Consider the following 112854-nt stretch of genomic DNA (forward strand, 5'->3'; position numbering starts at 1 on the left):
TTGGCATCCAGCTGATGGGGCCGGAGAACGCGAAACGAAAAATTGTCGGCAATCTGATTGTGAACCGCCTCGATATCCAAATGTTTTTGGAAGCGGTTGAATTAAACATTAAAGGAAAAGCTGATTCCACCGAGAAGATGTTCGGGGTTGTCAGCAAAGGCGAGCTGTTAAAAATGGAGCGGATTTTATTCCAGCTGAAAGAAAAAATCGCATTTTCTCTATCTGACAGCTCCTATATAGCGCTTGTCGTTCATCTGACGTTTGCGATCGAACGCATTAAACTGGGCGAGACGATCAGCATGGAAGAGAGCGAGCTTGATGAACTCAAGAGTGCTAAAGAATACAGCTCCGCTCTGGAAATCGCGGGCGAGCTTGAACGTGCTTTCGGCGTAACGATCCCGGAAGCGGAGGTCGGCTATATTACGATCCATCTGCGAAGCGCCAACCGCAAATACAAAACAGAATACAGAGCGCAGGAAATAGAGCTTGAAACAGCCTTGCAAACAAAACGGCTGATCGCTTTTATTTCAGAAAAAATCAGAATGGATCTGACGAAAAACTACTCTTTATATGAAGGTTTGATTGCCCATTTGGAGCCGGCCATCAGCCGCATGAAAGAAAACATCGACATCTATAATCCAATGAAGGAACAGATCAAGCGTGATTATTTTCTGCTGTATATGGCGATAGAAGAGGGCGTGGAAAAATTCTTCCCGGACATGTCCTTTTCTGATGATGAAATCGCCTTTATCGTTCTTCACTTCGGTTCAGCACTTGAAATCAAAAAAGAAGAAGCAAAAGTGAAAGCGCTTGTTGTCTGCTCAAGCGGAATCGGTTCTTCGAAAATGCTTGCTTCGAGATTGAAGAAAGAGCTGCCTGAAATTGAATCGTTTGATATGTCATCACTGATCGAGCTGAAGGACCGCGACACTCATGCCTATGATATGATTGTGTCCACTGTGCCGATCCCTTATCAAAACATCGACTATATTATGGTCAGCCCGCTTTTAAATGAGGAAGACGCAAACCAGGTAAAGCAGTATATCAAGCGGAAAATCCCGCTCATTCTTGAGAAAAAAAGAAGCCCGAAGGAAGAGACGCGGCAAGCCGACATCCCTGACATGCTGGCAGCGGCGGAAAGCGTGGGACGATACATGGCGGTGATTCAAGACGTCTTGCGCCATTTTTCACTCACTGAAATGAAAACAAAGCCGGATCACGGCATGCTGCTGTTTGAGCTTTTTCAACAGCTGAAAAAGGATGGCCTCATCCGAGATCCGAAAAAAGCGGCGGATTGCCTTGCAGAACGCGAAAAACAAGGGGGATTGGGCATACCGGGTACAAACATGGCGCTTTATCATCTCAAAAATGATCATATCGTCCTGCCTTTTTTCAAAATGTATGACCTCAGCACATCTTTTGAAGTTAATGGCATGGACGGAAATACCCTCGATATGACAAGAATTCTCGTCATGATGGCGCCGGCCACATTATCAGCTGAAGGCTCAGAGATTTTGAGTGCGATCAGCTCTGCCATTATTGAAAGCGGAGAAAGCATGGCGGGCTTTCAGGAGGAAGGGGAACGAGAACTGTATCAGCGTTTAAACCGCATCTTTTTCACATGGATGAAAGAAAAAAACATCCCGTAATCATCTATTTCACACGCCAAAAAAAGGCGTGTGTTTTTGTATGGATGCAGCACAAAATAAAAAAATGCGGGACTATTTTATCATTCTGTAATGGAATAATTCCAAAATGAAATAGTTTTACAAGTTATCTTTTTTGGGTTAAAATGGGTGAGGTAAGGAAGATAATCTAACAAATTATTGAAGATTCAAGAGAATATAGGAGATGACAATATGGAAACATTACAGCATCTGATTCTGCATGACATGCCGAATAGCGAAGAAATAGAAGCTGTAAAAAGCGGAGCCCACACACTGACATATGCAGCATATCACAAACGGATCAATCAGCTGGCGAATGCTCTGCTTCAAAAAGGAATTCAAAAAGGCGACCGTGTGGCATTGCTTTGCAAAAATGGCCACCCCGCATCAACCATTATGTTTGCCGCACTTGAAATCGGGGCCGTTGTAGTGCCCGTCAGCTGGCAGCTGAAACCATACGAGATGACAGGCATTTTAAAAGCAAGTGAACCGAAAGCATTGTTTTACGGAACGGAATTTAAAGAGATAATGGATGAAGTGCTGCCTGAGCTGTCTTCTGTGCGTTTGATCATGGAAACAGGAACAGCGTATGAGACGTCTCCAGTGTTTGAAGCGCTTTTTGCAGGACCTGATCATTTGCCGGAAGCAGAAACAGTTTCTCCGGATGATACAGCGCTTCTGATGTTTACGTCAGGGACAACAGGAAATCCGAAAAGATGCATGATCACCCATGGCGGTATATACAATTACGTATCAAAGTCAAATAGCTCAAGCGCACGAATGAAAAATCTGCGTTTTCTTGCGTGCCACCCGATTTATCATACAAGCGCGCTTATTTGTATCATGCTTGGAACGTTTGCGGGAACCACGTTTATTTTTACAAAGGATCAAGATCCCGTTTGTATGCTGAAGGTCATTGAAGAAGAAAAAATTCAAACCATTATGGCCCTTCCTGTGTTTTACACATATTTGCTTGAGGCGTGGGAAGAACATCAAACCGATCTGTCCTCGCTCATCATTTTGATGACAGGCGGAACAAAAGTGCCTAGCAGCCTGATTCAGCGGTATCTTGATATCGGCATCCAGCTCGCTCACGGTTACGGAAGCACAGAAGCTTGGGGAATCAGCACATGGGTTCCTGAAATGGGAATGGATAAAGCGGCCTCTGCCGGTAAACCCGTTGCTGATGTTCAAGTCAAGGTAGAAGATCCTGAGACGAGAGAAGAGCTGCCGCAAGGTGAAATCGGAGAAATCGTGGTGCACAGCCCATTCTTATTTAAAGGCTATGAGGAAAACCCTGAAGCGACAGCAAAAGTGCTGCAAAACGGCTGGTTCAGAACCGGAGATTCAGGCTACGTGGATGAGGACGGCTTTATCTTCATCACCGGACGCTACAAGGATGTCATTATTTACGGAGGCGACAATGTCTATCCTGATCAGGTTGAAGAAGTCATCCAGCAGATCCCGGGCATCCTTGAAACAGCAGTGGTCGGGATACCAGACCCGCTGTACGGAGAAAAACCAAAAGCCTTTATCGTCACTAACGGCACTCAGGAAATAACAGAAGCGGATGTCATTGCATTCTGTAAAGAACGCTTGTCCGCTTACAAAATTCCTGAAATCGAATTCGTAAAGGAACTTCCGAAAAATAATCTCGGCAAAGTGAAAAAAGATGTCTTGCGCAAGCAAGCCGTACATTCATAACAGAAAAAGCCCGTCATTTATGTGACGGGCTTTTTTGCGGTTGCACAGACTGAAAGCTCAGGTTTAATGTCTTTATATTGGATATCAATGTCTTTGAAGCCTGCCGCTTTCAGGTCAGCGAGCATCTGTTTACCGAACGATTCAGTTTTCTCGGGACCGGCATCTGCTTCCCGGGGCTGCATCGTAATGGCTGCTTTGCCGCCAGGTTTTAATGCTTGAAAAATCTGTTTGATGCCTTCTTGCTGGTCTTTCCAAATCGTGTAGTTGTTAACGGAAATGACTTTATCGTAATACGCGGCGGGGAGGGGGAACGTTTCAATGCTGCCCTGTATCAGGCGAACACGGTCTGTTTTTAATCTGTGTGCAGCCAGCTTCAGCATAGCCTCTGATACATCAATCCCATGGATATGCACACTCTTTTCGCGTTTCAGCATCTGCTTCATGCAGTATCCTGGTCCAAAACCGACTTCTAGAATGCGGTCTCCGCGTGTTAATCCAAGCTGATCTATTGTCCACTGATTCAGTGTTTTATTTTCAGCAGCCATGATGTATCCGGCAAGTATGCCGAACATCCCCTTCGGTCTGCTGAATTTTTTAGAAAGCATGTTAATCATTCAGCAACCTCCTTTTCACATCATTTTCCTCCTTGCGTTTCATGTGAAACATTTTTCTGATAAAGCATTCCGAAGGTGCTCATCCATGTTTACCCAGAGAATGCACGAGGTACACAACAAATAGACATGAAAAACAAAGGAGGAGAATCATCATGGCAAACTATCCAAAAGAACTGCCGGCACAAACCCAAAATCGCCAGCCGGGAATCGAAAGCGAAATGAACCCAAGTCCGGTATATGAGTACGAGCATTATAAAGGTGCGGATAAACTAAAAGGAAAAGTCGCACTCATTACAGGCGGTGACAGCGGAATCGGACGTGCGGTATCTGTCGCTTACGCAAAGGAAGGCGCTGACATCGCCATTGTATATAAGGATGAGCACGGAGATGCTGAAGATACCAAAAAACGCGTGGAACAAGAGGGCGTGAAATGTCTCTTAATCTCCGGAGATGTGGGCGAAGAGGAGTTCTGTAATGAAGCGGTTGAAAAAACAGTCAATGAACTCGGCCGTCTGGATATCCTTGTGAACAATGCCGGTGAGCAGCATCCGAAGGAAAGCATCAAAGATATTTCAAGCGAACAGCTTCACCGCACATTCAAAACAAACTTTTATTCACAATTTTATTTGACTAAAAAAGCAATTGATTATATGAAACCAGGCAGCGCGATCATCAATACGACTTCCATTAACCCTTATCGCGGTAATCCGACGCTGATTGATTATACGGCAACGAAAGGCGCGATCAATGCCTTTACAAGAACAATGGCGCAGGCACTTGTCAAAGACGGCATCCGTGTAAATGCGGTAGCGCCGGGACCAATCTGGACACCGTTAATTCCGTCTACATTCTCAGAAGATACAGTCGCTCAATTTGGGCAAAATACGCCGATGGGCCGTCCGGGTCAGCCTGTTGAGCATGTCGGCTGCTATGTGCTGCTGGCATCAGATGAATCATCCTATATGACAGGACAAACGCTGCATGTAAATGGCGGAGACTTTGTGACGACGTAAGAGGGAGTGAGGAAATGAGCATCACGAAAGAAGAAGTAAACAGCTACTATCAAAAAGCCGGTATTGTCTTAACGGATGATGAAGTAGAACAAATTCAGCTCATGGACTACGGCTTGGGAAAAGAACGAAAATCCGGGCTCCAGCTCTTTGTCTATGTGAATACAGACCGTTATTGTTCAAAGGAACTGGTGCTGTTTCCGGGACAGACTTGCCCGGAGCATCGCCATCCGCCGGTTGACGGGCAGGAAGGCAAGCAGGAGACCTTCCGCTGCCGCTACGGAAAAGTGTATCTTTATGTTGAAGGAGAAAAAACGCAGCTTCCAAAGGTTCTTCCTCCTCAAGAGGATAGAGAATACTATACAGTCTGGCATGAGATCGAGCTTGAACCCGGCGGGCAATATACAATTCCGCCGAACACGAAGCATTGGTTCCAGGCCGGGGAGGAAGGCGCAGTCGTAACGGAAATGTCTTCGACTAGCACAGACAAACACGATATCTTTACCGACCCTAGAATTTAAGGATGAGGCTTAAAAAGCCCATCCTTTTTTATATTGAAAAAAACGGAAACACCGTTATAATGGGTAAAAAAGGAAAGAGGGCGAGGGAGATGTTCACCTGCAGTGTAAACGAGCACATTACCATCCGGTTATTAGAGCCAAAGGATGCGGATCGGCTGGCAGCGATTATTCATGAGAACCAACAGCGAATCAGTGAATGGCTATTCTGGGCTGAAAATCCAAGTGATGCCGAAACGTACAGGGAAACCCTCATTCCCAATTGGCGGCGTCAGTATGCTGACATGAACGGAATCGAAGCGGGGATTCTGTATGACGGCAGCTTGTGCGGTATGATTGGCCTGCATAACCTTGACCAAGTGAATAAAAAAGCGGAGATTGGCTATTGGATTGACGGGGAATACGAAGGAAAAGGCATTATTACTGCCGCCTGCCGGGCACTCATCACATATGCTTTTCAGGATCTGAAATTGAATCGGGTTGCCATCTGCGCGGCTGTCGGAAATCACAAAAGCAGAGCGATCCCGGAGCGTCTCGGCTTTCAAGAGGAAAGAACAGCAAGGGAAGGCATATTCATTAAAGGCAAGTTCCACGACCTCGTCTATTACAGTTTGTTAAAGCGTGAATGGGAAGCAGAAAAATAAAGAGCGCATTTTCTTGTTTAAATCGTTCCCGGATGTGGAAAAGTAACAGCGGAGACGTTAAAAAGGAGTGATTCGAGATGAATCAGCAAGATATTAAACAAAAAGTGCTTGATGTTCTAGATCACCATAAAGTAGGTTCGCTCGCAACGGTTCAAAAGGGCAAACCTCATTCCCGCTACATGACTTTCTTCCATGACGGGCTGACGATTTATACACCGACAAGCAAAGAAACTCATAAAGCTGAAGAAATTGAGAATAACCCTAATGTGCACATTTTATTAGGTTATGATTGTGAAGGCTTTGGCGATGCGTATGTCGAAGTCACAGGAAAAGCAAAAATAAACAATTCATCAGAATTGAAAGACAAAATCTGGAGTTCTAAATTGGAGCGCTGGTTCGACGGCAAGGATGACCCGAATCTGGTGATTCTTGAAATCGAACCGGAAGATATCAGGCTAATGAATGCGGGAGAGAAAACACCAGTCTCACTCGAATTATAATAAAAGTTTGTATTTGCAGGGGCGATATGTTATCATGAATAGCTAAGCAAGAAAAATAAGCAAATAAAAAAGAAAGTAAACTTCTTTTTTCTGTTTTGAGAGAGAAGCTTTTACCGCTTCACAAGCAGCAAACCAGCTGCCCTTATTCTTTTCCTTCATAACAAATCGCCCCTAACGATGAGATGGAAAAAAGACTTTTTTGTTTTACAATTCACACCGGCGCGGCTTCGGAGCCGCAGTGACGATTGAGAGGTAGGGCTTTCGTTGTCTTGTGTTCAAGAAATTTCCATGGTGTTTACTTTCCAGAATGATTCTTCGGAACAATGCTACATGAATCGAACCCGCCCGAATCGGCGGATAATATAATCTTTATTTGCGTATAGAAAAGAATAAGACAAACCGCTCGGCGTAAGCCGGCGGTTTTTTATTGTGAAAAAAACAAATCACACATGAAACTTCTCGTTGTTTCCTTCAGTCTTATCACTAGGATGAAACTGGAGGAAAGAATACTGTGCATGTCATTACAACACAAGTCGTTTTTATTTTCTGTTTTTTGTTATTGATTCACTCAATAGAGACCCTTGCCTATGCCACAAGGCTTTCAGGGGCCCGGGTAGGGTTTATCGCATCCGCGCTTTCCTTGTTTAATGTCATGGTAATCGTGTCAAGAATGTCGAACATGGTGCAGCAGCCCTTCACGGGGCGCTTAATTGACGATGCCGGAAAAAACGCGCTGGCGCTCGTAGGCGAGCAATTCCGGTTCCTGATCTTTGGCTCGACGGTTGGGACTATTGTGGGCATTATCCTGCTCCCGTCGTTTGTCGCCCTGTTTTCACGTGCGATTATCCACTTGGCGGGCGGGGGCGGCTCCGTTTTACAAGTTTTTCGGAAAGGATTTTCTAAGAATGGATTTAAAAATGCCTGCTCCTATTTGCGTCTGCCGTCTGCTTCGTATTTGAAGGGATTTCACATGCGCTTGATTCCAAAACGGCTGTTTGTCATCAACATGCTGATCACCTCCATTTATACAATTGGCGTGCTCTCCGCATTGTACGCAGGGCTCCTAGCACCCGAGCGAAGCACGACGGCGGTTATGGCATCAGGCTTAATCAACGGGATTGCGACGATGCTGCTGGCCATTTTTGTTGACCCGAAAGTGTCTGTTCTTGCCGATGATGTGGCAAAAGGAAAACGAAGCTATATTTATTTGAAATGGACCTCTGTGACAATGGTGACGTCAAGGGTGGCGGGCACACTTCTTGCCCAGCTTATGTTTATCCCTGGCGCATATTATATCGCGTGGCTGACAAAATGGTTTTGATAGCGAAAAGCTGACCCGGTAAAAGGTCAGCTTTTTATTTATTCGGCGATGTTGCCCATAGAGATGGCGATTCGGTTCCAGCTGTTAATCTGATTAATGATGAGGATGAGATCAACATATTCTTTTTCATTATAAAATTTACGCACCTCCTGATAAACATCATCAGGCATACGCTTGTTAGAAATAAAAGTGACATGCTCCGTCAGCAATAATGCTGCTTTTTCTTCAGGTGTATAAAAACTGCACTCTTCCCAAGCGTTTAATCCGTAAATACGCTGTTCGGTTTCTCCCATTTTTCGGGCATCTTTCGTATGAATGTTAATGCAGTAGGCGCAGCCGTTCAATTGTGATGCTCTTATTTTCATTAGCTCTCTTGTTGTCCGGTTAATGCCGGATGTTTTCGTGTATGCCTCCATATTCATCATGATATGTAACCCATCAGGTGCTATTTGATCGTAGGGAATCCTCTTCGTCATCATTCCCTCTCCTTTCACTGCTGTATCATTATTACATGATGATTGGGTTAAAAAGAAAACAGCCTGAAGCAGATCCAAGCTGTTTTTCTTAACAGTGCAGCGCACAACATGCCGCTTTATCGTTTATTTAAAGTTTCTTAATCCGCGGTCGTACAGAAAGTTTCCGAATGGGACGAATGCGGCGACGAAACCGGCGGCTGACCATTTCAGCGACCATTTCACAGAGAACGTCACATAGGCCAACACAAGCAAATACAAAATAAACAATCCGCCGTGAACAGAACCGACAATTGTTACCGCAAGCGAAAGGCCTGCCCAATATTTGAGCGGCATGGCGACGAAAAGCAGGATTAAGAGTGACATTCCTTCAATAAAACCCATCGTGCGAAGTCTTCCGATCGGCGTTTGCAGCATAAATCGCCCTCCTTGTGGACACGTTTTCATCTATACTATAAACAATCCGGCGGGCATATATGACAAGTTTGAGAAAATGTTCGGAAAACATTCATATTTAAAAAATCTATCTTGGACCTCAGTCTTGTCATTTACACAAATTCCCGAGATAATGTGAACAAAAATAAAAGAAGGATTTTGATATGAAACTTGACCAAATTGATTTGAATATCATTGCGGAACTGAAAAAAGACAGCCGTTTGTCCATGAGGGAGTTAGGAAGGAAAATTAAGCTGTCCCCGCCATCGGTCACCGAACGGGTGAGACAGCTGGAATCGTTTGGCATCATTAAGCAATATACGCTGGAGGTTGATCAGAAAAAACTTGGCCTTCCAGTTTCCTGTATTGTCGAGGCAACCGTCAAAAACGGGGATTACGATCGATTCAAAAGCTACATTCAAACGCTGCCGAATATTGAATTTTGCTACCGGATTGCGGGAGCGGCCTGCTATATACTGAAAATCAACGCGGAGAGCCTTGAAGCAGTAGAAGCTTTCATCAACAAAACAACGCCTTACGCCCAAACCGTCACTCACGTCATTTTCTCAGAAATTGACACGAAAAACGGGCGCGGTTAGAGAGTGTTTGTTCAAGTCTGTTATAATAAAAGGATGAGCGTGAAAGAAAGAGAAGTGATCAAGCATGTCAAAAACAGTTGTATTAGCTGAAAAACCTTCAGTCGGCCGCGATTTGGCCCGGGTGCTGAAGTGCCATAAAAAAGGGAACGGTTATCTCGAAGGAGATCAATATATTGTCACATGGGCTTTAGGCCATTTGGTGACACTTGCTGATCCGGAAGGCTACGGAAAAGAATTTCAATCATGGCGGCTTGAGGATCTGCCGATTATCCCCGAACCGCTAAAGCTTGTTGTTATCAAAAAAACCGTAAAGCAGTTCAATGCGGTGAAAGCGCAGCTTACCCGCAAAGATGTCAATCAGATCGTCATCGCCACTGATGCCGGCCGGGAAGGTGAGCTCGTCGCACGCTGGATCATTGAAAAAGCGAACGTCCGCAAACCGATCAAACGGCTGTGGATTTCATCTGTAACGGACAAAGCGATCAAGGAAGGTTTTCAAAAGCTGCGCAGCGGCAAAGAGTATGAAAATCTGTACCACTCAGCCGTTGCCAGAGCAGAAGCGGATTGGATTGTCGGCATTAACGCGACCCGTGCGCTCACCACAAAATTCAATGCCCAGCTTTCATGCGGACGTGTGCAGACGCCGACGCTAGCCATGATTGCCAAGCGCGAAGCGGACATCCAAGCCTTTAAGCCTGTACCGTATTACGGCATTCGCGCAGCAGTCGATGGAATGACGCTGACGTGGCAGGACAAAAAATCGAAGCAGACGAGAACATTCGATCAAGGCGTGACAAGCCGTTTGCTAAAAGAACTTGATGGAAAACAGGCGGTGGTCGCTGAACTGAAAAAAACAGCGAAAAAAAGCTTTGCTCCTGCGCTTTACGACTTGACGGAACTCCAGCGGGACGCCCACAAACGCTTCGGATTTTCCGCAAAAGAAACGCTCTCAGTTCTGCAGAAGCTGTATGAGCAGCACAAGCTTGTCACATATCCGCGGACAGACTCACGGTTTTTATCCAGTGACATTGTCCCAACCTTAAAAGACCGGCTGGAGGGCATGGAAGTGAAACCGTATGCCCAATATGTCACTCAAATTAAAAAGCGCGGCATCAAATCGCACAAAGGCTACGTCAATGATGCTAAGGTGTCAGACCACCATGCGATTATCCCGACTGAAGAGCCGCTTGTTCTCAGCAGTCTCAGCGATAAAGAACGCAAGCTGTATGACCTGATTGCCAAACGTTTCTTGGCTGTGCTGATGCCGGCTTTCGAATATGAAGAAACAAAGGTCATGGCAGAAATCGGCGGAGAAACCTTTACGGCGAAGGGAAAAACCGTACAGTTACAAGGCTGGAAAGCTGTTTATGATATGGTTGACGAGGATGACGAGCAGGAGGACGACAGAGATCAGACGCTGCCGGCTCTGCAAAAAGGCGCCTCGCTCACTGTTCGCACATTAACTGAAACAAGCGGCCAAACCAAACCGCCGGCCCGTTTTAATGAAGGGACGCTGCTGTCAGCTATGGAGAACCCAAGCGCCTTTATGCAGGGAGAAGAAAAAGGCCTTGTCAAAACGCTTGGCGAAACAGGCGGTCTCGGCACGGTTGCAACGCGTGCCGATATTATCGAAAAACTGTTCAACAGCTTTTTAATTGAGAAAAAAGACAAAGACATTTTTATCACCTCAAAAGGAAAACAGCTCCTGCAGCTCGTTCCTGAGGATTTGAAATCACCTGCCTTAACGGCAGAGTGGGAACAAAAGCTGTCCGCCATTGCGGCCGGAAAATTAAAATCCGCTGTCTTTATTAAAGACATGAAGGCTTATGCTAAGCAAACGGTAACAGAAATCAAAAACAGCAGCCAAACCTTCAGACATGATAACATCACGGGAACGGCATGTCCGGAGTGTGGCAAAATGATGCTGAAGGTCAACGGCAAGCGCGGCACCATGCTCGTGTGCCAAGACCGGGAATGCGGAAGCAGAAAAACGATCGCCAGAAAAACAAACGCGCGCTGCCCGAACTGCCATAAAAGAATGGAGCTTCGCGGCCAAGGAGAAGGCCAGACCTTCGCGTGTGTTTGCGGGCACCGTGAGAAGCTTTCTGTATTTGAAAAACGGAAAAACAAAGACAAAGGGCGCGCTACAAAGCGGGACGTCTCTTCTTATATGAAAAAACAAAATAAAGACGAATCGATTAACAATGCGCTGGCGGAACAGCTGAAGAAACTCGGTTTGGATCAATAAAAAGAAACCTGTGCGATTCGCACAGGTTTTTTTATTGGACTTAGGTCCTGTTTTTTGAAAGTTCAAAAAGGGGAAAAAAAGCTAGTAATCTTCGTTTTTTTCTTTTATAGTTAATATAATTTGTAACATGGCAGTAATAATTTCGTCATATATTGGTGCGTCTGATTCGCTTCGGACGACAAAGGGGGACTTGCCTGTGCGGCATGTGTTGGTCGCTGCTATCTTATTTTGCTTATCTATCGGACTTTCCGCAGGGTGTGCTGAAGCTGGGAATAAAACCCTATATCAGTCTGAGGCAGATATGAATACCCGCCCGCTTCAGCCGGCGGAGTATTTCATCTATCACAATCTTATGAATGACCAAGGGCTTATCAAAACGGATTTCTCAGATCAGCCCTCCTATTTATCAGAATCGATTGGCCTGTGGATGGAGTTTTTGGTCAGCAGACAAGATGCCTCGCATTTTCAGGAGCAATATCAGCATCTGAGGGATTCTTTTCTTCTGAATCATCAGTTGGTGACATGGAAGATACAAAACGGTCAAGCGAGCGGGACAAACGCGCTGATTGATGATATGAGAATCATGGTGTCTCTCGATCAGGCAGCTGCTCTTTGGGGGAGCAGCCAATATGAAAAAACTGCCCGTGATATTGGCACGGCTTTAAAGATATACAACATGTACAACGGGATGTTTACAGACTTTTACGATTCAGCCTCTCATGCCGCTTCAAAGGACGTGACGCTTTCGTATGTCATGCCCGATGCACTAGCTGTTTTGAAAAAGTATGGAATCATAGACGAAGAAACAGAACAGCGAAATGCCGATGTTCTCTATCTAGCCCCTTTAAAGAATGGTTTCCTGCCAAAGACGTACAGCGCAGAGTCGAAGCAGTACAAATATGACAGTGAAGTAAACGTCATTGACCAGCTGTACGCCGCGTGGCATTTGCCGGAAGGGGATGAAAAAGCCGATGTGATAGCAGAGTGGGTCAAAAAGGAATTTCAGGCAAACGGAAAGCTGTACGGACGATATGTGGCAGATACGAAGGAGCCTGCCGTCCAATATGAGTCGCCGTCCGTATACGCGTTAGCTGTTTTATTTTTAACAAAACAGCATGAAGACAGCTCGGTCATCAAAGCGATTTATGATAGAATGAATGACTTTGAAATTCTTGATCCGGCGAAACCGTATTATGGGGGTTACATGAGCGGCTCCGACACGCACTCGTTCGACAATCTGCTGCCGCTGTTAGCCGAAAGGAAGCTTTTTAATGAAACGATCATTCAATGAATCACAAAAATTATATGCTTATCTTTCAGGGCTCATCGCAGCCCTGTCTCTGTTTATTTTTTATGTGTCCGCCGAGCAGTCGGAGGGCTTTCTGATCATTTGCATTACATTTGTCGTGATCGGGGCCGGCATTTGGTTCGGTCCGATTTACGCGCTGGCGGTCACCTTAATCGTTCTCTTTGTTCTCGGCACGCTCATGATGTTTTTTCAGACTGGACAGGCTGTGATGTTTTCAGCTGAAGACGGGCTGCGCATGCTTATCATGTGGGGAATTGCGCTTTTGCTGTTTTCCTTTATATCAGGAAGAATTCATGATATCGCAGCAGAGCTGCGCCATTCAGTCAAACGTCTTCAATCTGAAATCAAAAGCTTCGTGGCTGTCGATAGAGTGACGGGCTTTGATAATAAGCAAAGAATGAAGCTGGAACTGTCAGAGGAAATCAAACGGGCGGAGCGCTACGGCAATTCCTTTGTCTTTTTGCTGCTTCATATGCATTATTTCAAGGAATTTAAGTCTTTGTACGGGGAGAAAGAGACCGACCTTCTCTTTCAATTCGTCAGCCGGCAAATCAGGTCAAGCGTCCGGGAAACGGATAAAAAATTCCGCCCCTCTGATGAGCGCTTCGGCATTGTGCTGACACACACGCCGGCTGAACATATGCCGGCCGTCCTGACAAAGCTGAAAAAACAGCTGGACACGTATCAGCTGACAAACGGAAAGTATGTGTCGCTTACGTTCCATGTCTGTTATTTACCTTATCGAAGAGATATAAGGACAGCTGATCAATTTTTAGAAGAACTGGAAAACGAGATGATGATGAATGAACTTTAAAAGAATAACGCTACTCTGCGTGTCCGTTCTGATGCTGACAGCTATTGCTTCTTTTCCTATTTCTGCCCAAGCGAAGGAGAAGGATGACGGCATTCTCATCATCTATTCAACCTTGGACGGCAAAGAGTCGCCTCAAGTCAAAATGCTCGATTTATTGGCTGGCCATTTTGCAACTCATGTCACGGTCAGAAAAGATTCGGATGTTACAGCATCTGATGTGAAAGGCAAAGAACATGTCATCTATTACGGGCAAACGAAAAGAAAGCTCAGCAAAAAACTGGTGTCTCTTATCAGCGGCGTAAAAAAACCCGTCGTCGCCATCGGCTATAACGCCGGACAAATTAGCCAATTTTCCGGTCTTTCCTTAACCCGAAAAGAACATGTCTATCAGATTCACAGCAGCACGGAAAAAAACGATGTCTCCTTAGAGAGCGGGCTTCACGTGCTGAGCGTATCAGGCCTGAAAGGAAAGGGGCTGTATACCTTTACATCTGATGACGGCAAAACGAGTCCGTTTATATGGAAAACGGATAAATCAAATGTGTACATCGGCTTAACCAATCTGTTAAATGACAATCTGATCGTTGCGAAAGAGCTTCGTGAAGCATTTGGAGAGAAGGCCGGAACCGCGCTTTTATATTTGCGGCTGGAGGATATCAGCCCGATGTCTGATGAAACATTGCTGCTTCAAGCCGGTACATATCTGTACAAGAGACATGTGCCTTTTATCCTGTCAGTCATTCCTGTGTATCTGAATCCGGAAACAGGCGATAAAGTGTATTTGTCTGATAAACCGAAGATGGTCAAGGTATTGAAAAAACTGCAAAGCATGGGCGGCAGTATCATTGTTCATGGCTACACACACGCCTATCGCCACAGTGAAACAGGAGAGGGCTTCGAATTTTGGGATGCCAAGGCGGACCAGCCGATCACTTCGGAAAATGCTGATGACACCCCGTCCATTTTGGAAAAGGAACAGGCTTTTCCGAACGAACAGGCCTATAAGAGCTATTTGAAGCCGTTTCAGGAAAAGGAAGAAACATATACAAGGCAAAAGCTGACGCACGCCATTGAGGATTTAACCTCGGCAGGACTTTATCCGCTGGCATTTGAAGCCCCGCACTATACGATGTCTGAGTACGGCTATCAAATGGCTTCACAGTATTTCTCAAGCATTTTCGGGCAGGTGCAGCTCAGCGATACAACATGGAAAACCTCCGGTGCATCCCCTTTTTTGACCAAACCAGCTATGCTGCATGGGATGACACTGTATCCGGAAACAATCGGTTTTGTCGATACATCAAAGCAAAACCCGCTCGGCGATATGGCGGAACACATTTCCCAGATGATTGATTTTGAAGGCGGAGTGGCCGGAGGGTTTTATCACCCGTATCTCGGGATGAAATATTTGCCGGAGCTCGTTGACCAGATGGAACGCATTCCGGACAGTGAATGGCTTGATTTGAAGAAAACGCAGCAAACTGTCAAAACGGACAAAGTGGAAATCCATACAAGCGGTGACGGAACGGTTCACGTAAAAAACAATGTAAGTGCCATTGGCGAGTTTTTTGACCACCATCGGCAAACCCCGCTGGAAAAGGCGTTATGGATTCTCTCCGCCGTTGTGCTCTTGTTTGTCGTGATGTTTGTCAGCTATACGTTTTACTTGAGAGCCACATTGAAAAAACGAATGTTTAAGGAGAGAAGAAGCCTTGGGTAATACGCTGTTCTTTATCTCGCTAAGTTTAATATGGGTGATGCTTCTCTATCACATGTTTCTCATGCAAGGCGGATTCCGCCACTACATGACCTTCGAGCGGAACATTCCGAAGTGGAGAGAAAACATGAAGGAGCTGCCGAAGGTCAGTGTGCTCATCCCGGCCCATAATGAAGAAGTTGTGATTCGGCAGACGCTGAAGGCAATGGTGAATCTTTATTATCCGAAGGACCGGCTGGAGATTATTGTGGTAAACGATAATTCTTCAGACCGGACGGGTGATATCGTCAATGAATTTTCCGAGAAATACGATTTTATCAAAATGGTGATCACAAAACCGCCTAACGCCGGAAAAGGCAAATCCTCGGCGCTCAACTCCGGTTTTGCTGAATCGAACGGCGATGTCATTTGTGTATATGACGCCGACAACACGCCTGAAAAAATGGCCGTGTATTATCTTGTTCTCGGTCTGATGAATGACGAGAAGGCAGGCGCAGTGGTGGGGAAATTCCGCGTCATCAATGCGGCAAAAACGCTGCTGACGAAGTTTATCAATATTGAAACGATCTGTTTTCAGTGGATGGCGCAGGGAGGCAGATGGAAGTGGTTCAAAATCGCTACCATTCCCGGAACCAACTTCGCGATCCGCAGAAGTATTATTGAAAAGCTCGGGGGCTGGGATGATAAAGCGCTGGCTGAAGATACCGAGCTGACCATCCGGGTGTATAACCTCGGCTATCACATCCGCTTTTTCCCGGCAGCTATTACTTGGGAGCAGGAGCCGGAAACGTGGAAGGTGTGGTGGCGCCAGCGGACGAGATGGGCGCGCGGCAACCAATATGTCGTCCTGAAGTTTTTGGCGCAGTTTTTCAAACTGAAACGAAAACGGATTATCTTTGACTTGTTTTACTTTTTCTTTACGTATTTCCTGTTTTTCTTTGGCGTGATCATGTCAAACACGATATTTGTGGTCAATCTGTTTTATGATTTGCATTTGTCGGTCGGGTTTTTGGCAATGATCCTTTGGATTTTGGCGTTTTTCTTATTTATGACGGAGGTCATGATTACGTTAAGCATCGAAAAAACAGAAATGAACAGGCAAAACTTCTTTATCGTATTTCTTATGTACTTTACGTACTCGCAGGCATGGATTGTGCTCGTGATCTATTCTTTATTCGTAGAAATCAAGCACCGTTTATTCAAGCAAGAGGTCAAATGGTACAAAACAGAACGATACAATCAACATAAAAGCGGGTGACCTTTTTGAAACAACTACTTATTTTTCTTACAAGCTTTCTGCTGCTGGCAGCGACTGGACAATCGGCCTTCGCTCAAGAGATGCAGGTCGATGGCTCGCTTCTGGGCAAAAGCAGCCGTGAACAAGCCAAACAGCAGGTGCTGACAAACGATCTTATGACATTGTACGGATCAAAAGACAGCGCGGAACTGACGTATCAGATTCCGGCAGGCGCCTCTTCCGGCAGCCAGCAATTGGTGATTGAATATGAGGCATCAGATCTCTTAATTTCTCCTTCATCGTTAACGGCTGTAATTGACAATGAACCGGTAAAAACGTTAAAGCTAAACGGCGATTCAAAACGGAAAATACTGAAGCTGAACTTGAACAAAAGCCAGTCCGCCCCAGGCTATCACAGCGTATCACTGAAATTTTACGGCGTCATGAAAGAGGGCGTCTGCGTCAGACAGGATACGTCCGGCAACTGGATCAAAATTTATCCGGACAGCCGCCTGACACTAGCGGACAGCAGCGAAGCGAAGGGAACGTCACTTGAACATTACCCATACCCATTTGCCCAATCGGGAAATACAGCGGAAGAGACTGCTATTGTCATTCCGGATAACCCGAGCTCGGCAGAAATTGAAGCGGCTGTCAAAACAGAAGGCTACCTGAAAACTGCGGACAGCAGTGTCAGCATTTCGTTTGTGAAGGAATCTGAAGTGAAGCAAATCGACAAGCCGACCATTTTCATCGGAGTGGATAAGCATTGGAACGGCAAGGTGAAGAAGCTGATCAAACAAGCCGGCTTACAGGCAAAAGGAGAAAAACTTCTGCTTGCGGAGCGCGTGCTGAAAGCACAGGGCAAGCAGCAGCCGGTTCTGTTTGCACAAGCGGCATCTGATGATGTGCTCTCAGAAAAAATCAGCGTCATCGCCGATCAGACTTACACCGGCCAGCTAAGCGGGGAAACACTTTCAATTGGCAAGCTTCAGAAGGCTGAAAAGCAGGTAAGCAATAAGCTGACCCTTGAGAAATTCGGGGCAGAAGATATGACAATCGGAGCTGACAAAACATCTTCAGCACATTATTTTTATCCGGCTTCTGCGATGATAGACCAAAATCAATCAGCCAAGCTGTCGCTTAAACTAAAGAAATCGGAAACGATTCAAGCAGCCGCGGCAGAAAGCGGTTCAGCCTCTCAAGCAGCAGAGCTGAAGGTCCTCATCAACGGTCAGCCGCATTCAGTTCGCCTTGATGAATTAGGGAAAGAAGATAAAAACGGATACTATCATGTCACGCTGAAAGTAGACCCGGAGCTGCTGCAGAAAAACCGCTACATTGATATACAGTTTATCACCACGGGCTTAAAGGAAAACAACCCTTGCAACACAACGGACGAAGAGAAATGGGTCTTTATTGATAAAAGCAGCACATTGTCTTACACAATCAAAGGCACATCTCCGTCAGCCGATTTTAAAGAATGGCCGCTTCCATACGCCGGAAATCAGGAACAGGCAACACTGATTGTGCTTCCTGACAGCGTGAGCAAATCCAAGCTTAAGGAGCTTTCTCTCGTTACTGATTCTTTTGGAAGCGAAGCCCAGCAATCTTTCACAGTAAGGAAAGCATCTGAAGTTAAAGCGGAGGACGCGAAAGGCCGGAACTTAATTTTCATCGGCGGCATCAGCCAGTTCTCTCTTTTGAAAGAGAAATCTTCTGATCTGCTCGTGCCTCAAGCGAAAAACGGCTCGTTTGACGTGTCGGGCTTTGAAATGCTGAACGAGACGACGAAACAAGTGGCATTTACCCAAGCGTCTTTATGGGATTCAAATTATACGATGGCTGTTTTTGCGCCGCTGAAAGGAAATGGCGCGGCCGTCACAAAAGAAATCATCAGCTTTTTGAACAGCAATGATGACACGGCGACCGTCATCAATGAAACAAACAGCCAGCAGGTGTTTACAAACCACCAGCAGCTCAAATCGGAAACAAACAGTTCTGAAACAGAAAAAACAGCACAAGATCATGGGCAACAACTGCTGTATATCGGCGTGCTGGCTCTCATGATGGTAATTGCGGCAGCCTTCATTTGGGTAACCGTTAGACGAAGAAAGAGAAAGACAGACAGAGAATAAGGCAGAGGCTGATATCAGCCTCTGTTTTTTTATTTTTGGTTTAAATTTTCCATTTGTGGAACCTGTCATTTTATTTTTTTCTCCCGGCCGATAAGCCTCTTTACAACATACGTAAACGGGAGTATGATCTCTTTTAGAAAACAAATCGCTTAATCTGTAAACAGAGCGGGGGACCCATTTTGGCGGCATTTTGCCGCTCGGGGTGAATCCTTTTTAGGTAGGGCAAACTCTCATATGCCCGAATCCGTCAGCTAACCTCGTAAGCGTTCATGAGAGGAGATGAATGAAACCTGTGTTCGATGTTAAGGCACAGGGGCATCCGTTTGCCTCTGTGTTTTTTGCTGTTCAATTTTCAGGATGTAAATCGCATACAGAGACATCATAGCAGAAAGGACTATTACAAAATGTGAGAGCAGATGCGGATGTTTTATTGTTTTAATGAAAAATGAAATTAAAAGGGGAAGACATCGATGTATCATTCAATCAAACGTTTTTTGATTGGGAAACCGTTAAAATCACAAGCAGCAGGAGAACAAAAACTGACGAAATTAAAGGCGCTTGCCATGCTCTCCTCAGATGCTTTATCATCTGTCGCTTACGGAACGGAACAAATTCTTATCATATTGGCGGCGGTAAGCGCTGCTGCATTTTGGTATTCCATTCCGATAGCGGTCGGCGTACTCATTTTGCTGCTCGCGCTGATTCTCTCATACAGGCAAATTATTTACGCTTATCCGCAGGGCGGCGGGGCGTATGTTGTATCAAAAGAAAACCTCGGCGAAAAGCCCGGGCTGATTGCAGGCGGTTCATTGCTTGTCGATTATATATTAACTGTAGCAGTAAGTATTTCCGCAGGGACGGACGCCATCACGTCGGCGTTCCCGGCACTGCATGATTACCATATACCGATTGCTGTTTTACTTGTTTTAGTGATTATGATTTTAAATCTGCGGGGGCTGTCAGAATCAGCATCGATTCTTGCTTACCCGGTGTATCTGTTTGTGGCGGCGCTTTTCATCCTGATTGCCGTCGGTCTTTTTAAGCTTATGACAGGACAAATTGATCAGCCAGTCCATCATACACCGATCGGCACACCGGTAGCCGGCATTACGCTGTTTTTGCTGCTTAAGGCTTTTTCATCCGGCTGCTCCGCGCTCACCGGAGTTGAAGCGATCTCCAACGCGATTCCAGCCTTCAAAAACCCGCCTGCGCGAAACGCGGCGAGAACGTTGGCTATGATGGGGATCTTGCTTGCGGTTCTGTTTGCCGGTATCACAGTACTTGCATACGGTTACGGGACGGCTCCGAAACCGAATGAAACGGTCATTTCACAAATCGCGTCGGATACCTTCGGCAGAAATGTGTTCTACTATGTCATTCAGGGTGTGACATCGTTAATTTTGGTCCTTGCGGCGAATACGGGCTTTTCAGCCTTCCCGCAGCTTGCCTTCAACTTGGCGAGAGACCAATACATGCCGCGCATGTTTACAGTAAGAGGCGACCGCTTAGGCTTCTCAAACGGGATTATCTTTTTAGGCGTTGCCTCAATTGTGCTGATTCTGTTATTTGGAGGGCAGACGGAGCACTTAATCCCGCTATACGCGGTCGGTGTGTTTATTCCATTTACCCTTTCACAAACAGGGATGTGCATCAAGTGGATCAAACAAAAACCAAAAGGCTGGATTGGAAAAATGCTGATCAACGCCTGCGGCGCATTGATATCGTTTATGGTTCTGTCCATCCTGTTTGTCACGAAGTTTAATGTCGTATGGCCTGTTTTAATCTTTATGCCGATCGTCGTTTTTTTGTTTTTTGCGATTAAAAATCACTATACGGCTGTCGGTGAACAGCTTCGTATCGTAAACAAACAGCCGGAAGAAATCAAAGGTACGGTCGTGATTGTGCCTGTAGCCGGCGTCACAACCGTCGTGCAAAAATCCATTCAATATGCGAAATCACTGTCAGATCAGGTCATTGCCGTTCACGTGTCGTTTGACAGAGAACAGGAAAAGAAAGTGGAAAAACGCTGGGAAGAGCTGAATAATGGAGTGCGTCTCGTCACGCTTCACTCTTCGTACAGAAGCCTGGTCCATCCGTTTGATAAGTTTTTGGAAACTGTTGAAGCAAAAGCGAAGAAGAAACAGTTTTCTGTCATGGTGCTGTTCCCGCAATTTATCACAAAAAAACGCTGGCACACCATTCTGCACAACCAGTCAGCCTTCCTGCTCAGAGTCCGGCTGTTCTGGAAGAAGGACATAATCGTTGCCACATTGCCGTATCATTTTAAAAAGTAAGCAGCTCAGACCAAGGGACATCTCCTTGGTCTTTTTTAAATAAAGGGGAGATGGCGATGTATACGGAAGGGGCATTTGTCATAGTGACAAACACAAAACGGCAGATTCTGCTGGTCAAACGAAAAGACGTTCCTTTATGGGATTTGCCGGGCGGACGGGTTGAATCAGGAGAAACCCCGGAGGCAGCGGCGGTCCGGGAGGTAATGGAAGAAACGGGATATCTGATAGAGCCTTCCGGGAAATTGGGTGTCTATCAAAGACCTAAGTTTCAAGACGAACAGCATGTGTTTGCAGGGAACATAACAGGCGGACAAGCGATAGAAAACGGCATGGAAACGGCCGGGCTGAAGTGGTTTTCGCCGGAGCGATTGCCGCTTTTGATGGTGCCAAACCGGAAAATGCAAATCAGAGATTTTCTAAACGGCGCTGCGGGCATCCGGATTACCGTCAAGGACAACAGCTTTTTGGCGGCCCTAGACCTGTTCAGAAGGAAATACAGCAAGCGATAGTTGCCTCCGGGTTTTAAACGCCTCCCCCTGTGGTATTGAAAAAGGAAAAAGGAGGATACGGCATGGCACACAAAACAGCAGGACAAACAATGACAGAACTGCTTGAACATTGGGGAGTTGATCATGTTTACGGCATCCCCGGAGACAGCATTAACGAATTTATTGAGGAACTGAGACACGAAAGAAATCAATTGGAATTCATCCAAACCCGCCATGAAGAGGTGGCAGCGCTGGCAGCCGCGGCTGAGGCAAAACTCACCGGCAAGATCGGTGTCTGCCTGTCAATTGCAGGGCCGGGTGCGGTGCACTTATTGAACGGTTTATACGATGCAAAAGCGGACGGCGCCCCTGTGCTTGCGATTGCAGGTCAGGTTTCCTCAGGCGAAGTCGGGCGGGACTACTTTCAGGAGATTAAGCTTGAGCAAATGTTTGAAGACGTGGCAGTGTTTAACAGGGAGGTACATAGCGCGGAGTCACTGCCGGATCTGTTGAATCAGGCGATCCGCACTGCCTACAGCAAAAAAGGCGTTGCGGTATTAAGTGTGTCAGATGATTTGTTTGCGGAGAAAATCAAACGGGAACCCGTTTATACATCACCGTTGTATATTGAAGGGAATCTTGAACCGAAAAAAGAACAGCTTGTGACATGCGCGCAATATATTAACAATGCGAAAAAGCCGATCATTTTGGCGGGACAGGGAATGAAGAAGGCGAAGCGGGAGCTGCTGGAATTTGCGGATAAAGCAGCGGCGCCGATCGTCGTCACGCTCCCCGCAAAAGGCGTTGTTCCCGATAAGCACCCGCACTTTCTCGGCAACCTTGGACAGATTGGGACAAAGCCGGCCTATGAGGCAATGGAAGAATGCGATTTGTTAATTATGCTTGGCACCTCGTTCCCGTATCGTGATTACTTGCCGGAAGACACACCGGCCATCCAGCTTGATTCAGACCCGGCGAAAATCGGCAAACGCTATCCGGTAACAGCGGGGCTTGTCTGTGACTCGGCTCTCGGTCTGCGCGAATTGACGGAGTATATTGAACGGAAGGAAGACAGAAGATTCCTAAATGCCTGCACTGAACATATGCAGCATTGGTGGAATGAAATCGAAAAAGATGAAACTGAGGCGACAACACCGCTTAAACCTCAGCAGGTCATCGCACGTCTTCAGGAGGCAGCAGCGGAAGACGCGGTGCTGTCTGTAGATGTCGGCACTGTCACCGTCTGGATGGCACGGCATTTCAAAATGAACGTCAACCAGGATTTCATCGTTTCCAGCTGGCTTGCGACAATGGGATGCGGCCTGCCGGGAGCTATAGCGGCGAGCTTGTCTGAACCGGAGCGCCAAGCCATCGCAGTCTGCGGTGACGGGGGCTTTTCCATGGTCATGCAGGATCTCCCGACCGCAGTCAAATATAAGCTCCCGATTACTGTTGTCATTTTAAACAATGAAAATCTCGGCATGATTGAATATGAACAGCAGGTCAAAGGGAACATCGACTATGTCACAAAACTTCAGAATGTCGACTATGCCGCATTTGCAGAAAGCTGCGGAGCAAAAGGCATCAAGGTGACGAGAGCGGAAGAACTTGCACCGGCTTTCCATGAGGCGCTTCACTCCGATCAGCCGGTCGTTGTCGACGTCATGATCGGAAACGAACCGCCGCTGCCCGGCAAAATCACCTACGGACAGGCAAAAGGCTTCAGCAAATATATGCTGAAAAACTTCTTCGAAAACCAAAAAATTGAAATGCCGTCTTTGAAACAAAGCTTAAAACGGTTATTCTAAAAAAACAGGGGCCCGTGAAGGCTCCTGTTTTTTGATTTTACGGAGGGTGAGTCATAAAATCGGTTGTTTGAACCTTTAAAATGACTCGTATATTTATTGGGATCAGCAGGAATGATCTATGCAGCCTGTCATGATTTTCGCCGTGCTCAAAACAGACACAAGGACAAATGCATCTTCTTTCAAAGCAGATGCATTTGTCCTTGTCTGTTTCATCTGTTTATTCTTATCAAATCTTACAAAATGAATGTCTTTATAAGCTTATTTCCCTTTTTTCGAAAGTCCGAAAAAGAAAGGAAAAGCAGAACCAACTAATAAAGTGCCGAATAAAAACATTCCGCCGATAAACACGTGAAAATTAGCGCCTCCGGCCGTAAAAGCGGTAATCAAGGAAATGATACTGAGCACCACCATGGCGATGCCGGGCGCGATTCGCATTTTTTTACCTGTTGATTTATAAGCGATAACAGAACATAAAATTCCGATAACAATAGGGACAATCCATAAATAAAACAGAATAAATACTGACATTATCAAAACTCCGATTTTTTCTTCTATCATAACAAATTTCTGTAAAAAATGATATCAATGAGCTTTTAAGCCAAAATAAAAAACCGGCTCTTTCAGCCGGTTTTTTTCTAACGGAACGTATCGACGATCAAAAACACATTCAAAGCAACAATCAGCACAGCGATCAGCCAAGAAACCACTGTTACCCATTTGGCATTGATCAGCGAACCCATAATCCGCTTATTGCTTGTGAACATAATAAGCGGGATTAAGGCAAAGGCAATGCCGAAGGAAAGAACCACCTGGCTCAGCACAAGAGCCGACGTCGGATTGACGCCTGATGCGATGATCAAGATCGGCGGAATGATTGTGATGAACCGCCGTACATACAGCGGGATGCGGTAGTTGATAAATCCCTGCATAATCACATCGCCTGAAAGTGTTCCGACAGACGAGCTGGACAGGCCCGCAACCAGCAGGCCGATTCCGAATAACGCGGCTGAAACAGGACTGACAAGATGACCGAACTGCTGAAACGCGACATCAAGGTCCTCGACAAACAGCCCGTTTTTGAAGAATAATGCGGCAGCCACAATCAGCATACTCGCATTAATAGCCCCTGCAATCAGCATCGCTATTAAAATATCAATAAATTCGAATCTGAAGATTTTCTTCCGTTCAGCATCTGTTTTGCCGACCACCCGCCGCTGTGTGAGGGCAGAGTGTAAATAAATGGCGTGCGGCATAACGGTTGCGCCGAGAATACCTGCTGCAAGAAGCACGCTGTCGGTGCCATGAAATGTCGGAACGAAAAGTCCTTTCATCACTGAGACGGCATCCGGCTTTGCAAAAAAGGTCTGCAGTGCAAAGGCGATGACCACTACAAACAGCATGCCGGCAATACCGGCTTCAAGTGAGCGATAACCGCGGCGCTGAAGCTCCAAAATCGCGAAAGAGCCGATCGCCGCAATAATAGACGCTTCGAGCATCGGGATGCCGAACAGCAAATACAGTCCCAATGCCGCTCCGATAAATTCCGCCAGATCAGTCGCGATAATGACGAGCTCGCCTTGAATCCATAAGCCGATAGAGACAGGCTTAGGAAATTCCTCACGAGCGACCTCAGGCAGGTTTTTGCCTGTCGCGATACCGAGTTTGGCGGAGAGTGATTGGATCAAGAGCGCCATGATATTAGAAAATAAAATCACCCATAGCAGCATATATCCATATTTAGAACCTGCTGATATATTTGTTGCGAAGTTACCGGGATCGATATAGGCAATGGCTGCAATAAACGCCGGGCCTAAAAAAGGCAGCAGTCCTCTGAATCCTCTGCTTTTCCCGTCAAGCGCATCTTGGACTGCTTTGGAACGGGGAGATTGTGCTGTGATGTCCTTATTCATCATGTACTCACCTGAATTCTAATTGTTTTTGCCATACAACAAAGAGTTTCCTTAAACCAAATTATTTTATCTACATCATATGACCATCACGATTTCTTGTCAACCAATGATGTTCAAAAATGACACTCAAATTTTTCCCTGTTATGTAACATGATATGTAGGGCATCTGATAAGGTCCATACATAAAAAGACATCGTTTCTGTATGAAACGATGTCTCCTGAATCATCTAATATCTAGGCTTCCTTGCGCAGTCCGCGGAATACGAGGCTCAGTAAGAATACGAAGATCGCTGCCCCGATAATTGCCGGAATAATGGCAAATCCTGCAAGGCTTGGTCCCCAAGTTCCGAGTAAGCCATGCCCGATCCATGCGCCGATCAGCCCTGCAATCATCGAACCGAAGATTCCTCCAGGCATGCGATTGCCGACGATGGCGCTTCCGATTAGTCCAATTAAGATAGCAATAACTAATGAAACCAAAAAGCTAAGCATCATATTCACCTCTCCTTAATGATTTATATATCAATTACCGTTCTAGACAGATCCGAAACGTACAAAAGCATATTTGGTTATGATCCTGTTTTTATCTTTCTCTGCACACTGCCGTCAGCCAAATGAACAATTACTTCTGTGCCTTTATGTTCCGCAATTTCCTTCGCTCGTTCAATCGCTTCCTTTTTCGTATCCTTGATTTCAGATACACGTTTGGCATCCTCAGCTTTGACGGCCCAGCCACTTTTATGTTTGATGACATGCTCCGCTTTATTCATTAGCTCAGGTCTGGCGTCATCGTTTGCCTCCTCATCGCGTTCTGTTTCATCATCATGTTTGAGGAAGTCGTCAATTTCCTTTTTTGAGGCGTTTTCCGCCCATTCCTTTGCTTTGCTCGTCGCAATCGGAATGGCGCGTCCGTCCTCATAGCCTTCATCAATCATGGCATTCGCAATTTCAATCGCCTTTTTCTTCACAGGCTTCTCGAGATTTTTCAGTGAAGCGGGGTAATCCTTCATAGACCAAGGCATATCCATCACTCCTTCTGCTTTTATAAAAATGGTACCCGCAGGTGAAAAATAAAAACGTTTTATAGAAAAATGAAGGTATACTATATAGTAGAAAAAAACGGAAGGGAAGTGCGAGTTGGGTGACAACAGAACGAAAAGAAGACTTACATCAGCAATTAAAAGAAATAGAGAAATGGGAAAAGGAGCAGCAAAAAGTCTGGTTTTGGGAAAAACTCAGCCGTCTCCCGTTTCAGCTGCTGGACAAGCTGACGCCGGAATTCATCCAGAAAAAGATCGGCAAGCTTTTGGATGAGGTGGGCAGCTTTGTTCAAACTGGAGGACAGTACCTGACATCGGAAAAACAGATTATCAAAACGTTTCAAAAGAAACTGCCCGAGCAAACCTTTGAATCACTGGAGGACGTACAAAAAGCGCCTCTGACTGTTATGGATGATGTTGCTGAAGCGATGGGCAAAAACCGAATCAACGCTGCAACCGTTCAGGGAGCGACCACGGGTGTGGGCGGCGTATTTACACTGGCGGCAGACATTCCGGCTGTGCTCGGTTTATCATTAAAAACACTGCAGGATATCGCAGTGGCCTATGGCTATGATCCAAAGGAGAAAAAAGAGCGGGTCTTTATCGTAAAATGCTTGCAGCTTACTTCAGCAGATGTTGTCGGTAAAAAATCCATTCTGAGAGAATTAAAAGATTATGATCAGGACCGTACATATAAGAATGTCGCTTCCCAAATCCAAGGCTGGAGGGAAGTGGTTTTAGGCTACCGTGACACCTTTGGCTGGAAAAAGCTTTTTCAAATGGTGCCGGTCGCGGGTATGGTCTTTGGCGCGGCGGCTAATCGCTCGACCTTAAATGACATTACCGAAACAGGCATGATGCTCTATAAAAAGCGGCGCATCCTCGAGCGGCTCATAGAAACAGAACAGAATCATGAATAGAAGAAAAGCAGACGGGCACCGCATTCCGTCTGCTTTTTCAGTCAAAACACACTCAATGTGTTTTGTTTGTTTAAAAGAAATGACAGCGGGAATACAACAACCAACACCAATTAAAGGAGGAATTCAAAATGGCACAAGATAACAAAATGAGCAGAGAAGAAGCAGGTAGAAAAGGCGGAGAAACGACTAGCAAAAACCATGATAAAGAATTCTATCAAGAGATTGGTCAAAAAGGCGGAGAAGCCACTAGCAAAAACCATGACAAAGAATTCTATCAGGAAATCGGCGAAAAAGGCGGAGAAGCCACTAGCAAGAACCATGACAAAGAGTTCTATCAAGAAATCGGTGAAAAAGGCGGAGAAGCCACTAGCGAAAATCATGATAAAGAATTCTATCAAGAAATCGGCCGTAAAGGCGGAGAAGCGACAAGCAAAAATCATGATAAGGAATTCTATCAAGAAATTGGCTCAAAAGGCGGAAACGCCCGCGACAACGACTAACTAAGTAAAGCATAAAAGGCAGACAACCTGTAGATAAAAAGCGATCCGGCGCAGCAGCTGGATCGCTTTTTATGATGAAATGGAAAAAATATACCTTCCCAATGACGTTTCTGCGGTAAAATAGGTGAAAAAGGAGTTTTCACTTATGCCTAAGATGCAAAACCTGCTCGCCATCGCTAATGAAGTCAAAGAAAAGCACGCTAATTTCTCCATTTCAGAGGTCAATGACCATTGTGTACGGCTCGCTGTGTTTACAGGAGAATACGACTGGCACCATCACCCTGACTCAGATGAATTATTCATTGTTCTTGAAGGTGAGCTGCTTATTGATTTTAAGAACAAAGAAACCGCGGTACTCAAAGCAAATGACAGCCTGCTGATCCCAAAAGGAACGGTTCACCGCACGCGCTCTTACGTCAGGACCGTGAATCTCTGCGTCGAGCACATTCATGCGGAAACGGTCATAACAGAGGAATCAAAATGCTGATCAAAAAGATTGTATCTGGGGTGGACGCGGCAAACGCTGAAGCATTTTCAAACGCGCAGTCACAGTGGGGAGCATTATCACATGTAAATGGCTTCATCAAACAGACCGGCGGATGGCGGATAACAGCGGATGGGCTGTTCACCGCAGAAATCACCAGCGTTTGGGAGAACAGAGAAGCTTATGATGCTTTTATGGAGAACGAACACGACATCATCTATAAAGAAATCGAGCAAAAGGGCACGATTCTCTCTATCGAAGTGACGCTGTCTCAGGTGGATGCAGAGGAGGCCGCTTGTTTATTTGACAGCAGGGACATTGAATACGAGCCTGGATGGACTGTGGCAAAAGCTTAGTGAAGAGAAGTCGTCCTAAAAAAGATGATTAGCTGATTTTATCACTCATAATAACAATAAAGATATTCTCCTGTTATTTTGATTGAATTAGAATGAAGAAAATGGCATTCAATTGTGAAATCAGGGGGATTGATTCAGATGACTTTTCATTTTAATGAAATTGATCATATTCAGCTTGCGGCTCCTAAAGGCTGTGAAACTATTGCAAGACAATTTTACGGCGGCATATTAGGCTTTCGGGAAATTGAAAAACCTGATGTTTTAAAAGCTCGGGGCGGAGTCTGGTTCACTTTTGGGAATAGACAATTGCATATCGGGATAGAAGAACCTTTTGTCCCCGCTAAAAAAGCACACCCTGCCTTTGAGGTTATGAATATAGAAGGTTTAAAAGAACATTTGAAATGCAATGGAATTGGAATAGTTGAGGACAATAAACTTCCGGGAGCGGACAGATTCTATATTTCAGATCCATTTGGCAATCGTCTGGAGATGCTTGAGCGGCAGAAAACGCACAAAAAAAGATAGATCACCGCTGGAGTGATCTATCCTTTTTATGATAGCCTCTTACTCACGCCCAGGAAGCGTATTATGAACAAAAGGAGGAGCTGGCTTCAATTCCGGCTTTTCTCCAAAAGCTTTTGCTTCGTTCACATATTCAAACGCTTCTCCGTCCGGGGCTTTCTCCTTCAGCCAGTTTTGCTCGGCGCTTTCTTCACCTTCAGAGAAATTGATAAGCTGATGAGAGAATTCCTGTTTCTCGAGCGCTTTCGGGAATGTACCCGGAACAACCGGACCTTCCTGTGCTTCTAATTCTTTAATAGCGGCCAGCCATTGGTTTTGGTGCATTGTGTCACGCGCCAGCAGGAAGCTGAGCATGTCCTTGACGCCTTTGTCATCCGTCATTTCAAACAGGCGTGCAACCTGTAGACGGCCTTGTGATTCCGCATTCAGATTGGCGCGGAAGTCTGCCAGCAGGTTTCCGCTCGCTACGATGTAGCCTCCGCTCCATGGTACGCCTGTACTGCTTTCCGGCATGGCGCCTAGTCCTGATACAATGGCATGGTGAGGGTTCATGCCTCCCATGATGGAACCAATGACTGGATCATCAGCCGCTTTTTCCTGTTCATCAAGCGGGGCATCCTCAAGAAGTCTGGCGATCATGGTAGCGATCATTTCAACGTGCCCGATTTCTTCAGTTGCCGTATCCATCAGCAAATCCTTGTATTTTTCATTTCCTCTTGTATTCCAGCCTTGAAATAAGTACTGCATGGCAACTGAAATTTCTCCGAATTGCCCGCCTAAAATTTCTTGCATTTTTTTAGCGAATAATGGATCTGGACGATCTGGCTTAGCAGGATGCTGCAGCTTTTTCGTATGCTTAAACATGCTCCCATCTCCTTTTTCGTTTATCTCTTTTTATATTTCCGATCGTTTGAAAGATAAACGAGAAGCAGCGTATCGAGATGGGGATTACGAATCCTTTCGCAGCTCCAAAAGCTCCTGAATCAGCTTCCGGCCGAAGATGGGCTCGTACTGCCGGTAAACAGGATCAAGGCGCTTCATCCAATCTTTTTTCTCTTTATCTGACAGCTCGTAGATTTTAATAGAAGAATGTTTTTTGATTTCTTCCAGCTGCTCCTTGTTCATTTTTTCGGCATACGTTTCATTCCACTCCGTTGTTTCCTTCATCGCTTCAGTCAAAATACGCCTTGTTTCCGGTGTTTGCGCGTTCCAGAAATGCTCATCAGTCATGACAGCATAGCCGAGATAACCGTGGCTGCTTATTGTCAAATAGTCTTGAACATTATAAAATTTTTTAGAATAGATGTTTGAGATTGTATTTTCCTCGCCATCTACTATATTGTTTTCTAACAGCTGAAAAGTAGAATTGAAAGATTCCTGGTGGGGTGCTGCACCAAGCAGCTTGAACTGGTCCTCTATCACATTACTTTGCATAATGCGCAGATCTTGTCCTTTTAAATCATCGGGTGTTTTGACCGGGCCTTGATTCGTGGTGATTTGCTTAAAGCCGTTTGTCCAGTACGCCAGGCCCTTTAATTGGTTTTTCTTTAAGGAATCAAACAGCTGTGTTCCAATTTTTCCGTGCAGCCCTTTTTTAACGGCATCATAGTCTGTAAACGCATACGGAAGATCAAGAACTCCCCATTCAGGAGAGAGCATACCGAGCTTCGATGTGGAGGGGGCGATAAATTGCACGTCGCCATTTTGCAATGCTTCGATTTCTTCAATGTCCGAATACAGGCTTCCATTCGGGAACACTTCAATTTTCATTTTCCCGCCTGATTTCTCGTTTACGAGCTCGGCGAATTTGTTGGCGGCCAGCCCTTTTGGCGTGTTTTCAGCAACAACGTGGCTGAATTTGAATACGATTTGATCCTGTAAGCCTTCCTGGTCGTCATCATATACAATCTCTTCGCCGCTGGACCGGTCATGGAATCCGATAAATAAAGCGGTTGCAATTCCGGCGATCATCAGACCGAGACATGCAAGCAAACTCTTCATGAAAAGCCCCCTCCCTTATGTTAAGAATAATGGGGCAGATGTGATTCGTAAAGACCTGAAAGGAGAAGCTGATGAACAAAAAAAAGCTCTCAATCCGCTGGAAAATCACGATCCTTTCCTACATACTCGTCATTTTCTCCTTTTTGATCGGCGGCATTGTGCTCATAGGCAATATTCAGCATACTGAGGAAAGGGAGCTGAAAAAAAGGCTGATGAATACGGCTCGGACGGTGTCGGAGATGACCGAAGTGAAAGAGGCGTTATCGCGAAAAGAACAAACAGAAGCCGTCCGTCATGCGGTTGAAGAGATCCGTATGATCAATGAAGCAGACTACATTGTCGTCATGGATATGGATCACATTCGCTATACTCATCCTGTCACCACAAACATCGGAAAAAAGTCAAAGGGTGCAGATGAAGAAGCAGCGTTTGCGGAGCACATTTATTTCTCAGAAGCAACAGGCGAGATCGGGACGGCTGTCCGGGCCTTTTATCCGGTAAAGGATCAGGATTTGAACCAGGTCGGCGTAGTACTCGTTGGAAAAACACTGCCGGGGATGGCTGATATATTGTTTCATTTAAGAAGGGATATCGCCTTCATCGTAGTGCTGACACTCGGGTTCGGCCTGGCGGGTTCGTTCCTGCTGGCCCGTCATATCAAAAAACAAATGTTTCAGCTCGAGCCCCATGAAATTGTCAGAATGTATGAAGAGCGAACCGCTACCTTTCACTCTATGAACGAAGGCGTGATCGCTATTGACAACCGGCATATCATCACAATATTTAATGAAAAAGCCAAACAGATTTTTGAGGTGCAGGGCGATCTGGTCGGAAAGGTGATTTGGGATGTACTCAAGGATTCGCGTTTGCCCGAAATCGTGGAACGGAACAAGGCGGTTTATAATGAAGAAATTCGTGTCAGCGGAAAGGTCATCATGAGCAGCAGGATTCCGATCGTCATGAAGAAAAAAGTCATCGGTGCCGTCGCGATTTTTCAGGACAGAACGGAAGCGGCCAAGATGGCTGAGGAATTGACGGGTGTCAAAAACTTTGTCGAAGCGCTCCGCGTCCAAAATCATGAGCATATGAACAAGCTCCATACCATCGCAGGCCTGATCCAGCTCGGGAAATCTGAAAAAGCGCTGCAGCTGGCGTTTCAGACTTCAACCGAGCAGGAAAACGTCACAGAATTTCTGCATCGCTCCATTCAAAATGACGCCGCGGCGGGGCTTTTGTTAAGTAAAATCAGAAGGGGAAAAGAGCTCGGCATTGCTGTGCATATTGATGAAAACAGCAGCCTGCAGCAATTTCCCGAGCATGTTGACCAGCATGATATCGTCGTGCTTCTCGGCAACCTGATTGAAAATGCCTTCGGCTCGTTTGAAACCGTTCAGTCTGATGACAAACGAATTGACATCAGCATTGAACAAACGGAGGATATCCTTGCGATTTTAATAGAAGACAACGGATGCGGGATTCAACACACACATATGCCGTACCTTTATGAAAAAGGATTTACAGTGAATAAAACAGGCGGCACAGGCTATGGCCTCTATTTAGTCAAGCAAATAACAGACAAAGGATCGGGTGCGATAGAGGTCGATTCACACCCGGGACAGGGAACGTCTTTTTCAATCGTTTTTCCGATGAAGGGGGAGGAAGCGCAGCATGGCTCGTAAGGAAATCAAGGTTCTGCTCATTGAAGACGATCCGATGGTTCAGGAAGTCAATAAGGATTTCATAACAACCGTTAAAGGCTTTACCGTCTGTGCGCAAGCGGGAAACGGGGACGAAGGCATCAAGCTGATCAAAGAACAGCAGCCCGAACTCGTGGTTCTGGATGTATACATGCCAAAAAAAGACGGGATCAAAACCTTGCAGGAGATCAGAAAGCAAAAGCTTGAGGTAGATGTCATCGTCGTATCCGCTGCAAAAGACAAGGAAACAATTGCTCTTATGCTGCAAAATGGAGCAGTTGACTATATCTTAAAACCGTTTAAGCTCGAACGGATGAGACAGGCGCTTGAAAAATATAAGCGGTATAAACAAAAAATAGAGGAAAACGACACGCTGTCCCAGGATCAGCTTGATGCCATCCTCAATATCCCGCAGCAGGCCGTACAGGATCTGCCGAAGGGGTTGAATCATTTTACGATGAATGAGCTCATTGCTTTTTTGAAGCAGCAAACGTCGCCTCTTTCTGCTGAAGAGGTTGCCAAGGCTCTCGGCATCGCCAGAGTGACAGCGAGACGCTATCTTGATTATCTCGAAAAGAACGGAACGATTCAGCTTGATGTTCAGTACGGAGGAGTCGGACGCCCCGTCAACCGCTACATATTTAAAGTGTAAACCCGAGACCAAAAAGACCAAAATGTCCGTTATGAACATAAACTTCCCCGTCTCTAATGAAAACGCTATCATTCTAGTAAGAAAGACACAAAGGCGACTAGGACAGGGGAGGGAGAATATGAAACTGTTTAAAAATTTAACAGTTCAAGTCATAACCGCGGTCATCATCGGGGTCATTGTCGGATTGGTTTGGCCGGATGTCGGGAAAGAAATGAAACCGCTTGGCGATACCTTTATCAACGCTGTGAAAATGGTGATCGCTCCAATCATTTTCTTCACAATCGTTCTCGGGATTGCAAAAATGGGCGATATGAAGAAGGTTGGAAAAGTAGGGGGAAAAGCATTTATCTATTTCGAGGTTGTTACGACCCTTGCACTCATTATCGGTTTATTTGTCGTCAATATTATGAAGCCGGGTGCGGGCCTCGATTACAGCAAGCTTGAAAAGGGAGATGTCTCACAATACACCCAAAATGGCGGTCAGGGGATCGACTGGGTTGAATTTGTCACACACATCGTACCGTCCAACATGGTTGATGCCTTCGCAAAAGGGGATATTTTGCAGGTCTTATTCTTTTCCATTCTTTTCGGAGTCGGTCTAGCGGCATTAGGTGAAAAAGGGAAAAGCGTCATTGATTTCTTTGATAAAGTTTCACATGTCTTTTTCAAAATTATCGGCTATGTTATGCGTGCCGCTCCAATCGGTGCATTCGGAGCGATGGCGTATACGATCGGGCACTTCGGACTCGATTCCATCAAGCCGCTTGCCAGCTTAATGCTGTCCGTGTATATCACAATGTTCCTGTTCGTGTTTGTTGTTTTAAATATCATCTGCAAGCTATACGGATTCAGCCTGTGGAATTACCTGCGCTTCATCAAAGATGAGCTTCTCATCGTGCTCGGCACAAGCTCTTCAGAATCGGTTCTTCCGAGAATGATGGATAAAATGGAACGCTACGGCTGTTCAAAATCAGTCGTCGGGCTCGTTATTCCGACCGGGTATTCGTTTAACCTTGACGGAACATCCATTTATTTATCAATGGCGACTGTCTTTCTGGCTCAAGTGTTTGGAGTGGATCTCAGCATCGGCCAGCAAATTACGATTATCCTCGTTCTGATGCTGACTTCGAAGGGGGCAGCCGGTGTGACAGGAAGCGGATTTATCGTTCTTGCGTCAACGCTGTCAGCACTTCAGGTCATTCCGCTTGAGGGTCTTGCGCTTCTGCTTGGTGTCGACCGTTTCATGAGTGAAGGAAGAGCGATTGTGAACCTGATCGGAAACGGAATCGCCACAATCATCGTTGCAAAAAGCGAAAAAGAATTCGATGAAGCAAAAAGCGTGGAGGCTGTGGAAGGCATGAAAAAAATGAAAACAGCAGTCTGAAAAAAAAACGGCCCATTATGGGGCCGTTTTTTTAATTGTTTAAGAATAATTAAGGTGAGGACAGAGACCTCAGCATTTTTTTGTTATATAATTTACAAATGGATACTATATTGAATGAAGGACGTTTGTCCTAACAGGAGTGTATAAATGGCCGCTTTAGTAAAATTTTTTCAGCACCCGGGAGTAAGGCGTTTTTCCATCTTTGTCGTGTTAACTGGTGTGTTATATCTATTTAAGAGCATGATCAACTTAATATTGCTGACCTTCATTTTCACATTTCTTATGGATCGTTTGGAGCTTGTCGTCCGGCAGTTTTTAAGCCGGTTCTTCCGCGTGAGCCAGCGGGTTGTCATTACGTTTCTCTACATTTTGCTGGCCGTGCTGCTTACAGTCGGAGGGTTTGTGTTTTATCCGGTCGTTGCCGCACAGATTCAGCAGCTGATCAAGCAGATTAAACATATTGCGTATCATCCAAGCAGCATTCCTTTCTTTGATGAGATCACAAGTGTTTTCGGAGATATTAATATCAGTTCGTATGTCAAAGAGGGTTTCAATGTACTTTATACGTATCTGGCCGATATCAGCACATTCGGCTTGCAGATCGTGATGGCGCTCATTCTCAGCATGTTCTTCTTATTTGAGAAAAAACGGCTGTCTGAATTTATGGAGCAGTTTAAAACGAGCAAGCTTGCTGTTTTTTATAATGAGATTGCTTTTTTCGGAGGTAAATTCGCGAGAACGTTCGGCAAGGTGCTTGAGGCACAATTTATCATTGCGCTCGTGAACTGCATACTGACTTTTATTGCGCTCTGGATTATGCACTTCCCTCAGCTGTTGGGGCTGTCCATCATGGTTTTCTTTCTCGGATTGATCCCAGTAGCAGGCGTTGTCATCTCCCTGATCCCGCTTAGCATTATTGCATACAGCACAGGCGGCGGAATGTATGTGCTTTACATTGTGCTTGTCATTTTCGCCATTCATGCGATTGAGACATATTTCCTCAATCCGAAGCTGATGTCAGCGAAAACAGAGCTGCCGATCTTTTTCACATTTACAGTCCTGATTTTTTCTGAACACTTTCTCGGCATTTGGGGCTTAATTATCGGGATTCCGATCTTTGTATTTCTCCTTGATATTCTTGATGTAACCAACAAGGAAAATAGGCCTAAAAGACCTCGAGAGAAAAGTAACAAAAAATAGTTTACAAAATTGGATATTTTCTGTATAAATAAAACTACATCATACAAAAGTAAGCCACACGCTTAATCCTTTTTAAAAGGAGTGGGGGACCCAATCGTTTGGGGTTCATTTTTCATCTGAAAAACGGACATCTCTTCGTCCGAACCCGGCAGCTAACCTCATCAGCGTGAAGAGAGAATCCTGTGGTTTTATGATACAGCCAAAGCCCGCGGGAGTCTCTCGCGGGCTTTTTTTCAAAAAAGGAGGAATGCGGATGAAACTGGCAAGAAAGATCATCATTGCATTGGTTCTGGGTGCCGTCACGGGGATTATTCTTAATGTAACATCACCTGAATTATTTGAAAATTTGAATAAGTTTGTATTCGGTCCTCTTGGCACCATCTTTTTAAATCTCATTAAAATGCTTGTCGTACCGATTGTTTTTTTCTCTCTTACATTAGGAGTTGCCGGGCTTGGCGATCCTAAAAAGCTTGGCAGAATCGGTGTGAAGGCCATTTCTTATTTTCTCATCACGACAGCGGTGGCGATTACGATCGGGCTTATACTGGCGCTTGTCATTAAGCCGGGTGAGTTCGGCACTTATGATGTCTCATCCGCTAAATTCGAGGCAGAAGAAGCGCCGAGTGTTGCTGACACACTTCTGAACATGATTCCGGCCAATCCCGTTCAAGCGATGACCGAAGGGAATATGCTCCAGATTATCGTGTTTTCCATTTTTGTCGGACTCGGGATTACGATGCTAGGCAAAAAAGCGGATATGCTTTTGAAAGTCGTGGAGCAGGGCAATGAACTGATGATGTATCTGGTCAACCTGGTCATGAAGTTTGCGCCATACGGCACGTTTGGTCTCATTGCGACAGCTATCGGCAGCCAGGGATTCAGTGCAATAAAAGCGATGGGGCTGTACATGATTGTTGTTACACTGTCTCTTGTCATACATGCAATCGTCACATACGGTTCAACAGTGGCTCTTTTAGCAAAAAGAAATCCGATTACATTCTTTAAAGATTTCTCAGAAGTTATGGTCGTTGCGTTCAGTACCTCAAGCAGCAATGCAACACTTCCGGTATCAATGGATGTAGCCCAGAAAAAACTAAAAGTGCCTGAGCCGATCAGCAGCTTCGTTCAGCCGCTCGGGGCGACGATTAACATGGACGGGACAGCCATTATGCAAGGGGTGGCCACCATCTTCATTGCACAGGTATTCGGACATGATCTTACATTTACGCAATTGCTGATGGTGATATTGACGGCTGTATTAGCAAGTGTGGGAACTGCGGGTGTTCCGGGAGTGGGTTTGATTATGCTCGCTATGGTGCTTCAATCAGTCGGCTTGCCTGTTGAGGGTATCGGATTGATCCTCGGAATAGACCGCTTGCTCGATATGCTTCGCACAGTGGTCAACACAACAGGAGACGCGGCCTGTGCCGTCATCATTACAGAAACAGAAAAGAACAAACAGCCGGAGCAAGCACCGACTCTATCGGTTTAACCAAACATTTGGAAGCAACAAATGCTATAATACAAACAGTGCCTATTTTTAGGCACTGTTTATTTTTGTCGAAAAAAGGAGGAAGGCTTTATGGCTGAGCCGATTTTACATATTGAAGGCCTTGATAAAAAAATAGGGTCTAAACAGATTTTAAAACAGATCAGCATGGACGTCAGGCAGGGAGAGATTATCGGTCTTCTCGGTCCGAACGGTTCCGGAAAAACGACACTCATCCGCATCATCGTCGGGCTGTTAAAACAAAACAGCGGAAGTGTGGCCATCAACGGATTCAAGCATGATACTGAGTTCGAACAAGCGATGGAAGCTGTCGGCGCGATTGTGGAAAACCCTGAGTTTTACCCGTACCTGTCAGGCTGGGAAAACCTTAAACACTTTGCAAATATGCACAAAAAGATAACTGATGAAAGACTGGACGAAGTGGTGGAACGAGTCGGGCTGACGTCAGCAATTGATGATAAGGTGAAAACCTACTCCCTCGGCATGCGCCAGCGTCTCGGCATTGCTCAGGCAATTCTTCACCGGCCGAAGCTTCTCATTTTAGATGAGCCGACAAACGGTCTTGATCCTGCCGGTATGAAGGATTTTCGCGACCATATTAAGGAGCTCGCCGAAGAGGAAGGAACAGCGGTTTTATTCGCCACTCATTTATTGCGTGAAGTTGAAGACCTGTGTGACCGTGTGATCATCATACAAAAAGGCGAGATCAAAGCAGAAGTGAGCCTGAATGGAGCCGGTCAGAAAACGGAAAAAGCCGTTATTGAAGTGCAGCCGGCGCAAAAAGCGCTCGATTGGCTGACGGGCAATGGATACACAGCTGAACGTAAAGACGGCTCCATCGTGGTGGATATAGCGAAAGAAAATATACCAGAGCTGAACCGCTCACTAGTCGGACAAGGACTGAACGTATTTTCAATTATGCATTATACGCAGTCACTGGAAGACGAATTTATAAAAGCGACAACCGCTCATCAAGAGGAGGGAGAAGAGCTTGTCTAAATTAATATGGAATGAACATATGAAACTCTTTAATCGGAAAGTCACATTTGTTTCGCTTATATTGATGGCCGTATTTCAATTTTTCATGGCGCTGATCATTAAACGGATCGTTATCAGTGCCGGAACTGACGAAAACTTCATCGGCTACTTTTCCTATACACCGAGCCTGAATATCTTGCTGCAGGCGTTAACCATTGTCATTGCAGCGACGATTATTTCTAATGAATTTGATAAAAAGACAATCAAATTTCTGCTTATTCGCCCGGTCAAGCGGCAAAAGGTCTTTTGGTCGAAACTAATGACAGTTGTAATGGTCAGCTTCTATCTTTATCTGGCATACTACATTCTGGCTTTATTATTCGGTCTTGTCTTTTTTGGCACGTCCGTGACATCTGAATCAAAAACATTGTTCATCAACACATTGGAGCTAATCGGCACAAACTGGCTTGAAGCGGTGCTGATGGGATTATTCGGTTTGCTTTGTTCATCACTGTTCCGCAACAGTGCCATTTCAGTTGTTGTTTCTTTTGTTGTTTTATATGGAGCAAGTTCACTTGTGCAAATCATGAAGCTGTTTGAAAACAAATGGGGAAGCTTTTTGCTTTTTGCAAACACGGACTTCACTCAATACAAAAGCGGACAAACGGCTCTGTTTTCAGGCATGACGCCATTGTTCTCTGTAGGGATTATTGTGATTCATGCTGTTTTCTTCATTGCCGTTGCCTGGTGGAGTTTCTGCAAACGGGATGTTCGAATCTAAAGGCAAGGAATGACATTTTTGTGAAAAAGCTCACGTAAATCAATATCATTCGATGTTTTGGTTTATAATAAAGGTACTGACGGAGGTGTCTCGAATTGAGGAACTTTATTACCGCTTTACCGATTGTATTGCTGCTTGGATTCTCATTTGTGTCATTCATGTTTCAGTTTGAACATCTTGTATATTTCAGGCTCGCGCTGGGGTTGTTTTCTCTCGTGGGGCTGTACATGATATATAAAATGAAGACGGGTATCCGTTATTTTATCATATATCTGTATGCAAGCTGGATTGTGCTTGCGGCAGTTACTGCCTTTGAAGAGCCGATTTTCTCAAGCTTTTTCTTCGGCGGATTGGTCATGACAATGGGTTACCTGACTTATATGCTCATTTATCTCGGTATGAAACAAGACCGGGATGCAAATCCGGTTTAAACACGCTGTTCCCTCGGGAACGGCGTGTTTTTCTATCGTGGACAAATTGTTAACAGTTGCGGAATCATGGCTGGAAATCTATAATACATATTAAATTTATCGGAATTGAAAAAATGGGGGGCTGCCGGATGTCATTATTTGTACGGAACGAAAAACAGCGGCAATGGATAGAGAAAATAGGACAGCTAGCGGATGAATTTCAGCAAACAGCCGCTAAGGATGATGAACAGGGACGATTTCCTGCCGAAAAAATACAAAAACTGCTTGATTCGGGATATACGGCGATAACCGTGCCAAAATCCCATGGAGGAGCAGGAATGTCTGTTTACGACATGCTGCTTTTTCAAGAGCGGCTTGCACGGGGAGATGCTCCTGCAGCTCTGAGCATCGGCTGGCATTTAAGCATGATGGGAGAGCTCGGAGAAGGAAACAGCTGGGATGAAGATGTGTTTGCGTTTATCGCAAAGGAAGTCCAAAACGGCGCCGTGATCAATAGAGCAGCGACAGAAGCGAAAACCGGGAGCCCGACCAGGGGAGGACGCCCCGGGACTGCCGCCGTCAAAAAGGACGGCAAATGGGTGGTGAATGGAAGAAAAACGTTTACGACAATGTCGCAAGCGCTTGATTATTTTTTAGTGACGGCATGGATTGAAGAAAAACAAACAACAGGTGTCGTGTTGGTTCATAAAAATGATCCTGGTGTATCAATTGAAGAAACATGGGATATGATGGCGATGCGGGCTACCGGCAGCCATGATCTTGTATTAAACGAGGTAACGCTGGAGGACGATAAACTGGTGGAGCTGCTTCAAGGGCCGCGGGGAGCAAAGCCAAATGGCTGGCTGCTCCATATTCCGGCGGTTTATCTTGGCGTGGCTCAAGCTGCTAGAGACTATGCGGTGCGCTTTGCCTCCGAGTATTCTCCAAATAGTTTGAAGGGACCGATCAAGGATGTTCCGGCCGTTCAGCAAAGAACAGGCGAAATGGAGCTTGAATTGCTGAATGCCAGACACTTTCTTTTTCATGCGGCTGAATTGTATGACGATCCGGAGCGCCGCCCTTACTTGAAGAGTGAGCTCGGTGCGGCAAAACATATCGTCACAAACGCCGCGCTTTCTGTTGTAGACAAAGCGATGAGAATTGCAGGGGCCAAAAGCCTCGAACGCACCAATCCGCTTCAGCGCTATTACCGGGATGTGCGCGCCGGTCTCCATAACCCGCCGATGGACGACGCGGTCATTCAAAAGCTGGCCGCAGAAGCTTTCAATACATAAAAAAGAGCCTTTGCCGGCTCTTTTTTATGTATTGTTTTGTTCCTGGAGATTCTTCTGATGCTTGCGGTCAATTCTGTCGTAAATGACGTTCATCAGCTTTGGATTGCCCATGATCGCCTCTTTGTTTTCCTGGATCAGCTGTTGGTAGGTTTTTATTTTACGCTTTGGCATGCCCTGGCGCCTCCTGACAATGTTTTGTATTCACTTTCCAGCTCCATCAGCGACAATTCATACAAATGACGCTTTGACTTTTTGTATATACCATTCTGTATTAACAGATGAATGAGATGCTTTTTTCTGATTTCTGCAGACTGAGGTGTCATTGTGTCACCAACCTCCAATCAAACGATATTGATAATCATTATCAATTAACCTCAGTATACAATGTCCGCCACAGCCTGTAAAGGTGAAAACAGTCCTATTCTTTCGTAAGTAAGCAAACCTTCAACATATCGACAAAAAGTTTCCCGGGCAATAATTTGCTGTCGAAATTTCCCTCCCCGTTGAGAATCGCTGCTGCTATTTTTCATGTTTTTAACCATACTATGTAATAGAATGGAGGCTGGTATTCAATGGGGAGGACAGATAATCTTAAAAAGGGAGAAAAAGGAGCACTCCTCAATATTTTGGCATATATCATTCTTGCTGCAGTAAAGCTGACAATCGGAATACTGTATCATTCTGAAGCGCTGAGAGCAGACGGGTTAAACAATGGGACAGATATTGTAGCGTCAATAGCGGTGCTGATCGGACTGCGTATTTCCCAAAGGCCGGCTGACAGTGACCATCCATATGGCCATTATCGGGCTGAAACAATTTCGTCCCTTATTGCGTCTTTTATTATGATGGCTGTTGGAATTGAAGTGTTAATCGGCGGAGGAAAAGCGATTGCGGGCGGCACATCAGAAACGCCAAGCCTTATCGCGGCGTGGACGGCTTTAGGCAGTGCAGTGTTTATGTACGGCATCTATTTATATAACAAAAGACTCGCAGCATCCATTAAAAGCTCTGCACTTATGGCGGCGGCGAAGGACAGCAGGTCAGACGCATTTGTCAGTGCCGGAGCGTTTATCGGTGTTTTTTCTTCCCAGCTGCAGCTGGCCTGGATAGATCCGGTTACGGCTTTTATTATTGGAATCATCATTTGCAAGACAGCCTGGGATATCTTCAAAGACGCTTCGCATTCATTAACGGACGGGTTCCATTTGAAAGATCTTGAACCTTATAAACAGACTGTCGGCCGGATAGAAAATGTGCATCGTCTTAAGGACGTGAAAGCGCGATACTTGGGCAGCACAGTACATATAGAGATGGTCATTACAGTGGATCCGAAGCTGACAGTAGAGGAAGGCCATGGGGTCGCAGATGAGGTAGAAAACAAAATAAAACATGAACACGATGTCACTCATGTTCATGTTCACGTAGAGCCCGACGACATAAAATAGGGCTGCTTATCGAATTAGCTTATATGTTCTGATAAGAATTCAGTCACTTCTTCAGGCGTTTTGGCATTGGCGCTGTGAAGATGGCCTGTTTTTTCTCCATTTTTGAAAATGAGCAGGCTTGGAATACCCATTACCTGATATGTTTCAGCCAGTTCAGGAAGCTCGTCCTTATTCAGCTCGTACCAATCGTTTTGATTGTACGTTTCCAAAATATCGCCGATGAACATATTCATGCGTGTGCAGTCAGGGCACCAATCAGCATAAAACTTTACAATGATTTCTTTATCAGATTGAATCAATTCATTAAATTGTTCTTTTGTTGTGATTTTTTTCATATGTCACATCTCCTTTTCAATGCCATTTTAATATAAAATAAAAAGGAATTACATACAAATGCATTCAGCTTCAGCATGCCCAAAAATAATTAGATCATTTTCTTGTGAAAGTGATAAGATAGTAAAGATGAATTGTAGTGGGGGGAGTATCCATTGAAAACAAGTCTAGGATTAGTGTACGGCGGTAAGTCAGCCGAACATAATGTTTCGCTTCAGACAGCTCTGGCTGTAACAAAAGCGCTAAATACTGAGAAGTTTGATATACATCCAATTTATATAACTGAAAAAGGCGAATGGATAAGAGGCGCACGTTTAACAGAGCCTGTTTCCAACGTAAAAATGCTTCAGCTTGAGCAGGGCGGAACTGCTTTTTCTCCATCTGCTCTCAACCAGGAGATGTTTCCGCAGGAAGTGTCACAACAAAATGAAGCAATTGATGTCGTCTTCCCGCTCCTGCACGGCCCGAACGGAGAGGATGGAACGATTCAGGGAATGCTTGAACTTTTAAATATTCCTTATGTCGGCAACGGTGTGCTCGCTTCCTCAGCTGGTATGGATAAAGTTGTCATGAAGCATTTGTTTGCGCAAGCCGGCCTTGCACAGGCGAAATACACAGCCTTCCTTAAAAAAGACTGGACTCGTTCTCCAGAAGAAAGCTGCGAGCAAGTAGAACAAGAATTGGGCTACCCTTGCTTCGTGAAGCCGGCCAACCTTGGCTCAAGCGTCGGAATCAGCAAATGCCGAAACCGTGAAGAACTGCAAAAAGCGTTTGAGCTGGCGTTCCAATATGACCGGAAAGTCGTAGTCGAAGAAGGCATCAACGGCCGCGAAATTGAAATCGGCGTTCTCGGAAATGATGATCCTAAATGCTCTGCAGTTGGAGAAATCGCACCTAAGACAGATTTCTACGATTACAAAGCGAAATACGAGGATGGAGACACTGACCTGATTATTCCTGCGACTGTAACAGATGAGGAATACGCGAAAATCAGTGACATGGCGATCAGAGCGTTTAAATCAATTGACGGTTCAGGACTTGTCAGAGCGGACTTTTTCCTGACAGCTGACGGCGAAGTGCTGATCAATGAAGTAAACACGATGCCTGGTTTTACACCGTTCAGCATGTTCCCGCTTCTCTGGAAAGAAGCCGGAGTTGAATACGCTGACCTCATTGAACAGCTTGTAGAGCTGGCTAAAGAACGCCACGCTGAAAAGCAATTGATTAAACATACATTCTAAATGAAGACGGACACTGCCGGTAAAAGGGCAGTGTCTTTTCCCGTATATCACCAAAAGAAAGAGAGGGACCTTACTTGATTAAGCGAACCGTAAAAAAAATTGCCGAAATGGTCAAAGGCACACTGACAAACCCGCAATATGAAAATACAGTCATTCATGGAGTTGCTACAGATACAAGAAAGCTGGAAAGCAATCAGCTTTTCATCCCGCTGAAAGGGGAACATTTTAACGGCCACACTTTTGTGCCGCAGGCTTTTGAAGCTGGTGTGTCTGCCGTTCTGTGGAACCGCTCGGAACCAAATCCGCCCGAGAATCAAGCTGTGATTCTGGTGGAAGATACATTGTCTGCGCTCCAGCAGCTTGCAAAAGCTTATTTACAGGAGCAGGGCACACGTGTCATCGGGGTAACAGGAAGCAACGGCAAAACGACGACCAAAGACATGATTCACACTGTCCTGCAAACGCGGTACCGCGTCCATAAAACAGGAGGAAACTTCAACAACCATATCGGGCTGCCGCTTACAGTGTTAGCGATGCCAGAAGATACAGAAATTGCTGTACTGGAAATGGGAATGAGCGCAAAAGGAGAAATTGACCTCCTGAGCCGCCTGGCAAATCCGGATGCGGCAGTGATAACGAATATCGGCGAATCCCACATGCAGGATCTTGGTTCAAGAGAAGGCATTGCGGAAGCGAAACTGGAAATTATCAACGGCCTGAAAGAAGACGGTGTGCTGATTTATATCGGAGACGAACCGCTCTTGCAAAAAGACTACAGCTGCCAAACAAAAACGTATGGTACTGGAGCGCAAAACGATTATCAGCTGCAGGATGTCAGCCAGAGTGAAGCGGGAACCCATTTTACGATCAAAGGCATAGAAAAAACGTTTTTTATCCCTATACTGGGCAAACATAATGTGATGAACGCCATGGCGGCAATCGCCGCAGCGGCTTATTTCGGCATCACGCCTGAGGATGCAGCAAAAGGATTAAGCGGCCTGAAGGTCACCGGCATGAGACTTGAATTGATGAAAACAGACAGCGGCATTTCTATTATTAATGACGCTTATAACGCGAGCCCGACGTCGATGAAGGCTGCAATCCAACTGACAGAAAGCCTTGAAGGATACGGGAAGAAAATGGTCGTGCTCGGAGACATGCTTGAACTCGGCGATCTTGAAGAAACGTTCCATAAGGAATGCGGCGCTGTGATCAGCCCGGACAAAATTGACCACGTCTTTACGTATGGAAAACTGGGGGCATTTATCGCGGAAGGTGCGATGGAACATTTTAGCGAAGAACGCATCAGCCACTTCAGCGACAAAAAAGATCTCACTCAGGCCCTGAAGAATAAAGCGGCAAAGGGAGATTTGATTTTATTCAAGGCGTCAAGAGGTATGAAGCTTGAAGAAATCGTTAAAGATTTAATGGAGAGCCCGTTTTCTTAAAAAATCCTGCGGAAAAAAGCAGATTGCAATCATAAAATAAAAATGATGTGCAGACACTAATGTATGCCGGCCCCAAATAATTTATGTATGACCGGCTGAGGCTATGGTACAATAATGACAGGTTTATTTCGCGATACGAAAATATGTATACGGACCGCCATCCGCTGACCTTAGGTTTTCCGCGGACACAAGGAGCGGGATTGGGCATCGTCCGGCATATTTGGTTAGCAGGTCAGCGAGCGCATTCAAAATGCTGATCTGCTTACCGCGTTATTGAAAAACAAGTAGTGTAATGGTAAGATAAAACTTAAAGTAATTCGGGCTTTGTATACGTAAGGATCCTGTCCTTTTTCCATGGAGGGCAGTTTTTAAGTGGTAAATCACGACATTACTGAAACAGCAATTAGAAGGAGTTTGAATAATTTGACTATAACGTTTCAAGATTTTCAATTAAGTTCTGATCTCATGAAGGCAATTAACCGTATGGGATTTGAAGAAGCAACGCCGATTCAGGCACAAACGATTCCGCTCGGACTTTCAAATAAAGATGTCATTGGACAAGCGCAAACAGGTACAGGTAAAACAGCTGCGTTTGGTATACCCCTTGTTGAGAAAATTAACCCCGAGTCTCCTAATATTCAAGCAATCGTAATCGCACCGACCCGTGAACTAGCCATTCAAGTATCTGAAGAATTATATAAAATCGGACAAGATAAACGTGCGAAAGTTCTTCCTATTTACGGTGGGCAGGATATTGGACGACAAATCCGGGCGTTAAAGAAAAATCCGCATATCATTGTCGGAACACCGGGACGTCTTCTTGACCACATTAACCGCCGCACGATTCGTTTAAACAATGTAAATACTGTTGTAATGGATGAAGCGGATGAAATGCTGAATATGGGGTTCATCGACGACATCGAATCTATTCTTTCAAATGTGCCGAGCGAGCATCAGACGCTTCTGTTCTCAGCTACAATGCCAGCGCCGATCAAACGCATTGCAGAGCGTTTCATGACTGAGCCTGAACACGTAAAAGTAAAAGCAAAAGAAATGACTGTTTCTAACATTCAGCAGTTCTATTTGGAAGTACAGGAACGTAAAAAGTTCGACACACTGACTCGTCTTCTTGACATTCAGTCTCCTGAGCTTGCGATTGTATTCGGACGTACAAAACGCCGTGTTGATGAACTGGCAGAAGCCCTGAACCTTCGCGGATATGCAGCTGAAGGAATTCATGGTGATTTAACGCAGGCGAAACGTATGGTTGCGCTTCGCAAATTTAAAGAAGGTGCAATCGAAGTACTTGTTGCAACTGATGTTGCAGCTCGCGGACTCGATATCTCAGGTGTTACACACGTGTACAACTTCGACGTGCCTCAAGATCCTGAAAGCTATGTTCACCGTATCGGAAGAACAGGCCGCGCAGGTAAAACAGGTATGGCGATGACGTTTATCACACCGCGTGAGAAAAGCATGCTTCGTGCAATTGAACAAACAACGAAACGCAAAATGGACCGCATGAAAGAGCCGACACTTGATGAAGCGTTAGAAGGCCAGCAGCAGGTTACAGTTGATCGTCTTCGTACGACAATCAGCGAAAACAACTTGAACTTCTACATGACAGCGGCAGCTGAGCTGCTTGAAGATCATGATGCAGTGACAGTGGTTGCAGCGGCTATCAAAATGGCTACAAAAGAGCCGGATAGCACACCTGTTCGCTTAACAGACGAAGCGCCGATGATCGGCAAACGCTACAAAAACCAACGCACTTCCAAACGCAGAGACGGACAAGGCGGCGGCTACCGCGGCGGTAAAGGGAAAAGCAGCAACCGTTCTTCCTATGATAAAAAGCGTTCAAACGATCGCCGTTCTTCAGGTGACAGACGCCAGAAAAAATCATACTAATTCTGTAAAGAATTTAAGAGCCTAAAACATGTGTTGTTTTGGGCTTTTTTTATGTTCAAAAATTCATGGCCATTAAGCAAATTTTCAGCTGACGGAACCGTTTTTTCTATGTATGCTTAAAGATGAAACTTTTTCTGCATAAGCGCGTATAAGTAACGATGAGAAAAACGGGAGGTAGGTATTTTGAGAAAGCAGCCAAAAAACCAAATCAGTCCAGACGGATTAAAGGTTTGGCGACTTCAAGAGATAATCATATCCGCTGTCTGCTTGCTTATTGTCATAGCAGTTGCAGTGTTAAGTTATTTTTTCCATTGGCCGTACTGGATCAGCGGCGTGCTCGGCGCAGTTTGGCTGCTGGGTTCGGTTGTGACGATTTATCTGATTCCAAAGATCCGGCACAAAGTGTGGCGTTATGAAGTTCATGAAAACGAAATAGATATTCAATCAGGTATCTTTGTTGTGACACGCGTGATCGTGCCGATGGTCAGGGTTCAGCACGTAGACACCTCGCAAGGGCCGTTATTAAGAAAATACAATCTGGCGACAGTGAAAATCTTCACGGCGGCAACTGTGCATTCGATTCCTGCTTTAGAGATGGAGGAAGCGGATCAGCTGAGAGACTCCATTTCGCGCCTGGCAAGGGTGACTGACGATGATGTCTGAACCGAAACGCCTTCACCCGGCGGCAGTCATTTTGAATTTATCCCATACCATTATTCAAACGATAAAAAATATTATTCTGCCATTCTTTTTTGTGTATATCGTCAACTCTAATCACACTGTCCGTTTTTACGGAGCCATCGCGCTCGGCGTTTTGTTCATCTGGCTCGTGGCAGCAAGCATCATCAAATGGAGAAAGTTTTCCTATCGAATCGAAGATGATGAATTCAGAATCGAAGAAGGCTTGTTTGTGACGAAAAAGAGGTATATATCGATTGACCGGATTCAAACGATGAATACGAGTGCGGGTGTGGTCCAGCAAATTTTCAAGCTTGTCAAACTGCAAATTGAAACGGCTGGCGGCGGCAAAGAGGCGGAAGCGGTATTGTCGGCTATTTCAGTTGAAGAAGCTGAAAGAATCAAAGAAGCTGTATTTAAGAAAAAAGCAGAAAGAAATCCAATCGATACCGATGAAGGCCTGTCAGAAGATAAAGAGGCGCTCCCGGATGCGGAGCCGCAGGTGAACTACAGCATGAATGCAAAAGAATTACTTATGGCCGCTTCAACATCCGGAGGAATCGGCGTGATTATCTCTGCTGTATTTGCGCTCATTTCTCAGCTGGATGAGGTGCTGCCGATGGATTGGCTCTTCAAAAAATTCTCCTTTCTGCAGCACGCCAATATAGGCATATACGCCGTACTTATATTTATTGGTTTATTTATCACCTGGATTCTCAGCATAGCCGGCATGATGTTCAAATATGCTAACTTTCAAATCATGAAAAAAGAGCAGGAATTGGTGATCTCAAGAGGTATTATTGAAAAACACCAAGTCACCATACCGCTTCGCAAAATACAAGCCATCAAAATAAAAGAAAACATCATCCGCCAGCTTTTCGGTTTTGCGACGGTGTCAATCGTCAGCGCGGGCGGCGGAGGAGACCCGGAAAAAGCAGAGGGCGCTTCGACCATTCTGTTTCCGATGATCCACAAAAAAAAGCTTCCTGGCATGCTGCGTACTTTTACGCCGGAATACACGCTGGAAGAAAATCGCCGCCATCTGCCGCGGCGCGCATTGAAGCGGTACTTATTCCGCTCAACCATTTTCTCCATCTTTTTCATCATTCCGCTGTGTATTTTCTTTCAGCCATGGGGTTATCTCTCGATTGTCCTGCTGCCGATTGAATTGTTTTTCGGGTATCTTGCTTATAAAGATGCGGCCTGGGTGATCAGCGGAGACCGTCTCCAGCTGACATCGAGATTTATCGGCAGAACGACTGCAATTGTGTTGAGAAAGCGAATGCAGGTATGCAAAGCGAGCCAATCTTATTTTCAAAAGAAGGGGAAGCTGTATACCATTTCCACTTCGGTAAAATCGTCAAGCCATATGGAAGAATTAACGGTGAGAGATGTGGGAGAAGAGGATGCAGATTTCATTTTAAATTGGTACTCATATGAAAAAGCGGACGGTTAATACCGCCGCTCTTTTTTTTGCACACATAAAAAAGACAGGAGAAACCCGCCGCAAAGTCCAAACAGGTGGGCCATCATGTTAATATTGGAGTTGATAAACGACATGAGAACGGCAAAGGCAAGCAATGTGATAATCATTTTGGAGTTGTCCTGCCCGATCAGCTCTTTACGATAAAGAACCATAAACAGATAAACGCCGAACAGCCCGAAGATCGCGCCGGAAGCTCCGACATGCACATAATCAAGCGGTTCTGTAAAATACGTGCCGATGTTTCCGATCATTCCGGAACCTGCATACACAAGAAGGAAACGCGCTTTTCCGAGCATTCGTTCCAGAGCCGGCGCAAATAAAAAGATGGACATTGAATTAAACAGCAAATGGGTAAACCCTGCGTGAAGAAAAATCGGCGTGACCAGCCGCCACCATTCACCGTTAGCGACGCCAAGGTTATAGCCTGTGACAGCGTCTCTCCACAACACGACTGAAGGAACAGGAAGTGAAAAGAACAGCCAGAGAACGGCCTGAGCAGCCAATATAAAGGTGACGACGGGATAAAGCCTGATAAAGGTTTGAAAGTTTTCAGTCCGTATAAACATGCTGAGCCCCATTTCATCATTTTGGTATTTCTATAGTAACACGTTTATGAGACAAACCATTCAAATAGTACAAGCGCAAAGGAGGGTGTAAAACATGATTTACGGTATAGGATTAGACATCGTGGAGCTTAAGCGGATCGCTTCAATGGCCGATCGCCAGAAACGATTTGCCGAGCGTATTTTAACAGGCGGCGAACTTGCTCAGTATCATGAGCTTTCTGAGAAAAGAAAAATTGAATTTCTCGCAGGAAGATTTGCGGCAAAAGAAGCTTTTTCGAAAGCATTCGGCACAGGAATAGGCAAGAATTTAAGTTTTCAAGATATTGAAGTGACAAAAGATTCGAATGGCAAGCCTTTTATTGTTTGCGCAAAGCTGAGCCAAGCCGCCGTTCATGTGTCAATCACTCATACGAAGGAATATGCGGCTGCACAGGTTGTTATTGAAAGGTTGTCAAGCTAGTCTGCATATTAGGGACACCCCTCTCATATATTTGATAATGCATTAAGGGAGACGAGTTGTTTGAGGCTTTTATGGTACGCCTCTGTTCTGTTTAACCGTGTACCGAGCGTACCGTTAAAGTCAAACAAGCGATTTCTTCCTTTTACATCAATTGAGAAAAAGGGGTTGAAAAAGGTGAGAAAAAGCTTTGTTTTGCTTTTAACGGGACTGCTGGCTGTCCTTATTCTTTCTGCCTGCGGACAAAAATCACAGGAAGATGTCGTTACCGGGCTGGACGAGAAGGCGAAAGAATATACCTCGTACAAAGCAAAAGCAAAAATGACCATTGAGACAGGGAGTGACCCGCAAGTATACAATGTGGAAATCTGGCACAAAAAACCGTCTCTGTACCGGGTCTATCTGGAAAATCCGAAAAAAGACCAAAACCAAGTCATTTTACGAAATGAAAACGGAGTATTTGTTCTCACACCGTCTTTAAATAAGAGCTTCAGGTTTCAAAGCGACTGGCCAAACAACAGCAGCCAAGTCTATTTGTTTGAATCGCTTGTAAAGGATATTCAAAACGATTCGGATGCAGTCTTCACTTCAAAAGAATCAGAATACGTATTTGAAACAAAAACCAACTATCAGCATAACAAAATGCTTCCGACACAAGAAATCACATTTAACAAGAAGGACATGAGCCCGCTATCTGTCAAAGTCATGGATACCGACCGAAAAGTGATGGTGAAAGTAGAGTTCAGCAGCTTCCAATTCAATAAGCAATTTGACAAAGAGTCCTTTGATGAAAAGAAAAATATGACCCTTTCTCAAATGGATGTCGCCACTAGCGCGAAGCCTTCCGACTCTTTTGCCGTCAAAACGCCGCTTGAACTGCCGCTAGGCGTAAAACTGCTTGAAGAAAAAGATATTTCAACGGAAGATGGCAAGCGCGTCATCATGACTTACGGCGGAGAAAAATCGTTTACCTTAATTCAGGAAAAAGCCCAGGTTGCGAAAGCGTCCTCCTCAGTCACGCTGAACGCGGAACCGGTGAATCTCGGCTACACAATCGGCGCTTTGTCAGATGCTTCGCTAACATGGACTTATGAAGGCGTGGATTATCTTCTGTCATCAAAAGATCTTTCACAAGAGGAGATGGTGACAGTCGCCAAAAGCATGAAGGGACAATCATCCAAATAATCTCCTAAAGGCCGAATCAAATTTGGCCTTTTTTTCGTCAGGCAGAATTTCACTTTGCCCTATAATTTTAGTATGATATGTAAATGATATTGAATAAACGCTAGGAAGTGTCATAAATGAGCACAAAACCTTTTTACAGAGACACGTGGGCGGAAATTGATCTGTCCGCGATTAAAGAAAATGTAAGTAATATGAAAAAACACATCGGTGAACATGTCCACCTGATGGCGGTTGTGAAAGCAAATGCCTATGGACATGGGGATGCAGAAGTAGCGAAGGCGGCTCTTGAGTCAGGTGCTTCATGCTTAGCCGTGGCGATCTTGGATGAAGCGATTTCTCTTCGCCAGCGGGGCCTGAAAGCGCCTATATTGGTGCTCGGCGCGGTTCCTCCGGAGTATGTGAAAATCGCGGCGGAATACGATGTGACGTTAACGGGTTATTCTGTTGAATGGCTTCAGGAAGCTGCGCGCCACCTCAAGAAAGCTTCCCTTCATTTTCATCTGAAAGTCGATACGGGAATGAACAGGCTCGGTGTGAAAACAGAAGAAGAGATTCATCACGTGATGAAAATTCTGGAGCGCAACCCGGGCTTAAAATGCAAAGGGGTCTTCACTCATTTTGCGACTGCTGATGAAAAACAAAGAGACTACTTTCTGATGCAGTTTGAACGCTTTAAAGAATTGATTGCTCCTCTGCCTTTAAAGAAAATGATGGTTCACTGCGCCAACAGCGCCGCCGGCCTGCGTCTGAAAAAAGGCTTTTTTAACGCGGTCAGATTTGGCATCGGCATGTACGGCCTGCGTCCGTCAGCGGAAATTACCGATGAAATCCCGTTTAAACTGCGTCCCGCATTCACCCTGCATTCGACCCTGTCGCATGTCAAAAAGGTACATAAAGGGGAAAGTGTCAGCTACGGGGCGGAATACACAGCGGAAAAAGACACATGGATCGGAACGGTACCTGTTGGCTATGCGGACGGCTGGCTCCGCCAATTAAAGGGAACAGAGATACTCGTGAAAGGAAAACGGCTGAAAATCGCCGGCCGAATCTGCATGGACCAATTTATGGTGGAGCTGGATCAGGAATATCCGCCGGGCTCAAAAGTCACATTGATCGGCTGCCAGGGGGATGAATATATTTCCATGGATGAGGTCGCAGGCAGGCTCGAAACCATTAACTACGAGGTGGCTTGTACAATAAGTTCCCGCGTTCCCCGTATGTTTTTGGAAAATGGGAGTATAATGGAAGTAAGAAACCCTTTATTGCAGGGGAATGCAAGCGAATAGCTCATATCACGATAGAGAATTTTTAAAACAGCTTTGCTTGAAGAGTGAATAATGGTATCATTATCACTGGATGGATAAAAGAGTCGTATCCGTAAGTTTGGTGGAGGTGTATGTTTTTTGTCTGAATCCAGCGCAAGAACCGAAATGAAAATCAGCTTGCCCGAAAACCTAGTAGCTGAATTGGATGGTGTAGCGATGCGGGAGAAACGAAGCAGAAACGAACTGATATCACAAGCAGTGAGAGCCTATGTCAGCGAACGAACAACTCGTCACAACCGTGATTTGATGAGACGCGGCTATATGGAAATGGCGAAAATCAACCTGAACATTTCTTCCGAGGCTCACTTTGCGGAGTGCGAGGCTGAAACGACAGTTGAGCGCTTAGTCAGCGGAGGATAATCATTTGATTGTGAAACGCGGCGATGTTTATTTTGCTGATTTATCTCCTGTTGTTGGCTCAGAGCAAGGCGGGGTGCGCCCGGTTTTAGTGATCCAAAATGACATCGGAAATCGCTTCAGCCCAACTGCTATTGTTGCAGCCATAACAGCCCAAATACAGAAAGCGAAATTACCAACCCACGTCGAAATTGATGCAAAACGCTACGGTTTTGAAAGAGATTCCGTTATTTTGCTGGAGCAAATTCGGACGATTGACAAGCAAAGGTTAACGGATAAGATTACTCATCTGGATGATGAAATGATGGATAAGGTTGATGAAGCCTTACAGATCAGTTTGGCACTCATTGATTTTTAGTAATATTTACCTGGTTGCTCAAATAGAGCAACTTTTTTTGTTTTCAAAAAACATTAACGATATAATAGTGGAATAAGAAAAAATATGTTGTTTTTTATCGGGAGGTAAGCGAATTTGATGTCGAATCAGACTGTCTATCAGTTCATAGCCGAGAATCAAAATGAACTGCTTCAATTGTGGACTGACACACTAAAAGAATTAAGTGAACAAGAATCATATCAGCTGACTGACCAAGTTTATGAAAATATATCTAAAGAATATATCGACATTCTGCTTTCATCTGTTAATGATGAGAGCGCTGCTGAAAGCCAAATCAGCGAACTGGCGCTGAGAGCCGTCCAAATCGGACTTTCTTTGAAGTTTCTGGCTACGGCGCTTGCTGAATTCTGGAAGCGTCTCTACACGAAGATGAACGATAAGAGATTGCCAGATCAAGAGAGTACGGAATTAATCTGGCAGATTGACCGCTTCTTCAGTCCGATTAATACAGAAATTTTTAATCAGTACTCCATCTCATGGGAAAAAACAGTATCCCTGCAAAAAATCGCACTGCAGGAGCTTTCTGCGCCGCTGATCCCGGTTTTTGAAAATATAACGGTCATGCCGCTGGTCGGAACGATTGATACGGAACGCGCAAAACGAATTATGGAGAATCTGCTTAACGGCGTTGTCAAACACCGTTCCCAAGTCGTGCTGATCGATATTACCGGTGTGCCTGTCGTCGATACGATGGTTGCCCATCATATTATTCAGGCGTCTGAAGCGGTAAGGCTTGTCGGAGCGAAATGCCTGCTCGCCGGAATCCGTCCGGAAATTGCTCAGACCATCGTCAATCTGGGCATTGATTTATCCCAAGTTATTACTAAGAATACCCTGCAAAAAGGAATTCAAACAGCATTGGAAATGACGGATCGAAAAATCGTTTCATTGGGGGAATAATATTGTGAGACATCCGAAAATCCCGATCTTGAAACTGTATAATTGCTTATTAGTATCTATTCAATGGGAACTAGATGATCAAACCGCATTAACCTTTCAAGAAGACTTATTAAATAAAATATACGAAACAGGTGCAAACGGGGTCGTCATTGACCTGACATCTGTGGATATGATTGATTCATTTATCGCCAAAGTGCTGGGTGATGTCATCACAATGTCTAAGTTAATGGGCGCAAAAGTTGTCTTAACCGGCATTCAGCCCGCCGTTGCGGTGACGCTGATTGAACTTGGAATTGCGCTTGAGGAAATCGAAACGGCGCTCGACTTAGAGCAAGGGCTTGAGACATTGAAGCGGGAATTGGGGGAATAGCGAATGAACGACCAATCCTGTGTAAAGATCATGACAGAATGGGATATCGTGGCCGCCAGACAGCTTGGGCGAAACGTTGCAAAAGAGCTGGGTTTCGGCACAGTAGACCAGGCAAGGATCACAACGGCTATATCAGAATTAGCCAGAAATATTTATTTATATGCCGGCAAGGGCCAGATTGGAATTGAACAGGTCACAGACAGAGGAAAAAAGGGCCTGAAAATTATAGCGGAAGACAAAGGGCCGGGGATTCCTGATATCCGAAAAGTCATGGAAGACGGGTTTTCAACGTCAGGCGGACTGGGAGCGGGACTTCCCGGCGTGAAAAGGCTGATGGATGAATTTAGCTTAAATTCCGTAGCGGGGGAAGGAACAGAGATACAAGCCATAAAATGGCTTCGGTAGGAGGTTAGAAAGTGGATTTTAGGGAGGTTATTGAGCAGCGGTACCATCAGCTGCTTAACCGATATATAGCCGAATTAACAGAAACATCTTTATATCAAGCCCAAAAATTCAGCCGAAAAACAATCGAGCATCAAATTCCGCCGGAAGAAATCATCAGTATTCACCGAAAAGTGCTGAAGGAGCTGTATCCGAGTCTCCCGGAAGATGTTTTTCATTCGCTGGATTTTTTAATAGAAGTCATGATTGGATATGGAATGGCTTATCAGGAGCATCAAACCCTCAGAGGGATACAGCAGGAAATTAAATCAGAAATTGAAATCGCAGCTAATGTACAGCAGACGCTTCTGGGAACAAAAATTCCGGAGGAAGAAGCGCTGGACATCGGCGCGATCAGTGTGCCCGCCAAACAGATGAGCGGTGATTATTACCATTTTGTTAAAGACAAAGAGTCCATTAATATTGCCATTGCTGACGTCATCGGCAAAGGAATTCCGGCAGCTTTATGTATGTCTATGATTAAATACGCGATGGATTCTTTGCCGGAAACGGGCATTCACCCTTCACAGGTGCTGAAAAACTTGAATCGTGTTGTTGAACAAAACGTTGATGCCAGTATGTTTATTACGATGTTTTATGCCAATTACAATACGGACAGTCATCGATTTACATACGCTTCAGCGGGACATGAACCGGGATTCTACTATTCTCAAAAAGACAATGCATTTTACGATTTAGAAGCTAAAGGGCTGGTTCTCGGGATCTCGCAGGATTATGACTACCGGCAATTTGACCAGTATCTCGAAAAGGGAGATATGATTGTTTTATTTTCTGACGGCGTTACAGAATGCAGGACAGAAAACGGTTTCTTGGAGCGTCTTGATATACAGAAGCTCATTGAGGAACATATGTGTTGCTCTGCGCAGGAAATGGTCAAAAACATATATGACAGCCTCCTCAAATTGCAGGATTTTCAGCTTCACGATGATTTTACGTTAATTGTTTTAAGAAGAAAGGTTTAGCGTTTGCCAGCCGAGGGTATACAACAACTATGATTTAAAGGATACTTTGAGGTGATATGAATGAATATAAATGTTGATGTGCGACAGAATGTGAATGATATACAAGTAAACATTGCAGGAGAAATTGATGTGTATTCAGCTCCGGTTCTCAGAGAAAAACTCGTTCCTCTGGCAGAACAAGGCGCTGACTTAAGGATTTGCCTGAAGGATGTCAGCTACATGGACAGTACCGGACTTGGCGTTTTTGTAGGTGTATTTAAAACAGTGAAAAAACAAGGCGGATCGCTCAAGCTTGAAAATCTGTCTGACCGCCTGATCCGTCTGTTTGAAATTACAGGTCTAAAGGACATCATTGATATTTCTGCAAAGTCAGAAGGTGGAGTGCAATGAAGAACAAAGCTGATTACATCGAAATGAAAGTGCCGGCCCAGCCTGAATACGTAGGGATCATACGGCTGACTCTGTCAGGCGTCGCTAGCAGAATGGGCTATACGTACGATGAGATTGAAGATTTGAAAATCGCAGTGAGTGAAGCGTGTACAAATGCGGTTCAGCACGCATATAAAGAAGACAAAAACGGGGAAGTGTCAATCCGATTCGGTGTGTTCGAGGATCGTTTAGAGGTCATTGTGGCGGATGAAGGCGACAGCTTTGATTTTGATGAAAAGCAGCAGGATCTTGGACCGTACACACCTTCACACACAGTCGATCAATTATCAGAAGGAGGGCTCGGTCTATATTTAATGGAAACGCTCATGGATGAAGTCAGAGTGCAAAACAACTCCGGCGTCACCGTAGCGATGACAAAGTATTTAAATGGGGAGCGAGTTGATCATGACACAACCATCAAAAACTACGAAACTAACTAAGGATGAAGTCGATCGGCTCATAAGCGATTACCAAACAAAACAAGATGAACAGGCACAGGAAACGCTTGTGCAGGTGTATACAAATCTGGTTGATATGCTTGCGAAGAAATACTCAAAAGGCAAAAGCTTCCACGAAGATCTCCGCCAGGTCGGCATGATCGGGCTTCTCGGCGCAATAAAACGCTACGATCCCGTGGTGGGCAAATCGTTTGAAGCTTTTGCGATTCCGACAATTATCGGGGAGATTAAACGTTTCCTTAGAGATAAGACGTGGAGCGTTCATGTTCCGAGACGAATCAAAGAACTGGGCCCGAGAATCAAAATGGCGGTCGATCAGCTGACGACAGAAACACAAAGGTCGCCGAAAGTGGAAGAGATTGCTGAATTCCTCGATGTATCAGAGGAAGAGGTTCTTGAAACCATGGAGATGGGCAAAAGCTATCAAGCCTTATCTGTAGATCACAGCATTGAAGCAGATGCGGACGGAAGCACAGTTACCATTCTCGATATCGTCGGATCACAGGAGGATGGATATGAACGGGTGAACCAGCAAATGATGCTGCAAAGCGTGCTTCATGTCCTTTCAGACCGTGAAAAACAAATCATAGACCTAACGTACATTCAAAACAAAAGCCAAAAAGAAACTGGGGACATTCTCGGTATATCTCAAATGCACGTCTCGCGTCTGCAGCGCAAAGCTGTGAAGAAGCTCAGAGAGGCCTTGATTGAAGATCCCTCCATGGAGTTAATGTAATGATCCAGGTTGAAGAAAACCAGCATATTCAAACCCTTGTATACCAACTGAATAAAGAAGGAAAATCCATTTGCGGCGACAGCTTTTTTATGAAAGCTGATGATAAAGAATTAATTTGTGCGGTAGCTGACGGTCTTGGAAGCGGATCGCTTGCCAACGAATCTTCTTCAGCAATCAAAGACTTAGTGGAAAACTATGCGAACGAAGACGTACAAAGCATTATCGAACGCTGTAATCAGGCGATGAGAAACAAAAGAGGGGCGACAGCTTCTATCTTAAAAATCAACTTTGAACAAAGGCAGTTTACGTACTGCTCCGTCGGAAATGTACGTTTTATCCTGCATTCCCCGTCTGGTGAAAGCTTTTATCCTCTGCCGATTTCAGGCTATTTATCAGGCAAGCCGCAAAAATACAAAACGCACACCGCTACCTATGAAAAGGGTTCTAAGTTCATTATACATACAGATGGACTCAACGTACCCGATATCCGCTCCCACTTAAAAAAAGGCCAATCGGTAGAAGACATATCGAATTCACTGAAAATGTACACGACATCAAGAAAAGACGATCTGACATATATTCTTGGGCAGCTGTCCTAGAAGAGCAGAAAAAAGAAGCTGGGAAAGCCGGCTTCTTTTTTTGTGATTGACTATTAGTAAGCGCACTTATTATAATTGATAAGTGTACTTATTATCTAGGGGGATTACAAATGTGGAAATATGAATACACTGCAATATCAGATGCGGCACCAGAAGAAATCTGGAAATATTATCAGCACCCAGAATCCTGGAAACAGTGGGATGCGGGCATCACATCAGCTTCTCTGAAAGGACCGTTTCAAAATGAAACGGAAGGAGCATTGCTTTTGCGAGGAAATACAGTTCCATTTTGGCTTGAACATGTGGAGAAGCATCAATCATTTTCTGTCATATCCCACCTTCCGAATACAAATGTAAAAATGGAATTTTATCATGTACTGCAAAAGCGACAAGAGGGACTAAACATCACGCATGGGGTTGTATTGGAAGGCGCAGAAGCAAAAAAATGGGGAGGAAAAATCGGGCAGGAACTGTCTAAAGACATCCCAGAGTCAGTCAACTGCCTTGTCCGTCTTTGCAAAGGAATGCTAAGATGAACACAAAATATTGGATTGGCGTCGTGTCAGAGCAGCATGTTTTAAAAGGGACCGCCGGCGGATTTGCCCAAGTATGCCACGGTAAAAAAGCGCCTCTTGCCAGGATGAAAGAGAATGATTGGCTTATTTATTATTCTCCGCGAGATGCATATCCGGACGGCAGGCTGCTGCGATGTTTTACCGCTATCGGAAAAGTGAAGAGCGGAAACGTCTATCAATATCAAATGGCTCCGGACTTTATCCCATACCGGTTAGACATTGATTACTTTCCGTGTGAAAAAATAGGTTTTTACGATATTAAATCTCAGTTGGAATTTGTTCAGGAAACAAATCATCTCGGGCTTTTATTTCGAAGAGGGCACTTTGAAATCAGCAAAAATGATTTTTTGACAATATCACAAGCGATGGGAGTAATATAAGTGAAATGGCACTCTGAATTTAGCGGACCGAACACAAGTCCAGGTTTTTTATTATGGCAGGTCACACAAAGCTGGCAGCGGAAAGTAGGGAAAGCATTGGCTGAGCATGACCTTACCCACGTTCAATTTGTTCTCCTGACCTCATGCAAGTATATGATTGCTCATGGAGAAACCGTCACGCAAAAAAAACTCGCAGGCTTCAGCCAGACCAATATCATGATGGTATCAGAGGTTGTGCGGACGCTTGAGAAAAAGGGATTTATCCAAAGAAGCAAAAATCCTCAGGATAAAAGGGAAGTTCTTCTGTCATTAACAGAAACAGGAGAGGAAAGAGTAACCTCTGCTCTGCCGATTGTCGAGCGGATTGACCAATCTTTTTTTGAAGCAGCCATGATAAAAGAGAACTTTCTAAGCGGCTTACAGGAACTCTTGAAAAATGAATAAAAATACGGGCAGCGGCAGCTGTCTTTTTTTATGTGTTTTTTTCTGTTTTTGATACACTAGAGAAAGAACGACAAAATTGGAGGCTATGGTTACATGGAAACGTCAGCCCTTTTGAAACAGCAAATTGCGAAAGAAATAGGTTTATCACAAAAACATGTTGAAAGCGTCATCCGCCTGCTTGAGGACGGCAACACAGTTCCGTTCATCGCCAGATATCGAAAAGAGCAGACGGGTTCAATGGACGAGGTTCAGATTCAGACCATTTCTGAACGATGGCAATACATACAAAACCTGAATCAGCGAAAAGAAGAAGTCATCAGGCTAATCGCCGAGCAGGATAAACTAACAGATGAATTAAAACGCAAAATTGACCAATCCGTAAAACTTCAGGAAGTAGAAGACCTCTACCGTCCGTATAAACAAAAGCGCAAAACGAAAGCGACAGTCGCCAAAAGCAAAGGCCTTGAGCCGCTTGCCGACTATATTATGACCCTTCCGCAAGATAACCGCCTTGCAGAAACAGCAGACCAATATATCAGTGAAGAAAAAGAAGTGTTCACCAGAGAAGAAGCCATTGAAGGCGCCAAGCACATTATTGCGGAACAAATTTCAGACGAACCGAATTTCAGAAAATGGATTCGCCAGGAAACCTTTAAAAAAGGAACGATCAAGTCAGCTGCCGGAAAATCAGCAGACACAGATGAAAAAAACGTGTACGAAATGTACTACGAGTATGAAGAGCCAATCGCAAAGGTCGTTCCGCACAGAGTGCTTGCCATGAACCGCGGCGAAAAAGAAGACATTTTAAAGGTGTCTATCGAACCGCCAGCAGATCACATTAAGGCTTACTTAGAAAAGCAAATCATCAAAAACCGTTCAACGTCTGTAAAAGAAATCTTGCAGGAAACGATTGAAGACAGCTACAAAAGACTGATTCAGCCTGCCATTGAACGTGAAATCAGAAAAGAGCTGTCGGAAAAAGCGGATGAACAGGCGATTCATATTTTCTCTGAGAACCTCAGAAAGCTTCTCCTTCAGCCGCCGATGAAAGGCAAGACGGTTCTCGGTGTAGATCCGGCTTTCCGAACAGGCTGTAAGCTGGCAGTGTCAGATGAAACCGGGAAAGTCTTAAAAATTGATGTGATTTACCCGCATGCACCTGTCAAAAAAACGAAGGAAGCTCATGAGAAAGTGAAAGCGATTCTTGAAAAGTATCAAGTGGAAATGGTGGCGATTGGAAACGGCACGGCCTCCAGGGAGACAGAGCAATTCATTGTGAATGTGCTGAAGGACACGCCGCGTGATATTTATTATGTGATTGTCAATGAAGCGGGGGCAAGCGTCTATTCGGCTTCTGAGCTTGCCAGAGAAGAATTCCCTGAGCTTCAGGTCGAGGAACGCAGTGCAGTATCCATCGCACGGAGACTTCAAGATCCGCTTGCGGAACTCGTCAAAATCGACCCAAAATCTGTAGGAGTGGGGCAGTATCAGCATGACGTCAGCCAAAAACGCTTAAATGAATCCCTGCGCTTTGTTGTCGAGACAGTCGTAAACCAGGTAGGAGTAAATGTCAACACAGCTTCCGCGGCGCTGCTTCAGTATGTAGCGGGATTATCAAAGTCCGTAGCGGGCAACATTGTCAAAAAGCGGGAAGAGCTCGGTAAATTTTCGAATCGAAAAGAACTGAAAGATATTCCAAGGCTCGGCGCGAAAACCTATGAACAATGTATCGGCTTTTTAAGAGTGCAGGAAGGGACAGAGCCTTTGGATAGAACAGGAATCCACCCGGAAAGCTATAAAGAAACAAAAACGCTTTTGAAAAAGCTTGGTGTTTCAACAGAGCAAATCGGCACAGCGGAATTGAAGGATAAAATCAACAAACTGGAGCTTTCTGAAACAGCAAAAGAACTGGGAATCGGTGAAATTACGCTGAAAGACATTTGTGAACAGCTGACAAGACCTGAACGTGATCCGCGTGATGAGGTGCCTAAGCCTCTGCTGAAAACAGACGTTCTTCAGCTGGAGGATCTGAAAGAAGGAATGGAGCTGCAGGGCACCGTGCGCAATGTAGTGGACTTCGGAGCGTTTGTTGATATCGGAGTCAAACAGGACGGGCTTGTGCACATTTCAAAACTCAGCAATCAATTCGTCAAGCATCCGCTTGATGTTGTATCCGTCGGTGACATCGTGACGGTTTGGGTTGACGGTGTCGATGTACAAAAAGGCAGAGTGTCACTGTCTATGGTAAAATAAAAGCACTGCTTACGAGCAGTGTTTTTTCCTATAGAAATACCAGCATTGATTCAGCAGTTTAATTTGGTAATTATCTTTTTCAAGGAACGCTTTTTGCATCTGCTTTTTCAGCCAATTTGGCATAGGCTCATTCCTCCTCAGCTTTTATCATAAGAGGGGCGGTGATTACCCTATTGTATGCGAACAGTGAATTGTCCCGTTCAATGTTTTTTTAGTGAGGTGCACCATGGATAACAAAGAGCTGCAAAAGCTTACAGAGGATATTTCTAACACATATTTCAAAAAGCCGTTTCGCCATCAGGCTGTTTTCAACGACAGACTCAAAACGACTGGCGGAAGATACCTGTTAACCTCTCATAACATCGAATTGAACAGAAAATATTTGATTGAACATGGGAGGGAGGAACTGATTGGCATTATTAAGCACGAGCTCTGCCATTATCATCTTCACCTTGAAGGAAAAGGATACAAGCACAGGGACAAAGATTTCAGAGCGCTTCTCCAGCAAGTCAATGCGCCTCGCTTCTGTACGCCTCTAAAGAAAAAAACAGAAAGCAACAAAACATATAGGTATATATGTACGGCTTGCGGCCAACAGTATATAAAGAGACGCGCCATGAATCCTGACAGATACAGATGCGGAAAATGCCGCGGAAAAATAAAAAGAATTTTTTCGTAAAAAAGGTTGACGAAACTGGCAAGCCTATGTTACATTATAAAAGTCGTCACGAGAGATAAACAAAAAATATTTACCTCTTGACTCTGAATGACAAACCTGATATAATGAATCTTGTCTCATTATTCCACAGTAGCTCAGTGGTAGAGCTATCGGCTGTTAACCGATCGGTCGCAGGTTCGAATCCTGCCTGTGGAGCCATATTTGGAGAAGTACTCAAGTGGCTGAAGAGGCGCCCCTGCTAAGGGTGTAGGTCGCGTAAGCGGCGCGAGGGTTCAAATCCCTCCTTCTCCGCCATAAGATTGCGATATAAGTTCTCAACCATCGGCCCGTTGGTCAAGCGGTTAAGACACCGCCCTTTCACGGCGGTAACACGGGTTCGAATCCCGTACGGGTCATTCCATTTTCGTTGGGCTATAGCCAAGCGGTAAGGCAACGGACTTTGACTCCGTCATGCGTTGGTTCGAATCCAGCTAGCCCAGCCATTTTTATTTTATGAAATTAAATAGTAAGAGCCATTAGCTCAGTTGGTAGAGCATCTGACTTTTAATCAGAGGGTCGAAGGTTCGAGTCCTTCATGGCTCACCATTTGTCTTTTTGCGGGTGTGGCGGAATTGGCAGACGCGCTAGACTTAGGATCTAGTGTCTTACGACGTGGGGGTTCGAGTCCCTTCACCCGCACTTTAATTACAAAGTGCACGCAAATAGGTTTTGCTAGGTTAAGAGCCTAATAAACCAGCACAAACACAATTTAATGATCACGCGGTCGTGGCGGAATGGCAGACGCGCTAGGTTGAGGGCCTAGTGGGTGAATAACCCGTGGAGGTTCAAGTCCTCTCGGCCGCATCCCAATAATACCAAAGGTTTAACCACCTTTGGTATTATTTTTTTATGCGGAAAATATGGCTAGGGAAGAAGGCTTGCTCACCAATACTCACCAGTTACTTAAAGTAAGTTGGTATTGCGGTTTGTGTTTCCTAGGGGAATTATTCATATAAACGTATAGTACTTTAATATATCCGCAAAAAAACCAGTTCTTTGAAATGTTAGCCGCCACAGTAAGCATTTCCCGAACTGGTTTTCTTAATTATTTTTTGTTTTTGAGTTCAATAATTGCTTCCGTCAATGCATCTAATTTGCTCTCTAGCCGTGTTAGTAAATAAACAGCAACTAATATAGGAAAACCAAAATTTCCAATGATAGCAATAAGCGTTTCAGTAGATAAATTCAAGCAACTCCCTCCTTTTTAAAGGTTAGTTGCGATACTGGCAATACTATTAGCCATTGTTTGGCTCAATTCTTCAATAAATGTCGGTTTCTTTAAAAGAGACGCGTCTTTTTTGGAATCTAAAAAAAGATTCTCCAACAAAATAGCTGGCATTTTAGTTTGCCTCAAAACCGCAAAATTTGCTTCACGTTGTCCTCTATCATTCATACCCTGCAGTTTTAAAAAGTTTATAATATCTTTATGCATCTCTTGTTGGATTTGTCCTGTGATAGTATTCTTTAGACCAGGATAGATGTATGATTCAAATCCTGTTCCCCCACCTGCATTATGATGAAGAGAAACAAAGAGGTTACTATTTAGTTTGTTTGCAATCTGTGATCGTTTATTTAAAAACACAAATTCATCAGTATTTCGAGTTAGATGAACTATCACGCTCTGCTTTGTTTTTAGATGTTGTTCTACTTTTAACACTAAGTCCAAAGTTAAATTTTTCTCAATCAAACCATTGCCTGTAGCCCCACTATCGTTACCTCCATGACCCGCATCTAAAACTATATTAGGCATTCAAAGTCACTCCTCATCAGAACACAACTTCAGACCATACTTTTTCTCTAATAACCTATTTATTTCTTTCAAATGTTTACTGTAACAGAGCACAATATCTTGATACATCTCTTTATCTTCAATATTGCATGAGTTTAACTTTTGAGCAACTAACAATAAATCTTTTTTCAATTGATAATACTGATTCAGTGAATTATCAAATTGTTTCATTTTAATCCCCCAATAGAAGACTCTCTAATTTATTAACATTAAATCCTGCAACAGTAATTTCTTTTGGTTCTCTTTCAAAAGTAATAATGGTAAAGGGTACCCCTAAAACCTTTCTTTCTAATAGTTCTCGTTTGTGTTTTTCAACTTCTACTTTTTTTTCAAGGTATTCAATAGAAAGTTTATCTAACCATTCTTTTTGTTTCTTGCAAAAAATACAATTAGCAGCTGTAAAAACAATAATATTTGGTTTCATTAATATTCACCTTCCTAAATTGAAATTAAAGGCAGCAATCGGATTCGAACCGATGATAAAGGTTTTGCAGACCTTTGCCTTACCACTTGGCTATACTGCCATCTGTACCAAATAAAGTGAAAAATCCACCATGGATGTAAACGTTCTTTATAAACTTTTAACTATTTCCTAAATTTCTCATGAAAAATTGAAAAAATATAATCATTAGTTTAAAATAGAACATACGTTCCCTAATTTTACATAATCGTTTACTTCTTCTAATTTAATTTCACTAAATAGGTAGAGGTGATTTTTCATGAGCAAACAAACATTGTTAAATTTTCAATTTTTGAATGAACCAATCGTTAAAAAATTTCTTACAAACTCTACAAACAAAAAAGTTTTTAAAAAGGCCACCGAACATCCTACTCTACAAAATCAACAGTTATTAGATCAGAGATTCAAAAAGTTTTATAAAAAAGCGCGTATCCTTAAGTACCTAACCACAATGATTAAAGTATCTTCAATTGATTTTGACAAGCGAAACCGCAGAATGCAGCAAAGATTTTTACTTACACTAGATGCTCCATTAAAACAAGATGAAGAAATAACTGCATCTAGAATAGAAACTATTCCAGATAAGACTGAAGTCGATACTCTTACAAAGTGTTGTATCAGCTTGGATGAATGTATCACAGATCCACAATTACATCAGGCTTATACAAATCTCAATGAAAAACAGAAAAAAATTCTAAATTTAATGTATATAGAAGGTCTAACTCTCCAAGACATAGCTACTTTTCTAGGAGACTCAAGGCAAAACGTTTTTAATATCTACAAAAGAAGCCTTAATAAATTGAAACAGACTTGTAATCAAGAAGATTAGGAGGAAATTGAAGTGGATTTTTTGTGTAAAGATGAAAATGTTCTTTCTCAAAAAGAGAAAGAAGAAATAATAAAGATGATGGCACCCCTTATCAAAAAATGTTTATATAATGTTTCTTTTCAAGAAAGAGAAGATTTTGAACAAGAAATAATAGCTAAAATGTTGAGTAAATTAAACTGGCTCTGCCTTCAAGATGTTCCTGGTTTTTGGGAGTTTGCAATTATCCATGAAAATGAGCTTGAATAATTTTTAAAAAGAGTTTACTTTTCATATACTCAATTCACTTTGTAGATCAGGAGGCAATAATCAGCAAGAGCAGTTAGTGCCTCTAAAAATTATAAAGGAGTTGGGATATTTGCAAATTTTAAATGGTGTTTACATGGAGGGTCAAGAACTGCAAGAATTTAAAGAAAGGGCATTTAATGACAGTTCATTTGATGATCTATTAGTAGTGGTTAACCAGCAGTTCAATAATGAACAAACAATTTCAAAAGAAAATTTAAAAGTTGACAATGCTTATAAAAGTGACATTGAACTTGAGGAAGGATATGTGGTCTCAGGTAAACAAATTGTCTTTATTAATGAGCCAAAAACTGTACGAATTGCGTATCATGAACTAAATGATTATGAATTACCAGTAGAGTATAAAGAAGTGGCTCAGGTTTTAATAACAGATAAAACTGATTCGCATTATCTACTAGGTATTACATTTAATACAGAAGGAGAAATTGAAATAGATACACTTTCTGCTGATTATCCAGAATCACAACTACCAGATATAACTGAGCCTTTGCCTAATGATCCTAATTATATTCCTCAAGATACGGGAAACTTTATGGATTCGGGGGAAACCTCAGGGGATTTCAAAACAAAAAAATGGTGGAATTCAAATGGATGTTTGCCAGGGGGATATCAACATTGCGGTGGAAATTGTGGCTACAACGGAGATCATGGCGGCGGAAAAACAATCAATTATACCGATAGTTGCTGTGTGTTACACGATAGATGCTATGGTAATGGGTTGAGGAAGTGTAAGTGTGACACAATGCTAGTTGAATGTGTAAGAAATGAAGTAACCTGGGCTGCATTTGGAATTAAAATGTATTTTGGACCTAAAGGCTGTTAAAAGAGTGCCTGGCTATTGATTTAGCCAGGCTTTTCTTTAATCCTTCAAAAATCCTAAAACGCTTATAACGATCAAAGCGATTACTGATGAAACAAACAGAGAGACACTGATAGCCCCTATCCCTATTCCTTCCCATCTACCAACAATGAAACTTACAATAAATAAGATTATACTGAGCACCATTAAAATTGATGGGATACCATACTGTAGAGGAGATTTCTTTTTTTTAAATAATAAAGAAATGCCCACAATAATAACACAGAAAATAGCTGTCATTAGCCAGAGTGTCATCATTACTCATCCCCTTTTAAAAAGTTTTGGAAAGTTTTATTATAACAGATAATTTATAGAGGAAGGCCTCTCATACAGGATTAGTGACAATATGAGCAGAAGCAAGGGGAAGGGGGAGAGAAACTGAATCCATATGCCTAAAAAAAGATTATTTCCCCTTTTAGTTCAGTTGCTTAGAAAAAATAATCGAATAGAAGCAACTTTCCATCTTTAGTAGGAAAGTGTTATTTATTCTTGCATTTTCTTCGAAAGGTCTTAAAACTGAATCCTTTGTGAAAACAATGTAAACATTTTTAGGAATAGGGTTAACATTGATAGAGATATAGTGTACAATTGTCTCAACATCCCATTTTATACAAGTACTCTTAATGTTTGGAAAAGGAGATGGATCACTTAATGAATAAGAAAATAGCTTTAATTATTATTGTAATAGTTGCGTTAATTGTAATTGGGTTCTTTTCAGTAAACTATTTCTATGATTATCAAGCCAAGAAAATTGCATCTGAAACTGAAAATTATTTGATCAATGAAGAGGATAAGAAAAAAGAAGATATCAAAGAAGTTAAAGGTATTCGATCTAAGGTTGGAGATTATGGGATTTTGGTTAGAGTTATATATAAAAACGAGCCTAACATACATTATTTCTACATTTCGAATAACGGCAAAATAACGTTTGAAGGAAAGGAGGATCTTAGTAAAGCCAAAGATCCCATTCTTAATAAAAATGAATGACAAATCGAAGGGGGAAATACGTTTTGTTTGCTAGGATTTTAACTATTTTCTTTGTTGCTTTAGGATGTTTGTTTACTAACGGATTGCATTCAGCACAAGCAGTAAAATACAGCAATGGTCAAACAGCAAAAGCTGGAGATGTATTGATCTCGAAAAAGTCATTGGACAATTACTTTGTTGGACACGCTGCAATAGTTGGGGGAGATGGTGCTACTGCAGTGGAAGTATATAAAGGAAGAAGCACTGTAAAAAGCTCTAAGTTAAGTGATTGGTTTAAAAAGCAAGACGGAGGATATAATGTAATGCGTTACAAGAATTCTAGCATAGCAACAGGTGCTGGATATTGGGCGAGTTATAATGTAGGAGCAAAGTATAACTATAGGATTGTTTCTTCTTCTGCTTTAAGAGATTGGAAAGATCTTTATTGTTCCAAATTTGTATATCAAGCGTTCTATTTTAGTGGAGGGGTTAAACTAAAAATTTTAGGAGATCAAGCTGAGATGTGGGAATATCCCCCTACGTCAAACTGGGTTATCAATCCGAACTTAATGGTTGTCATGGAGAACTTTACTCGGATTAAATGAGGTTGTATAATACCATTTCTCACATTAAGTTTTAAATAATGAGTTTAATAGTCTAACTAGTCAGAAAAAAGAGATGAGTTTATTCTTATCTCTTTTTTCTTTGAGGAAAATTGGTTTGATTACTCTGATAAATATTAAAAAAACTCAAATTGTAATGAGATTCATAATCTGAAGAAGATTAATCATTTGAAACCTTGCTGGGGATATGAATAAGTCTCAATTCATTGGGAATCTTTACTCCTTTGAAATCCGAGTGATTTAGAGAAAGTCATCTAGACGGTCAGCAGTTTCCTTCTGTTTATTAGGAAAAAGATGTCCGTAAGTATTCATTGTAAAAGATACGGAACTATGTCCTAACCGTTCTTTTATTACTAAATAATCTTCCCCTTGATGGATAAGCAAGGCTACATGTGAATGCCTCAAATCATGGAAACGGATAGGCTCAACATTTCCTCTTTGACAAATCTGTTTTATTTTTCTGCTGAAAATATCTTTGGTAGGCGGTCTATCTTTGTATTGGAACATATAAGTTTCTTCTGATTGATGAATTCCTAGTTCATCAAAGATTTCCTTCTGATATCGTCTCCACTCATCAAGCAATGTTATAAGTTTTGAATTGATACTTATACGGCGAATAGAATTTTTAGTTTTGGGAGCTGTAATTATATATTCTTGGTTTATATATGTTAGAGCTTTGTATACATTGATTTCTCTTCTAAACTTGTCTAAATCTTTCCATTGAAGCGCTAAAATTTCTCCTAAGCGCATCCCAGTCAGATAATCGGTAGTGTAGAACACTTTAAAAATAAATTCATCTTTTTCTATGAGACTAATAAATTCTTTGAACTGATCAGGAGTCCAAAACTTCATCTGTTTTTTGACGACACTTAAATTTTTCACCTTTGCACATGGATTTTTGATTAAAACATCTTCTACGATGCCTATATCAAAAATTTTGCTGAGAATAATCATTGTATTGTTTATTGTCTTATTTTCAAGTCCTTTATCAATTAGTGATTTTTGAAAGTCTTGAATTTCATTATGAGTAACTTTTTTGACAATACAATTTTCAAAATGAGGTATGATATGTTTTTCTATTGTGTATTTTTCAATATTATAATAATTAGGCTTATGGTGAAGCTTACATTGCTCCAAATAAATACTTACTAGTGTAGGGAAACTGACTTCCTTATGGCTTATTAGCAAACCATCACTGTGTGCTTTTTTTATTGCATGATACATTTCTTCAGCATGCCTTTTCGTTTTTAAGGTCATTGTTTTTCTTTTGCGTTTTCCTGTTACTGGATCAAAACCAAGACTAACGTCGATTCTATATCTCCCATCTTTAGTTTTCCTTATAGACATTATTTTGCTCCTTAGAATTGTGCTATTAGTTTATTATCGAAAACGTTGAAACCTCTTGAAGAAGAAAATTTCAGCTGCTCAATTTTATGTCTGATTACAAAAGTAGGGACTTTAAAATAGGTTGCAATGTCGTTTAACGTATATTCATTGAAGTTGATATTTGCATCTCGAATCATTTTATCAGTCACCAAAAGTTCAGAAGCGAATATGTTGGCCTGATGTTCTAACTTTTCTTCCAAGATAAGTGAACAATTTGACAATTTAAAAGAATTCAATTTCTTGTGAAGGAAAAAGTGCCCAAGTTCATGGGCAATAATAAAATTTCTGTAACTGGCATTTTCATTGATGTGAATAATGTACTCATCTTCCTCTTCACAGTATTGAAGGAAGCCATTTACGTTGCCTAGGTCACTTTCTAAATGAAAAATTCTTAAATTGTTACAAATGATACTTACATTGTTTGTTTTATTTTTTTTAATAATTTCTTGTGCTTTGTGTTTTATACTTTTTGAAGTGTAAATGTTCATCACTCTTTCAATATTTAACCATAATTCATATAAACGTATAGAAAAATGGCAAATCAATATAAGGAGTGTAATGAAAACAAGCTTTCATAACCAGTGATATGGATTTACTATGTTGAGGGTCAATCATAGAAAACCATACCAAAACATCTTGGTATGGTTTTTTATGTTGTAATCATTCAATTCCGAAAAAACCTTTATACTGAAGAATTTCATAAAAAGAAACCAGTTCAGATAAAGAACTGGTTAGAATAAATTCAAAGAATTAATGATTAAATAAAGTTTTCTTTGAAAGAACGAACTTTTCAGTACTGAATGATTGTTTCTCTTGTTTCCATTTCACTTGAACCGTTATCTTAGATCCCTTTAGATCAGATTCTTCTAAACGTTCTAAAAATGAAAATGATTTTTCTTTAGCTGATCCATCGCTAGAGGTACCACCTGAATAATCTTTCATAGGGATATCGCTGTTAAAATCTGAAGTATCAAGAAGTGTTTTATTATCTTTCATTATTGTTATGGATTCTATATAAGTTTTATCAGTTTTATCTTTATCACCAATCCAAAGAATCTCCCCGCTAAACTCTTTTGGAGCATCTTCATTCTTTTTAAAAACTACTTCCCAGTTGTGATCCTTACTTTTACCTTCCCAGTTAGGATATACGAGATTGTAATGGTTATAGATTTTTAATGAGAAAAACACTAGGAAAATAATAACCAAAGCAAAAATTGTAAATAAAACAGGTCTTTTATACTCCTTTTTCATAAATAACCTCCAAAAAATGTATTGATTTTTCCTCATAAAGTAATTACTATATGATAGTACCATAAATTCAAATAAGGAGAAACAAATGAAAAAAATTGCACTTAGTCTTATAGTAACATCAGCTTTGAGTTTCACTTTCCTTAATAATGCTCATGCAGCTGAAGCTGAAAATGAGAACTTAACAGTTAAGCAAGGGGAAACCGAAGTCCAAAAGTATTTAAAAGCACAACATTTGAATTATAACATTAATTCTCAGGATTACATTAATTTTCTTCAAGGTATAAATGAAAAAGCCGATGAGATAACAAAATCAGGTTATAACTTTTCTTTAATGGAAGTCTATTCAGATACTTATTTAGAGGAATTGGCTAAGTACGCCGCCCAAGAAGAAAAAAAGGATGAGAATGGTGAAGTAGAGGTTGAAAACTTTGATCTTCCTAAACAAGTTGAAAATGAAACGGTTAAACAAGTACAACAAGAAAATATAAAAGAAGACAAACAAGCTGAAGCAAAAGTTGAAGAAATTAAAGAAGAATCAGGTCAGATTCCAATTGACTATATGGCAAGTACTAATTCTAATTCCTTTTTTGTAACTCAATTGGGGTCTAGTTACAGTAGATCGGCTGCAAAAAAATACATGGTTAACAATTGGAATAAGAAGACGAGTAAATATGGATATTATGGCGAAAGTAGTGGTGGAGGAGATTGCACCAACTATGCTTCACAGGTAGTTTTAGCTGGTGGAATGCCTATGAATACTACTGGATTCAGCTTTAATCGTGGTCATCATAAAACAACAAAAGGTTGGTACAATCAATCAGTGCCTAAAAGTGCCGCACGAACATATTCAACTTCGTGGACTGTTGTTTCGGATTTTTATACATATTGGGCCGGTACAAAAAAACATAAAGTATACAATTTAACAAGTCCTAAGGATGTTTCAAAGTATGTGAAAACAGGTGACGTTATTCAGATGTACTCTAAATCGTCTAAAAAATGGAAGCATACTGCAGTTATCTATGATGTTTATAAAGGGTATCCAAGATATTCTGCACATTCTAGTGCACACTTATATGCACATTTAGAATTAGACTGGAAATCAAAGTATTATAAATATAGAGTTATCAAATTCTAATCCTAACAAAAATTGAACTAGTTGCTTAATATGACTAGTTCTTTTTTTTGTATAAAAAACCGTTATGGTGGATTATTGAATAGTAGCTATAATGAAAACTTACTCCATTTTTACTCCTGAAAAATTAACAACTTAATTGCATATCATGTGAACATAATGAGAGTTAGTGAAGTAGGAAGTAAGGGTGTTTTTTGCTCACCAATTATTAACCATAATTCATACAAACCTATAGAAATGATGTAAAGCAAAGTTAGAAAGTGTAATGAAAACAAGCTTTCATAACCAGTGATATGATTTTACTATGTTGAGGGCCTAGTGGGTGAATAACCCGTGGAGGTTCAAGTCCTCTCGGCCGCATCCCAATAATACCAAGGGTTATAGACCTTTGGTATTTTTTTGTTTATTTTTAAATGATCTACTGGTGTCTCTACAATGATGATGGTTTATTTGTTTATACTTAAATAATTTATTATTCACCGCATGCAATAGTGGTTATAACCATTTCACTAAAGCAGGAGGCGGCGGAGATGGCGAATATGAAACGGTTGGCATTGCACCGGGGAAGTGGAAAGAATTTAGGGCTGTGTACGAAAAATATGCCCGTCAGAAAGGTGTTTTTGACCAAGTGAATATTATTATGGCGCTCACCATGCAAGAAAGTGGTGGGCGTTCTTTAGATATTATGCAAAGTTCCGAAAGTATTGGCTTACCTCCTAACTCCATAACTGACCCAGAAAACTCGATTGAAGTCACTGATTATCTTCATGAACAAGGAAATTTAATGCTCTCTAATGAATATTATCGTATGAGTATAGAAGCAAGACGAAAAATTAAAAAAGGGGAGATTATTAATGAAAATCAGCCGGATTCTATTGGCAGCAGTGATTTTAAGTAGTGTATTTTCAATAACTTATTTGCAAAGTGATCATAGTACAGAAGTCAAAGTGGCTGCAGATAGGGTAGGCGCATGAGGGTACTAAAAAGGCTTAATCTTTTTTAAAAGGTTAAGCTTTTTTTGGGCTATAAATGTAATCGGTGCCCAATTTGTGCCCTGAATTCATGAAAAATGATAAAATAAGTGTAAATAAAGTTGATATTTTAAAATTAGAATCAATTCATTATCGTAAAAGCAATAATAACTAATCGGCGAAGAAAGGATGATCAGTCAAATGAAAACATTAGTTATCGTTATACACCCTAATTTGGAAACGTCTGTTGTCAACAAAACCTGGATGAATCGTTTAAAACAAGAGAATGACATTACGGTTCATGACCTGTACGGTGAATACCCTAATTTTATCATTGATGTAGAAAAAGAGCAGCAGCTCCTGTTAGATCATGAGCGTATCGTTTTTCAGTTCCCAATGTATTGGTACAGCAGTCCCGCGTTACTCAAACAATGGGAAGATGATGTGTTAACACATGGCTGGGCTTTTGGAACTGGAGGAACGAAATTGCATGGAAAAGAACTACTCTTAGCTATCTCCCTAGGCGCACAGGAATCTGATTATCAAGCAGGCGGAGACTATAATATCACGATTAGCGAGCTTATCAGACCGTTTCAAGTCACTGCTAACTATATAGGAATGCGTTTTCTTCCTGCGTTTACACAATATGGGACACTTCACCTTTCAAAAGAAGATGTTAAGAACAGTGCGGAGAAATTGGTTGACTATCTTAAAGCTGAGCATTGATCCGGTATTCGCGAGGGAAGCTGAAACAAATGAAGTGTTGTAAAAATAAGGGTTTGTGTAAGATTTTAATCAAACTTTATTTCAAAGTTACATCGAATACTGAATGCAGGGGGGCATAGAGCGAGGGCTTAACATTAATGACAGCAGGGCAATGAGTACATATTTCTTGATGATATGTAGAGTTCCTTGGTCTCTAATAGGTGCCCAATTTGTGCCCAGAATTCATGAAAAATGATGAAAATAAGTATAAATAAAATAAACAGATGCTTTGAATAAAAGCTTTTGTAACTCATGATATGTTTTTACTAGGTTGAGGGACTCGATTTAGATGAAGATACCAAAACATATTGGTATCTTTTTTTGTTGTTGGAGTTATTAAATCTCCTTTAGGAGTTCATGACATGGCACCAAATGCAAGTCATGATTTACTTACCTTTTTTTGAGGAACTTCATTATTTCGAAACCTTTTGTCGATCGATGCGTAGCCTTAATTAAACATAAAGTTTTGTTGTTGAGTCTGAAAGGAGAGTTATATTGGGATTTCACTTATAAGAAAGATAACTTCAATGATTAGCCATTCTATTCAAGAAGGTATTGGATTATGTAGTATAAAAAATAAGGAGTACAAAGCAGTGGATGAATTTTATAAGGCGTTAGCATATGTAAATAAAATTTTTTATGAACCAAATCACTTAACTATAAATGCTATTCGAGAAGAAGCTCAAAATTCAGATTATGGGGCTGGTATATTTCAACTAAATTCAAAATCGGTTAGATTTAGAGTAGCAAAAAAAACACCTAACAAGATAGGACAGTTTGTTGCTTTTTGGGAAAAAGATGGGGATAATAAAAACCAAGCCTTTTCATATGAAAAGGCTACTGATTTATTGGTTATCAATACTTTTACTAGTAATAATTTTGGGCAATTCGTTTTTCCAAAAGAAGTTCTTGTAAAACAAAATATCCTTAAAACAGCTACTACAAAAGGAAAAATGGCAATTAGAGTTTACCCTAGATGGGATAATCCCACTAGCAAACAAGCTATCGAAACACAAAAATGGCAGTTAGCATATTTTGTTGAGGTGAACAATACAAATAGTTTTCCAGTACAAGAACTATTAAAGCTATATTCTAACTAAAATTGGATAGACCTGAGTAGGAAATCAACATTTAAAATTAGCAGAGTCATTAAAAAAATAAGATAATAAAATAAAAGATTACAACCGTTCTATAAGGAATATTTTTTTACACTGTTCTACTCATCAGAACGGTGTTTTTCAGTTTTTCTCATAGCAATAGGAAGTACTGTTACTTATGGGGATTTTGCTTATGTTTAAACAAAGGGATGTTTTCAGAAATTGTTAATCATTCTATGCTGATATCCTCTTGGACTATCAAGTATGTGTAGCTATACGAACTTGACACCAACAACACGTTATTGCACATATAAAAAAGAAGCAACTACTTAGGCAGCTTCTTCTGTCTTTTAACACCAATCAGATCACCCTCATATGTAGTATAATGTTGCCAAACCATATTGGTTGATTCCTTTAAGAGACGTGGCACCGAGGAGGAAATGAAAGATGGTTTATTTCGTAGTATTTTTTTGTTTTGCTATTACACTGCATAATATTGAGGAAGCTATTTGGTTACCTGAGTGGTCACAACAACCTTCAAAGTTTCAAAAGCCAGTAACCTCAAATGAATTTCATTTTGCTGTCATTGTTATAACTATGTTGGCTTATTTATCTGCATTTGGTTTTTTATATATGCCAGAATCAGATATTGCAAAATGGATTTTCATTGGCTTTCTAGGTTCTATGGTTATCAACGCTATTTTTCCACATCTTATTGCAACTGTTTTAATGAAAAAGTATGCACCTGGACTTCTTACGGGCTTATTGCTTAACATTCCAGTAAACTCATTAGTTATTTATCAAATGTTTTTAAAGAATTTGATTGTATGGAAGGAGTTAATAATATCTACGTTGGTTGTAGGAATTATTTTATTAGCACTTATTCCATTATTATTTAAAGTTGGTGATAAAGTATCTTCTTAATGAGTTTGATTTGATTAGAATTGAGGAAGAAGGTGAAACTTTTATTCGTAAGGAAGAAATTGGAATTCTTAATCAATATAGATGAAAAAATGCAAGGTCATTCATTGTTTTGGCTCACCATTTTTTAAACCATAATTGATGTAAACGTATAGAAAAGATGGCAAATAAATATAAAGAGTCTAATGAAAACAAGCTTTCATAACCAATGTTATGGATTTACTATGTTGAGGGTCTAGCTTAGAAAATCATACCAAAACATCTCGGTATGGTTTTTTTATATTATAATTATTCAATCCCCAAAACAACTTTATTTGGAATGGGAAGATTAATCTTCCCAACCCTTATCTTCGTCAAAATCCTCTTTACCTTTTTTAAGTTGCTGAAGAAGAAATTCAAGAAAACTATTTGCAAAGTGATCATAGTACAGAAGTCAAAGTGGCTGCAGATAGGGTAGGGGCATAGGTTACTAAAATAATTAGAAAAAGCTTACTCTTTTTGATTAAGCTTTTTTTAAATGGTTGTGGTTTAATGTTGGTTTACTTATAAAAAATAGAACCCCAAATATATGGAAGTTCCATTCTTATAACATTGAATTGTTCAACTAACGCACCCGTTACTTTAAGTACAACTCTTCTCAAACTTTATTCATTTTAATAAACCATATTTATTTTTAATCACGGTTATTTAGAGCTATTACTATAGTGTCTAGGCGAAAATACGTTTTTTAATGCACTTATTATTCCAGGCACAAGAAAGAAGACGCCAAAAAAGACAGTAAGTAAATTTAATTGTGGTGTTTCATAAAAAGTAAACCAGTCTATAAAAATTGACGATTCCGTAATTCTCCCAAATAGTGTTCCATCAATCTCTCTATAATTAGGTAACCATCCTGTTGTTTCAAATGTAATAAAAATTATCTGTGACAATAAAAATACACCAATTTGAGAAACCCAATATTTTTTCAAAAATGGAACACTTTTTTGCTTTTCAGCCAACTAATATTCCTCCCTGCATTAGATACCATTTTATATTGATATACGGAAAATTAAAGAATAAGTTTCATAATCTAATGTTGATGGATTCTAACACTTGAAACCAAGCTAGATAATTGTTCAGATATTGAAGGAAGTTGATGCGGAGAGATACCTGCATACACAGCAAGAATGGGAGCAATATTAAAGTTAGAATTATTTTTTTACGACAGGGCAATGAGTGACATAACACTTGATGAAATGTAGAGTTCCGTTGGTCTCTAATAGGTACCTCATTTGTGCCCAGAATTCATAAAAAATGATGAAAATTGGTGTAAATAAAATAAACAGATGCTTTGATTAAAAGCTTTTGTAACCCATGATACGTTCTTACTAGGTTGAGGGTCTATCTTAGAAACCATACCAAAACATCTTGGTACGGTTTTTTTATGTTGTAATCATTCAATTTCGAGGAAAATCTTTATTTTGAGGGAGTGTAAAGATTAATCTTCCCAATCCTCATCTTCATTTAAATCCTCTTTACCCTTTTCTAGTCGCTGAAGAAGAAATTCTAGAAAATTACTTGCAGCTGTATATCCATATCCTTATGTTTATCCCAAAGAATAACTAGACACTCTCCATCTACCATTCTGTTTGTATCAAGACAATAAGAAAATTTATCTATATACTCAATAACAACAAGACCTGGTATAAGATTGTAGAACGCTCTGTATTCTTTGGTTTGCTCTACAACTTCAGCGCCTTCAGAGTCATAACCAATAATCATTGTTCCGTATGCGACACCAAAACCGTGAACTTATAAAACATAAATTACACCAGATCGAACCTAACAAAATCATGAATTTTATCAGGTTCTTTATGCGATCAGGTTCATGTTAAATCAAAGTAATTTAGGTAAACATAAAGGTATTTTATATTTTTGTATAAGTTTACTTTACTTTTGTATAAGTTCAGTTTATAATTTGGCTCAAGAGGTGATGGTCATGAAGAAAGATTTTGGTGATTCGATCTCAAATAAGGTTTATGAATATCGTGTACTTGCCAGATTGTCTCAGCAAGAATTAGCAAAGAAAGTCGGGGTTTCCAAACAAACCATCTTTGTAATGGAAAAGGGAAATTATGTTCCGACTCTTCTGTTAGCTTTTCGAATTGCCGAATTTTTTAATGTGGATGTAAACGAGATTTTTACTTATGAGAAAGGAAATGATCAAAAATGAAAATGAATTCGATCTCAGATACGATCACTAACGCAATTTTTTCCCCTTTAAAGTCCTGGGCTGAACATTCTCAAGGAAATTGGAGTATTCTCATTGGCAGCGGATTTGTATTGCTTGTAGTCGGATTGATTCTGACAATCGTATTTCATAAAAAAATGGGTAAGACTGACGAGAGAACAAACCAAATCGCTTTAAAAGGTTGCCTCTGTATGTTATATGCACTAATTTTGTGCGACTTGATTTTCCCAAAAGAATATATGTGGCAAGTTTTCTTCTTATTTAAGTATTCTATTGCATTCTTCGCTTCAGCAATCTATCTAGCCGTTCGATATAAAAAAGATTTTTTGTAAATTCAATTACCGAGAAAGATAGTGGCTCTGTAGTTTTAATTGTTTTAGGAGAGGGAACGAATATGAAATCAATTTATAATGAGATTTGGAGAAGTGGGGAAGTATAGGGCGTTTTTTTTGCTCACCAATTATTAACCATATTTATATAAACTTATAGAAATGATGTAAAGTGGAGTTAGAAAGTGTAATGAAAGCAAGCTTTCATAATCAATGATATGGATTTACTATGTTGAGGGTCTAGTGGGTGAATAACTCGTGGAGGTTCAAGTCCTCTCGGCCGCATCCCAATAATACCAAGGGTTTAATCACCTTTGGTATTATTTTTTTGTTACAAGTGTATCCTGGCATTAAAAAAGTGCTGACCTCTGCACAAAACCTTTGCGCGAGTCTGCACTTTTATTTTGCAAGATACACTGCCCCTTATCTCGATTAAGGGGAGTTTATTTAATCCGTTTTTAGCCGCACTGATACTTGGCTTTTAGGAGCTTTTTTTAAATGGCTAAAACCTACAAATTTTTTGCCTTCTTCATCCCATAGGCGGAACTTTAACGACTTCAGACTTGTTGCCAGTGTAATGGTCGGAACGTTTTGCAGTGGTTCAGTGCTGTTATGTACTTCTTCAAGCTTATAGTTTGGGACTCTCGGGCTTAAATGATGAACATGATGGAAACCGATATTGCCTGTTAGCCATTGCATGATTTTTGGCAGCTTATAAAAAGAGCTTCCTTCCACTGCTGCTTTTATATATTCCCAATGCTTATCTTCTTCAAAATAAGAATCCTCAAACGTATGCTGGATATAAAACATCCAAATTCCGAGGGATCCCGATACCATAAAAATTGGCGCTTGAACCAGCAGGAAGTTTTGCCAGCCGATAGCCCAACATAAAAGTGCTGCCAAAGCGACGATCCCCAGGTTCGTTACATACGTATTCATCCGTTCTTTGCGTTTTGCCCCTTTACGATTAAAACGATTGGTCACCCCGAAGACGTAAATCGGCCCAATAATAAACATGACAAACGGATTTCTGTACAAACGGTACATGATTTTTGTCTTGGTTGAGGCTTCCTTATACTCCTCAACGGTCAGTACCCAAATATCGCCTGTACCGCGTTTGTCCAGGTTGCTGCTTGTCGCATGATGGACAGAGTGATCGTGTGCCCAATGATCAAAAGGATGCAGAGTCAGAATTCCTGTTATTGTTCCAAGGATTCGATTCGCTCTTCTGTTCTTAAAAAAGGAATAGTGGCAGCAATCATGGAAGATGATGAAGGTTCTCACTAAAAACCCTGCCGCAACGACAGAAATTGCTAATGTAAGAAAATAAGAAATCGACAAGCTCTTATATGCCAAAAACCATAACAGAAAAAATGGTCCCAATGTGTTAATGATTTGACAAATACTTTTTTGTAAATCGGACTTTTCGTAAGGGGTAACCAGTTTTCTCAAAGTCCTTAGGTTTTCTTTACTCATATATTAAAGTTTCCCCTTCCTAATGTTCTTAAGCTCAGTATAGAAAACGTTTTATTCCCTTTGAAGTCCCAGCTGTCATACTCCATATATGATACGTATCATGGTTTTGTTATAACTCGCCAGCCAGCTAAGGATCCTTTTCAAAAGCTGTTAAATGAATCGGTTTTCCTATCCCTCTGTAAAATGATTGGAAATGTAAAACTGATTTCCAGCTTAATTAAATCTTAATTAGCAGAGACAGCCAGGAAACAAAAGTCGTATAAAGATTATACCCATCTCTTTATCGGACCAAACTCTCTCCTGTTCCCCCATGGGAATCGATCTATTTAGACCGTGAACCTTGATTGAGGAACAAACTTTACAATTGTAGAATATGGATTGATTTTTGAGTGTCAAAATAAAGTAAGCTGGAAGACCTTGAATTTCCTAGTTGCTTAATTCAAAAGGCTTTGGAATGTGGTAATGAAGAAAAGGAAGATGATTTGAGATCAAGTTTTATTTTTTTGAGCATATTGGCAAATGGGGGTAGACAATGAGTAACGTTTGCAAACATCTGCAGAAATAAAGCTTTACCAGTGAACAGCCCTGTTTTTAGCACTTAAATAAGAATCAGCTGAGCTTTGTAAAGAAATCTTTAACAATCAATAATGAAGTACGATTAAGCAAAGAAAAAGGGCTGAAGGCACTCGTGATTCATTTTCAAGGTGTTTTCAAACCATCGTTAATGAAGGCCTCTTATTCTGCATTTTTAACAAATAATGCCATAAATAAAACAATAATATTAATTTGCATTTATTTCCGTTTCATGTTAAGATAAAGAAGAATTATTTTTGTTCGTGTAAAGGATAGTATGAATATTGACTTTTCGTCTTGATGATACTTTGGGCAGGGATAGTAATTAAAATGTGTGGTAACGCACTAGGAGGCAACAAAAATGGAACAAGGTACAGTTAAATGGTTTAATGCAGAAAAAGGTTTTGGATTTATCGAACGTGAAAATGGAGACGACGTATTCGTACACTTCTCTGCAATCCAAGGTGACGGATTCAAATCGTTAGACGAAGGTCAAAAAGTAACGTTTGACGTTGAGCAAGGTGCTCGTGGAGCTCAAGCTGCTAATGTTCAAAAAGCTGCTTAATCTTAAATGTTTATAGAAAAACAGGCTCTTAATATAGGGCCTGTTTTTTTGCGTTCTCTGTATAATACTCAAACTCAATAAAAAACCCTACTCAACGTTCGAGTAGGGAGATGTTACAAGGTAATAGCAAAAGATTTAACGCTTCAAAGGTTTGTTTATAGTATAACATACTAGATTGACAATATGCGGAATGTATATAAATTATTTATTTTTCTTTTCGAATACAACTACATACTATTCTTTCTTTTTTCACTAACCTGTGGGAATCGGTTTATTTCGACCGTGAACCTTGATTGAGGAGCAAAACATTACAAGTAAGGAAATACTACCGTAAATATGGATTGAATGTTGTGTGTCAAAATGATTAAAAGGCTTTGGAAAGTGGTAATGAAGAAAAGGAAGATGATTTGTGGTCCAAGTATTCTTGGCAAACGGGACTAAACAATGAGTGACAGTTTGGAGACGTCTGTAGAAACAAAGCTTTACTAGTGAACAGCCCTGCTTTTAAAAGAATATCTTGCACTTGAACAAGAAACAGCTGAGCTTTTTAAGAAATTTTTTAAACAATCAATAATGAAGTACACACTCGTGATTCATTTTCACGGGAGTATCAAACCGTAGATATTAATAAGCCCTCTTAGATCATGTTACAAATTCGATACGGGATTATTGACATTTTTTATTTCGCTTACCGCTTTTGCACAGTATCCACACCTTTATCAAATATGCCATGATTAAAACGATAATATGATTGCCATTATTTCCGTTTCGTGCTATGATAAAGAAAGATTATTTTTGTTCGTGTAAAGGATAGTATGAATATTGACTTTTCGTCTAGATGATACTTTGGGCAGGGATAGTAATTAAAATGTGTGGTAACACACTAGGAGGCAACAAAAATGGAACAAGGTACAGTTAAATGGTTTAATGCAGAAAAAGGTTTTGGATTTATCGAACGTGAAAATGGAGACGACGTATTCGTACACTTCTCTGCAATCCAAGGTGACGGATTCAAATCGTTAGACGAAGGTCAAAAAGTAACGTTTGACGTTGAGCAAGGTGCTCGTGGAGCTCAAGCTGCTAACGTTCAAAAAGCTTCTTAATCTAAACTCGTTGATAAAAACAGGCTCTTAATATAGGGGCCTGTTTTTTTGCGTTCTCTGTATAAAACTCAATAAAAAACCCTACTCAACGTTCGAGTAGGGAGATGGTACAGGTAATAGAAAAAGATTTAACGCTTCAAAGGTTTCTTTACAAGTATAACATACTGGATTGACAATATGCGGTAATGTATATAAGTTATTTATTTCTTTTCGAACACACCTACATCTTATTAGGAAGCAAACTTTCACGAAATGTTAAAAATAATAGCCAACTCTACATGTGTCGTGTACCAACCGCCAAAAGCGCCACGCTAAACGGGAGTCAACCATGATCATTCCGACACTCTTCTTTTTTTAATTCATGACCAGCAGTAAACAAAAAGGATCATTCCTTTTCGTAAAGAATCATCCTTTTCTTCGTTCATTCAACAATCTTTATGTATTGTTGATTAATTAAAATAACAGCTGGTCCATCTACAAAAATTCCACCAACTTCAATTTTTTCATAAGACGGATCCTTATTAGAAGTAGGTTTCTTTAACTCGTGACTGTCGCAGTGGATATAGAAATTCTAGATAAGAGGGGAGATTGATTGATTTTTTTTCTAGAAATAATCAATTAGATATACCTAACACAATGAAAGCCCTACCTCTCTTCCATCCTTACGGCTCCTTGTCCGTGCCAGTGTGAATCAGGTACAAAAATCAAGCGATTATTTTTCGAATTTTTTGATAAAACTTCAAATGTTCGTAGAAGAAATGTAAATCATAAAACTGGATTAGATTGTAGGTATAACAAAAGAGGTTAATGTTCTAAAAGTAAGTTGAACGTCTTTGAAATGATTTACTTTTAATCATGATATTCCTGAAAAATTCAGAATGTTTTTGGAATGTAATATCAACCTTAACAGAAGCTTTTTATTTGATTTTCAGTGATTCCTTTAATTACTTCCAGTTCACTGATCAAAAATTCATATGCATTATCCAACATTTTTTTTTCGCTTGAATTAAGTGTTTTTTCTTTCTTCATACGCATTAAATCACGTACGACTTCAGCACCTTCGAGTATTTCACCCGTTTTTATTTTGTTCGTGTTTACTTGATACCTTTGTTTCCACGGCAGTAACCTATCTGATTCTCCATGCTGAAAAATGTGTATAATGCGTTTTAATGCAAGTATATCAGTAACTGGTCGTATACTTGAACTCAATATTTTACGTGTTGGAATCATAACTGTCATATTACTGATTGACATTTTTATGACATAGTACTGTTGTTTTTCATCTAAAAATTCTTTTTCTTCTATGGCTTCAATTATACCTGCTCCGTGCATTGGATAAACAATGTTATCGCCAATTTGAAACATATTATCCACCTCCATGTATGGTAACCTTCTTAAGCTTACCATACATGGAGGTGGATAATCAAAATATTTAATAATAACATGATAATATTTTTGTTGTCAATAACTTTTTTTAATAAATCAGATCAAGCAAAAACAATACGGAACGTGTATTATTTCCAATAAAGGAAAGGTCAATTGGTCCGTGTATATCCTGAAACCTCGACTAATTAACATAGATCAGTTTTTCGTTTTAGCTATGAGACTTCTTCGGCTTTGTCAATTCGAAACTATGTTGCACCATATCACCTAGAGTTTCTTTCGAGAGGGCACCATCTAAAATAATGGTATTCCAGTGGTCTTTATTCATATGATAACCGGGTTTCACTTCCTTATAGATGCTGCGCAGAAAATTGGCGCGCTCAGGTTCGCATTTAAGATTGATGCATAGATGACCATCTAGATTAAAGATAAGCGCAAACAACTTTTTATTACCTTTGTGACGCATCACAGTCCATCCTTCACCAAAAGGGTAGTCTTTATAGGTGTCTGGATAAGACAGGCAGTAATCAATTATTTCATTCAGAGTCATAATAAGCCACCGCCATTATAATTTATGAGTATAGATAAATGAGCCAATGATTCCAAGATCATTATATATCAAAGTAAAATCTGTTTTAATCGTTTTGACTATTAGGTGTTAATATAAGAACGTCATGAAGTTACTTCTGTATGATCTGAATAAGGTTGCCGCATGTATCGTCGAAGACAGCTATTGTGACTTCTCCCATTATGGTCGGCTCCATAGTGAACTTCACGCCTTTTTCCATTAATCGTGTGTACTCTTTTCGTATATCTGTAACGCCAAACATTGTTGCTGGGAAGCCCTCGGCGAATATCTTCTTTTGATACTCCTTAGCAGCAGGATGTTCATTCGGTTCGAGTGAAAGTTCGGTTCCATCTTGATCATCTTGAGAAACAAGTGTTATCCACCTGAATTTCCCCATAGGAACGTCTTCCTTTTTTACAAACCCCAGCTTTTCTGTATAAAACTCCAGTGCCTTGTCTTGGTCTTGTACGAATATACTGGTAACAATGATTTTCATACTGTTTTTGCCTCCTTTGATATTTATGACGCATGATACTGGCTGCAAGCAAAACAACCCACACATTTGTCAGAAGTCCTGTTCCGACTTTTTTCAAAGTGTCTTATGTATATTATATGAAACAAACGTATTTCTCCATGAATTATGCAAATCGTGCACTCAACATTTTTGGAGTGTAAGAAACTGTCCAAATTATACGTTGCCAATTTATTGTCGTAGGAAACCTGATCGATTCTTTAGAAAATATGAAAGAGCTTAGGAACAATTTTTAAATTCTTTGAAGCTGCAAAGAAAAACGTAAAGCATTGCAATGTCACATATGAATATAATGTGGTTATTTACTATTATGTAAATTTATGTCTAAATAGTGAGTGGTGATAAATATTATTGATAGCTGCGTTTTGACTGCATATTTTTTCATTAAGTATATAAAATGGTTATGAAAATGAAAAAAGGCAGGATACTCGTTTATAGTCACATTTATAAAAAAAGGAGTCATAACGATGTTAAAAAGATTTTTTCTGGTTTTACTCACACTGATGATGTCTATAGTTGTTATACTAGTGGCTGCTAAAGATTCCCCTGGAGATAATGTCATTTCATTTGATGAGCCTATGATCTTAATGATATCCATTGGGATCGTTGTATTTTTATTCATCCCTCCATTAGCCATGTCCTTTTTTGGTAACATGGTTGTAAGAATAATATCTGGAGTATATCAATGTTTTATCGTTTTCACTTTTCTGGGGATGATTCCAATTGGATTTCTTATTCCCAATGGCTTTTTGACCATTCTTGTTTCTGTTTTAGGAACGTTAGTCAGCATAATTAGTGTTGTAGTAACCTTATTAATTGATAGGAATAAAGAAGTTAAATCTTAATAGAATAGTTGCTTTTATTGAAAAGCTTTATCCCTAATGTCGAGGAAAGAGGCCTTCCATTGATCACCAACATGATCGTGATAAAATGCTGTTCCTTTGCCAGAGAACTCATTGTCATGCAAACCAGCAACAGTCTCCAATGCTTTTCTTAGCTTTATCATTTGATTTTTCAAATTCTTTATAATCTTTTGCTCGATTTTAAGCTTCAGATAACAAAGAATCTGCTTCAAATCCTTTCATTGGTCCAATCTTTTCTATGAGTTTATATCCTAATGTTACTATTAATTATTTATATTAGAATATAATAAGTTTACATCCTATTTATTACATAGAAAGATTGGAGTTAAAAATGAAAAAAAGTAAGTTTTTTTTAGCAATTATTTGTTCTGCTGCACTGCTAGTTTTTTTAGCATGGTTTATTTATGCTGGCAGCCACCAACCTCCTATATTGAAGGGTAATTCAAAAGATGGAAAATGGAGTGTTATCTATTCTCCTGAAAAAGACATAGATCTTGCAAGGCAAGACTTATGGGCGGTTCATATTACATGGAAAAGGGATTCTGAGTTTTCAGTAAAAGAGGTTGTGTTTAAAGAAAATGGTGTTGTTGAGGCATCAGGTGACGCAACAGATGAACCTAAGAATGCAAAAGAAATAGCAGTAGCGATAATGGGAGATCCACCAAATACGACCAATGATTATCAGGTAGAAGTCACTTGGGAAGAGAATGGGAAAACACAAAAAGACATTATTCAAGTAAATAAAGAAATCAAACGGTCATTTGTTATTCCTAATGTAATAAAAAGAATTTTAAGTTTAGGATAAAGCTAAAATACTCTCATAGGAATAGAAAAATATTATTAAATCAAGTATAAGCGTTTGCTTTTATCTTGTTTCATCTTAATTTTTCACCTTAACTGAGGGTTGTTCCTAAGTAAACATCAATGATACCAAGGGCTTTGACTGCTTGGTCTTTTTTTGTGCTTGTTTTGAAATTGTCTACTGCTGGACTTACCTAACCTGTAAGTCATTTAAACGGTCAGCAGTTTCTCGTTGTTTGTTGGGGAAACATAAACATCTATTGTCGTTGTTATAATAGCTTGTCAGAGTCTTTTTTTATTGTTGCATAAACTTCGTCTTAAGCTTAATCTATGAATACATATAAAGACGGAACCTATATCATTGCTGATAGGAGAATAAAACAAATACCGTGATGTCAAAAATACCAATTAAGGGGAAGGGGATGAAGAAAAATCAAGAGCGTGATGGGCGAAGAGCCGATTAAACCGGTGAATCTAACGTAATGAAAAAACAAACTGTTTGGAAAAGAGGGGGTCCTGATGACAAATAGCAGAACGAATCCTAAGGTTGATGAATTTTTAAGTAAAGCTGAAAAGTGGAAGGAAGAATATGAGCGGTTGAGAAATATCGTTCTTGACTGTGAGCTGACTGAAGAATTTAAGTGGATGCATCCTTGTTATACGTTTCATAAAAAAAACGTCGTTTTAATACATGGATTTAAAGAATATTGTGCGCTTCTGTTTCACAAAGGCGCCTTGTTACAGGATCCTCATGGGATTCTCATCCAACAAACGGAGAATGTACAGGCGGCTCGCCAGATTCGGTTCACCAATGTTCAAGAAATAGCTGAAATGGAAACCATCTTGAAAGCCTATATTAATGAAGCCATTGAAGTTGAAAAAGCCGGTTTGGAAGTGAATGTTAAAAAGAATACAGAATACATCATTCCAGAGGAACTTCAACATAAATTCGATGAAATTCCTGCCTTGAAAACGGCTTTTGAAGCATTGACCCCGGGACGGCAAAGAGCTTACATTCTTTATTTTTCTCAAGCCAAACAATCCAAAACTCGAGAGTCAAGGGTTGAAAAATATATGAAGAAAATTCTCGATGGAAAGGGATTAAAGGATTAGTATATTCGTCAGGAAGGCATTTTGCTAAGTGAGATTTCTATGAATCTGTCATGAAAGAAGCATGAAGGATGAAGGGCAACCGTGATACCAAGAGTTTTGAGTCCCTTGGTATTTCTTGTGTCAGAAAAAAATACAGAGGGGCGGTTCAATGCATGAAAGAACCGTCCCTTATTTTGTTTGGCATTTTCGTTAGAATAAAACGATTACTGATTAATGAATAGCCATTATGTCAATGAGGCGTTTTATTTTTTCACTGTCTCCTGTATCAACGTGCACTGTTTTTACATTTTTTATTATATCCTCAGTCACTTCCCGCATTACGCCTTTACTTACATCATCAGAGGAATCCCAGCGTAAAGGAACATTGTATACTTTAATGTTGCCATCGCCATTACCGCTATAAGTTACTGATCCATCCACTAAACGAGAGCCTGCTAACTGGATAACATCTTCCGGATAGCCAGCACTGGTGTCATCATTCGGATTGATTGGTTCGCCAGCCGAAATATGTTGAACATTCAGTTCATCTATCTCTTGATTTGCTCCAAGCTGCAACCAAACTCTGGCATATTCGATTTGCTCAGAAGAATATTCCGCCAATACATTGTCTTTTTCGCTGTTCGACTCGTTTTTTTCTCCTTCTGAAGAGGTTTCTTTTGATTCATCCGTTGAGGATTCTGTTAAAGCATTTTCATTTGAACTCTTTGTTACGGATTTTTCTGATCCTGTAGTTGCCTCTGATTCATCCTTAGCTATTTGGTTGCTATCTTCAGTCTCATTATTATTTTCTTCAGATTGTAATCTAGAATCATTATTTGATTTTTCTTCCTTACCGCCCATACATCCAACGAGCAATAAGACGAGCAGCATCAGGACAACATTGCAATAAAAAATATTTCTCAGTTTCTTCATTATTTCATCCCTCACCATTATCAACAGCCTTACATGCTTTTCTTAGCTTAATCAGTTTTTTATAATCTTTTTTTCGGTTTTCAGCTTCAGATAACAAAGACTTAGCTTCAAATCCCATCATTGTCCAATCCTTTCAGTTAGTTATATCTAAATATTACCATGGAATAGATATGAAAGTTCGAAAAAATTGTTCAAGGAGAGGTAACGAATGTTAGCTCAATCGAATAAATCTAGACAGCTTTTTGAAATGATGGCCACACTGTATGCGGGTGACTTCATTGAGGAATCCCCTATCTTATCTTTGTGGTCTAGAAACTGCGAAAATAAAAAAACACTTTCTCTTTACATGAAGCAGACTATATTGAATGCTTTTTATTTTTGTCATCATGTGGTGATGTACTAGAGTGTGTGAATATGCGGTCTAATATTTGTTCTGTAAATGGCATAAAGGCATTAAGGATTATTCCTCCTAAACAAACGGTTAATAAAGTCCCTACGCCAACTGGCCCATTTAAAATCATTGCAACTATCAAGAATACGACATAAATGAACGTTCTCGAAAAAAAGATATTTGTTCTAGTTAAGTCTTTAATGATTAATGTTAATCGGTCAACTGGAATTGGTGCAAAATTTGTGTGCAAATAGGTTGCAGTTCCTAATCCTATAACGACTAAGCCGATTCCAAAACAAATCACTTTGCTGAACCATAGGTCAGGTGTTATCAAATTGTGCAATAAAAAAAGCCACATATCAATCCCAATCCCCGTTATAAATGCTGTTAACATCCCCAAAACTTCCGGTCTTTGTCTATTTAAAATTGAATTACAGCATATCAATATGAACGCTATTATGATTTCCCAGCTTCCCACTGTAAGCCCCACATTTTTAGACAGTCCTACCACAACTGCATCAAAGGGTGAAGTTCCAAGGTCTGATTGGATAGTGAAGGAAATACCAAGAGTTAAAATGAAAATTCCTAATACATAAAAAGTATATTTCACTTTACTCGACCTCTTTTTCGTTATTTTTATTGCAAATACAACAAAGTTAAGATATATTCAATATAAGTCATTTTTATTGTATTTGCAACAAAGGTATGCACTAAGGAGGTCATGATGAAGGAAATTCTTCGCGAAATCGGAATGATTGCCAGGGCATTAGATTCGATAAGCAATATAGAATTTAAAGAATATAACCTCACAAAAGGGCAGTATTTGTACCTTGTCCGAATATGTGAAAACCCAGGAATCATTCAAGAAAAGTTAGCTGAAATGATTAAAGTAGACCGAACAACCGCAGCTCGTGCGATAAAAAAACTCGAAATAAACGGTTTTATTGAAAAGATGGATGATGAACATAACAAAAAGATAAAAAAACTCTTTCCAACAGAAAAAGGGAAAGATGTGTTTCCCGTTATAAAAAGAGAAAATGATCATTCGAATAATGTCGCATTAGCGGGGTTTTCTGAAAAAGAAGCAGAAACCATTTTTCACCTTCTTCAAAGAATGAGAAAAAATGTAGAAGTTGACTGGGAGTATGTAAAAAAAGGGAACAAGAGAGATTATTAATTTTATAAAAGGAGCATATATGAGCAAGAGTGTAAAACTAAAAAAGTGCAGCCATGAAGATTTAAAAATACTCCAAGAAATAAGTATTGAAACATTCAATGATACATTCAAAGACCAGAATTCACCTGAAAATATGAAAGCTTATTTGGAAAGTGCGTTTCATTCTAACCAGTTGGAAAAGGAATTATCTAATATCTCTTCACAATTCTTTTTTGTTTATTTTAATCATGAAGTCGCTGGATATTTAAAGGTCAATACCAATGAGGCTCAGTCTGAAGAAATGGGTGATGAATCACTAGAAATCGAGAGGATTTATATCAAGAACAAATTTCAAAAACATGGCCTTGGTAAATATCTGTTCAATAAAGCTGTGGAAATTGCGCTGGAATCTAATAAAAAGAAAATCTGGCTAGGCGTATGGGAAAAAAATGAAAATGCTATTGCTTTTTATGAGAAAATGGGGTTTGTTCAAACTGGAGCCCACTCTTTTTATATGGGTGATGAAGAACAAATAGACTTTATCATGATCAAAACACTCGTATAACTTTTTATGAAAGGCGGGTTTATATGTATATTCCAAAATACTATAAGGTTACAAATGTAGATGACATTTGGGACTTTGTTCAAAACAACTCATTTGGCACAATTATCACAACAGCACAAGGGAAACCAATTGCAACTCATTTGCCATTGCAGTTAATGAAAGAGGGAGATACTTACTATATAACGGGGCATATTGCTTATGGGAATCCTCAATGGAGAACATTTGAAACCTGTGAAGATGTGCTTGTTATGTTTCAGGGACCGCACGCTTATATCTCTTCCTCTTGGTATGAAAAGGAAAATGTCCCAACGTGGAACTATCAAGCCGTACATGTATACGGTACAGCCAGCATTTTGAACGAAGAAGAGTTAAAACATGACCTGACAATGTTGCTGCAAAAATACGAGAAGAACCGTGAAAGTCCTGTTTTATGGGATAAGCTTTCTCCTCAGCTCTTAGAAAGCCAGCTGAAAGGTATTGTCGGATTTAAGATGAAGGTGGAAGAAATTCATGCTTCATATAAATTAAGTCAGAACCGAAATGAAAAGGATTATATGAATATCATTGATCAATTACGACATGAAGGAAATCCAAATTCGAAACAAATGGCAGAACTGATGGAAAAAAGATTAAAAGATTAAATAAAAGTCCACTTTTATTAGCGAACTTTGGAATGCGTGGTACTGCTCAAATGTTTGATTCTGCAGAGCCTTCTTGTGAAAGGTTCAAGGACCACTTGCTGTTTTTAGCAGAGGCTTCTGCGGGGCTCTTTCGGTATGATGATCGTTAATTCAAGTTATGGCACGTTATCTCTAAGTGTTTGGCTCTTATCTATTTTTTAGACATTGTCGCCGCTTGCCACGACAGGTTTAGAAGAATGTTTTTGCTAGTTGAGAAATAATCGAAAGCTTGATATTTAATGCGTTACTTCAAAAAAACGCTATTTTCTAATCACAATTCATAAAAACTTATAGAAATGACGGAAAATGAATATACGGAGTGTAATGAAAATAAGCTTTCAGAATGAGGGCTTGTTAGTGAATAACCCGTGAAGGTTCAAGTCATCTCGGCCGCATCCCAATGATACCAAGGGTTTAACTGCCTTTGGTATTATTTTTTTATGCACTTTACGCATAGCAGCTTCTTTTAATATTTCGAAAGGTTGTACAAGTGACACTAGTAATGGCAGTAATCGTCAGGTTAGTAGGTCAAGTTGCAAACAAAAGAAACAAAACAGTGGGGAACAAATGCTTCCCCCTGTTTTGTACGTTACTTAGCTGATGTTTTCTTTAATCGTTTTGGAAAATGTGATTGATTTATTCTCGTTAACAAATGAAAGATTTTCTAAAGAGCTAACAGATAGAAAGGATGATAATGGATGAAGGAATATTTTACAATTGGAGAAACAGCCCGTCTCAATAACATCTCAATTCAAACATTGCGCTATTATGATAGGATCGGAGTTTTCAAGCCTCATTATACAGATCAGGATAATGGCTATCGATATTACCATGTGAAACAGTTCTTTTATTTAGATATTATCAAGTATCTAAAATATATTAGAACACCTCTGGAAGAAATCAAGCGTTTCAGCTCAAATACTTGTACCCCTGAACATATGCAACACTTTCTTGAGGAGCAAGAAAACATGATTGTGCAAGAAATGGAAAAACTCGAACGTGCCCGGCAATTACTTCATAGAAGAAGGAATCAGCTTAATGAACAAGTAGACATATGCAATAAAAAAGATGAAGGTTTCGTTTATTTTCGTTATATAGATGAACAAACAATAATAAAAGTGGAGACGCCTCGAGTTAATCCTCATCATCAATCAGATTTGTATTACAGAAAGCTGGCTGATGTTGTAGAAAAAATAGGAGATGTAGTAGATAACTATTATGGATTCATTTATGCTTTCAAGCCCTATAAGGATTCTCGTGAAATTTATTGCAACAGTATTTATACGACTGTTCGCAATGGAAAAGAGATAGACATAGGAGAAAAAAACATAACGCTAGACACGATCCCGTCCGGTGAATATGTATGTATCGCATTTGATTGGTCTGCAAAAAATTATGATGAATATTATCGTAAGCTTTATCAATATATTGAATCTCATGGCATCCAAACAGATGGAAAAGTATATCAAGTTTCTCTTCCAATCGACTTTCACTCATTAAGAGAAGAAAACTTCCTTACAGAATTAAGGGTGCTAAAAAAATAACTAATTCTTGACCCTATAGTTGCTATAGGGTTTATGATTTGTGCATCTTCTTATGAATATTTGAAAGGGAGGATGTATAAGATGACAAGATGCTTCGGTTACTCGTGACGCAATGGCAAGTCGGAAACCAACCGTCATGTACTGAGAGCCCATTTATTAACTGGCTTGCACCTTAAAACGAAAGGTCCATTTGAAGAAGTGCCTGTCGATTTTGGTGCGAGCCTTGAAAAAGAGCAGGGGATTGTTGGTAGGAGTGTTTTATTAAAGCGAGCTTGATCTGCCAAAAGCTTAATTCATAAGCACAGGCCTGATCGTATTATTATCGTTCTTGGCGGCGAGTGCAGAACTTGCTCCTTTTGCATCCTTAAACGAAACATACGATGGAGATACTGCTTTGTTATGGGTTGATTCACACCCTGACGTTATCGCTACGGCTGTAGTGAAGGAAGATAGATTCATCATAACAATGCAGTGAATCATATTAGAGCTGTGCATGCTGCTTTAGCTTTACGTTGAAACACGTTTTATCGTATCTCAAATCCTAATAAAAAATGAATCTAAAAAAGGAGTGATGAATATGAGAGCACCGGTAGATGAACCAATTTGGTACGCCTACCCTGGAATGGTAGCTGTAGTTACGGCTCAATATGAAGGCGAAAAAAACGCAATGGCTTCCGGGTGGCATACGTATATCGGATCTTCTCCAGGAATGTATGGGATATCAGTAAACAAAGAGACATATACGTACAAAATGATTGAGAAAAGTGGTGTTTTCGGTGTGAATTTTCTTCCAGGGAGATGTTCGGAATTAATTCAAGCTTTAGGCACCCATAGTGGCAGAGATATCAATAAGTTTGAAGAATTTAATATTCAATCCGAAGAAGGATTAAAAGCTGAGATACCGATTTTAACTGATGCGTATTTTGCTTATGAGTGTAAAGTACACAGTATGTCCACTTTGGGCGATCAAGAGTGGATTGTGGGAGAAGTTTTACAGAGATATCAAGATAAAGAGCTTTTCTTAAGAAATGGAATGCCAAATTTAGAAAAGTTGGATATTCCGCTTCATATTGGAAAGTCCAGCTACCGAATATTAAATTGTAAAGCAGAGGAACGTCAGCACGCATTTGATTCCAAAGCTGATTGAAACAATCAGGTTCCTCCACCTTCATTGTTACGTTGCATACATGCTCATGCGCGGTTTGCGATAGAATTTGACCCTCAATATATGCTTTTAGATGAGGTGATGAAGCAATAAATGACGTAACAGTAAACGTATTTTACTGATTAAATACCCGTTACCGACTCCATTTTTTAAATCGCATTTCATATAAACATATAGAAATGATGGGAAAGTGAATATACGGAGTGTAAAGAAAATAAGCTTTGATTTAGGGGCCTAGTAGGTGAATAATCCATGAAGGTTCAAGTCTCTCGGCCGCATCAAAGATACCAAGGGTTGTAGACACCCCTGGTATTTTTTAATGTTCTCTTTAGCTTTTGCAGTTTTTTCCTTTTTGTTTCACTCGTTACAACATTCAGTTAAAGTGAAATGGAATAAACAAAGGTTTTCCCCGTTTTTGATGAGTCTATCTTACTTTGCGAATCGCCGAGCAGCTGCCACGCACAATATAACGGCGATATTCACTGCTACCAGTGCCCAGCCCACTTTCTCGTGCAGAATCACTGAGGCAAGCAGCAGTCCAAAGAAGGGCTGGAGAAGCTGCAGCTGTCCAACCGCCGCAATACCGCCTTGTGCGAGACCACGATACCAGAACACGAAGCCAATCAGCATGCTGAATAAGGATACATACGCAAGACTGAGCAGTGCAGGAACGCCGACGCCCGACCATGAGCTTGGCGTAAAATAAAATGACAATGGCAGCATAAGAGGTAGCGACAGAACGAGAGCCCAAGAGATCACCTGCCAGTTTCCCAGGCGCCGTGAGAGACGGGCCCCTTCTGCATAACCGAGCCCGCATACGACGATAGAAGCCAGCATGTACGCGTCGCCGATCGGGGAAGATTCTCCGCCTTGGATGAGGGCGAATCCTGCTACTAGTAAGCTGCCTGCAGCTGAGAAAATCCAGAAAGCTGGCCGGGGGCGTTCCCCTCCGCGCAGTACGCCGAAGATCGCCGTCGCGAGCGGAAGAAGCCCAATGAAAACAATGGCATGGGCGGATGTGACATACTGAAGTGCCAAGGCTGTCAGCAATGGGAAACCGACCACCACGCCGAACGCTACCACCAATAGCGCAGTTATGTCACCTTTGGCGGGTCGCTGCTGCCGGAAGATGAGAAGGAGCGCCCCGGCCAATACACCAGCTATTGCAGCGCGGCATACGGTGAGGAACAACGGATCGAAGTCCGCCACAGCCAAGCGGGTCGCAGGCAGCGATCCACTGAAAATGAGCACCCCGAGAAAACCATTCATCCAGCCATTTGTTGCTTTGTTCATTTACAATCACTCCATCATATGTTTCTTCTCACAAGATCATTTTTTCTCTGTCAAAACCTGTATTTAAGGATTACAATGACTATAAACTGTAATTGACCTTTTAAAAACAGCCAGTTTTCTTTCATAAAAAAACGCATACCAGTTAGGGGAAGCGCGCAAATGGATATCACACCCTTTTTAGATAGAAATCTGGATATTCCGCTTTATCAGCAGCTTTATCAATATTTCAAAGAAAACATGCATCAGGGGCGTATTCGAAAAGGAATGAAACTGCCATCAAAGAGGCTCCTGGCGAGTCAGCTTTCCATCAGTCACACGACTGTAGAACGTGCCTATGAACAGCTTGCTGCCGAAGGCTATATTGTGAGCAAGCCAAGAAGCGGATGGTTTGCTGATTATAATAATGCTGATTTTGTCCATAGTAAAATGCTTAGCACATCATCAGCGAGAAAAAAAGCGCAAGAAAATGAACAATGGATTGATTTTCACTATGGAAATGTAGATTCTTCTCACTTCCCTTTTTCCGCTTGGAGAAAAAGTATGGTCAATAGTTTAGACCAATATGGCCACGAGCTATATCGGCCAGGAAATGCTTTAGGGGAGCTTGAGCTGAGAACACTTATTGCAGAGTATCTGTATCAATCACGCGGAGTTCATTGTGTCCCTGAACAAGTGATCATAGGTGCCGGAAACCCTTTTCTTCTGCAAATCTTGTGCCAGGTTTTTGAAGCGGATATTTTCATAGGATATGAGGATCCGGGTTATCCAAGAGCTCGGAAGATTTTTGAAGCCAATCGTATGAATATCGTTCCTATACCGGTCGACGATGAAGGGATTTGTATACAAAAGATCAAAGAACAGCAGCCACACCTTGTATATGTCACACCTTCTCATCAATTTACGCTGGGAACAATCATGACGATTAACAGAAGAATGCAGCTGCTCAAATGGGCGGCAGAAAATCAATCATTCATCATAGAGGACGATTATGACGGGGAATTCAGATACACAGGACAGCCGGTCCCATCCTTGCAAGGGCTTGACCAGCATAACCGTGTCATTTATATGGGCACCTTTTCCAAATCTCTTCTTCCTTCGCTGCGTATCAGCTATATGATTCTCCCTTCGCCTCTTTTAAAAAAAGGCCATGACATCACTTCTTTATATAAGCAAACAGTGTCCTGCCACAGTCAGCTGACGCTGGCTCAATTTATAAAAAATGGAGAGTGGCAAAAACACATCAACAGAATGAGAAAGCTATATCGAAAAAAAAGGGCCATTTTATTAGAGACTGTGCAAAAAGAATTAGGAAAACACGTCAGGATTCGCGGGGAAAATTCTGGACTTCGTATCTTACTAGACGTTTTCTTGCCATTCAGTGAAAAAGAGTTAATTGAGAAGGCAAAGGAATATGGAGTGAAAATTTATCCGGTTTCTCTTTCTTATAAAAAACATCCTCCTGCAAAAACTGTCTCACTGGGATTTGCAGGGGTTTCTGAAGTTGACATACGAGAAGGCATAAAAAAGCTGAAAGCTGCTTGGAGGATATGAGAGGTCAGGAGTCATTAGGAGATGATGGCTTTTAAAATATCCCCAGCTATGAATGAAAATACTGAAGATATAAGTGGCCCTCAGTCTCCCGCTCCTGATAAGTTTTGAATGCTTTTTGACTGGATACTCCTATATGAACCTTCTTCAGCATCAAATACTTCAGATGATAGGCAATTGATGAAGCTTTAAGTGAGATTTTTTTATTTGCTCATGTCAGTGCTACAATAAACAAGTACACAAATGACAAAATAGAGGTGTAAGAATGAAGTTAGATGAGTTTACAATCGGTCAGGTATTCAAAACGAAATCTTTAACATTAACAAAAGATGATATTATGCGGTTTGCAAGTGGACCCTCAATATATGCATGTAGATGAAGAAAAAGCGAATAAGGGCAGATTTAATGGAATTATCGCTTCTGGCACACAAACACTGGCCATTTCTTTTAAACTTTGGATTGAAGAAGGTTTGTATGGAGACGCTGTGATAGCCGGAACAGAAATGAATCATATTACATTCATAAAACCCGTTTTTCCAGATGATGAACTGCATACAATCGTTGAGGTGCTTGATAAGCAGCCAAAGAGAAATGAATTGGGAATCCTCACTGTATTGTTATCTACTTATAATCAAAAAGAAGAAAAAGTATTTGAAGGTGAGTTATCGGTATTGATGAAGCAATAACTCAGAAAGCCCGCTTTCCTAAAGCGGGCTCGATTGAATAAGCTGATGTGTGAAAGACTTTAGCGAGTTTCTTTTGAAAAATAAGAGGTTAACACATCATAAACAATAGGCAAAGAAGTAAAACCCTCATTTTCTAAAAAATGACCCCCGTGCTGGACTTCGTATAACGCAGCGTCAATTTGTTGTGCCAGCTCCTTGCTCCATGAAAATGGAACAATTTGGTCGTTCTTAGAAGCAATGACAGCGCGGTGCTTCGCGGTCTCGATGATTTTTTGATGATCAAACGATCCCTGTGTAAATTCATCTAACATCTTTAAAGTGGGCAATGATTTGGCAAAGCCGGAAACCAGTATGATTCCGCCAAGCTGTTTTCGTAATTGAATATGTTCCAAAAATCTTAAAATGGCGGGGCACCCTAGGCTGTGCGCAACCAAATACGTATTTTCATCTAAAGTGTGTTGATAAAAAGAGAGTGTATCCAGCCAATCATCAAGTCTTGGCTCGAGCGGATGAGGCATGTTTAAAATGTCTGCTTGGACCCCATCTGCGAGCAGACGTTTTTTCAGCCAAGGGAACCAATGATTTGTTGAGGAGGCTCTGTAGCCATGAATGATATAGACTTGTTTTGTCATTTTTTCCTCCAAACGAAGTATTTTCATTCAGTATAAAATTCCTCTCATTGGGAAACAAGTACGCACTTTTTTGTAAGTAGCTTTTACATATGAGGCATTCCTTGTGCCATTCCCCACTTACACATTTCATCTATGAGGGGATACAAAGATCGCCCTCTGTCAGATAACGAATACTCTACTTTCAGTGGGACTTGAGAGACCTCAGACCGATGAATAAGGCCGTCAGTTTGTAATTCCTTAAGCTGTGCGCTTAACATTTTATGGGTGATGAAGGGCATAGCCCTTTTCAGCTCGCCGTATCTCATCGTTTTTTCACACCCTAACTCATAGAGAATTCTCATTTTCCATTTGCCCCCTATAAGAGATAAGGTGTATTCAAATGGGGCTTGTTTACTGCGGCACAGGCTATTCATTGTAATCAAACCTCCTTTTTAAAGTATAATAACAGAATAAATCAGGAATTTCGGTGTTGAAGTTTGAGGGGCCTGGCGGGTAAATCTGAGGCGGCTCACGTTCTCTCGGATGCGAACATGAAACCAAGGATCTTGCTAGTTATTGGCCAGGGTTGAAGCATAATCTGTCAGAGCTTGCATCAAATGATATTTGTGACCTGATTCACGATCTGAACTGAAAGGGCGATTTGTTCGACAGACGGCACGGGCAAATTGAATGTTCCAAGTCAAAGAGGGTAATCTTACTGTTAATTACTTTATTTGAAAAAAACGATGTTTTTAGCTGAAAATATCTATTATAGTATAGTTAAATATAACGAAATATTTGAGAAATGAGGAATGGTATGTATACAGTCAAAAAACATAAAAAATTTAAAGCGAAAATGATTCTGCAAGTCATAATGGTTATTATTGGAGGAATTATAGCGGCATATGGACTGGAAACCGTATTGATTCCAAACAGTGTGTCTGATGGAGGGGTGACAGGCCTTAGTATCGTTGGTTCACAGCTATTTGATTTGCCATTAGGGGTCCTTATCGCAGCTTTAAATATCCCATTTGTCTGGTTAGGATATAAGCAAATTGGGAAAGACTTTGCATTATTATCCATTATCGGAATCGTATCACTTGCCGCTGGCACAATGTTTTTCCACCACACGCCAGCCATCATAGAGGGGGACACCCTTTTAATAACCGTTGTTGGCGGGATTATCCTTGGATTGGGAATGGGGTTAGCGTTACGTAACGGCGGCGCATTGGATGGAATTGATATGCTCGCTGTGCTGCTATCTCGAAAATTGCCATTTGGAACGAGCGATCTCATTTTATTCTTAAACCTTTTTGTGTTTATTTTTGTATCCATTGTATTTGGCTTACAAGGGGCATTACTGTCAGTCATTGCTTACTACATTGCGTCTAAAGTTATACATATCGTTGAGGAAGGCTTAAGTGGTTCTAAAACCTTTCAAATTATTTCAACCCAGCCTGAATTAATGGTAGAGACAATACGTGATCAGTTAGGTCGAAGTGCTACCTATAAAGAAGCTTATGGGGGTTTTTCCCACGAGAAATTTAAAGAAATCACATGTGTCATCAACCGCCTTGAAGAAACAAAACTAAAGGAAATTATTAATGAAATTGATAAAAATGCCTTTGTTACCGTATATGACGTAGCTGAAGTGAAGGGCAGTAATTTTAGAAGACATACGAGTCATTAGAGAAAAACACAACTTCTAACCCAAAAGCGAGATACCGCTTTTAAAATGATAAGTCTCAGAAATTTTATATTAAATTGTTTTTGTCTTCACGCTCAGAAAATAAGGTAACCAGCAAGTCAGTATGTTAAAGTCTGTACTGGAATTCCATTGCCTCCTGTCTCGTATAATGAGAATAGGAGGCTTTTTTGTATCAGGTTATGCTTAAATGGGGGGGATTTATTTGAATATTGAGCTGCAAGAAATAGATATGTTACAAGCGGATTCTGGTCCTTATGGGATAGCGGTCTCTCGTGAAGGAAATGTATGGTTTACTCAACATAAAGCAAATAAAATCAGTTGTCTTCATCAAGATGGAACAATCAAAGAATGTATTGTTCCAACTCCTGATGCACGAGTGCTGTGTTTGACCATATCTTCAATAGGTGATATTTGGTTTACTGAAAATGGGACTGATAAAATTGGAAGGCTTTCAGAAAAGGGCATATTTACAGAGTACCCATTACCCCATCCAAATTCAGCGCCATATGGAATTACTGAAGGTCTTCACGGTGATATTTGGTTTACTGAAATGAATGGAAATCGCATAGGGAGATTGACAGCAGAAGGGGTGATTCATGGATACGAACTGCCGAATGAAGAATCATATCCTTCTTTTATTACGTTGGGGCCCGATGACTCACTTTGGTTCACTGAAAACCAAAACAATGCGATCGGCAAGATAACTCGATCAGGAGAAATAACGGAATACCCAATCCCAACACCGGGAGCAGCACCAGTAGGTCTTGCCAACGGAAATGATGGTGCCCTTTGGTTTACAGAAATAATGGGAAATAAAATAGGAAAGATCACGATGTCCGGCGAAATAACGGAATATGATATTCCTACACCAAATGCCCGGCCTCATGCTATTGCTGCGGGAGTCGAATCGGATTTATGGTTCACTGAATGGGGAGCAAATAAAATAGGAAGGTTAACGAAAGAGAGAACCTTTGAAGAATATACAATCCAAACCCCTAATGGCGAACCTCACGGAATTGGCTGTGACAAAGAAGGCTGCGTATGGTTCGCATTAGAGTGTAATAAAATCGGAAAGCTGCGTTTACTGAAATAAAGAGAAAGTGCTGAAAGAATAACATAGAGGATTTAAAAAGCATACCAAGAACATCGTATGCTTTTTCATTTGCATAAAACGCCATAATGTTACATGAACCGAAGTCTCGTCAATATAGCTTTTCAACAGCTTAAGTACTTATAGCTCTTTTACCATGACCTTCTCGCCGTTAAAATCGAGCTCACCATTAAATGTAAAACCGAATTTTTGATACAGGCGCAAAGCATGAATGTTGTTCTCAAAAATGCTTAAATAAATTCTGTTACATGTATATTGCTCAGCAAGGTGATGAATAAGAGCTTCAAGCATCATGCTCCCTAATCCTTGACCTTGAAAACGCTCGTCAATGAAAAATCGGTCAAGCCACACTCTGCCGTTTTTATTTTCTTCATCAAACTCAGGAAACCATCCATACATAGCAAAACCGACTAACTCTCCTTCGTAATAAAGTCCAGCAGGTTTATAATACTGACATTCTGATGCATCCTCTAGACATTGCTTGGTTGATTCTATATATGATATTTGGCTTTTGTGAACATGAAGAGACAGAATAGATTCACGATTCTCTTCAGTTACCGCCTTTATCTCAATATTCATAGTCATTCCCCTTTTTTCTCTTTTTCTGGTAAGGATATAAGATTTTTCAGATAAATTGTTACGCTTTCATCCACATCATGTAGTCTTGTAAGGAACAATGAGTTCTGTAGTTAATCCCCTTACTTTACAATTTGCACAAAACCTTTAATTAAATACTTTTCATAGCCCTGATACTCATCTAACATCACTTTTTCAGTAGAAGAATTCTTGTAATTTTATATTTTTGTCGCGGCAGCTGAGGAGCTGTCTTTTTTTGTAAAACTGTATGGGAGGTCATGCAATACACTACGTGCTCGTTCATAAATTAGTACTTATTTACTTAAATGAAATTCATCTTGATTGAAGCTTGTCCTGTGCAATCTTTTATGGAGAGTATCTTCTTTTTAATGAATGAACAGGTGAATTTTCTGCGCATAAATCCAATTTTTCCGGAAGTTTCGGTAAAAAACAAAACTTTTAGCGTGGTTATTTTACTTTATAATGTAAGCGGTTTCCTATGTAGTATACTTATACTATCGTACATCATTTGAGTGAAACACAGGAAGGATAGAAAAACAGATGAGATACATGAATACTAGACAAAAAGACATTTTGTATCTGTTGTTATCTGAACCTGATGACTATTTAGTCGTGCAAGATTTCGCCGACAGGGTAAAGTGTTCTGAAAAAACGATCAGGAACGATCTGAAAACGATCGAAGGTTATCTGCATGAACATTCTCCTGCTCAGCTCATTCGCAAACCAGGATTAGGTGTCTATTTAAATATAGAAGAACATGAAAGGGCCCGGTTAACTCAACAATTAGGTACTGAACATTTTGGCTCAAAGCACCAGTCCGATGAAGAAAGAATTCTGCAAATCGCTTATCAATTATTAATGAACCCAAAACATGTTTCAGCAAAAGAAATTGCCGCTCAGCATTTTTTGAATAAGTCTTCCATCAAAAGGGATTTACATGAAATTGAAGAGTGGCTGAAGCGATTTGATCTCAAATTGGTGTCAAAGCAGCGGCTCGGTTTAAAGATTGAAGGAAATGAAAGAAATAAAAGAAAAGCCTTAGCCAGAATCTCTGATTTGATTGATAACCCAGAGTTTACAAGTCAATTTATCAAAAGCAAGTTCTTAAGTCATGAAGTGAAATGTGTGTCGAATGAATTCAAAACATTGCAAAAGCACCATTCTATCTATTTCACAGATGAAACGTTCGAGAATCTATTATTGCATACATTGCTGATGATACGCCGGATCAAAATGAAGCAGCCCATCTCGATTTCGCCAACAGAAATGGCAGCAGTAGAAAAGAAGATAGAATATCAATGGGCAATGACATGTTTAAAACGGCTGGAAGCGGTTTTTGCCATCCGCTTCCCTAGAGAAGAAGCCGTGTATTTAACGCTCCATATACTGGGCGGAAAAGTTCGTTTTCGATCTCGGGGAGAAGAAAAAAAGGTTCTAGAAAATCCCTTGCTTCCCATGGTTGTGCGGTATTTAATCGATCGTGTGTCAGAGCTGAAAATGCTTGATTTTCATAATGATCAGGATTTGGTCAATGGATTGAACATCCATCTTAACACAGTGCTAAACCGGCTGAATTACGATCTTTCTGTATCAAATCCAATGCTAAATGACATAAAAAAAATGTACCCCTATCTGTTTCATATGATCATTGACGTTCTGGAAGACATCAATCAAACGTTTGCTCTTTCTATTCCTGAGGAAGAGGCCGCTTATCTGACATTGCATTTTCAAGCTGCGGTCGAACGTTTGCACCACAGCAGCGAGAAGCGTAAAAAGGCAATCATCGTCTGCCACATGGGCATTGGAATGTCACAATTGCTGCGGACAAAAATTGAACGGAAATTTCATCAAATCGCTGTGAAGGCCTGTATTGCAAAAGCTGATTTAGCAGATTACACAACAAAGCATAGGGACATAGATCTTGTCATTTCCACGATAGCGCTGGAACATGTGCCGATTCCTCATATTGTTGTATCACCGCTGTTGGAGCCTTCTGATGAGAAGAAACTAAGTGTATTTATGGATCAGGTTGACGAATCCCAACGCCAAACACAAAAAACGTTTAAGATGCTGAACAATACGACTCCTTTCTTAGTTTTTTTGCAGCAAGAGTCAGTTCATCGCTATAAGCTGATTGAACAAATGGCAATGGTTTTATACGAGAAAGGCTATGTGGAGAAGGAGTATGCCATTCATGCTGTGATGAGAGAAAAAATGTCGGCGACAAACATTGGGGCTGGCATTGCGATTCCTCATGCAAACTCTAAATTGATTAAACAATCAGCCATTGCGATTGCCACATTAAAAGAGCCGCTTGATTGGGGGGCTGAAAAAGTGTCGCTCGTCTTTATGCTGGCTGTCAAACACGAGGATCAAAACATGACAAAGCAATTGTTCCATGAACTGTCATATCTATGCGAGCAGCCGGCATTCATTCATAAGCTGACGAAAGAAACAAATGTTATGACATTTTTATCTTATTTGAATTATTAAAAGCGGGGCTTTGATGCCCTGCTTTTTTTGTATATGGAAAAATGCCGGTTTTTCCGGAATTAACGGTAAAAAACAGCGCTTTTACAAGCATGATTTTGATATACAGTTGTTACAGGCCTTATGATTCATACTTTAAAGGAGGACTCGTATGAAACTGTTAGCGATTACATCATGCCCGAATGGAATTGCCCATACATATATGGCGGCTGAAAATCTGCAAAAAGCTGCCGACAGATTAGGCGTCCAAATGAAAGTCGAGACCCAAGGCGGAATCGGAGTGGAAAATGAGCTGACCGGTGAGGAGATTCGTGAAGCAGACGCGATCATTATTGCGGCAGACCGTTCGGTAAACAAAGACCGGTTTATAGGAAAAAAACTGTTGTCTGTCGGGGTTCAGGATGGTATCCGCAAACCGGAAGAATTAATTCAAAAAGCACTTAGCGGCGATGTGCCGGTCTACCGTTCAGTTTCAAATTCGGAAGCCGGCAATCAACAGGAGAAAAAACAAAATCCGATTTATCGTCATTTAATGAACGGTGTTTCTTTTATGGTTCCATTCATCGTCGTCGGCGGATTATTGATAGCGGTTGCATTAACGCTTGGAGGTGAGAAAACACCGAAAGGCTTAGTCATTCCGGATGAATCTTTTTGGAAAACGATTGAACAGATCGGAAGTGCCTCATTCTCATTCATGATCCCGATTTTGGCCGGATATATCGCGTACAGCATCGCTGATAAGCCCGGGCTTGTACCAGGAATGATCGGCGGATATATTGCAGCGACGGGAAGCTTTTACGGCAGTGCAAGCGGCGCCGGTTTTCTCGGTGGCATCATCGCCGGTTTTTTGGCGGGGTATGCTGCCCTTTGGATCAAAAAATTAAAAGTTCCAAAAGCGATTCAGCCGATTATGCCGATTATTATTATTCCAGTGTTCGCTTCACTAATTGTAGGTTTGGCGTTTGTGTTTTTGATCGGTGCACCTGTAGCCCAAATTTTCGAATCTTTAACGGTATGGCTGGCGGGCATGAAAGGTTCGAGCTCCATCCTGCTGGCATTGATTTTAGGCGCAATGATTTCATTTGATATGGGAGGCCCCGTAAACAAGGTGGCATTCCTGTTCGGATCGGCCATGATCGGAGAAGGAAACTATGAAATTATGGGACTGATTGCCGTCGCCATTTGTATACCGCCGATCGGCCTGGGGATTGCCACGTTTTTTGGAAAAAGGAAATTTCAGGAGTCGGAAAGAGAAATGGGAAAAGCATCATTTACCATGGGACTCTTCGGCATCACTGAAGGAGCCATTCCATTCGCGGCACAAGATCCGCTTCGCGTCATTCCGGGGATTATGGCAGGTTCTATGATTGGTTCTGTGATCGCTATGATCGGCAATGTCGGAGACAGAGTAGCGCACGGCGGGCCTATAGTGGCAGTACTAGGCGCCGTTGATCATGTATTGATGTTTTTTATTGCAGTGATTGCCGGATCTCTTACCACCGCTCTTTTAGTTAATGTACTAAAAAAAGATATTCCGGTTTCTTCACCCGCCGGGCTGAGTGAAGCTGCAGCATCGAATGACGCTCCCAAACAGCACAATGAAGCGGAAAACAGACAGAAGACGGATATTAACAAGCTGACAGACATTATGAGTATAGATCTTATTGAACCAACATTATCAGGCGAAACCAGAGATGACATTATCGATGAAATGATTCAAAAATTGTCCCGCGCAGGTATGCTGCATTCAGAGAGCGGTTTTAAAGAAGCGATCATGAATCGCGAACAAGAGGGGACAACGGCGATTGGCATGAATATCGCGATCCCGCACGGGAAGTCTGATGCCGTCAAGAAGCCGAGTGTAGCGTTTGGAATCAAACGATCAGGCATTGACTGGAACAGTCTTGATGGATCAGAAGCAAAGTTAATCTTTATGATCGCTGTACCGAAAGATAGCGGAGGGAACCAGCATCTGAAACTGCTGCAAATGCTATCTCGAAAACTGATGGATGACAGCTATAGGGAAAGGCTGCTCTCTGTGCAGACAAAAGAAGAAGCATACAAACTCCTGGATGAAATCATATAAAGCGGGGGGATTTTCATGATGACTGAACCGTTATTTTTCAAGCCTGTTTTCAAAGAAAAGATTTGGGGCGGCACCGCTTTGGCTGCTTTCGGCTATGACATTCCGTCAGAACGGACGGCGGAATGCTGGGCTTTTGCAGCACATCAAAATGGGCAAAGTATTGTTCAAGACGGGATATACAAGGGGCTCACGCTCAGCGAATTATGGGAACATTACCGGCATTTATTCGGACATCTGAAGGGGGACCGCTTCCCTCTTCTCACGAAAATTTTGGATGCCAATCAAGACTTATCCGTTCAGGTGCATCCGAAAGATGAGTATGCAAAAACGCGTGAAAAAGGAGAGCTCGGAAAAACAGAATGCTGGTATATCATAGACTGCCAAGAAGATGCAGAAATCGTTTATGGCCACAACGCAAAAACAAAGGGAGAACTCATCTCGATGATAGAAGGTGGAAAATGGGACAAGCTCCTGCGCCGCGTAAAGGTAAAACCGGGGGATTTCTTCTATGTGCCAAGCGGCACCGTTCATGCGATTGGGAAAGGAATTCTCATTTTAGAGACGCAGCAGAATTCCGATACAACCTACAGATTATATGATTACGGCCGAAAAGATACAGAAGGCAATTTGCGTGAGCTTCATTTGGAAAAGAGCATAGAAGTGATAGACGTACCATTTGCGCCAGAGCAGCAAATGGTTCAATATGAACAAACAGATGATTTGCGAATTGCCGTATTGGTTGAGTGCCCTTATTTTTCAGTGGAGAAGTGGGAGTTAACAGGATCAGCAAATTTAAAACGGCAAAAATCATTCCTTCTTGTCAGCGTCCTCGAAGGAGAAGGCCGGATAATCTCCGGCGAGCGTACATATGACTTTAAAAAAGGAGATCATATGTTGCTGCCTTACGGGTTTGGGGAATTCAAACTCACAGGGGATGCGGAGTGTATCGTATCTCATCTGTAAAATAAAACTTTATACCAGTTTATTTTTTAAGATTGATATAAAGAACGAACCAAAGTGATCTCATTTTGAGCTAATTGAATGTTTCAATATAAAAAGATACCAGCTGGTATCTTTTTTCATATTCACTCACTATGACACCCCTTCGATGTTTCTTTTATCTTATCTGCAATTGGGAGTATGCTGTCCAGCAGATTAACTGTAGACAACAATCACGTTGCTAAAGACAACCTATAAAAGCTGCTTCAATTTTATATAGATAAATAGAGAAGAAAACGAAATGTGTTTCTGAATGATTTGTTTGTAAAAAAACAAGCTATCCTATTATAAACGCAGTTTTTTTTATTTCGTGGGCAAAATCATCTTTGAGCTGTCACGTTCGCTATTTCAAATGTTTCTTTCCCCAAACTGAACATTTGATCTGACAAGTTTTATAGGTAAGAATGTAAAGGATGATCTACATGAAATATGATAAAGTATTTTTTATGTGATAGTTGATGAAAGAATATTTTGATAAGAGGTGTATTTATGAAGTTGGATGAATTTGAGATTGGACAAGTATTTCATACAAAGTCTTTTAGGGTAACAAAAGAAAATGTAATGAGGTTTGCGGAAGAATTTGACCCTCAATATATGCATGTAGACGAGGAAAAAGCGAATAAAGGCAGATTTAATGGAATCATCGCTTCTGGCATACAAACGTTAGCCATTTCATTTAAGCTCTGGATTGAAGAGGGGTTCTATGGCGACGATATTATTGCTGGAACAGAGATGAATCATATTAAATTCATAAAACCCGTGTATCCAGATGATGAATTGCATACAGTTGTTGAGGTAGTGGATAAAAAACCAAAGAAAAGTGGAACGGGAATACTTACTGTATTGTTATTTACTTATAATCATAAAGAAGAAAAAGTATTCGAAGGTGAGTTATCAGTATTGATTAAGCAATAAATAATGTAACATTCAAGGTTTGTGATCACCGATTGATCAAACGATGAGAGTATAATTAAGATATGCTTTTTGGACTTACAATGTTAAGAGCTCATCTTAGAAAAAAACATACCAAATACGATTGGTATGTTTTTTTATTCATTCATGTAATGACATGAAGCAGGGTACCGATACCGTGCATCAAGACAGAAAGGAAATTAGAACTTTTTCATCTCCTTTAACATCTTTATTTTGCTTCCTTTTATGTAGGTGAAACATACCCCGCTGACAGTAACCATTCCGCCTAGCAGTGAAATAAGTGAAGGCATTTCGCCTATCCACACCCAGGAAATCACCAACGTCAAAGCCGGTGTTACATAAAGTGAAATCGTTGCTTCAGAAGCACCGACGATTGAAGTTACATATGCAAGCGCAAAGTATGGGATGACCGTCGGGAATAAACCTAAGTAAACGATAGACAATGTGGAGTTCATTGAGGCGTTTACAAACTCCCCCCATAAGCCTGGAAGAAAAACAAGCATTGGTAAGGATGCACCCCAAATCGTGAACGTTACAAATGGAATAAAACCATACTTTTTTATATAACGGGCTTGAAAAACAAAATAAATACTCTCTGCAAAAGCTGCCAGCAGAATGAACAGAATTCCTTTCATTGAAAGCGTATGATCTCCTGTCCCTAATGAAATAAATGACACACCCAATAAACTAATGATAGAGCCAATCCATTTAGAAAAACCAAAATGTTCACCAAAAAACAGTCGAGACAACACCGCAGAAAAGATTGGTGCTGTGGTTACGAGTAAGCTTGCAATCCCGGCACTAACTGTTTTTTCGCCGATATTAAGCAAAATGTGATAGAGTGCAAAACCTAAAAACCCTAATAATAAGATGACAGGGATATCTTTCATGTCAGGTAAGCGCATTTTAGTCAGCACAGCAAAAAGCAACAATGCCATAGATCCGATTAACAAACGAAATAAAGCAAGGTGTTCGGGTGTGTAATATTCCAGACCTACACGAATTCCCGGAAAAGCTGATGCCCACAAACCGATCATAAGACTGTAAGATATGATGAGTTGCACAGTTTTCTTTTTCATGATCTTCACTCCTTCTTTACAAAAACCAACCAGTTATTTAGTGTGTTTTATACTAATAGAGATTTGATAAAATGGCTTCAACCAGTTATACAATTTTTGACCCAACCACTTTAGTTGAAGGAGACTGCTTTTGATGAGCGTTACAGAAGAAAAAACGGTTAGAAAGCTTCCTAAGTACTTACAAATCATTGATTATATAAAAGAGAAAATAGGAAATGGAGAGTGGCCGATTGGAAGTAAGATTCCAAGCCAGCGAACGCTTGCAAAAGACTTTCATGTAAATCGAAGCACGGTTATCACAGCATTAGAGGAATTGATGGCAGATGGGTTGATTGAAGGCAGAATGGGCAAAGGGACAGTTGTCATCAACAATACTTGGACACTGTTGGCTAAGAATTCTGCACCCAATTGGGAGAAATATGTAACTTCGGGAATCCAGCAGCCAAGCCGAAGAATTGTTCAAGAGATCAATAAATCAGAATCAAATTCTGATCTTATACAGCTAAGCAAAGGAGAACTTTCAAATGAGATTTTTCCTTTGTCTGCTATGAAAGAGATTATGGGCAAGGTATCTCAAAACATAGAGGCGTTCGGATATGAGGAACCAAAAGGATACTTGCCTTTAAGAGAGGCATTGAGTGATTATTTAAAAACAATCGGGATTCATGCTTCACCTTCATCCATTCTTATAGTTTCAGGAGCACTGCAAGCCTTACAGCTTATATCAATGGGGCTTTTGCAAAGAGGTTCAACTGTTTTTCTTGATCAGCCATCTTATCTTTATTCATTACATGTATTTCAATCAGCCGGAATGAATCTGACCGGACTTCCTATCGATAAAGAGGGGCTTTTGCCAAATCATATTCATATGACAAAGGGGGAACGGGGAAGAGCCATATTATATACAAACCCTTGTTTTCAAAATCCGACTGGTATCTTAATGTCAGAAGAGCGGCGGAAAGAAATCCTTGCAGCAAGCGAAAAAACGCAGCTTCCCATTATTGAAGATGACATATATCGTGAGCTGTGGATAGATGACATTCCGCCATACCCTATTAAAACAATAGATAAAAGCGGCCATGTGCTATATGTAGGAAGTTTATCGAAAACGCTAAGCCCGGGCTTAAGGATTGGATGGATAGTCGGGCCAGAGCCAGTGATTGAACGTTTATCTGACATTAAAATGCAGACAGATTACGGATCGAGCTCGTTGTCTCAAAGAGTAGCGGCGGAATGGTTTACATCTGGCCAATATCAGCGGCATTTAGAACGGGTGAGACATCAATTAAAGATAAGAAGGCAATTTGTTACGAGCGCTTTAGAAACCAATATGAAGAATGCAGCTGTTTGGACTATTCCTAAAGGGGGATTCTTTATCTGGTTAAAAATATTGCCTTCGATATCTATGAAATTACTTTATAAAAAAGCCTTAACAAAAGGGATTCTTCTCAATCTTGGCAGTATTTATGCTCAGGAAAAAGGCAATTATATTCGCTTGTCATACGCTTATGCATCCCTTGAAGATCTTCAAAAGGGAATTTATGAATTAAGTTTGATCATTAAGGAGCTGGCCAGTAAATAAATATGCATTCAATGTTGAGAACCTATCTATCAAAAAACATACCAAACGATGTTGGTATGTTTTTATTTTTATACGTTCTTAGGAATTAAAAGATGAATATGCAGAGGAGTAGGTATCTCTTTATCTTACTGGCTGTTCTAAAAAACAGAAGTGTCTCTTAAAAGAGGGGAATTCTTTTACGGATAGAATAAAAGAGGGAAAGTGATAGGAGGGTACAGTTTGCAGGAGATAAAAAAAGAACAATATAGTAAAGTCAAAACATTGATACATCATAAAGAAACATGTTGCCCGACATTTGTTTATTCAATATTAGAACAAACAATTCCGGGAGTTGTTTATGCAGATGATCAATCGTTTCTGATAGGAACCAGCTCAGGAATTTATTATGTTGCAGGCGATGAAAGGAATCAAAATGTAAATGAATTTATCGTCAAATTATACAATAAGAGAGCTAAATCCAAAAAAAGATTTACTCTGTTTTCTCCCAATCGCTCATGGGACAGCGTAGTAAAAACTGTACTGCATGATGAATTGAATCAAATGATGCGATATTCGTTTTCTCAACAAATTTCTGCCAAAAAGGCTTTTCAGCTTCCAAAGGGGGTTACATTAAAAAGAATAAATGAGGATATCATTTCAAGCAGCACTGAATTTCAAAAAGCTTATTATGAGGAGTATTGGGGTTCAGTCTCGAATTTTTTAAAAAACGGATTTGGATTTGCTGTTTTGTATGACAATTATGTTGTCAGTGAGTGCACTTCTATATTTCTAGGCGGCGATCGTGCAGAAATGGATATCTATACTCACGAAGAATATAGAGGGATGGGGTTCGCTTATATTGCTGGGAGTAAGTTTATAAATGATTGTCTCGAAAACGGCGTCAGCCCTTGCTGGGATTGTGATGTCAGCAACAAATCATCTATTCATTTAGCAAAAAAACTAGGATTTAAGATATCAACCAAATACTCCATCTTTTTTAAAAAATCAGGTTAAAAAAGACCCTTCCAAGGAAGGGCCTTTTCTTGAGCACCAAGCTGACGGAGAATATCATGCTTATTCACATGAACTCTTTTCGCCATTTAAAATGAATATGATTCGCCATCATCTGGCACTAGTACATGAGATGACATGCCTTTTTCATGAATAAAGCCTTTTAATTCTTCTCTGGATAATGCCCAATGGTTGACCGCTTCCATATGGCTCACGATTATTTTTGCATGAGGGGCAGCTTGATGCGTTTCATAGATATCTTCTTTCCCCATGACGAGAGAGCCGCCCTCAAAGAATTGATTGTTTCCTCCGTTCACTACAATGATTTCTGGCTGGTGTGTATCGATCTCTTCTTGTATCGCATCATACCAAACTGTATCTCCGGCTACATATAACGTTTTCTCGCTTTGGTGTTTGAACACGACACCGCATACAAGACCGGCAAGTTTTAAAATATCTCCTCTGCCGTGTTCGCCTTTGGTTTTGATTAATTGAATACCATCAAAGTCTGTGTCGGTTGTGAGAATCTCGACATTTTGAAAACCGGCGT

At 41.3% G+C, this 112854-nt stretch carries 120 protein-coding genes, 8 tRNA genes, 9 pseudogenes and 2 riboswitches (2 of these 139 running past the window's edge); of the genes and pseudogenes, 97 read left to right on the forward strand and 40 right to left on the reverse strand.

What is annotated here, in order from left to right; genetic code table 11:
- Positions 1-1649: the 3' portion of a BglG family transcription antiterminator gene (locus tag NYE43_RS02360; RefSeq protein WP_185848273.1), read on the forward strand. The gene continues 436 nt to the left of window position 1, outside the view; 1649 of the gene's 2085 nt are visible here — the last part of the coding sequence; the start codon falls outside the window, past its left edge; its stop codon occupies positions 1647-1649.
- A 210-nt stretch (positions 1650-1859) separates the two neighbouring features.
- The gene (locus NYE43_RS02365; protein WP_185848272.1) at positions 1860-3371 is read left to right on the forward strand and encodes a class I adenylate-forming enzyme family protein; all 1512 of its coding nucleotides are present in this window, start codon (positions 1860-1862) and stop codon (positions 3369-3371) included.
- A gap of 17 nt (positions 3372-3388) precedes the next feature.
- On the opposite strand, the gene NYE43_RS02370 is transcribed toward NYE43_RS02365, so the two are convergent.
- Complete coding sequence (locus tag NYE43_RS02370) at positions 3389-3985, reverse strand: class I SAM-dependent methyltransferase (RefSeq protein WP_024120254.1); 597 nt, start codon at positions 3983-3985, stop codon at positions 3389-3391.
- Between the two features lie 152 nt (positions 3986-4137).
- Here NYE43_RS02370 and NYE43_RS02375 point away from each other — a divergent pair, with 152 nt between their 5' ends.
- From NYE43_RS02375 to amj, 5 genes are all read left to right on the forward strand, one after another.
- Complete coding sequence (locus NYE43_RS02375) at positions 4138-4998, forward strand: SDR family oxidoreductase (protein WP_106022297.1); 861 nt, start codon at positions 4138-4140, stop codon at positions 4996-4998.
- Between the two features lie 14 nt (positions 4999-5012).
- Positions 5013-5516: a D-lyxose ketol-isomerase gene (gene lyxE, locus NYE43_RS02380; RefSeq protein WP_024120256.1), complete on the forward strand. Its 504-nt coding sequence runs from the start codon at positions 5013-5015 to the stop codon at positions 5514-5516.
- A gap of 89 nt (positions 5517-5605) precedes the next feature.
- Complete coding sequence (locus NYE43_RS02385) at positions 5606-6157, forward strand: GNAT family N-acetyltransferase (protein ID WP_185848271.1); 552 nt, start codon at positions 5606-5608, stop codon at positions 6155-6157.
- 77 nt (positions 6158-6234) lie between these two features.
- Positions 6235-6657 (forward strand): pyridoxamine 5'-phosphate oxidase family protein, encoded by a 423-nt coding sequence (locus NYE43_RS02390; protein ID WP_024120258.1) that lies wholly within the window; start codon positions 6235-6237, stop codon positions 6655-6657.
- 511 nt (positions 6658-7168) lie between these two features.
- Positions 7169-7978 carry a lipid II flippase Amj gene (amj, locus tag NYE43_RS02395; RefSeq protein ID WP_044161803.1) on the forward strand — a complete coding sequence of 270 codons (810 nt, stop codon included), beginning with the start codon at positions 7169-7171 and terminating at the stop codon, positions 7976-7978.
- 38 nt (positions 7979-8016) lie between these two features.
- On the opposite strand, the gene NYE43_RS02400 is transcribed toward amj, so the two are convergent.
- Positions 8017-8454: a carboxymuconolactone decarboxylase family protein gene (locus NYE43_RS02400; protein WP_024120261.1), complete on the reverse strand. Its 438-nt coding sequence runs from the start codon at positions 8452-8454 to the stop codon at positions 8017-8019.
- Positions 8455-8577: 123 nt separating this feature from the next.
- The gene (locus tag NYE43_RS02405; RefSeq protein ID WP_010333070.1) at positions 8578-8868 is read right to left on the reverse strand and encodes a DUF3817 domain-containing protein; all 291 of its coding nucleotides are present in this window, start codon (positions 8866-8868) and stop codon (positions 8578-8580) included.
- Between the two features lie 182 nt (positions 8869-9050).
- Between NYE43_RS02405 and lrpC the strand changes: the two genes are divergently transcribed.
- The 10 genes from lrpC to NYE43_RS02455 all read left to right on the forward strand — a co-directional run bounded on the left by lrpC (position 9051) and on the right by NYE43_RS02455 (position 23538).
- Positions 9051-9485, forward strand: a complete 435-nt coding sequence (gene lrpC, locus NYE43_RS02410) for a transcriptional regulator LrpC (RefSeq protein ID WP_010333071.1) — start codon at positions 9051-9053, stop codon at positions 9483-9485.
- Between the two features lie 64 nt (positions 9486-9549).
- Positions 9550-11733 (forward strand): DNA topoisomerase III, encoded by a 2184-nt coding sequence (locus tag NYE43_RS02415; RefSeq protein WP_341060777.1) that lies wholly within the window; start codon positions 9550-9552, stop codon positions 11731-11733.
- A gap of 196 nt (positions 11734-11929) precedes the next feature.
- On the forward strand, positions 11930-13024 hold the full coding sequence (locus tag NYE43_RS02420) for a glycosyl hydrolase family 8 (RefSeq protein WP_185848270.1): 1095 nt from the start codon (positions 11930-11932) through the stop codon (positions 13022-13024).
- Positions 13005-13856 carry a diguanylate cyclase domain-containing protein gene (locus tag NYE43_RS02425; protein WP_185848269.1) on the forward strand — a complete coding sequence of 284 codons (852 nt, stop codon included), beginning with the start codon at positions 13005-13007 and terminating at the stop codon, positions 13854-13856. The genes NYE43_RS02420 and NYE43_RS02425 overlap by 20 nt, the downstream gene beginning before the upstream one ends.
- On the forward strand, positions 13846-15576 hold the full coding sequence (locus tag NYE43_RS02430; RefSeq protein ID WP_185848268.1) for a DUF2334 domain-containing protein: 1731 nt from the start codon (positions 13846-13848) through the stop codon (positions 15574-15576). The genes NYE43_RS02425 and NYE43_RS02430 overlap by 11 nt, the downstream gene beginning before the upstream one ends.
- Positions 15569-16831, forward strand: a complete 1263-nt coding sequence (locus NYE43_RS02435) for a glycosyltransferase family 2 protein (protein ID WP_003240289.1) — start codon at positions 15569-15571, stop codon at positions 16829-16831. Before NYE43_RS02430 ends, NYE43_RS02435 begins: the two co-directional genes overlap by 8 nt.
- Positions 16832-16836: 5 nt before the next feature.
- The gene (locus tag NYE43_RS02440; RefSeq protein ID WP_185848267.1) at positions 16837-18948 is read left to right on the forward strand and encodes a cellulose biosynthesis cyclic di-GMP-binding regulatory protein BcsB; all 2112 of its coding nucleotides are present in this window, start codon (positions 16837-16839) and stop codon (positions 18946-18948) included.
- A 136-nt stretch (positions 18949-19084) separates the two neighbouring features.
- A riboswitch (cyclic di-AMP (ydaO/yuaA leader) is annotated at positions 19085-19229 on the forward strand.
- Between the two features lie 189 nt (positions 19230-19418).
- Positions 19419-21242: a potassium transporter KimA gene (kimA, locus tag NYE43_RS02445; protein WP_024120267.1), complete on the forward strand. Its 1824-nt coding sequence runs from the start codon at positions 19419-19421 to the stop codon at positions 21240-21242.
- Positions 21243-21298: 56 nt separating this feature from the next.
- On the forward strand, positions 21299-21751 hold the full coding sequence (locus tag NYE43_RS02450; protein WP_101860304.1) for an NUDIX hydrolase: 453 nt from the start codon (positions 21299-21301) through the stop codon (positions 21749-21751).
- Between the two features lie 62 nt (positions 21752-21813).
- Complete coding sequence (locus tag NYE43_RS02455) at positions 21814-23538, forward strand: pyruvate oxidase (RefSeq protein ID WP_095714111.1); 1725 nt, start codon at positions 21814-21816, stop codon at positions 23536-23538.
- Between the two features lie 258 nt (positions 23539-23796).
- Here NYE43_RS02455 and NYE43_RS02460 read toward each other — a convergent pair whose 3' ends face one another.
- The 4 genes from NYE43_RS02460 to NYE43_RS02475 form a co-directional block, all read right to left on the reverse strand.
- Positions 23797-24066, reverse strand: coding sequence for a hypothetical protein (locus NYE43_RS02460; RefSeq protein WP_010333081.1), 270 nt, complete (start codon positions 24064-24066; stop codon positions 23797-23799).
- A gap of 107 nt (positions 24067-24173) precedes the next feature.
- Positions 24174-25451 (reverse strand): Nramp family divalent metal transporter, encoded by a 1278-nt coding sequence (locus tag NYE43_RS02465; protein ID WP_049809886.1) that lies wholly within the window; start codon positions 25449-25451, stop codon positions 24174-24176.
- A gap of 231 nt (positions 25452-25682) precedes the next feature.
- On the reverse strand, positions 25683-25940 hold the full coding sequence (locus NYE43_RS02470) for a GlsB/YeaQ/YmgE family stress response membrane protein (RefSeq protein ID WP_010333083.1): 258 nt from the start codon (positions 25938-25940) through the stop codon (positions 25683-25685).
- Positions 25941-26017: 77 nt separating this feature from the next.
- Positions 26018-26470 (reverse strand): DUF2188 domain-containing protein, encoded by a 453-nt coding sequence (locus NYE43_RS02475; protein ID WP_024120271.1) that lies wholly within the window; start codon positions 26468-26470, stop codon positions 26018-26020.
- Positions 26471-26589: 119 nt separating this feature from the next.
- Here NYE43_RS02475 and NYE43_RS02480 point away from each other — a divergent pair, with 119 nt between their 5' ends.
- From NYE43_RS02480 to NYE43_RS02500, 5 genes are all read left to right on the forward strand, one after another.
- Positions 26590-27408 carry an EcsC family protein gene (locus NYE43_RS02480; RefSeq protein ID WP_185848266.1) on the forward strand — a complete coding sequence of 273 codons (819 nt, stop codon included), beginning with the start codon at positions 26590-26592 and terminating at the stop codon, positions 27406-27408.
- 128 nt (positions 27409-27536) lie between these two features.
- Positions 27537-27908 (forward strand): glucose starvation-inducible protein GsiB, encoded by a 372-nt coding sequence (gene gsiB, locus NYE43_RS02485; RefSeq protein ID WP_010333086.1) that lies wholly within the window; start codon positions 27537-27539, stop codon positions 27906-27908.
- A 145-nt stretch (positions 27909-28053) separates the two neighbouring features.
- Complete coding sequence (locus tag NYE43_RS02490; RefSeq protein WP_103671951.1) at positions 28054-28395, forward strand: cupin domain-containing protein; 342 nt, start codon at positions 28054-28056, stop codon at positions 28393-28395.
- Complete coding sequence (locus NYE43_RS02495; protein WP_185848265.1) at positions 28389-28748, forward strand: YdbC family protein; 360 nt, start codon at positions 28389-28391, stop codon at positions 28746-28748. The genes NYE43_RS02490 and NYE43_RS02495 overlap by 7 nt, the downstream gene beginning before the upstream one ends.
- A gap of 138 nt (positions 28749-28886) precedes the next feature.
- Entirely contained in the window at positions 28887-29273 is a 387-nt protein-coding gene (locus NYE43_RS02500) for a VOC family protein (protein WP_185848264.1), read from the forward strand.
- Positions 29274-29312: 39 nt separating this feature from the next.
- On the opposite strand, the gene NYE43_RS02505 is transcribed toward NYE43_RS02500, so the two are convergent.
- Together NYE43_RS02505 and NYE43_RS02510 are read right to left on the reverse strand one after the other, a co-directional pair.
- A complete protein-coding gene (locus NYE43_RS02505) occupies positions 29313-30134 on the reverse strand; it encodes a manganese catalase family protein (RefSeq protein ID WP_024120276.1) in 822 nt (273 codons plus the stop codon).
- An 84-nt stretch (positions 30135-30218) separates the two neighbouring features.
- The gene (locus NYE43_RS02510; protein ID WP_185848263.1) at positions 30219-31271 is read right to left on the reverse strand and encodes a TRAP transporter substrate-binding protein; all 1053 of its coding nucleotides are present in this window, start codon (positions 31269-31271) and stop codon (positions 30219-30221) included.
- Positions 31272-31342: 71 nt separating this feature from the next.
- Between NYE43_RS02510 and dctS the strand changes: the two genes are divergently transcribed.
- From dctS to NYE43_RS02555, 9 genes are all read left to right on the forward strand, one after another.
- A complete protein-coding gene (gene dctS, locus NYE43_RS02515) occupies positions 31343-32950 on the forward strand; it encodes a two-component system sensor histidine kinase DctS (RefSeq protein WP_044161761.1) in 1608 nt (535 codons plus the stop codon).
- Entirely contained in the window at positions 32940-33620 is a 681-nt protein-coding gene (locus tag NYE43_RS02520) for a response regulator (RefSeq protein WP_101860311.1), read from the forward strand. The genes dctS and NYE43_RS02520 overlap by 11 nt, the downstream gene beginning before the upstream one ends.
- Before the next feature lie 118 nt (positions 33621-33738).
- On the forward strand, positions 33739-35004 hold the full coding sequence (gene dctP / locus NYE43_RS02525) for a C4-dicarboxylate transporter DctP (RefSeq protein WP_059353128.1): 1266 nt from the start codon (positions 33739-33741) through the stop codon (positions 35002-35004).
- Between the two features lie 147 nt (positions 35005-35151).
- On the forward strand, positions 35152-36204 hold the full coding sequence (locus NYE43_RS02530; RefSeq protein WP_024120281.1) for an AI-2E family transporter: 1053 nt from the start codon (positions 35152-35154) through the stop codon (positions 36202-36204).
- A 49-nt stretch (positions 36205-36253) separates the two neighbouring features.
- A riboswitch (cyclic di-AMP (ydaO/yuaA leader) is annotated at positions 36254-36385 on the forward strand.
- A 72-nt stretch (positions 36386-36457) separates the two neighbouring features.
- Positions 36458-37696, forward strand: coding sequence for a dicarboxylate/amino acid:cation symporter (locus NYE43_RS02535; protein ID WP_024120282.1), 1239 nt, complete (start codon positions 36458-36460; stop codon positions 37694-37696).
- Between the two features lie 90 nt (positions 37697-37786).
- The gene (locus NYE43_RS02540; protein ID WP_341060791.1) at positions 37787-38713 is read left to right on the forward strand and encodes an ABC transporter ATP-binding protein; all 927 of its coding nucleotides are present in this window, start codon (positions 37787-37789) and stop codon (positions 38711-38713) included.
- Complete coding sequence (locus NYE43_RS02545) at positions 38706-39473, forward strand: ABC transporter permease (RefSeq protein ID WP_024120284.1); 768 nt, start codon at positions 38706-38708, stop codon at positions 39471-39473. Before NYE43_RS02540 ends, NYE43_RS02545 begins: the two co-directional genes overlap by 8 nt.
- A gap of 95 nt (positions 39474-39568) precedes the next feature.
- Positions 39569-39904, forward strand: coding sequence for a hypothetical protein (locus NYE43_RS02550; RefSeq protein ID WP_003225151.1), 336 nt, complete (start codon positions 39569-39571; stop codon positions 39902-39904).
- 128 nt (positions 39905-40032) lie between these two features.
- Positions 40033-41178: an acyl-CoA dehydrogenase family protein gene (locus tag NYE43_RS02555; RefSeq protein ID WP_341060793.1), complete on the forward strand. Its 1146-nt coding sequence runs from the start codon at positions 40033-40035 to the stop codon at positions 41176-41178.
- A gap of 24 nt (positions 41179-41202) precedes the next feature.
- Here NYE43_RS02555 and fbpB read toward each other — a convergent pair whose 3' ends face one another.
- Positions 41203-41349, reverse strand: coding sequence for a Fur-regulated basic protein FbpB (gene fbpB, locus NYE43_RS02560; protein WP_010333101.1), 147 nt, complete (start codon positions 41347-41349; stop codon positions 41203-41205).
- A pseudogene (locus tag NYE43_RS02565) lies at positions 41336-41501 on the reverse strand (Fur-regulated basic protein FbpA). The gene fbpB and the pseudogene NYE43_RS02565 overlap by 14 nt, the downstream one beginning before the upstream one ends.
- A 249-nt stretch (positions 41502-41750) precedes the next feature.
- Between NYE43_RS02565 and NYE43_RS02570 the strand changes: the two are divergent.
- Positions 41751-42623, forward strand: coding sequence for a cation diffusion facilitator family transporter (locus NYE43_RS02570; protein ID WP_024120288.1), 873 nt, complete (start codon positions 41751-41753; stop codon positions 42621-42623).
- Positions 42624-42637: 14 nt separating this feature from the next.
- Here NYE43_RS02570 and NYE43_RS02575 read toward each other — a convergent pair whose 3' ends face one another.
- Positions 42638-42958 carry a thioredoxin family protein gene (locus NYE43_RS02575; protein WP_010333104.1) on the reverse strand — a complete coding sequence of 107 codons (321 nt, stop codon included), beginning with the start codon at positions 42956-42958 and terminating at the stop codon, positions 42638-42640.
- Positions 42959-43111: 153 nt separating this feature from the next.
- Between NYE43_RS02575 and NYE43_RS02580 the strand changes: the two genes are divergently transcribed.
- From NYE43_RS02580 to NYE43_RS02600, 5 genes are all read left to right on the forward strand, one after another.
- A complete protein-coding gene (locus tag NYE43_RS02580; RefSeq protein ID WP_024120289.1) occupies positions 43112-44197 on the forward strand; it encodes a D-alanine--D-alanine ligase in 1086 nt (361 codons plus the stop codon).
- A gap of 74 nt (positions 44198-44271) precedes the next feature.
- Entirely contained in the window at positions 44272-45645 is a 1374-nt protein-coding gene (locus NYE43_RS02585) for a UDP-N-acetylmuramoyl-tripeptide--D-alanyl-D-alanine ligase (RefSeq protein ID WP_185848261.1), read from the forward strand.
- 423 nt (positions 45646-46068) lie between these two features.
- Positions 46069-47553, forward strand: coding sequence for a degradosome RNA helicase CshA (cshA, locus tag NYE43_RS02590; RefSeq protein ID WP_024120291.1), 1485 nt, complete (start codon positions 46069-46071; stop codon positions 47551-47553).
- A gap of 183 nt (positions 47554-47736) precedes the next feature.
- Positions 47737-48216, forward strand: coding sequence for a PH domain-containing protein (locus tag NYE43_RS02595; RefSeq protein ID WP_095714124.1), 480 nt, complete (start codon positions 47737-47739; stop codon positions 48214-48216).
- The gene (locus NYE43_RS02600; RefSeq protein ID WP_024120293.1) at positions 48206-49687 is read left to right on the forward strand and encodes a PH domain-containing protein; all 1482 of its coding nucleotides are present in this window, start codon (positions 48206-48208) and stop codon (positions 49685-49687) included. Before NYE43_RS02595 ends, NYE43_RS02600 begins: the two co-directional genes overlap by 11 nt.
- Here NYE43_RS02600 and NYE43_RS02605 read toward each other — a convergent pair.
- Entirely contained in the window at positions 49684-50283 is a 600-nt protein-coding gene (locus tag NYE43_RS02605) for a rhomboid family intramembrane serine protease (RefSeq protein ID WP_024120294.1), read from the reverse strand. The genes NYE43_RS02600 and NYE43_RS02605 overlap by 4 nt on opposite strands.
- A 94-nt stretch (positions 50284-50377) precedes the next feature.
- On the opposite strand from NYE43_RS02605, the gene acpS reads away from it, so the two are divergent.
- From acpS to NYE43_RS02690, 17 genes and pseudogenes are all read left to right on the forward strand, one after another.
- Positions 50378-50743 (forward strand): holo-ACP synthase, encoded by a 366-nt coding sequence (gene acpS / locus NYE43_RS02610; protein WP_024120295.1) that lies wholly within the window; start codon positions 50378-50380, stop codon positions 50741-50743.
- A gap of 165 nt (positions 50744-50908) precedes the next feature.
- Positions 50909-51925 carry a LolA family protein gene (locus NYE43_RS02615; protein ID WP_082687822.1) on the forward strand — a complete coding sequence of 339 codons (1017 nt, stop codon included), beginning with the start codon at positions 50909-50911 and terminating at the stop codon, positions 51923-51925.
- A 116-nt stretch (positions 51926-52041) separates the two neighbouring features.
- A complete protein-coding gene (gene alr / locus NYE43_RS02620) occupies positions 52042-53211 on the forward strand; it encodes an alanine racemase (protein ID WP_024120297.1) in 1170 nt (389 codons plus the stop codon).
- A 117-nt stretch (positions 53212-53328) separates the two neighbouring features.
- Positions 53329-53610, forward strand: coding sequence for a type II toxin-antitoxin system antitoxin EndoAI (endB, locus tag NYE43_RS02625; protein ID WP_003225183.1), 282 nt, complete (start codon positions 53329-53331; stop codon positions 53608-53610).
- 4 nt (positions 53611-53614) lie between these two features.
- Positions 53615-53965 (forward strand): type II toxin-antitoxin system endoribonuclease NdoA, encoded by a 351-nt coding sequence (gene ndoA / locus NYE43_RS02630; RefSeq protein ID WP_003156187.1) that lies wholly within the window; start codon positions 53615-53617, stop codon positions 53963-53965.
- A gap of 114 nt (positions 53966-54079) precedes the next feature.
- Positions 54080-54904: an RsbT co-antagonist protein RsbRA gene (gene rsbRA / locus NYE43_RS02635; protein ID WP_081638235.1), complete on the forward strand. Its 825-nt coding sequence runs from the start codon at positions 54080-54082 to the stop codon at positions 54902-54904.
- A gap of 4 nt (positions 54905-54908) precedes the next feature.
- The gene (gene rsbS / locus NYE43_RS02640) at positions 54909-55274 is read left to right on the forward strand and encodes an RsbT antagonist protein RsbS (RefSeq protein ID WP_003225190.1); all 366 of its coding nucleotides are present in this window, start codon (positions 54909-54911) and stop codon (positions 55272-55274) included.
- 3 nt (positions 55275-55277) lie between these two features.
- Positions 55278-55679: a serine/threonine-protein kinase RsbT gene (gene rsbT / locus NYE43_RS02645; RefSeq protein WP_024120299.1), complete on the forward strand. Its 402-nt coding sequence runs from the start codon at positions 55278-55280 to the stop codon at positions 55677-55679.
- 11 nt (positions 55680-55690) lie between these two features.
- Positions 55691-56698, forward strand: coding sequence for a phosphoserine phosphatase RsbU (gene rsbU / locus NYE43_RS02650; protein WP_024120300.1), 1008 nt, complete (start codon positions 55691-55693; stop codon positions 56696-56698).
- Positions 56699-56758: 60 nt separating this feature from the next.
- On the forward strand, positions 56759-57088 hold the full coding sequence (gene rsbV, locus NYE43_RS02655) for an anti-sigma factor antagonist RsbV (RefSeq protein ID WP_024120301.1): 330 nt from the start codon (positions 56759-56761) through the stop codon (positions 57086-57088).
- The gene (rsbW, locus tag NYE43_RS02660) at positions 57085-57567 is read left to right on the forward strand and encodes an anti-sigma B factor RsbW (protein ID WP_024120302.1); all 483 of its coding nucleotides are present in this window, start codon (positions 57085-57087) and stop codon (positions 57565-57567) included. The genes rsbV and rsbW overlap by 4 nt, the downstream gene beginning before the upstream one ends.
- Positions 57533-58321 (forward strand): RNA polymerase sigma factor SigB, encoded by a 789-nt coding sequence (sigB, locus tag NYE43_RS02665; protein WP_024120303.1) that lies wholly within the window; start codon positions 57533-57535, stop codon positions 58319-58321. Before rsbW ends, sigB begins: the two co-directional genes overlap by 35 nt.
- The gene (gene rsbX / locus NYE43_RS02670) at positions 58321-58920 is read left to right on the forward strand and encodes a phosphoserine phosphatase RsbX (protein WP_024120304.1); all 600 of its coding nucleotides are present in this window, start codon (positions 58321-58323) and stop codon (positions 58918-58920) included. Before sigB ends, rsbX begins: the two co-directional genes overlap by 1 nt.
- Positions 58921-59030: 110 nt before the next feature.
- Positions 59031-59456: a hypothetical protein gene (locus NYE43_RS02675; RefSeq protein ID WP_101860317.1), complete on the forward strand. Its 426-nt coding sequence runs from the start codon at positions 59031-59033 to the stop codon at positions 59454-59456.
- Positions 59453-59892 (forward strand): annotated as a pseudogene (locus NYE43_RS02680) (EVE domain-containing protein). Before NYE43_RS02675 ends, NYE43_RS02680 begins: the two are co-directional and overlap by 4 nt.
- Positions 59876-60319, forward strand: a complete 444-nt coding sequence (locus NYE43_RS02685) for a MarR family winged helix-turn-helix transcriptional regulator (RefSeq protein WP_024120305.1) — start codon at positions 59876-59878, stop codon at positions 60317-60319. The pseudogene NYE43_RS02680 and the gene NYE43_RS02685 overlap by 17 nt, the downstream one beginning before the upstream one ends.
- A 93-nt stretch (positions 60320-60412) precedes the next feature.
- Positions 60413-62572: a Tex family protein gene (locus tag NYE43_RS02690; protein WP_101860319.1), complete on the forward strand. Its 2160-nt coding sequence runs from the start codon at positions 60413-60415 to the stop codon at positions 62570-62572.
- Between the two features lie 9 nt (positions 62573-62581).
- Here NYE43_RS02690 and cmpA read toward each other — a convergent pair whose 3' ends face one another.
- The gene (gene cmpA / locus NYE43_RS02695; protein WP_003225207.1) at positions 62582-62695 is read right to left on the reverse strand and encodes a cortex morphogenetic protein CmpA; all 114 of its coding nucleotides are present in this window, start codon (positions 62693-62695) and stop codon (positions 62582-62584) included.
- 103 nt (positions 62696-62798) lie between these two features.
- Here cmpA and NYE43_RS02700 point away from each other — a divergent pair, with 103 nt between their 5' ends.
- From NYE43_RS02700 to NYE43_RS02735, 8 genes are all read left to right on the forward strand, one after another.
- Positions 62799-63251 (forward strand): SprT family protein, encoded by a 453-nt coding sequence (locus NYE43_RS02700; RefSeq protein WP_024120307.1) that lies wholly within the window; start codon positions 62799-62801, stop codon positions 63249-63251.
- A 123-nt stretch (positions 63252-63374) separates the two neighbouring features.
- Positions 63375-63449, forward strand: a tRNA-Asn gene (locus tag NYE43_RS02705).
- 5 nt (positions 63450-63454) lie between these two features.
- Positions 63455-63545, forward strand: a tRNA-Ser gene (locus NYE43_RS02710).
- Between the two features lie 29 nt (positions 63546-63574).
- Positions 63575-63646 (forward strand) — tRNA-Glu (locus NYE43_RS02715).
- A gap of 12 nt (positions 63647-63658) precedes the next feature.
- Positions 63659-63733, forward strand: a tRNA-Gln gene (locus NYE43_RS02720).
- Between the two features lie 27 nt (positions 63734-63760).
- Positions 63761-63836: transfer RNA gene (locus NYE43_RS02725), tRNA-Lys, on the forward strand.
- An 11-nt stretch (positions 63837-63847) separates the two neighbouring features.
- Positions 63848-63929: transfer RNA gene (locus NYE43_RS02730), tRNA-Leu, on the forward strand.
- Between the two features lie 81 nt (positions 63930-64010).
- Positions 64011-64094 (forward strand) — tRNA-Leu (locus NYE43_RS02735).
- A 241-nt stretch (positions 64095-64335) separates the two neighbouring features.
- Here NYE43_RS02735 and NYE43_RS02740 read toward each other — a convergent pair.
- The 5 genes from NYE43_RS02740 to NYE43_RS02760 form a co-directional block, all read right to left on the reverse strand.
- Positions 64336-64479 (reverse strand): YvrJ family protein, encoded by a 144-nt coding sequence (locus NYE43_RS02740; RefSeq protein ID WP_081638236.1) that lies wholly within the window; start codon positions 64477-64479, stop codon positions 64336-64338.
- A 15-nt stretch (positions 64480-64494) separates the two neighbouring features.
- The gene (locus NYE43_RS02745; RefSeq protein ID WP_101860320.1) at positions 64495-65040 is read right to left on the reverse strand and encodes an N-acetylmuramoyl-L-alanine amidase; all 546 of its coding nucleotides are present in this window, start codon (positions 65038-65040) and stop codon (positions 64495-64497) included.
- 6 nt (positions 65041-65046) lie between these two features.
- Entirely contained in the window at positions 65047-65250 is a 204-nt protein-coding gene (locus NYE43_RS02750; RefSeq protein WP_024120309.1) for a hypothetical protein, read from the reverse strand.
- Position 65251: 1 nt separating this feature from the next.
- Entirely contained in the window at positions 65252-65503 is a 252-nt protein-coding gene (locus NYE43_RS02755) for a glutaredoxin family protein (RefSeq protein ID WP_024120310.1), read from the reverse strand.
- A gap of 29 nt (positions 65504-65532) precedes the next feature.
- Positions 65533-65603, reverse strand: a tRNA-Cys gene (locus NYE43_RS02760).
- Between the two features lie 195 nt (positions 65604-65798).
- Between NYE43_RS02760 and NYE43_RS02765 the strand changes: the two genes are divergently transcribed.
- The 3 genes from NYE43_RS02765 (at position 65799) to NYE43_RS02775 (ending at position 67494) form a co-directional block, all read left to right on the forward strand.
- Positions 65799-66368: a sigma-70 family RNA polymerase sigma factor gene (locus tag NYE43_RS02765; RefSeq protein ID WP_024120311.1), complete on the forward strand. Its 570-nt coding sequence runs from the start codon at positions 65799-65801 to the stop codon at positions 66366-66368.
- A gap of 12 nt (positions 66369-66380) precedes the next feature.
- Positions 66381-66614, forward strand: a complete 234-nt coding sequence (locus NYE43_RS02770) for a hypothetical protein (protein WP_024120312.1) — start codon at positions 66381-66383, stop codon at positions 66612-66614.
- Positions 66615-66723: 109 nt separating this feature from the next.
- Positions 66724-67494 carry a hypothetical protein gene (locus NYE43_RS02775; protein WP_101860321.1) on the forward strand — a complete coding sequence of 257 codons (771 nt, stop codon included), beginning with the start codon at positions 66724-66726 and terminating at the stop codon, positions 67492-67494.
- 36 nt (positions 67495-67530) lie between these two features.
- On the opposite strand, the gene NYE43_RS02780 is transcribed toward NYE43_RS02775, so the two are convergent.
- A complete protein-coding gene (locus NYE43_RS02780) occupies positions 67531-67785 on the reverse strand; it encodes a YesK family protein (protein WP_038954151.1) in 255 nt (84 codons plus the stop codon).
- 396 nt (positions 67786-68181) lie between these two features.
- On the opposite strand from NYE43_RS02780, the gene NYE43_RS02785 reads away from it, so the two are divergent.
- Together NYE43_RS02785 and NYE43_RS02790 are read left to right on the forward strand one after the other, a co-directional pair.
- Entirely contained in the window at positions 68182-68517 is a 336-nt protein-coding gene (locus tag NYE43_RS02785) for a DUF3139 domain-containing protein (protein WP_024120315.1), read from the forward strand.
- 23 nt (positions 68518-68540) lie between these two features.
- Positions 68541-69101: a YiiX/YebB-like N1pC/P60 family cysteine hydrolase gene (locus tag NYE43_RS02790; protein ID WP_024120316.1), complete on the forward strand. Its 561-nt coding sequence runs from the start codon at positions 68541-68543 to the stop codon at positions 69099-69101.
- A 258-nt stretch (positions 69102-69359) separates the two neighbouring features.
- On the opposite strand, the gene NYE43_RS02795 is transcribed toward NYE43_RS02790, so the two are convergent.
- From NYE43_RS02795 to NYE43_RS02805, 3 genes are all read right to left on the reverse strand, one after another.
- Positions 69360-70466 carry a tyrosine-type recombinase/integrase gene (locus NYE43_RS02795; RefSeq protein ID WP_101860322.1) on the reverse strand — a complete coding sequence of 369 codons (1107 nt, stop codon included), beginning with the start codon at positions 70464-70466 and terminating at the stop codon, positions 69360-69362.
- Positions 70467-70477: 11 nt separating this feature from the next.
- Entirely contained in the window at positions 70478-70993 is a 516-nt protein-coding gene (locus tag NYE43_RS02800) for an ImmA/IrrE family metallo-endopeptidase (RefSeq protein ID WP_024120318.1), read from the reverse strand.
- Positions 70994-71255: 262 nt separating this feature from the next.
- The gene (locus tag NYE43_RS02805) at positions 71256-71756 is read right to left on the reverse strand and encodes a DUF4944 domain-containing protein (RefSeq protein ID WP_101860323.1); all 501 of its coding nucleotides are present in this window, start codon (positions 71754-71756) and stop codon (positions 71256-71258) included.
- A gap of 85 nt (positions 71757-71841) precedes the next feature.
- Here NYE43_RS02805 and NYE43_RS02810 point away from each other — a divergent pair, with 85 nt between their 5' ends.
- The 7 genes and pseudogenes from NYE43_RS02810 to NYE43_RS02835 all read left to right on the forward strand — a co-directional run bounded on the left by NYE43_RS02810 (position 71842) and on the right by NYE43_RS02835 (position 76645).
- Positions 71842-72891, forward strand: a complete 1050-nt coding sequence (locus NYE43_RS02810) for an amidase domain-containing protein (RefSeq protein ID WP_101860324.1) — start codon at positions 71842-71844, stop codon at positions 72889-72891.
- Between the two features lie 517 nt (positions 72892-73408).
- Positions 73409-73642 (forward strand): annotated as a pseudogene (locus NYE43_RS21660) (lysozyme family protein); the annotation flags it as partial.
- Positions 73619-73786 (forward strand): annotated as a pseudogene (locus NYE43_RS21665) (tetratricopeptide repeat protein); the annotation flags it as partial. The pseudogenes NYE43_RS21660 and NYE43_RS21665, both read left to right, overlap by 24 nt.
- A complete protein-coding gene (phrI, locus tag NYE43_RS02820) occupies positions 73743-73862 on the forward strand; it encodes a phosphatase RapI inhibitor PhrI (RefSeq protein ID WP_076983188.1) in 120 nt (39 codons plus the stop codon). The pseudogene NYE43_RS21665 and the gene phrI, both read left to right, overlap by 44 nt.
- A 198-nt stretch (positions 73863-74060) precedes the next feature.
- Complete coding sequence (locus NYE43_RS02825; RefSeq protein ID WP_101860325.1) at positions 74061-74585, forward strand: NAD(P)H-dependent oxidoreductase; 525 nt, start codon at positions 74061-74063, stop codon at positions 74583-74585.
- 632 nt (positions 74586-75217) lie between these two features.
- Positions 75218-75724 carry a MepB family protein gene (locus NYE43_RS02830; RefSeq protein WP_041482140.1) on the forward strand — a complete coding sequence of 169 codons (507 nt, stop codon included), beginning with the start codon at positions 75218-75220 and terminating at the stop codon, positions 75722-75724.
- Positions 75725-76168: 444 nt separating this feature from the next.
- Positions 76169-76645, forward strand: coding sequence for an HXXEE domain-containing protein (locus NYE43_RS02835; RefSeq protein WP_101860326.1), 477 nt, complete (start codon positions 76169-76171; stop codon positions 76643-76645).
- 680 nt (positions 76646-77325) lie between these two features.
- Here the strand turns inward: NYE43_RS02835 and NYE43_RS02840 are convergent.
- Positions 77326-77640, reverse strand: a complete 315-nt coding sequence (locus NYE43_RS02840; protein ID WP_101860327.1) for a YfzA family protein — start codon at positions 77638-77640, stop codon at positions 77326-77328.
- 479 nt (positions 77641-78119) lie between these two features.
- Positions 78120-78430 (reverse strand): annotated as a pseudogene (locus NYE43_RS02845) (SMI1/KNR4 family protein); the annotation flags it as partial.
- A gap of 190 nt (positions 78431-78620) precedes the next feature.
- On the opposite strand from NYE43_RS02845, the gene NYE43_RS02850 reads away from it, so the two are divergent.
- Together NYE43_RS02850 and NYE43_RS02855 are read left to right on the forward strand one after the other, a co-directional pair.
- Entirely contained in the window at positions 78621-78854 is a 234-nt protein-coding gene (locus tag NYE43_RS02850) for a helix-turn-helix transcriptional regulator (protein ID WP_003240464.1), read from the forward strand.
- Positions 78851-79204 (forward strand): hypothetical protein, encoded by a 354-nt coding sequence (locus NYE43_RS02855; RefSeq protein WP_024120326.1) that lies wholly within the window; start codon positions 78851-78853, stop codon positions 79202-79204. The genes NYE43_RS02850 and NYE43_RS02855 overlap by 4 nt, the downstream gene beginning before the upstream one ends.
- A 444-nt stretch (positions 79205-79648) precedes the next feature.
- Here the strand turns inward: NYE43_RS02855 and NYE43_RS02860 are convergent, their stop codons facing one another.
- On the reverse strand, positions 79649-80677 hold the full coding sequence (locus NYE43_RS02860) for a fatty acid desaturase (RefSeq protein ID WP_101860328.1): 1029 nt from the start codon (positions 80675-80677) through the stop codon (positions 79649-79651).
- Positions 80678-81611: 934 nt separating this feature from the next.
- On the opposite strand from NYE43_RS02860, the gene cspC (NYE43_RS02865) reads away from it, so the two are divergent.
- Positions 81612-81815, forward strand: a complete 204-nt coding sequence (cspC, locus tag NYE43_RS02865) for a cold shock protein CspC (RefSeq protein ID WP_010333136.1) — start codon at positions 81612-81614, stop codon at positions 81813-81815.
- Between the two features lie 899 nt (positions 81816-82714).
- Positions 82715-82918, forward strand: coding sequence for a cold shock protein CspC (cspC, locus tag NYE43_RS02870; protein WP_010333137.1), 204 nt, complete (start codon positions 82715-82717; stop codon positions 82916-82918).
- A 421-nt stretch (positions 82919-83339) separates the two neighbouring features.
- On the opposite strand, the gene NYE43_RS02875 is transcribed toward cspC (NYE43_RS02870), so the two are convergent.
- The 4 genes from NYE43_RS02875 to NYE43_RS02890 all read right to left on the reverse strand — a co-directional run bounded on the left by NYE43_RS02875 (position 83340) and on the right by NYE43_RS02890 (position 85365).
- On the reverse strand, positions 83340-83480 hold the full coding sequence (locus NYE43_RS02875) for a BC1881 family protein (protein ID WP_103672005.1): 141 nt from the start codon (positions 83478-83480) through the stop codon (positions 83340-83342).
- A 341-nt stretch (positions 83481-83821) separates the two neighbouring features.
- Positions 83822-84283, reverse strand: a complete 462-nt coding sequence (locus NYE43_RS02880) for a CarD family transcriptional regulator (protein WP_024120328.1) — start codon at positions 84281-84283, stop codon at positions 83822-83824.
- A 229-nt stretch (positions 84284-84512) separates the two neighbouring features.
- A complete protein-coding gene (locus NYE43_RS02885; RefSeq protein WP_024120329.1) occupies positions 84513-84851 on the reverse strand; it encodes an MmcQ/YjbR family DNA-binding protein in 339 nt (112 codons plus the stop codon).
- 130 nt (positions 84852-84981) lie between these two features.
- The gene (locus tag NYE43_RS02890; protein WP_095714154.1) at positions 84982-85365 is read right to left on the reverse strand and encodes a VOC family protein; all 384 of its coding nucleotides are present in this window, start codon (positions 85363-85365) and stop codon (positions 84982-84984) included.
- Positions 85366-85454: 89 nt separating this feature from the next.
- On the opposite strand from NYE43_RS02890, the pseudogene NYE43_RS02895 reads away from it, so the two are divergent.
- Together NYE43_RS02895 and NYE43_RS02900 are read left to right on the forward strand one after the other, a co-directional pair.
- Positions 85455-85657 (forward strand): annotated as a pseudogene (locus NYE43_RS02895) (tetratricopeptide repeat protein); the annotation flags it as partial.
- 211 nt (positions 85658-85868) lie between these two features.
- A complete protein-coding gene (locus NYE43_RS02900) occupies positions 85869-86246 on the forward strand; it encodes a hypothetical protein (protein ID WP_181000326.1) in 378 nt (125 codons plus the stop codon).
- 56 nt (positions 86247-86302) lie between these two features.
- Here NYE43_RS02900 and NYE43_RS02905 read toward each other — a convergent pair.
- Positions 86303-86486 (reverse strand): annotated as a pseudogene (locus NYE43_RS02905) (T7SS effector LXG polymorphic toxin); the annotation flags it as partial.
- Between the two features lie 109 nt (positions 86487-86595).
- Between NYE43_RS02905 and NYE43_RS02910 the strand changes: the two are divergent.
- Both NYE43_RS02910 and NYE43_RS02915 read left to right on the forward strand, forming a co-directional pair.
- The gene (locus tag NYE43_RS02910; RefSeq protein ID WP_268498524.1) at positions 86596-87069 is read left to right on the forward strand and encodes a hypothetical protein; all 474 of its coding nucleotides are present in this window, start codon (positions 86596-86598) and stop codon (positions 87067-87069) included.
- A 515-nt stretch (positions 87070-87584) separates the two neighbouring features.
- Positions 87585-88178 (forward strand): YdeI/OmpD-associated family protein, encoded by a 594-nt coding sequence (locus NYE43_RS02915; protein ID WP_268498525.1) that lies wholly within the window; start codon positions 87585-87587, stop codon positions 88176-88178.
- Positions 88179-88388: 210 nt separating this feature from the next.
- On the opposite strand, the gene NYE43_RS02920 is transcribed toward NYE43_RS02915, so the two are convergent.
- From NYE43_RS02920 to NYE43_RS02925, 3 genes and pseudogenes are all read right to left on the reverse strand, one after another.
- On the reverse strand, positions 88389-89090 hold the full coding sequence (locus NYE43_RS02920; protein WP_341060812.1) for a hypothetical protein: 702 nt from the start codon (positions 89088-89090) through the stop codon (positions 88389-88391).
- Positions 89091-89112: 22 nt separating this feature from the next.
- Positions 89113-89211: pseudogene (locus tag NYE43_RS21670) on the reverse strand (hypothetical protein); the annotation flags it as partial.
- A gap of 235 nt (positions 89212-89446) precedes the next feature.
- A complete protein-coding gene (locus NYE43_RS02925; protein ID WP_341060814.1) occupies positions 89447-90091 on the reverse strand; it encodes a YczE/YyaS/YitT family protein in 645 nt (214 codons plus the stop codon).
- Between the two features lie 114 nt (positions 90092-90205).
- Between NYE43_RS02925 and NYE43_RS02930 the strand changes: the two genes are divergently transcribed.
- The 5 genes from NYE43_RS02930 to NYE43_RS02950 all read left to right on the forward strand — a co-directional run bounded on the left by NYE43_RS02930 (position 90206) and on the right by NYE43_RS02950 (position 94573).
- Positions 90206-90658, forward strand: a complete 453-nt coding sequence (locus NYE43_RS02930; RefSeq protein ID WP_106020926.1) for a MarR family winged helix-turn-helix transcriptional regulator — start codon at positions 90206-90208, stop codon at positions 90656-90658.
- A gap of 19 nt (positions 90659-90677) precedes the next feature.
- Positions 90678-91202, forward strand: coding sequence for a GNAT family N-acetyltransferase (locus tag NYE43_RS02935; protein ID WP_268498528.1), 525 nt, complete (start codon positions 90678-90680; stop codon positions 91200-91202).
- 23 nt (positions 91203-91225) lie between these two features.
- Positions 91226-91843 (forward strand): FMN-binding negative transcriptional regulator, encoded by a 618-nt coding sequence (locus NYE43_RS02940; protein WP_268498529.1) that lies wholly within the window; start codon positions 91226-91228, stop codon positions 91841-91843.
- A 737-nt stretch (positions 91844-92580) separates the two neighbouring features.
- A complete protein-coding gene (locus tag NYE43_RS02945; RefSeq protein ID WP_024120340.1) occupies positions 92581-93426 on the forward strand; it encodes a MerR family transcriptional regulator in 846 nt (281 codons plus the stop codon).
- Positions 93427-94003: 577 nt separating this feature from the next.
- The gene (locus tag NYE43_RS02950) at positions 94004-94573 is read left to right on the forward strand and encodes a flavin reductase family protein (protein ID WP_185848254.1); all 570 of its coding nucleotides are present in this window, start codon (positions 94004-94006) and stop codon (positions 94571-94573) included.
- 447 nt (positions 94574-95020) lie between these two features.
- On the opposite strand, the gene NYE43_RS02955 is transcribed toward NYE43_RS02950, so the two are convergent.
- Positions 95021-95884, reverse strand: a complete 864-nt coding sequence (locus NYE43_RS02955) for a DMT family transporter (protein ID WP_341060819.1) — start codon at positions 95882-95884, stop codon at positions 95021-95023.
- A gap of 159 nt (positions 95885-96043) precedes the next feature.
- Between NYE43_RS02955 and pdxR (NYE43_RS02960) the strand changes: the two genes are divergently transcribed.
- Positions 96044-97435, forward strand: a complete 1392-nt coding sequence (gene pdxR / locus NYE43_RS02960) for a MocR-like pyridoxine biosynthesis transcription factor PdxR (protein WP_341060821.1) — start codon at positions 96044-96046, stop codon at positions 97433-97435.
- Positions 97436-97697: 262 nt separating this feature from the next.
- A pseudogene (locus NYE43_RS02965) lies at positions 97698-98118 on the forward strand (MaoC family dehydratase).
- 59 nt (positions 98119-98177) lie between these two features.
- On the opposite strand, the gene NYE43_RS02970 reads toward NYE43_RS02965, so the two are convergent.
- Together NYE43_RS02970 and NYE43_RS02975 are read right to left on the reverse strand one after the other, a co-directional pair.
- Entirely contained in the window at positions 98178-98750 is a 573-nt protein-coding gene (locus NYE43_RS02970; protein WP_095714169.1) for an alpha/beta hydrolase, read from the reverse strand.
- Positions 98751-98833: 83 nt separating this feature from the next.
- Positions 98834-99163: a winged helix-turn-helix transcriptional regulator gene (locus NYE43_RS02975; protein WP_095714170.1), complete on the reverse strand. Its 330-nt coding sequence runs from the start codon at positions 99161-99163 to the stop codon at positions 98834-98836.
- A gap of 383 nt (positions 99164-99546) precedes the next feature.
- Here NYE43_RS02975 and NYE43_RS02980 point away from each other — a divergent pair, with 383 nt between their 5' ends.
- Both NYE43_RS02980 and NYE43_RS02985 read left to right on the forward strand, forming a co-directional pair.
- Positions 99547-100419 (forward strand): YitT family protein, encoded by an 873-nt coding sequence (locus tag NYE43_RS02980; RefSeq protein WP_024120347.1) that lies wholly within the window; start codon positions 99547-99549, stop codon positions 100417-100419.
- A gap of 220 nt (positions 100420-100639) precedes the next feature.
- Entirely contained in the window at positions 100640-101530 is an 891-nt protein-coding gene (locus NYE43_RS02985; RefSeq protein ID WP_341060824.1) for a Vgb family protein, read from the forward strand.
- A gap of 138 nt (positions 101531-101668) precedes the next feature.
- Here the strand turns inward: NYE43_RS02985 and NYE43_RS02990 are convergent, their stop codons facing one another.
- Entirely contained in the window at positions 101669-102127 is a 459-nt protein-coding gene (locus tag NYE43_RS02990) for a GNAT family N-acetyltransferase (RefSeq protein WP_024120349.1), read from the reverse strand.
- Between the two features lie 558 nt (positions 102128-102685).
- Between NYE43_RS02990 and NYE43_RS02995 the strand changes: the two genes are divergently transcribed.
- From NYE43_RS02995 to NYE43_RS03010, 4 genes are all read left to right on the forward strand, one after another.
- On the forward strand, positions 102686-104638 hold the full coding sequence (locus NYE43_RS02995) for a BglG family transcription antiterminator (protein ID WP_341060826.1): 1953 nt from the start codon (positions 102686-102688) through the stop codon (positions 104636-104638).
- Positions 104639-104786: 148 nt separating this feature from the next.
- Positions 104787-106721: a PTS fructose transporter subunit IIABC gene (locus NYE43_RS03000; protein ID WP_341060828.1), complete on the forward strand. Its 1935-nt coding sequence runs from the start codon at positions 104787-104789 to the stop codon at positions 106719-106721.
- Between the two features lie 15 nt (positions 106722-106736).
- The gene (manA, locus tag NYE43_RS03005; RefSeq protein WP_268498533.1) at positions 106737-107684 is read left to right on the forward strand and encodes a mannose-6-phosphate isomerase, class I; all 948 of its coding nucleotides are present in this window, start codon (positions 106737-106739) and stop codon (positions 107682-107684) included.
- A 525-nt stretch (positions 107685-108209) separates the two neighbouring features.
- Complete coding sequence (locus NYE43_RS03010) at positions 108210-108635, forward strand: MaoC family dehydratase (RefSeq protein WP_095714176.1); 426 nt, start codon at positions 108210-108212, stop codon at positions 108633-108635.
- Between the two features lie 197 nt (positions 108636-108832).
- On the opposite strand, the gene NYE43_RS03015 is transcribed toward NYE43_RS03010, so the two are convergent.
- Positions 108833-109732: a DMT family transporter gene (locus NYE43_RS03015; RefSeq protein ID WP_101860714.1), complete on the reverse strand. Its 900-nt coding sequence runs from the start codon at positions 109730-109732 to the stop codon at positions 108833-108835.
- Between the two features lie 133 nt (positions 109733-109865).
- On the opposite strand from NYE43_RS03015, the gene pdxR (NYE43_RS03020) reads away from it, so the two are divergent.
- Both pdxR (NYE43_RS03020) and NYE43_RS03025 read left to right on the forward strand, forming a co-directional pair.
- Entirely contained in the window at positions 109866-111314 is a 1449-nt protein-coding gene (gene pdxR, locus NYE43_RS03020; RefSeq protein ID WP_341060832.1) for a MocR-like pyridoxine biosynthesis transcription factor PdxR, read from the forward strand.
- Between the two features lie 219 nt (positions 111315-111533).
- Entirely contained in the window at positions 111534-112307 is a 774-nt protein-coding gene (locus tag NYE43_RS03025; RefSeq protein WP_341060834.1) for a GNAT family N-acetyltransferase, read from the forward strand.
- An 86-nt stretch (positions 112308-112393) separates the two neighbouring features.
- Here the strand turns inward: NYE43_RS03025 and NYE43_RS03030 are convergent, their stop codons facing one another.
- Positions 112394-112854: the 3' portion of an MBL fold metallo-hydrolase gene (locus NYE43_RS03030; RefSeq protein ID WP_095714180.1), read on the reverse strand. Its footprint extends 301 nt past the window's final position; the window shows 461 of its 762 coding nt (coding positions 302-762); its start codon lies beyond the right edge, outside the window; it ends in the stop codon at positions 112394-112396.

The organism is Bacillus sp. FSL R5-0434 (genome assembly GCF_038004745.1).
In the GTDB taxonomy this organism is placed as follows: Bacteria; Bacillota; Bacilli; order Bacillales; family Bacillaceae; genus Bacillus; species Bacillus halotolerans.

What these genes read in the sequence shown, in the direction of transcription:
- NYE43_RS02365 (WP_185848272.1), top strand. Translation starts at nt 1,860, where the DNA reads ATGGAAACATTACAGCATCTGATTCTGCATGACATGCCGAATAGCGAA.
- NYE43_RS02370 (WP_024120254.1), bottom strand. Translation starts at nt 3,985, where the DNA reads ATGATTAACATGCTTTCTAAAAAATTCAGCAGACCGAAGGGGATGTTC.
- NYE43_RS02375 (WP_106022297.1), top strand. Translation starts at nt 4,138, where the DNA reads ATGGCAAACTATCCAAAAGAACTGCCGGCACAAACCCAAAATCGCCAG.
- lyxE (WP_024120256.1), top strand. Translation starts at nt 5,013, where the DNA reads ATGAGCATCACGAAAGAAGAAGTAAACAGCTACTATCAAAAAGCCGGT.
- NYE43_RS02385 (WP_185848271.1), top strand. Translation starts at nt 5,606, where the DNA reads ATGTTCACCTGCAGTGTAAACGAGCACATTACCATCCGGTTATTAGAG.
- NYE43_RS02390 (WP_024120258.1), top strand. Translation starts at nt 6,235, where the DNA reads ATGAATCAGCAAGATATTAAACAAAAAGTGCTTGATGTTCTAGATCAC.
- NYE43_RS02400 (WP_024120261.1), bottom strand. Translation starts at nt 8,454, where the DNA reads ATGACGAAGAGGATTCCCTACGATCAAATAGCACCTGATGGGTTACAT.
- NYE43_RS02405 (WP_010333070.1), bottom strand. Translation starts at nt 8,868, where the DNA reads ATGCTGCAAACGCCGATCGGAAGACTTCGCACGATGGGTTTTATTGAA.
- lrpC (WP_010333071.1), top strand. Translation starts at nt 9,051, where the DNA reads ATGAAACTTGACCAAATTGATTTGAATATCATTGCGGAACTGAAAAAA.
- NYE43_RS02415 (WP_341060777.1), top strand. Translation starts at nt 9,550, where the DNA reads ATGTCAAAAACAGTTGTATTAGCTGAAAAACCTTCAGTCGGCCGCGAT.
- NYE43_RS02425 (WP_185848269.1), top strand. Translation starts at nt 13,005, where the DNA reads ATGAAACGATCATTCAATGAATCACAAAAATTATATGCTTATCTTTCA.
- NYE43_RS02430 (WP_185848268.1), top strand. Translation starts at nt 13,846, where the DNA reads ATGAACTTTAAAAGAATAACGCTACTCTGCGTGTCCGTTCTGATGCTG.
- kimA (WP_024120267.1), top strand. Translation starts at nt 19,419, where the DNA reads ATGTATCATTCAATCAAACGTTTTTTGATTGGGAAACCGTTAAAATCA.
- NYE43_RS02450 (WP_101860304.1), top strand. Translation starts at nt 21,299, where the DNA reads ATGTATACGGAAGGGGCATTTGTCATAGTGACAAACACAAAACGGCAG.
- NYE43_RS02455 (WP_095714111.1), top strand. Translation starts at nt 21,814, where the DNA reads ATGGCACACAAAACAGCAGGACAAACAATGACAGAACTGCTTGAACAT.
- NYE43_RS02460 (WP_010333081.1), bottom strand. Translation starts at nt 24,066, where the DNA reads ATGTCAGTATTTATTCTGTTTTATTTATGGATTGTCCCTATTGTTATC.
- NYE43_RS02465 (WP_049809886.1), bottom strand. Translation starts at nt 25,451, where the DNA reads ATGATGAATAAGGACATCACAGCACAATCTCCCCGTTCCAAAGCAGTC.
- NYE43_RS02470 (WP_010333083.1), bottom strand. Translation starts at nt 25,940, where the DNA reads ATGCTTAGCTTTTTGGTTTCATTAGTTATTGCTATCTTAATTGGACTA.
- NYE43_RS02475 (WP_024120271.1), bottom strand. Translation starts at nt 26,470, where the DNA reads ATGCCTTGGTCTATGAAGGATTACCCCGCTTCACTGAAAAATCTCGAG.
- gsiB (WP_010333086.1), top strand. Translation starts at nt 27,537, where the DNA reads ATGGCACAAGATAACAAAATGAGCAGAGAAGAAGCAGGTAGAAAAGGC.
- NYE43_RS02490 (WP_103671951.1), top strand. Translation starts at nt 28,054, where the DNA reads ATGCCTAAGATGCAAAACCTGCTCGCCATCGCTAATGAAGTCAAAGAA.
- NYE43_RS02495 (WP_185848265.1), top strand. Translation starts at nt 28,389, where the DNA reads ATGCTGATCAAAAAGATTGTATCTGGGGTGGACGCGGCAAACGCTGAA.
- NYE43_RS02500 (WP_185848264.1), top strand. Translation starts at nt 28,887, where the DNA reads ATGACTTTTCATTTTAATGAAATTGATCATATTCAGCTTGCGGCTCCT.
- NYE43_RS02505 (WP_024120276.1), bottom strand. Translation starts at nt 30,134, where the DNA reads ATGTTTAAGCATACGAAAAAGCTGCAGCATCCTGCTAAGCCAGATCGT.
- NYE43_RS02510 (WP_185848263.1), bottom strand. Translation starts at nt 31,271, where the DNA reads ATGAAGAGTTTGCTTGCATGTCTCGGTCTGATGATCGCCGGAATTGCA.
- dctS (WP_044161761.1), top strand. Translation starts at nt 31,343, where the DNA reads ATGAACAAAAAAAAGCTCTCAATCCGCTGGAAAATCACGATCCTTTCC.
- NYE43_RS02520 (WP_101860311.1), top strand. Translation starts at nt 32,940, where the DNA reads ATGGCTCGTAAGGAAATCAAGGTTCTGCTCATTGAAGACGATCCGATG.
- dctP (WP_059353128.1), top strand. Translation starts at nt 33,739, where the DNA reads ATGAAACTGTTTAAAAATTTAACAGTTCAAGTCATAACCGCGGTCATC.
- NYE43_RS02530 (WP_024120281.1), top strand. Translation starts at nt 35,152, where the DNA reads ATGGCCGCTTTAGTAAAATTTTTTCAGCACCCGGGAGTAAGGCGTTTT.
- NYE43_RS02535 (WP_024120282.1), top strand. Translation starts at nt 36,458, where the DNA reads ATGAAACTGGCAAGAAAGATCATCATTGCATTGGTTCTGGGTGCCGTC.
- NYE43_RS02540 (WP_341060791.1), top strand. Translation starts at nt 37,787, where the DNA reads ATGGCTGAGCCGATTTTACATATTGAAGGCCTTGATAAAAAAATAGGG.
- NYE43_RS02555 (WP_341060793.1), top strand. Translation starts at nt 40,033, where the DNA reads ATGTCATTATTTGTACGGAACGAAAAACAGCGGCAATGGATAGAGAAA.
- fbpB (WP_010333101.1), bottom strand. Translation starts at nt 41,349, where the DNA reads ATGCCAAAGCGTAAAATAAAAACCTACCAACAGCTGATCCAGGAAAAC.
- NYE43_RS02570 (WP_024120288.1), top strand. Translation starts at nt 41,751, where the DNA reads ATGGGGAGGACAGATAATCTTAAAAAGGGAGAAAAAGGAGCACTCCTC.
- NYE43_RS02575 (WP_010333104.1), bottom strand. Translation starts at nt 42,958, where the DNA reads ATGAAAAAAATCACAACAAAAGAACAATTTAATGAATTGATTCAATCT.
- NYE43_RS02600 (WP_024120293.1), top strand. Translation starts at nt 48,206, where the DNA reads ATGATGTCTGAACCGAAACGCCTTCACCCGGCGGCAGTCATTTTGAAT.
- NYE43_RS02605 (WP_024120294.1), bottom strand. Translation starts at nt 50,283, where the DNA reads ATGTTTATACGGACTGAAAACTTTCAAACCTTTATCAGGCTTTATCCC.
- acpS (WP_024120295.1), top strand. Translation starts at nt 50,378, where the DNA reads ATGATTTACGGTATAGGATTAGACATCGTGGAGCTTAAGCGGATCGCT.
- alr (WP_024120297.1), top strand. Translation starts at nt 52,042, where the DNA reads ATGAGCACAAAACCTTTTTACAGAGACACGTGGGCGGAAATTGATCTG.
- rsbT (WP_024120299.1), top strand. Translation starts at nt 55,278, where the DNA reads ATGAACGACCAATCCTGTGTAAAGATCATGACAGAATGGGATATCGTG.
- rsbV (WP_024120301.1), top strand. Translation starts at nt 56,759, where the DNA reads ATGAATATAAATGTTGATGTGCGACAGAATGTGAATGATATACAAGTA.
- rsbW (WP_024120302.1), top strand. Translation starts at nt 57,085, where the DNA reads ATGAAGAACAAAGCTGATTACATCGAAATGAAAGTGCCGGCCCAGCCT.
- sigB (WP_024120303.1), top strand. Translation starts at nt 57,533, where the DNA reads ATGACACAACCATCAAAAACTACGAAACTAACTAAGGATGAAGTCGAT.
- rsbX (WP_024120304.1), top strand. Translation starts at nt 58,321, where the DNA reads ATGATCCAGGTTGAAGAAAACCAGCATATTCAAACCCTTGTATACCAA.
- NYE43_RS02675 (WP_101860317.1), top strand. Translation starts at nt 59,031, where the DNA reads ATGTGGAAATATGAATACACTGCAATATCAGATGCGGCACCAGAAGAA.
- NYE43_RS02690 (WP_101860319.1), top strand. Translation starts at nt 60,413, where the DNA reads ATGGAAACGTCAGCCCTTTTGAAACAGCAAATTGCGAAAGAAATAGGT.
- cmpA (WP_003225207.1), bottom strand. Translation starts at nt 62,695, where the DNA reads ATGCCAAATTGGCTGAAAAAGCAGATGCAAAAAGCGTTCCTTGAAAAA.
- NYE43_RS02700 (WP_024120307.1), top strand. Translation starts at nt 62,799, where the DNA reads ATGGATAACAAAGAGCTGCAAAAGCTTACAGAGGATATTTCTAACACA.
- NYE43_RS02745 (WP_101860320.1), bottom strand. Translation starts at nt 65,040, where the DNA reads ATGCCTAATATAGTTTTAGATGCGGGTCATGGAGGTAACGATAGTGGG.
- NYE43_RS02750 (WP_024120309.1), bottom strand. Translation starts at nt 65,250, where the DNA reads ATGAAACAATTTGATAATTCACTGAATCAGTATTATCAATTGAAAAAA.
- NYE43_RS02755 (WP_024120310.1), bottom strand. Translation starts at nt 65,503, where the DNA reads ATGAAACCAAATATTATTGTTTTTACAGCTGCTAATTGTATTTTTTGC.
- NYE43_RS02765 (WP_024120311.1), top strand. Translation starts at nt 65,799, where the DNA reads ATGAGCAAACAAACATTGTTAAATTTTCAATTTTTGAATGAACCAATC.
- NYE43_RS02780 (WP_038954151.1), bottom strand. Translation starts at nt 67,785, where the DNA reads ATGACACTCTGGCTAATGACAGCTATTTTCTGTGTTATTATTGTGGGC.
- NYE43_RS02785 (WP_024120315.1), top strand. Translation starts at nt 68,182, where the DNA reads ATGAATAAGAAAATAGCTTTAATTATTATTGTAATAGTTGCGTTAATT.
- NYE43_RS02795 (WP_101860322.1), bottom strand. Translation starts at nt 70,466, where the DNA reads ATGTCTATAAGGAAAACTAAAGATGGGAGATATAGAATCGACGTTAGT.
- NYE43_RS02800 (WP_024120318.1), bottom strand. Translation starts at nt 70,993, where the DNA reads ATGAACATTTACACTTCAAAAAGTATAAAACACAAAGCACAAGAAATT.
- NYE43_RS02805 (WP_101860323.1), bottom strand. Translation starts at nt 71,756, where the DNA reads ATGAAAAAGGAGTATAAAAGACCTGTTTTATTTACAATTTTTGCTTTG.
- NYE43_RS02810 (WP_101860324.1), top strand. Translation starts at nt 71,842, where the DNA reads ATGAAAAAAATTGCACTTAGTCTTATAGTAACATCAGCTTTGAGTTTC.
- phrI (WP_076983188.1), top strand. Translation starts at nt 73,743, where the DNA reads ATGAAAATCAGCCGGATTCTATTGGCAGCAGTGATTTTAAGTAGTGTA.
- NYE43_RS02825 (WP_101860325.1), top strand. Translation starts at nt 74,061, where the DNA reads ATGAAAACATTAGTTATCGTTATACACCCTAATTTGGAAACGTCTGTT.
- NYE43_RS02835 (WP_101860326.1), top strand. Translation starts at nt 76,169, where the DNA reads ATGGTTTATTTCGTAGTATTTTTTTGTTTTGCTATTACACTGCATAAT.
- NYE43_RS02850 (WP_003240464.1), top strand. Translation starts at nt 78,621, where the DNA reads ATGAAGAAAGATTTTGGTGATTCGATCTCAAATAAGGTTTATGAATAT.
- NYE43_RS02855 (WP_024120326.1), top strand. Translation starts at nt 78,851, where the DNA reads ATGAAAATGAATTCGATCTCAGATACGATCACTAACGCAATTTTTTCC.
- NYE43_RS02860 (WP_101860328.1), bottom strand. Translation starts at nt 80,677, where the DNA reads ATGAGTAAAGAAAACCTAAGGACTTTGAGAAAACTGGTTACCCCTTAC.
- cspC (WP_010333136.1), top strand. Translation starts at nt 81,612, where the DNA reads ATGGAACAAGGTACAGTTAAATGGTTTAATGCAGAAAAAGGTTTTGGA.
- cspC (WP_010333137.1), top strand. Translation starts at nt 82,715, where the DNA reads ATGGAACAAGGTACAGTTAAATGGTTTAATGCAGAAAAAGGTTTTGGA.
- NYE43_RS02880 (WP_024120328.1), bottom strand. Translation starts at nt 84,283, where the DNA reads ATGTTTCAAATTGGCGATAACATTGTTTATCCAATGCACGGAGCAGGT.
- NYE43_RS02885 (WP_024120329.1), bottom strand. Translation starts at nt 84,851, where the DNA reads ATGACTCTGAATGAAATAATTGATTACTGCCTGTCTTATCCAGACACC.
- NYE43_RS02890 (WP_095714154.1), bottom strand. Translation starts at nt 85,365, where the DNA reads ATGAAAATCATTGTTACCAGTATATTCGTACAAGACCAAGACAAGGCA.
- NYE43_RS02900 (WP_181000326.1), top strand. Translation starts at nt 85,869, where the DNA reads ATGTTAAAAAGATTTTTTCTGGTTTTACTCACACTGATGATGTCTATA.
- NYE43_RS02910 (WP_268498524.1), top strand. Translation starts at nt 86,596, where the DNA reads ATGAAAAAAAGTAAGTTTTTTTTAGCAATTATTTGTTCTGCTGCACTG.
- NYE43_RS02915 (WP_268498525.1), top strand. Translation starts at nt 87,585, where the DNA reads ATGACAAATAGCAGAACGAATCCTAAGGTTGATGAATTTTTAAGTAAA.
- NYE43_RS02920 (WP_341060812.1), bottom strand. Translation starts at nt 89,090, where the DNA reads ATGAAGAAACTGAGAAATATTTTTTATTGCAATGTTGTCCTGATGCTG.
- NYE43_RS02930 (WP_106020926.1), top strand. Translation starts at nt 90,206, where the DNA reads ATGAAGGAAATTCTTCGCGAAATCGGAATGATTGCCAGGGCATTAGAT.
- NYE43_RS02935 (WP_268498528.1), top strand. Translation starts at nt 90,678, where the DNA reads ATGAGCAAGAGTGTAAAACTAAAAAAGTGCAGCCATGAAGATTTAAAA.
- NYE43_RS02940 (WP_268498529.1), top strand. Translation starts at nt 91,226, where the DNA reads ATGTATATTCCAAAATACTATAAGGTTACAAATGTAGATGACATTTGG.
- NYE43_RS02945 (WP_024120340.1), top strand. Translation starts at nt 92,581, where the DNA reads ATGAAGGAATATTTTACAATTGGAGAAACAGCCCGTCTCAATAACATC.
- NYE43_RS02950 (WP_185848254.1), top strand. Translation starts at nt 94,004, where the DNA reads ATGAGAGCACCGGTAGATGAACCAATTTGGTACGCCTACCCTGGAATG.
- NYE43_RS02955 (WP_341060819.1), bottom strand. Translation starts at nt 95,884, where the DNA reads ATGAACAAAGCAACAAATGGCTGGATGAATGGTTTTCTCGGGGTGCTC.
- pdxR (WP_341060821.1), top strand. Translation starts at nt 96,044, where the DNA reads ATGGATATCACACCCTTTTTAGATAGAAATCTGGATATTCCGCTTTAT.
- NYE43_RS02970 (WP_095714169.1), bottom strand. Translation starts at nt 98,750, where the DNA reads ATGACAAAACAAGTCTATATCATTCATGGCTACAGAGCCTCCTCAACA.
- NYE43_RS02975 (WP_095714170.1), bottom strand. Translation starts at nt 99,163, where the DNA reads ATGAATAGCCTGTGCCGCAGTAAACAAGCCCCATTTGAATACACCTTA.
- NYE43_RS02980 (WP_024120347.1), top strand. Translation starts at nt 99,547, where the DNA reads ATGTATACAGTCAAAAAACATAAAAAATTTAAAGCGAAAATGATTCTG.
- NYE43_RS02990 (WP_024120349.1), bottom strand. Translation starts at nt 102,127, where the DNA reads ATGAATATTGAGATAAAGGCGGTAACTGAAGAGAATCGTGAATCTATT.
- NYE43_RS02995 (WP_341060826.1), top strand. Translation starts at nt 102,686, where the DNA reads ATGAGATACATGAATACTAGACAAAAAGACATTTTGTATCTGTTGTTA.
- NYE43_RS03000 (WP_341060828.1), top strand. Translation starts at nt 104,787, where the DNA reads ATGAAACTGTTAGCGATTACATCATGCCCGAATGGAATTGCCCATACA.
- manA (WP_268498533.1), top strand. Translation starts at nt 106,737, where the DNA reads ATGATGACTGAACCGTTATTTTTCAAGCCTGTTTTCAAAGAAAAGATT.
- NYE43_RS03010 (WP_095714176.1), top strand. Translation starts at nt 108,210, where the DNA reads ATGAAGTTGGATGAATTTGAGATTGGACAAGTATTTCATACAAAGTCT.
- NYE43_RS03015 (WP_101860714.1), bottom strand. Translation starts at nt 109,732, where the DNA reads ATGAAAAAGAAAACTGTGCAACTCATCATATCTTACAGTCTTATGATC.
- pdxR (WP_341060832.1), top strand. Translation starts at nt 109,866, where the DNA reads ATGAGCGTTACAGAAGAAAAAACGGTTAGAAAGCTTCCTAAGTACTTA.